This window comes from Reyranella sp. (assembly GCF_965249915.1).
Lineage (GTDB): Bacteria > Pseudomonadota > Alphaproteobacteria > Reyranellales > Reyranellaceae > Reyranella.
The window spans coordinates 503,531-613,821 of sequence record NZ_OZ252257.1 but is presented as its reverse complement, the minus strand read 5'-3'; the positions used below and the strand labels follow the sequence as shown (position 1 = coordinate 613,821).

The following is a 110,291-nucleotide window of genomic DNA, read 5'->3' as shown; positions in this document are numbered from 1 at the left end:
GCGGTCTGGTTGATCTTGCGCTTGAGGTCGGTCGTGTCCTTGATGCCCGGGACCTGCAGCAGGATGCGCTCGTCGCCCTGACGCGTGATGGTCGGTTCGAGCGTGCCGGTCTCGTCGACGCGGCGGCGAAGGATCTCGATCGACTGGTCGATCACTTCCTTCTTCTTCTTCGCCATCTCCTGGTCGGAATAGGCCACCCGGATCGTGTCGCCGCTGCCGGACAGTGCCAGGGCGGGATCGACGGCGCGGATCGCCTCGAGGGCCTTGGAACGGTTCGCTTCGTCGCGCAGGCTGACGACCAGCGCACGACCGGCTTCGACCGAGACGTCCTTGAACGGCACCTGCTGCTTGCGCAGCTCCGAACGCACCGCGTCCGACAGGTTGGTCAGGCGCTCGGTCAGCACCGAGCGCAGGTCGGCTTCCAGCAGGAAGTGGGCGCCACCGCGCAGGTCGAGGCCGAGATTGATTCGGCTGCTCGCATACCATTGGGGCAGGTGCTGCAGCACGCTGGCGGGCAGCAGGTTCGGCAGAGCGAACAGCGCCGACAGAAGCGTGATGCCGGCAATGACGATGGTCTGCCAGCGCGGAAGGTTGAGCATCCCGACCTAAGCCCTTCTACAGCCGTTACTTTTTGCCGCCGCCGAACAGGCTGCCCAGCAGGCTCTTGCGCTCCGCCGTCGGGGCCGGGGGCGGCAGCATGGGCTTGTCGTCGTCTTCGTTGCTGTCCTTCGGACCGCGCACCGACTCGCCGCGCGTCAGGATGTCGGTGATCGTCTGCTTGATGATGCGAACCCGCACGCCTTCGGCAAGTTCCACCTGGACCTCGTTGTCGGAGATCACCTTGGTGACCAGGCCGATGATGCCGCCACCGGTGACGACGCGATCGCCGCGCTTCACGCCGGCCAGCATCTCGCGCTGCGCGCGCACCTTGGCTTGCTGCGGACGGATCAGCAGGAAGTAGAAGACGACGAAGATGAGGATCAGCGGAAAGAGCTGGACGAGGAAATCCCCGCCGCCACCGCCTGCACCCTGCGCCCACGCCTGTGAAATGAACATCTTCTGCTCCCGAGTCTTCCGGCCGTCGAAAAAGCGCGCGGACTATAGCGGTCTCCCCCCGCTTTGCAACGCAAGCGGGGGACGATATGGTCGCCCCCCTTTTCAGCGGCTGGCGACGATGGATCAAGACCTTAAAGCCACTATCTCACGCATTGCGGCAGCCCTCGACCGTCTGGCGCCTCCCACGCCCCCCGGCGCGGACATCAACGCGGCGGAAGCCTATGTCTGGCATGCCGCCGGCCACCGCCTCGAAGCGGTCCCCAAGGTCAACCGCGTGAACCTCGATCTCCTGGTCGGCATCGACCGCCAGAAAGAGACGCTGGTGGAGAATACCCGGCGCTTCGCCAAGGGCCTCCCGGCCAACAACGCGCTGCTCTGGGGTTCGCGCGGCGCGGGCAAGAGCTCGATCGTGAAGGCGGTGCATGCCCATGTGAACCGCGAGCAGGGCGGCCCGCCGGGTCCCCTGGCGCTGATCGAGATCCATCGCGAGGACATCCCGTCCCTGCCCGCCCTGCTCACGATGATCCGCGATTCGAGCCGTCGCTTCATCGTGTTCTGCGACGACCTCTCCTTCGACGGGCAGGATGCCGCCTACAAGTCGCTGAAGGCGGTACTCGACGGCGGCATCGAGGGCCGGCCGGAGAACGTCGTCTTCTATGCGACCTCGAACCGGCGCCACCTGATGCCGCGCGACATGATCGAGAACGAGCGCTCGACGGCGATCAACCCGTCCGAGGCCGTCGAGGAGAAGGTCTCGCTGTCGGATCGCTTCGGCCTGTGGCTCGGCTTCCACAACGCCGACCAGGACACCTTCTTCACGATGATCGAAGGCTACTGCGAGTTCTACAAGCTCGACCTTCCCAAGGATGAGCTGCGCAAGCGGGCGGTCGAATGGTCGATCACGCGCGGATCCCGCTCGGGCCGCGTCGCCTGGCAGTTCATCCAGGAGATCGCCGGCGAGCTCGGCAAGAAGCTGGGGTAACGATGGAGCGGCTGGGATGAGCGATCCCGACGACGTGATGTTCTCAGCCGGCGTGAAGGCCGAGCAGACACGTCTCGGATCGCGCGCCCAGTTCGAGGGCCGGACCTGGAACACAGAGATCACCGACGATCTCCGGCAGTTCCTCGGCATCATCGACACGTTCTTCCTCGCGACGGCCAGCGCCGACGGCCGACCTTATATACAGCACCGCGGCGGCCCCCCGGGATTCCTGAAGCCGATCGGAACCCGCACGCTGGCCTTCGCCGATTTCGCGGGCAACCGGCAGTACATCTCGCTCGGCCATCTGCGGAAGAACGACCGCGCCCACATCTTCGTCCTGCATTTCGCCACCCAGCAGCGGCTGAAGCTGTGGGGCCGGGCGCGGATCGTCGAGGGCGACCTCGAGCTGATGGAACGCCTCGTCGACCCGGCCTACCGCGCGCGGCCGCAGCGGGCGATCGCGTTCACCATCGAGGCCTGGGACATCAACTGCCGCCAGCACATCGTGCCGCGCTACACCGAGGCTGAAATCGCCCCGGCCGTCGACAGCCTCGCCCGGCGGATCAAGGAACTCGAAGAGGAAGTGGCCCGGCTGAAGGGCCAGTAGAGGCGTCGGACCGGTCGCAGGCGACGCGGCACCCGGGCGTCGCCCACCCTCTCCTCCAGCCGCTCCCATGCGCGCCGGCGCGGTACCATGATACCTGCGCGGGGAGGTGCGACCTTCATTTCGATTGTTGCGTTTATTGCGGTTGTTTCGTTTACCCGTCGGGCTTTGCGCGCGTTTTAACGGGCAGCCGGAACAGGGCTTGAAACCGGAGACGACTCGCAACATATAAAGTTACATGAGAAGAGACAGCCGACTTTCGGGCGTGCTCCACGTCCTGCTGCACATGGCGGAGCATCCGGGTCCGATGACGTCGGAGATGCTGGCGCGCGCGATGGGCACCAATCCGGTGGTGATCCGCCGCCTGATGGCGGGCCTGCGCGAGCGCGGGTTCGTTCAATCGGAAAAGGGCCATGGCGGCGGCTGGACGATCGCGTGCGATCTCGCTGCGGTCACCTTGCGCGACGTCTACGAAGCGCTCGGCCGGCCCGAGCTGCTGGCCATCGGCAACCGCACCGAGGCACCCGGCTGTCTCGTCGAGCAGGCCGTGAACGCAGCCCTCGGGGACGCCTTCGACGAAGCCGAAGCGCTGCTGCTGCGCCGCTTCGGCGCCCTCACCCTCGCGGCGCTGAGCGCCGACTTTCACGAGCGCCTCGCCCGGCGCGGCGGGTCGACCGACCTGGAGAAGAACCATGCAGCATGATGTCGTCATCGTCGGAGGCGCCTTCGCCGGGCTCGCCGCCGCCACCTACCTCGCCCGCGCGCGGCGGCGCGTGTGCATCATCGACGCGGGCCGTCCGCGCAACCGGTTCGCCGAGGCCTCGCACGGTTTCCTGGGATCGGACGGCAGCGCCCCCTCGTCGATCCTGGCGCGGGCGCGCGCGCAGCTCGCCGCCTATCCAGGCGCGACCTTCGTCGCAGGCGAAGCCGCAAGCGCCCGCGTGCGTGGCAACGGCTTCGCCGTCTCGCTGGCGAGCGGCGAGGAGATCGTGGCCCACAAGGCGATCCTGGCCTTCGGGCTGCGCGACGAGCTGGAGCCGATCCCCGGCCTGAAGGAGCGCTGGGGCAATACGGTGCTACATTGTCCCTACTGCCACGGCTTCGAATTCAGCGACCGCCCGCTCGGCGTGCTCTTCCGCACGCCCATGTCGGTGCACCAGGCCTGCCTGGTTGCCGAATGGGGGCCGACCACCCTGTTCCTGAACGGCGCGGACCTCGCGCCCGACAGCGCGGAGAGGCTCACCCGACACGGCGTGACGATCGAACACGGCCGGGTGACGCGCCTGGTCGGCGAAAGCAGCAGCCTGTCCGGCGTCGCGTTCGAGGATGGACGCGTGCGGGCTCTCGCCGCGCTCTATGTCGCGCCGCAATCCTGCCTGGCCAGCCCGATCGCCGAACAGCTCGGTGTGGCGATCGACGACGGGCCGGTCGGTCCGATCATCCGCACCGACGCCGACAGGATGACCAGCGTGCCCGGCCTCTACGCCGCCGGAGACATCGCGCGCGCGCCGCACAGCGTGAGCTGGGCCGTGGCCGACGGCGTCACCGCCGGCACGTCGCTCCACCGCGCCCTCGTGTTCGGCGGATGAACACGGCGCAGCCTTTCTCCGACCCGGCCATGATCGCGGACTATGTCGCGGCCACGTCGCGCAAGGTGCCCGGCCTCGCCGACCTGTACCGCATGACGATGCTCCTGCTGGCGGAGCGTGCGCCCGCGGCCGCGAATATCATCGTCGTAGGCGCCGGCGGCGGGCTGGAACTGAAGGCTTTTGCAGAGGCACAGCCGGCCTGGCATTTCGTCGGCGTCGATCCTTCGGCCGGGATGGTCGACCTGGCGCGCCGCGTGCTGGGGCCGCTGGGCGCGCGCGTCGATCTCCAACAGGGCTTCGTCGACGCCGCGCCGCCGGGACCGTTCGACGGCGCGACCTGTCTGCTCACCCTGCACTTCCTGCACCGGGAGGAGCGGCTGCACACGCTGCGGGAAATCCGCCGGCGCCTGAAGCCCGGCGCGCCGCTCGTCGTCGCCCATCACAGTGTCCCGAACGGCGGCGACACGACCGCGTGGCTCCTTCGATCGGCGGCCTTCGCGGGCGGACCGGGCGTCGAGGTCGACCGTGCGCGCCGTTCGGCCACCAAGATGGCAGAGCACCTGCCTCTCCTGTCCGCCGAGGAAGAAGTCTCCGTCCAGCGCGAAGCGGGTTTCTCCGAAGTGGTTCTCTTCTACGCCGGCTTCTCGTTCAGAGGCTGGGTCTCGCGGGCTTGATCCCAAGCCTCGCGCCCATTCGCGCGGCATTCCGGCGCCATCTGTCGGCACGGTCCTTGCTTCCCCGGCTTCGAGCAGGGGGAATTGCCTATGAACAAGTCAAAGATCGCCGTCCTCAACCGCCGCACGGTCCTCGCGGCCGCCGGCGCCGCCACGGCGGCCCTGGCCGCGCCGCGTATCCTGCGCGCGCAGGGCAAGGAACTCGTGGTGGGAGGCGCGGCCAGCCACAAGGGCTTCGTCGAGACCATCATCGCGCCGGTCGTCGAGAAGAAATTCTCCTGCAAGGTCGTGTTCGAGGGCTCCCGCTCTCTCGTCAATCTCGAGAAGATGCAGAAGAACAAGGACAAGCAGTATCTGTCGATCGTCATGATGGACGATCCGGTCATGATCCCGGCCGTCGCCGAGGGGCTCCTCGATCCGCTGACCGCCGCCAAGGTGCCCAACCTCGCCGCCCTGAAGCCCGGCACGATCCACATGGACGGGATGTGGTGCAACTACCTCCAGCCCTGGCTGGGCATCGCCTACAACCCGAAGGCCATGAAGACGGCGCCCACCTCGTGGGCCGACGCCTACGATCCCAAGTACAAGGGTCGCGTGATCCTGCCGTCGCTGCAGAACACCGAGGGCCTGGCCAACCTGTTCATGGCGGCCTTCCTCGCCAGCGGCAAGCCGATGGCCGAGGCACAGAAGGACATCGATGCCGGCTTCAAGAAGCTGGTGACGATCAAGCCCAACCTGCTGACCGCCTACACGCAGATGCCGCAGGCCTACAATCTCCTGGAACAGGGCGAGGGCTTCATGATCTCGAGCGCGATCTCGCAAGTCGCCCTCGAGCGCAAGGCCGCCGGCGCGCCGGTCGAGATCGCCGTGCCGAAGGAAGGCATCTTCGCCATGCCGTCGGGCGTCGCGCTGGTGAAGGGCGGACCGCAGCCGGAGCTGGCCGCGGGCTACATCAACGAAATGATCGGGCCGGAGATTCAGGCCAAGCTCTCGGCCGCGACCTACTCGCTGCCGACCAACAAGGACACGCCGGTGCCGGCCGGGGCGCCGACCAACGCGACCATCTTCGGCATCGACTGGAAGTTCGTCGCCGACAATCGCGCCGACTGGGTGAAACGCTGGGACCGCGACATGGCGATGTAGTCGAAGCCGCGTCGTGACCACGGATTCGTTCCTCGACGTCGCCGGCGCCGAAAAGGCCTTCGGCGGCGTCACCGTGCTCGGTGGCGTCGACCTGAAGGTCGCCGCCGGCGAGTTCATCTCACTGCTGGGCCCCTCGGGCTGCGGCAAGACCACCCTGTTGCGCATCGTCGCCGGCCTGCTGGCGGCCGACCGTGGCGCCATCCGGCTCGACGGCGAGGAGATCGGCTCGCGGCCGCCGCACCGGCGCGACGTCGGCGTCGTCTTCCAGAACTACGCGCTCTTCCCGCACCTGACCGTCGCCGAGAACATCGCCTTCGGCCTCAAGGCGCGGAAGCATCCCACGGCTGAGATCGCTCCGACGGTGCGGCGCTTCCTGTCGCTGGTCCATCTGACCGACTTCGCCGACCGCTCTGTGCGGGCCTTGTCAGGCGGCCAGCAGCAGCGGGTCGCTGTGGCCCGCGCGCTCGCCGTGCAGCCCAAGCTGCTGCTGCTCGACGAGCCCTTCTCCGCGCTCGACCGCAAGCTGCGCGAAAACATGCAGATCGAGCTGCGCCGCCTGCTGCGGGAACTGGGCATCACCGCCGTGTTCGTGACGCACGACCAGGACGAAGCACTCACCATGTCCGACCGCATCGCGGTGATGAACAAGGGTGCCATCGAGCAGCTTGCCGTGCCGGCCGCCATCTACCGCACACCCGCCACCGCCTTCGTGCTGGAATTCGTGGGCCTCTCCTCTCGCCTCGCCGGCACGGTCGTCGGCCAGGACTACGATCAGGTCATCGTCGACACCGCATTCGGCCCGCTGCGCGCACCCGGCAGCTTCGTGGTCGGCGCCTCCGTGATGCTCGCGGTGCGGCCCGAACGGATCACGGTCAACGGACCGGGCGACTACGCGCTGGTCGCCCGCCTGCGCGACGCGGTGTTCCAGGGATCGAAGGTCCAGCTCCATTTCGAGGCACACGACGGCGACCATCTCATGGTCGAGACCGCAGACCTTTCCGATGGACTGCCCGCCCCCGGCACCGAGATGCGGCTGGGTTGGGCCGTCGCCGACACGCTGATCTACCCGGCGCCATGACGACGAAGGGCGCTCCCTCGCCGTGGCGGGATCCCGTCGCCCTCCTGGCGGCGCCGGCAGTCATCTACCTGCTGGTCGTCTACGCCTTTCCGCTGCTCTGGCTCTTCATGAAGAGCCTGACCGGTCCCACCGGACCGACGATCCAGCCGTACGTCTCCTTCCTGAGCGATCCGTTCAACTGGCGCGTCGTCGGCAACACGCTGCGGGTCGCCGCCTGGGTCACCGTGGTCTGCCTCGCGATCGGATATCCCGCCGCCTTCGCGTTGGCGCGAGCCGGCGCGGTCATGCAGGCCGTGATGCTGATATCGATCATCCTGCCGCTTTCGGTCGGCGCCGTCGTCAAGGCCTTCGCCTGGCAGATCGTGCTGCGCCGCGACGGCATCGTCTCGCAGATCCTGGTCGGGCTCGGCCTCTGGGACGAGCCGCAGCGGCTGCTCTTCACCGAGACCGGGCTGGTACTGGGCGCCGCCAACATCTTCCTGCCCTTCATGATCCTGCCGATCTATTCCGTCGTGAAGCTGATCGATCCGCGCCTCAGCGAGGCCGGCGCGACCCTGGGCGCCACGCCGCTCTACCGCTTCACCCACGTCACCCTGCCGCTCACCCTGCCGGGCATCGTGTCGGGCGTCGCCTTCGTCTTCTCGATGAGCGTCTCGATGTTCGTCATCCCCTCGCTGCTGATCGGCGACCGCTTCCAGACCCTGGCGACCCTGACGGGCCGTTCCTTCCTGCTGATGCGCAACGAGCAACTGGGCTCGACCACTGCCGTCATCCTGCTGGTGCTGGCCGTGTCGATCGTCGTGGGCTCGACCTGGCTGGCGCGCCGCATCGGAGGCAGCCAGACATGACCACCATCGAGCGCGCCACGCAGTATTTCGTCTGGGCCATCGCGGGCTTCACCGTCGTCTTCCTGATGACGCCCCTCCTCGTCACCATTGCCGTGTCGTTCGGCTCATCGACGGTGTTCACCCTGCCGCCGCCCGACTGGTCGCTGCGCTGGTACGAGCGCCTGGCCGGCATGCGCGGGTTGCTGCCCGCCCTCGTGGTCTCGCTGCAGATCGCCGCCGTCTCCACCGCCGTCGCCATGGTCCTCGGCACCTTGTGCGCGATCGCCCTGGTGCGCGGGCGCTTTCCCGGCCGCGAGACCATCTCGACCTTTCTCGTCTCGCCGCTGATGCTGCCGGGCCTCGTGATCGGCATCGCCATGCTGCAGGGCTTCAAGGCGATGGGACTGCGCGACGTCTATGCCAGCCTGCTGGTCGCCCACGTGGTCATCACCCTGCCCTACATCGTGCGCACCGTGGTCGGCGCCCTCTCGCTGTTCGACTTCTCGCTGATCGACGCCGCCCGCACCCTGGGTTGCTCCTATCCGGCGGCACTCACGCGGGTGCTGGTGCCGGCGCTCGCCCCGGCCTTCCTGACCTCGGGCATGTTCGCGTTCCTGGCGTCGATGGACAATTATCCGATCTCGATGTTCTTCACCGATGCCTGGACCAAGACCCTGCCCATCCAGATGCTGCAGTATGTCGAGGAGCGGCCCGATCCGACCATCGCCGCCATCTCCGCCGGCCTCGTGCTGCTGGCCATCGTGGCGCTGGTGATCGGCGACCGGCTCGTGGGCTTGCGCAAGCTCGCCGACTTCTAAGAATGGCCCCATGAAAATCCTCGTCGCCAATCCCAACACCTCGACCGGCGTGACCGACCGGCTCGTGACCGCCGGCAGACTGGTCGCCAGCCCCGGCACCGAATTGCTGCCCATGACCGCGCCGCGCGGCGTGCCCTACATCGCCACGCGCGCCGAAGCCGCGATCGGCAGCGCCATGATGCTCGAGATGCTGGCCGAGCGGCGCGGCACCTTCGATGCCGCCATCGTCGCGGCCTTCGGCGATCCCGGCCTCGGCGGCGCGCGTGAGCTGTTCGACTTCCCCGTGGTCGGCATGGCGGAGGCCGCGATGCTGGTCGCCTGTACCCTCGGCCGCAGGTTCGCCATCGTGAGCTTCGCCAAGGCGCTCGAACCGTGGTTCGCCGAGATCGTCGACTGGCACGGCATGTCCGGCCGTTGCGCCGCCATCCGCACGCCGGACGAAGGCTTCCGCTCGATCGACGACGTGCAGCACGAGAAGGAACAGGTGCTGATCGACCTCGCACTGGCCACTGTGAAGAACGACGGCGCCGATGTCGTGATCCTGGCCGGAGCGCCGCTGGCCGGTCTCGCCAACACGATCCGCGACCGTGTACCGGTGCCGCTGGTCGACGGCATCCAGGCCGCGGTGACGATGGCCGAGGGGCTGGTGCGGCTCAATCCGCGCAAGGCGACCCAGGGCACCTATCGCCGTCCCGCGGCCAAGGACTCGAAAGGCCTCGCCGGTCCGCTGGCCGACATCATCGCCCATCGCGAATCGTGACCGCGATGCGCGATCTCAAGGGCTATGGGCGCACGCCGCCCGATCCGAAATGGCCCGGCGATGCGCGGGTCGCCGTCTCCTTCGTGATCAACTTCGAGGAAGGCGCAGAGATGTCGTTGTCGGCGGGCGACGCCCACAACGAGAAAGTCTACGAGGTCACCGACGAGGTCGTGGGCGTTCCCGACCGGTGCATGGAATCGCACTTCGAGTACGGCACCAAGGCCGCCTGGTGGCGCATCGCCGATTCACTGGAGCGGCTGGGCGTGCCGGCCACGGTGAGCACCTGCGGGCTGGCCGCCGAACTGTCGCCGTGGCTGATCCACGACGCGGTGGCGCGCGGCCATGAAATCTCCTGCCATGGCTGGCGCTGGGAAAAGCATGCCCACATGGAGGAGGCGAAGGAGCGCGAGATCATCGCCCGCACCGTCAAGGCGCTGACCGAGATCGCCGGCACGCGCCCCGTCGGCTGGCACACCCGCTCGACGCCCTCGCCCAACACGCGCCGCCTGCTCGTCGAGGAAGGCGGCTTCCTCTACGACAGCGACGACTATTCCGACGATCTGCCGTTCCATGTCGAGGTCGCGGGCAAGCGGCACCTGGTGCTGCCCTACAGCTTCGACACCAACGACATGCACTATCACCAGGGCTTCCACCGCTTCGTGTCGGCCCGCGACTTCGCCGACTACACGACCGACGCCTTCGACACGCTATGGGCCGAGGGCGAGAAGTCGCCCAAGATGATGTCGATCGGCCTGCACCTGCGCATGATCGGCCGCCCCGGCCGCATCGCCGCGCTCGACCGTATCGTGTCGCATATGAAACAGAAGGGCGGCGCCTGGTTCGCCACCCGCCGCCAGATTGCCGAGCATTGGAACGCGCGGTTCAAAGACTCATAGCTGGGGGCGCGCCACTCCAGTGCGCGCCCCCAGCAATAGAGTCTAAGCCTTCGCCTTCGGCCGCACGATCTTGATCGTCGAGGTCGAGTGGACGATCAGGCGGCCCTTCTCGTCCTTGAGCTCGCCGTCGAGGAAGCCGACCGTGCCGCCCCAGCGCAGGACGCGACCCTCGGCATAGACGATGCCCGGCCCCATCGCCTCGAAGAAGCTGATCTTGAGTTCCAGCGTCGGCACGGCGACGGCGAGCTTGCCCTTGACGATGGCGGCATTGGCCATGGCGGTGTCGACCATGCCGGTCAGGAAGCCGCCCTGGCAGATGCGGCCCTGCGAATGGCAGAAGGCCGGCACGACTTCGAAACGGAATCGCGCGAAGCCGCGCGCCGAATCGATATCGAGGAGTTCGCCGTTCAGCGTCTTCAACGCCTCGGGCGGATTGGCACGCAGGATCTGGAGCATCTCCGAATCGTGCATGAGATCCTTGGGGAAGTTCTGGAAGTCTGGATGGGCTGAGCTCATGGGGCGGGGACTATAACGGACGGGCGGAAGCCTGCACCTTTTCCAGAAGATCGATCGGCGGCCGGGTTTCGGCCGTCGAAAGGACACCGGGCGAAGCCTGGCAGGTGGACGGCCCTTCGCCGGAGCGCTAGACGCGGACTGTTTCGGGAGCAGACCAATGCGCCGCCGCGCCAGATGAGTTTCAAAGTCCGCATCGCCTCTGCCGACCGCACGATCGACGTGCCGGCCGGCACCACCATCCTGGACGCCGCGCTCGACGCCGGCATCTCCTATCCGTTCGGCTGCCAGTCCGGGAACTGCGGCGCCTGCAAGTCGCTTCTCCTGAAGGGCGAGGTGACGATGGAGGGCTATTCCGAGTTCGCACTCGCCGACGAGGAAAAGGCGCGCGGCCTGATCCTCGCCTGTCGCGCCGTGCCGGGCGCCGCGTGCGAAGTCGCGTGGCAGGAGGAGGACGACCTGATCGTCCATCCGCGCCGCCTCCTCGCCTGCAAGGTCGTATCCCTCGACGATGCCACCCATGACATCAAGCGCATCCGCCTCGAGATCGTCTCGGGCGGTCCTTTCGACTTCTCGGCCGGCCAGTTCGCCTCGGTGACCTTCGAGGGCTGTCCGCCGCGCGACTATTCGATGGCCAACGTGCCGGGCGACCCGGTCCTAGAATTCCATATCCGCCGCACGGCGGGAGGCGCCACCAGCGCCCATGTGTGGGAGAAGCTGCAAGTCGGCGACGGCGTACGCGTCGAAGGCCCGTTCGGCGCGTCCTACCTGCGCGAGAGCCATCGCGGTCCGATCATCGCCGTGGCCGGCGGTTCGGGCATGGCGCCGATCAAGTCGATCGTCGAGCGCGCGCTGCAGAAGGCACTGCCGCAGCACATCTATTTCTATTTCGGCGTCCGCAGCGAACGCGACCTCTATCTCCACGACCACTTCGCGGCGCTGGCGGAAAAGCACAGGACCCTGCACTTCATCCCGGTGCTGAGCGAAGGCGGCGAGTCGAGCCTGCGGCACGGGCTGGTGCACGAGGCGGTGGCCCAGGATTTCGACGAGGTCGATGGCTGCACGGCCTATCTCGCGGGCCCTCCGGTGATGGTCGAGGCCGCGACCCTGCTGCTGGAGCAGCGCGGCATGCGCCGCCTCGATATCCATGCCGATGCCTTCTACACAGCGGCCGAGATGGCGAGCGCGGGAAAGAAGACGGGCGCGGATCAATGAGCGGTCTTCTGCAGGGAAGGGTCGCCATCGTCACCGGCGCCGGCCGCGGCATCGGCCGCGCCATCGCCGAGTCGCTGGTCACGGCGGGTGCGCACGTCATCGTGGCGGACAACGGCACGTCGATCGCGGGCGAGGGCGGCGATCCGGCGGTGGCGCGCGCCACGGTCCAGGCACTGAACGACGCGGCAGGGGCCAGGAAGGCTCTCGCCTTCACCGAGAGCGTCGCCTCGCCGGGCGTGGCGAAGCAGCTCGTCGATCTCGCGGTGAAAACGTTCGGCGGCATCGACATCGTCGTGAACAATGCCGCCATCCGGCGCGACGCTCCGGTCTTCCGCGCCGATCCGGCCGACTGGGACGCCGTGATCCGCACCAACCTCTCCGCAGCCTTCTATCTGATCAACGCCGCCTCCGCCGTCATGCGCGAGCAGGACAGGTCGGCCCGCGGCGGCAGGGACGGCTACGACTGGGGCCGCATCGTCAACATCGTCTCTTCGGCCGGCCTCTACGGAAACCTGGGCCAGGCCGCCTATGCCAGCGCCAAGGCCGGGCTGTTCGGCCTGACGCGCGTCACCGCGATGGACCTCGCGCCGGCGCAGATCACCGCCAATGCCGTGGTCCCCTTCGCCCGCACCCGAATCACTCAAACCCTCCAGCCCGCGAACGAGGCAGAGGAAGCTTACAAGGACCGCGCGCTGAGGATCGGCGCGCACCATGTCGCCAATCTCGTAGCGGCGCTGTGCATGCCCAAAGCCAGGACGATCACGGGCCAATTGCTGGGCGTGAGAGGCCGCGAGATTATCGTGTTCAACCAGCCACGCCGGCTCGCAAGCATGGTCGCTGAAGAAACCCCCGAGGGTATCGCCGACGAGTTGATCGCCGGCATGGAAGGGCATTTCACCGATCTCACGACCGATCTCGAAGCCTTCAATACCGACCCTCTCCTCTGAAAAAGGCATCCACGCCAAGTCGGTCACCCGCCTTGCCCGCGCGGCAGGCTCGCCCTTCGAAAGCAAGTTTCGTCGTGACGGCAGGACGCTGGCCGCTCGGCATCGTGGGCTCTAGGCTGCCTCTCTTCTGAGAGGAGAAGCTGCGCATGACTTCCTACGCCGCGCCGTCCCGCACCGTCGGTCGGCTGAAGCGCCCGTTCGGCCATCTCTACTACGAGGTCACGGGCAGCGGCCCCGCGCTGATCTTCGCGCACGGGCTGGGCGGTAATCACCTGAGCTGGTGGCAGCAGGTGGCGCACTTCGCGCCCCGCTACACCTGCGTGACGTTTGCCCATCGCGGCTTCGCGCCGTCCGATCCGATCGCCGATGGCGTCGATCCCGCCGACTATCCGGGCGACCTCGCCGCCCTGATCGATCATCTGGGCTTTGCCGAGGTGCGCCTGGTCGCGCAATCGATGGGCGGCTGGACGATGCTGGAATATGCGCTCGCCCATCCGGAGCGCGTGAAGGCGCTGGTGCTGAGCTCGACCTCGGGCACGCTCGACCGCCGCGGCAGCGATCCGTCCGGTGGTGCAACATACGACGCCTGGTTCGCGGCGGCCGAGGCCACGATCGCGGCCGGCGTGGCGCGCGGCATCCATCCGGCGATGGGCGAACGCGCGGCCGAGCGCTTCCCCGCGCTGCATCTCCTCTATCGCAGCATCGACGAGATGGCCGGCGCGCTCGACAAGGAGAAGCTGCGCGCCGGCCTGCGCCGCACCGCGACGCGCACCGTGGCGGAGTTGAAGGCGTTTCGCGTGCCGACCCTGCTGATCGCCGGCGGCGAGGACACGGTCTTCCCGCCGTTCCTGGCAAGCGCCATCGCCACAGGCCTGCCCTGCGGCGAAGCCGAGACCATCGAGGATGCCGGACACTCGCCATATTTCGAGCAGGCCGCTAGGTTCAACGCGCTGGTCGACGCGTTCCTCGCGCGACAGCGCTAGGAGGTTTCTTTGTCCCAGGACAATCCGCGTATCGCCGTTCTCGGCTTCGCCATCGAGTGCAACCGGTTCGCGCCGGTGACGACGGCAGAGGATTTCGAACACGACGTCGACATCCGCGGCAATCGCATCGTGAGCGAGGCGCGCTCCGGCAAGTCGATCACCATGCCCGACCTGCCCGGCTTCTTCGACGAGATGGACCGCACCGGCACCTGGACGCCGGTGCCGTTGCGCGTCTCGCTGGCGCAGCCCGGCGGCCCGGTCGAGGAACAGTTCTTCAAGGCCTATCTCGCCGAGATCGAGTCCGGCCTGAAGTCGGTCCTGCCGGTCGACGCGATCTTCGTGTCCTGTCATGGCGCCGCGCTGGCGGAAGGCACCGACGATCCCGACGGCGACCTGTTCGAGATGCTGCGCCGTGTCGCCGGTCCCGACGTGCCCATCGTCTCGGTGTTCGACCTGCACGCCAACGTGTCGCGCCGCATGACCGACAATCTCAGCGTCTTCGTCGGCTATCTCGAGAATCCGCATGTCGACATCTACGAGCGCGGCGTCGAGGCGGCGAAGCACATGCGCGAGCTGCTGGCCGGCACGCGCACCGCGGTCGAGATGGTCAAGATCCCGCTGGTCCCGCCGCAGATCGCGCTGCTGACCGCGCGCGGCCCCTATGCCGACCTCATCAAGTACGGCCAGACCAAGGTCGGCGGCGACATCCTCAACGTCTCGGTGATGGCGGGCTTCGCCTACAGCGACAGTCCCAAGAACGGCCTCACCGCCGTCGTCACGGCGCGCAACGGCAATGCCAAGGCCGCGGCCGACCTCGCGCTCGACATCGCCCAGCGCGCCTGGGGGACGCGGGAACGCTTCAAGCGGGAGATGATGAACCTGGCCGATGCGGTGCAGCACGCCACCGCCATCGGCCGCGACAAGCGCCGCAAGCCGATCATCCTGGCCGACGTCGCCGACAATCCCGGCGGCGGCGGCCGCGGCAACACCACCTATCTGCTGCGGGCGCTCAAGGGAGCGCGGACCCAGGGCGTCTACTTCGGTGTGTTCAACGATGCCGCGCTCGCGGCACAGGCGCACGCGCTGGGCGAAGGCGCAATCTTCAATGCCTCCTTCAACTCGAAAGAGGACCAGGAATTCTCCCTGCCCTTCGATTGCGAAGCCAAGGTCGTCAAGCTGTCGGACGGCCAGTTCGTCGGCCGCCGCGGCGTGCTCCGGAACGTCTCGGCCGACATGGGCCCGTCGGCCCTGCTCGATCTCGGCGGCATCCTGATCGTGGTCATCAGCATCCGCTGCCAGTGCATGGACCCGCGCCAGTTCGAGATGTTCGGGCTGGACATTGCCCAGGCGCGCACCGTGGTCGTGAAGAGCCGCGGCCACTTCCGCGGCGGCTTCGACGAATTCTTCAAGCCCGAGCAGATCTACGAAGTCGATTGTCCGGGCCTAACGTCGCCGGTGCTGGCGAACTTCACCTGGACCAAACTGCCGAGGCCCGTCTATCCGCTCGACGAAGAAACGAGCTGGACTCCTCCGGCCTCGAATTGAGGGAGCCCTTCATGCTGCGCCGTACCCTGTTTGCCGCCCTTGCGTTGTTCGCCGCAGCGCCCGCCCACGCCCAGCCGAGCAAGACGCTGAAAGTCGTCATGCAGTCGGATCTCAAGATCCTCGATCCGATCTGGACGACGGCCTACATCGTCCGCAACCACGGCTACATGATCTACGATACGCTGTTCTCGCTCGACGCCAAGCTCGAGCCGCAGCCCCAGATGGTCGACAGCTGGACGGTCAGCGACGACAAGCTCACCTGGACCTTCAAGCTGCGCGACGGTCTGAAGTGGCATGACGGGCAGCCCGTGACCGCGGCCGACGTCGTCCCCTCGATCAAGCGCTGGACCGAGCGCGACACGCTGGGCGGCCTCTTGGCCAAGCAGACGCAGGAGATGAAGGCGGTCGACGACAAGACCTTCCAGATCGTGTTGAAGGAGCCGTTCGGCATCATGCTGAAGGCGCTCGGCAAGCCCAGCTCGACGCCTCTTCTCATCATGCCGGAGCGTGTCGCCAGGACGCCCTCGAACCAGCAGATCTCCGACTTCACCGGCTCGGGTCCCTTCGTGTTCAAGAAGGACGAATGGAAGCCCGGCGAGAAGGTCGTCTATACGCGCTTCGCCGACTACAAGCCGCGGGCCGAGCCGCCCTCGGGTCTGGCCGGCGGCAAGGTCGCCAAGCTCGACCGGGTCGAATGGGTCTCGATCCCCGATACGCAGACCGCGATCAACGCGCTGCAGCAGGGCGAGATCGACATGATCGAGCAGCCCTCGCACGACCTGCTGCCGGTCATCGAGAAGGACAAGAACGTCGAGATCGTCATCCCCGACCATCTCGGCTCGACCTACATCCTGCGCTTCAACTGGAAGCAGCCGCCGTTCAACGATGTCCGCATCCGCCGCGCCGCCGAAGTCGCCCTGAACCAGAAGGACTTCCTCCAGGGCGTGATCGGCGATCCGCGCTACTACAAGGTCTGCAAGGCCGTCTTCGGCTGCGGTGCGCCGTTCGAGAGCTCGGTCGGCATGGACGGCATCCTGGAGTCGAACTTCGAGGAATCGAAGAAGATGCTGAAGGAGGCCGGCTACGACGGCACGCCGATCGTGCTGCTGCAGTCGACCGACCTCGCCGTCCTCACCAACCTCGCGCCGATCGCCAAGACCCTGCTCGAGCGCGGCGGCTTCAAGGTCGACATGCAGTCGATGGATTGGCAGACGGTGGTGAGCCGCCGCTCCAAGAAGGATCCGATCGCCCAGGGCGGCTGGAACATCTCGATGACCGCCGCCGCGGCCGTCCTGCTGATCGACCCGGTCAACAACCACTATGCCGAGGCGAGCGGCGACCGTGCCCAGTTCGGCTGGCCGCTCGACGAGGAGATCGAGCGGCTTCGCATGGCCTTCACCCGCGAGAGCGATCCCGCCAAGCAGAAGCAGATCGCCGAGCAGGTACAGAAGCGCATGATGGACCAGGGCGTGACGGTCCCGCTCGGCCAGTATCTGCAGCCGATGGCGCGGCGCAAGGGCGTGACGGGCAACATCGAATCGCCCGTCACGGTGTTCTGGAACGTCGAGAAGAAGTAGCGGCCCATTGTCGTCTTGAGCGAAGCGAAAGACCTAGCAGAGCGACTAAAGGACTCCTTGGCTAGCGCCAGATCCTTCGCTGCGCTCAGGATGACAAGAAGGGGAACTGTCGCCGCGGAGCGTCCCCCTACCGGTCCGGCAGCGGGATGAACTCGGAGTCTCCCGCCACCATGGCGAAGCGCTTCTCGCGCCAGTCTTCCTTGGCCTTCTCGATGCGCTCCTTGCTCGAGGAGACGAAATTCCACCAGATGTGGCGCGGGCCGTCGATCGGGGCGCCGCCCAGCAGCATCGCCTTGGCGCCGTCCGTTCCGGCCAGTATCTCGACCGTCTGGCCGGGCGCCAGCACCGCGAGGTCGCCGACGCCGAGCTGGCTCTCGCCCACCACCATCATGCCCTCGGCGACGTAGATCGCGCGCTCCTCGTGATCGGGCGTGACCGCCAGCGAGGCGCCGGCGGTCATCTCCACGCCGACATAGAAGATCGGCGAGAAGTGGGTCGTGGGCGCCGTGCGGCCGGCATAGGTGCCAACGATCAGGCGCAGCGCGACGCCGCCTTCGGTCCAGGCCGGCAGTCGCGCGGCCTCGACATGCTCGAAGGACGGGGCGGTCTCCTCGTGCGTCTTGGGCAGCGCCACCCAGGTCTGGACGCCGTGCATGCGGAAGCCGGTGGCGCGCATCTCGGGCTCGGTGCGCTCGCTGTGGACGATGCCGCTGCCGGCCGTCATCCAGTTCACGTCGCCCGGCCGGATCGCCTGCGAATAACCCAGGCTGTCGCGATGGTAGATGCCGCCGTCGAACAGGTAGGTGACCGTGGCCAGACCGATATGCGGATGCGGCCGGACTTCCATGCCGCCGCCCGGCGGTACGTCCATTGGGCCGAAATGGTCGAGGAAGATGAAGGGACCGACGGTGCGCCGCTTGACGCTCGGCAGGACACGGCGGACCGCGAAACCGCCTCCCAGATCGTGCGCCCGTCCCTGGATCAGAAGCTCGATCGGATCGGCCATTTCTCTCTCCTCCTACGCGTGTGCCTGCCACCTCCTGCGGCGGCGCGGTCATGCAGATGCTCAGTCATGCCGGTTATGCGGAAGGGTCGTGCCGGTCAATCCCCGCAGGCCGACGTCGAGGCGTTCGCGTCGGCCACGATATTTTTTGCGCGTAGAACGCTTATTCGCAATGCAGCAAAAACGGGCGTCTTTCCCCTGTGACCTTTGCCGACCACAAGGATACGCGAGTCTAAAACTCTATCATTTTCAACATGTTAGCCAGTTTTCACGGGTGTTGCATTTTTGCAACTTTTTGTGGACTTGTGGATACTCCGTGGCCAAAGTGACCCTCAAGCGGGGCACGCGGGGGCATCGACTGGGGGAGTCGGTGGATCGTCAGTTGCCTCAACCGTCAATTAGTTGCGTTCAATGGAACGGGAGCGGCCCAACGATGACGTCCAACATGACGCGTCTCCAACGCGCCTATCGCTGGCGAACCATCCGCAGCCTCACGGCAGCGACTCTTGCAGTCTCCTCTCTCTTTTTTGCCGCCGGCGCGATGGCGCAGGTGAAGGCCCCGTCCAAGAACCAGCTCAAGAAGCCCGCGGCGAAGTCGGCTCCGGCCGCCGCCCCCAGCGAAGACGTCCAGTCCTTTTCGATCGCGGCCGACAGCTCCGTCGCCCAGCAGCTCATCCTCCTGCAGGTCGATCCGAATGACGCCCAGGCTGCCGCCGACGCCGTCGGCAAGGCGCTGAGCCAGCCCGAGGTCAAGGCCGCCAGTTCCGGCCGCGCCGTGCTCGCCCCGCAGGCCGCCGGCCAGCCCAAGCGTCTCGTCTCCCTCCAGCTCTATTCGAACAAGTCGTTGGCCGTCGATCTCGCGCGGGGCGCCGATGGCTCGTTCGGATTCAAGCTTGCTCCCGGCGCCACCGAGGACGATGACGAGCGCGTCTCGAGCCTGCCGGGTTCGGCCCCCTCGACCGCCGGCCCCGGTGCCCGCTCCGTGGTTGCCGATTCGGTCAAGACGGTGAAGACCAGCAGCGCCACGCTCGCCAGCACCCTGGCTCCGACCGGCGCCAACCCGGCCGCCCTCAAGGAGCTGACGCAGGCACTCGCCGGCTTCGCACCGGCCGCCGCCAAGATCGACGTCGTGCAGGGCCGCACCGTGGACGGTGCGCCGCGCATCCTCGTGGCCAGCCTGGGCGATGGCGCCGCCAAGCGTTCCTTCTGGTGGTTCGCGCCCCAGAACCAGCCGGAAGGCTGGTTCGACGACGAGGGCCGTCGTCTCGGCGGCACGGCGCTGGCCGACCCGAGGCCGGGCGCCCGCCAGTCGTCACCGTTCGGCACGCGTCGCTACTACGGCCGCAAGAGCGGCGGCGGCTTCCACAACGGCATCGACTACGAAGGCAAGACCGGCGAGCCGATCTATGCGGCGGCCGACGGCGTGATCAACCACCAGGGCTGGTACTTCAACTACGGCCGTACCGTGAAGGTGAGCCACGCCGACAATTTCGAGACGCTCTACGCGCACATGTCCCGGTTCGCCGACGGCATGGGCCCGGGGACGCGCATCCGCAAGGGCGACGTGATCGGCTATGTCGGCTCGACCGGCCGCTCGACCGGCGCCCACCTGCACTTCTCGGTGATCGTGAACGGCCAGTTCGTCGATCCGCAACCCTACATCTCCGACAAGGGCGGCCAGGGCACCCTGGGCGGCGAACAGCTCGTCTCCTATCGGCAGTGGCAGCAGGAGATCAAGCGCGCCTCCGAGCGCAGCCGGGGCAGCAGCGACACCCGCTATCCGGGTCTGCAGGGCGCGGAGCCCTGGTCGTCGAACCCCTTCTCGTCGCGCGCCGCCGACCGCCTGTGAGCCACCGCACCGGCAGTGCACTGCCGTTGCGCGTCTCCGGTTGTTCGCCTACCAATTGCATCATCGATCCTGAACGGTCGCGACAGGCGATCGACGGGAACGCCAGAGGCAAACCACGAGGGATGACATAATGCTCAAGAAAATGATGGCCGGCGTCGTCACCGCCGGTCTGGTCGGTGTCGCCGGTACGGCGCATGCCGGCAAGGATCTCGATGCGGTGAAGGCCCGCGGCCAGCTGGTCTGCGGCATCAACACGGGCGTCGCGGGCTTCGCCCAGCAGGACGACAAGGGCAAGTGGACCGGCCTCGACGTCGACGTCTGCCGCGCCGTCTCGGCCGCGCTCTTCGGCGACTCCGAGAAGGTCAAGTACGTGCCGACGACGGCCCAGCAGCGCTTCACGGCCCTGCAGTCGGGCGAGGTCGACATTCTCTCGCGCAACACGACCTACACGCTGACCCGCGATACCGCGCTCGGCCTCGAGTTCACCGGCATCAACTACTATGACGGCCAGGGCTTCATGGTACCGAAGAAGCTCGGCGTGAAGAGCGCCAAGGAGCTGAACGGCGCCACCGTCTGCGTCCAGCCGGGCACGACGACCGAACTCAACCTCGCCGACTATTTCCGCGCCAACAAGATGACCTTCAAGCCGGTCGTCATCGAGAAGGTCGAGGAAATCCGCGCCGCCTTCTATGCCGGCCGCTGCGACGTCTACACCACCGACGCCTCGGGCCTGTACTCGACCCGCGCCGCGAACACCCCGGCGCCGGCCAAGCCGGAAGACTTCATCATCCTGCCGGAGATCATCTCCAAGGAGCCGCTGGGACCGGCCGTGCGCCAGGGCGACAACCAGTTCGCCGACATCGTGCGCTGGGCCTTCTACGCCATGGTCGAGGCCGAGGAAGCCGGCATCACCTCGAAGAACGTCGACGAGATGCTGAAGAGCGACAATCCCTCGATCAAGCGCATCCTCGGCGTCACGCCCGGCATGGGCAAGGCCCTCGGGGTCGACGAGAAGTGGGTCTACAACATCGTCAAGCAGGTCGGTAATTACGGCGAGAGCTTCGACCGCAACGTTGGCATGGGCTCGCCGCTCAAGATCGAGCGCGGCCTGAACGCGCTGTGGACGAACGGCGGCCTGCAGTACTCCCCGCCGATCCGCTAGCCTTCCTCTCGAACGTCACGACGAACCGCCGCCCTTCAGGGGCGGCGGTTTTTCTTTGGGTAAGTCCCGCTCATTTTGGCCTGCGGCTTGCAAGCCTCGCGGAGAAGGCGGCATGCTGTGTTCAAGGAAAAGGGAGGCTTAATGCGCAAGAAGATCGTGGCGGCAGCTGCCGGTATCATGGCCGCTCTGACCGGCGCCGCCGGGACGGCTCACGCCGGCAAGGACCTGGATGCCGTCAGGGGACGGGGCACGCTGAACTGCGGCGTCGGGATCGGCACGGCAGGCTTCATGCTCGCCGACAGCCAGGGCAAGTGGAAGGGTCTCTCGGTCGACGTCTGCCGCGCCGTCGCGGCCACCATCTTCGGCGATGCGGAGAAGGTCAGGTACGTCCCCCTCACCTCGGCGCAGCGCTTCACCGCGGTGCAGTCGAGCGAAGTCGACATGGTGATGGGGAACGCCACCTATACGCTGACCCGTGACACCGCACTGGGCCTCGATTTCACCGGTATCTACTACTACGACGGCCAGGGCTTCCTGGTGCCGAAGACGCTCGGCGTGAAGAGCGCCAAGGAGCTGAACGGCGCCACCGTGTGCGTGGCCCCCGGCACCACCACGGAACTCAACCTCGCCGACTATTTCCGCGCCAACAAGATGACCTTCAAGCCGGTCGTCATCGAGAAGGTCGACGAGATCCGCGCGGCCTTCTTCTCGGGCCGCTGCGACGTCTACACGACCGATGCCTCGAGCCTCGCCGCCACGCGCGCCGCCAACGTGCCGCCGCCGAAGACGATCGAAGACTATGTCATCCTGCCCGAGATCATCTCCAAGGAGCCGCTGGGACCGGTCGTCCGGCATGGCGACAATCAATTTGCCGACATCGTGCGCTGGGCCTTCTACGCCATGGTCGAGGCCGAGGAGCACGGCATCACCTCGAAGAACGTCGACGAGATGCTGAAGAGCGACAATCCCTCGATCAAGCGCATCCTCGGCGTCACGCCCGGCATGGGCAAGGCCCTCGGGGTCGACGAGAAGTGGGTCTACAACATCGTCAAGCAGGTCGGTAATTACGGCGAGAGCTTCGACCGCAACGTCGGCATGGGCTCGCCGCTCAAGATCCCACGCGGCCTGAACGCGCTGTGGACCCAGGGCGGCCTGCAATACTCGCCGCCCATCCGTTGATGCGGGGGCATCGACATTGGGGATGGTGGGATTTGTCCCGTTGCGCAGGGGCAATTCCCACATACACTGAGGGCAATAGCGGGCATATAACGCCCGAGCGGAAAAACCGCACCAGGCAGGGGGAATAGAGAATGGCGGTCGAGACTCTCGGCGCTACGCCACGACCGAAAGTGGCACCGTGGAACGATCCGGTCATCCGAGGCTGGGTCTTCCAGATCGTCGTCGTCGGTCTCGTCGGGTTCCTTGCCTGGTACCTGGTCAGCAACACGATCGACAATCTGCAGCGCCAGAAGATCGCCAGCGGCTTCCACTACCTCGAGCGCGAGGCCGGCTTCGAGATCGGCGATACGATGATCGAGTATTCGCCCGCCAGCACCTACGCCCGCGCGATCTGGGTCGGCATCCTCAACACGCTGCGGGTCGCCGTTCTCGGCATCCTGCTCAGCACCGTTCTCGGCACTCTGGTCGGCGTCGGCCGGCTTTCTCCCAACTGGCTGCTCAGCCGGATCTGCGCCTGGTACGTCGAGGCCTTCCGCAACGTGCCCCTGCTGCTGTGGCTGTTCCTCTTCTACAAGCTGATCAGCGAGGCCTTTCCCGGCCCGCGCCAGGCGATCTCGATGCTCTGGAACAGCGTGTTCCTGAGCAACCGCGGCGTCTATTTCCCGGTGCCGATGGCCGATCCCATTCACAAGTGGATGGGTCTCGCCTTTCTCGTCGGCATCGCCGGCGCCTGGTTCGTGAACCGCTGGGGCAAGAAGCGCCAGGAAGCCACCGGCCAGCCCTTCCCCGGCATTTCCGCAGGACTCGGCATCGTCATCGGCCTGCCGGCTCTCGTCTGGCTGGCCGGCGGCGCGCCGCACCATATGAGCTGGCCCGAACTGAAGGGCTTCAACTTCTCGGGCGGCACCGTCATCCAGCCGGAGTTCACCGCGCTTCTGGTCGGCCTGGTGCTCTACACCTCGGCCTTCGTGGCCGAGATCGTGCGCTCCGGCATCCTGGCGCTGCACAAGGGCCAGAGCGAGGCGGCGGCGGCGCTCGGCCTGTCGCGCGGCCAGTCGATGCGCCTGGTGCTGCTGCCCCAGGCCCTGCGGGTGATCGTCCCGCCGATGACCAGCCAGTATCTCAACATCACCAAGAACAGCTCGCTGGCGATCGCGATCGGCTACCCCGACCTCGTCGCCTCGATCAACGTGACCATCAACCAGACCGGCCAGGCGATCGAGAACATCCTGATCATCATGGCCGCCTACCTGTCGGTCAGCCTGTCGATCTCGGCGTTCATGAACTGGTACAATAAACGTATCGCCCTGAGGGAGCGCTGAGCATGACCGACGCCATGCCTGTCGGCGACCGCAAGCCGCTCGCCCCTCCCGTCGACGAGACCGGCGTTCTCGGCTGGGCCCGCAAGAACCTGTTCTCCAGCTGGGGCAACGGCATCACCACGGTGGTGCTGATCGCCGCCGTCGTCTGGATCCTCTCCTGGTTCCTCGAATGGGCGCTGTTCACCGCCAACTTCACGGCCTCGACCGGCGCCGAATGCCGCGGCGGCGGCGCCTGCTGGGCGCTGATCCGCGAGAAGTTCCGCTACATCTTCTTCGGCTCGTTCCCGTATGAGCAGCATTGGCGGCCGCTGTTCGCGGTCATCACCATGCTGGCCATGCTGGTGCTGAGCGCCGACCGCCGCATGTGGAACTGGCGCCTGCTGGTGATCTGGGGCGTCGGCTCGTTCGTCACCTTCCTGCTGATGTTCGGCCAGATCCACATTCCGCTCGGCCTCATCCTGTTCGTCGCGCTGCTGGGCGGCGTGGTGGGCCTCGCGCTGCGCAGCGCCCTGGCGGAACCCGCCGAGCGGATGGCCTACTATGCCCTGACCGCCATCGGCGCGGTCGGCCTCGTCCTGCGCATCGTGGGCGTGCTGCCGAGCTGGAGCATCGCCATCGCGCCGCTCAGCTACGTCGAGACCAGCCTGTGGGGCGGCCTGCCGGTGACCTTGATCCTGGCGACCTACGGTCTCGCCTTCGCCTTCCCCTATGGCGTCCTGCTGGCGCTGGGCCGGCGGTCCAACCTGCCTCTCATCAAGGGTCTGTGCGTCGGCTTCATCGAGCTGATCCGCGGCGTGCCGCTGATCAGCCTGCTGATCATGGCCTCGGTCATGCTGCCGCTGTTCCTGCCCTCGGGCACGACCATCGACAAGTTCCTGCGCGCCCAGGTCGCCGTCATCCTGTTCGCCGGCGCCTACATCGCCGAGGTCATCCGCGGCGGCCTGCAGTCGCTGCCCAAGGGCCAGTTCGAGGCCGCCGATGCGATGGGCCTGAACTACCCGCAGAAGACGCTGCTGATCATCCTGCCGCAGGCGCTGCGCGTGGTGATCCCGCCGCTCATCAACACCTTCATCGGCTTCTTCAAGGACACGTCGCTGGTGCTCATCATCGGCATCTTCGACTTCCTGAACACCGCCAACCAGGCGCTGGTCGACCCCAACTGGGCGGGCTTCCCCGGAGAGGTCTATCTGTTCGCCGCCTTCGTCTACTTCATCTTCTGTTTCTCGATGTCGCGGTACAGCAAGTACCTCGAATTCGAACTCAACAAGGGCACGCGCCGCTAGGCGCCGTCAGGGGAGCAAGTCATGACCGCAACCGCCCGCGATCTCTCGAAACTGGAATCGGTGATCCAGCTCAAAGGCGTCAACAAGTGGTACGGACAGTTCCACGTGTTGTCCGACATCAATCTCGACGTGAAGGAAGGCGAGAAGATCGTCATCTGCGGACCGTCGGGATCGGGCAAGTCGACGCTGATCCGCTGCATCAACCGGCTGGAGGAACATCAGCGCGGTGACATCGTGGTCCACGGCGTCACGCTCTCCAACGACGTGAAGAACATCGAGGCGATCCGCCGCGAGGTCGGCATGGTGTTCCAGTCTTTCAACCTGTTCCCGCACCTCACCATCCTCGACAACCTCACCCTGGCGCCGATCTGGGTGAAGAAGATGCCCAAGAAGGAGGCCGAGGAAATCGCCATGAGCCTGCTGACCCGGGTGCGCATTCCCGAGCAGGCGCTGAAGTATCCCGGCCAGCTCTCGGGCGGCCAGCAGCAGCGCGTGGCGATCGCCCGCGCGCTCTGCATGCGTCCCAAGATCATGCTGTTCGACGAGCCGACCTCGGCGCTCGATCCGGAGATGGTGAAGGAAGTGCTCGACGTCATGATCGAGCTGGCGCGCGAGGGCATGACCATGCTCTGCGTCACTCACGAAATGGGCTTCGCACGGGCCGTCGCCGACCGCGTGATTTTCATGGATCGCGGCGAGATCGTCGAGCAGAACGAGCCCGAGGCATTCTTCGCCAATCCCCGGAACGAGCGCACCAAGCTGTTCCTCGGCCAGATCCTGCACAACCACTAGCCAGGTCCGGCGAGAATCCGGACCGGCTCATTGTGGCGAATTGAAGGAAGAAGCCAGAAGGCCGCAACCGCTCCCCGCTGCCCCGAGTTGAATCGGGCACAAAGGAGAGCGCCATGCGAGTCACTGGAATCATCGCGGCCGCCCTGATGGCCGCCACCGTCGCCGGCTGTGCCTCGGAGTCCTATTACGGTCCCAGCAGCAGCTATCCGTATCGTTCCCAAGCCTACGCGCCGGCCTACACGACGACCTACTATTCGTCGCCGGGCTACTACGCGGCGCCGCCCGCCTACCGCACCACGACCTACCAGTACAACTACGCCCAGCCCGCCTACCCGCAGCGCGGCGGGTATGACGGCTACTGGGATTATCAGCGCAATTACCGCGGCATCCACCCCGCTCCGGAGCTCTAGCCCGCCAGCGTCCGCCGGATCACGGCGCAGACCTCGTCGACCGATTCGAGCGGAATGTGCGGGCCCATCGGGAGGCTGAGGACGGTCTCGGCCAGCTTCTCGGCAAGAGGGTAGGTCCCCTTGCCCTGGCCGAGTTCGGCATAGGCTTCCTGAAGATGGGGCGGGATCGGATAGTGGATCAGCGATCCGATGCTTGCCTCGCCGAGCGCCTTCACCAGGTCGGCGCGCCGGTTGGTTCGCACGACGTACAGGTGCCAGACGGGATCGGCCCATTGCGGCACGTTCGGCAAGGCGAGGCTCGTGATGTCGGACAGCCTGTCGTCGTAGCGCGCCGCCACCGTCCTGCGGCGGTCGTTCCACTCGTCGAGCTTCGCGAGCTTCACGCGCAGGAAGGCTGCCTGCAGCTCGTCGAGGCGGGAGTTCACCCCCTTCTCGAGATTCACGTACTTCACGCGGCTGCCGTAGTTGCGCAGCGTGCGCAGACGCTCGGCGAATTTCGGGTCGTCGGTCGTTACCGCGCCGCCATCGCCGAAGGCGCCGATGTTCTTGCTGGGAAAGAAGCTGTGCGCGCCGGCATCGCCGAGCGAGCCGGTCCGCCGGCCGCGTACCCTGGCGCCCTGCGCCTGGGCCACGTCCTCGACCACCTTCAGCCCGTGCTTGGCGGCGAGCGCCATGATCGCATCCATGTCGGCCGGCTGGCCGTAGAGATGGACGGGCATGATCGCGCGCGTGCGTGGCGTGAGCGACGCGGCGATGCGATCGGGATCGATGTTCGGGCCGCCGGGAGTCGGTTCGACCGGCACCACCTTGGCGCCGACCGCCGTCACCGCGAGCCAGGTGGCGATATAGGTGTTCGACGGCACGATGACTTCATCGCCGGCGCCGATGTCCCAGGCCCGAAGCGCCAGTTCGAGTGCTTCAAGCCCGTTGCCCAGTCCGACGCAATGCTTCGTGCCGCAGAAGGCGGCGTACTCGGCCTCGAAGGCCTCGACCTCCTTGCCGAGCACGAACCAGCCGGACTCCATCACGCGCGCATAGGCGGCATCGAGCTCGGTCTTCAGCTCGGTGTAGACGGACTTCATGTCGAGGAAGGGGATCATGCGCGGCTCGCCGCTTCGGCTTCGCGCTTGAAGGCCTCGTAGTCGCGCAGATACTCGCTCTCGTCGTACAGGGTCGAGGCGATGACCAGGATGACGGTCTGCGGCGCGAAGTTGTCCAGCTCGTGCCAGACCATCGGCCCGATATGCAGCGCCCGTCCGGGATCGTCGAGGACCACCGTCTCCTTCACCTTGCCGTCATCGAGATGGAGCTGGCAGGACCCGTTCATCACCAGGGTGACGAGGTGCGACTCGCGATGGCCATGCCGGCCGCGCCACTGGTCGGGCGCGATGTCGTGCAGCCAGAAGAGGCGCCGAACCGTGAAGCCCAATTCCTGATCGAACTCCAGAAAGTTGATCTTGCCGCGAACGTCGCCCCTTCCGGGGACGGAAAGCCAGCGGCAATGGGAAACCTTGAGTTGAGGAAGAGACATGTCGGGCATGGCAGAGCCTGTCTTATCGTTTTGTCGTTTGTAGCCTTCGCCATTGCATGTAGACGACGCCACTCAAGGCGACGAGCCCACCGGCGATCTGGTAGGCATTGGGAATGAAGCCATAGGTCATTGACCACAATACGGCGAAGAACGGCACGAGATTGACCCAGAGGGACGCAATTGCAACCCCCAGCCGGCTCGCGCCGACATTCCAGAGATAGGCGCCCACACCGCTCGAGAAGACGGCCACGAGCAGGAGCTGGCTCCAGACCCAGCCGTCGGTCACCGTGAAGGGCGAGTTGGCCCAGCCCAGACCGATCAACACCAGGGTTAGGGCCACCATCCAGCCCAGGGCGGACAGCGAGGCGACATAGGCGCGGTGGAGCTGGCTCGCCCGGTCGAACCAGGCCTGCGCCTTCAGGCTGTAGAGCGTCCAGAGCGCGTTGGAGAGCAGCACGATGATCTCGCCGCCGCCCAGGGTCAGCGCGCCCCGACCGAACAGGCTCCCGGCGGCCAGGATGGCGCCGCCCGTCAGGGTCAGCGCCAGCGCCACGCCGAACCCCGGATCGAATCGCGCCCCCGTCACCAGGCGTACGGTGACCGCGGCGACCAGCGGCCCTGCCACCTGGACGGCGGCCGCCGAGATCGGATTGCTGAACCGGATGCCCACCAGGAAGATCGTGAAGAACCCGCTCATCATCAGGCCGATCAGCAGGAAGCGCTTGAGGCCGATCTCGATCCGCAGGTTCCGGACGCCCTCCGCCAGCACCAGCAGCACCCCCAGCGTCGCCACCGCCGCCAGGGTGCGGATGGTCAGCATGGGCACCACATCGAAGTGCTGGAGCATGACCTTGGAGACGGGCACGTTGGCGCCCCAGCTCACGCCCACGAAAAGCATCGCCGCGAAGGCGCCCAGCATGTGGTGCCGGTCGCGTCCCGGTGTCGGTCCCTTCGTCATCGCCGCGCCGCCCGAGTCTGGCGGATCTGGAGCTGCGCGATGCCGGCCAGCACGATGAAGCCGCCCGCGACCTGCAGCCAGCTCGGCTCGCGTCCCATCAGGGCGGCAAGACCGATCGCGAAGACAGGCGCCGAATTGGCGAACAAAGAGGCCACCGGAACGCCGACCAGCGACACGCCGGTATTCCACAGCAGGACCGCCACCGCGACGCCCAGGACGCCGATCCACGCGACCATGCCCCACTCGACGGGCGTCGGAGGACGCGTCGGCCAGACGAGGCCGCCCAGCGCCCAGACGACGGCGCAGACCACGCCCAGCAGCACGCTGGCCACCGTCGAGGTCAGGGCCGACAGGGCGATCTGGCCGCGATCGGCCAGCCATTGCTGGGCGCGGATCGAGTACCAGCTCCAGCAGAGCTGGGCGATCACCAGCAGCCCCTCGCCGCCTTCCAGACCAAAGGAGCCCGCCGCACGGCCGGGCGTGCCAAGAACGACGACGATGCCGCCGGCCACCACCAGCAGCAGCGTGACCCCGAAGCCGGGCGGCGTGGTCGAGCCCAGCATCGCGCGCGCCAGCAACGTCGCCCAGATCGGACCGCACATCAGCACGATTGCCGAGGTCGCGGGATGGGCGTGTGCCACGCCGAACGTGTAGAGCACCGAGAAGGCCGTCATCGCGGTCCCGAGTTTCAGCAGGCGGCCCCAGTCGAGCGGTCGCGGCGCTGCCGCCGGCTTATCGCTCAGCAGCACGGCCAGCCAGAGAACGGGCAGCCCCAGGATGTAGCGCGACCAGGACAGCAGCCAGTTGTCGTAATGCTCGGCCAGCGCCGCCAGGACCGGAATCATCGATCCCCAGATCAACGCGGCCAGCAGCAGGACCAGGCTCGCGCGCCGCAGCGCACCGACGGAGGGCGGCATCGAGCGTGCCGCTCAGCCCGTGGCGCGACGGCGGACCGCCTCGTAGCCGACGCGGCAATCCTTGTAGACGTCGGGCTTCTCGGTCGAGACGCGCGCCTCGACGACCTGGGGCTGGGCCAGGCACAGGTCGAGAATGCCCTCGACCAGAGTCTCCTGCAGGTTGAAGTGGCGGCTCGCCGCGAGCCCGGCGATGCCGTCATGGATCAGGTCGTAGTTCAACACGTTGGCGATGCTGTCGTCGTGCGCGCGGTCGGGGGTCGCCAGCAGCAGCTCGACGTTGATGACCACCGCCTGCGGCTTGGCCAGTTCGAAGTCGTAGATGCCGATCGACACCGGCAGGCGCATGTCGCGGATGAAAATGCGACGCTCGGAGGTGACCATGGTCATTTCTTCTTCTTCAGGTCGAAGGCGATGTCGCGCGGCCGGCCGGTCAGGTGCTCGCCGCTGTCGACGAGCAGCGTATCGCCGGTATAGCTCGGCGTGGCCACGATGAAGCGGAGCGCGCGGACGAGATCGTCGACCGTCACGCCGACGCCGAGCGGATTGGCGGCATGCTGCTCGGCGAAGCGCGCATCCGTCTGGCTGCCGCTGCGCAGGGTCAGGCCCGGCGCGATGCCCGCCACCCGCAGGCGCGGCGCGAAGGATTGCGCCAGCAGGGTCGTCAGCCCCTGGAGGCCGACCTTGGAGAGCGTGTAGGTGAGGAAGTCGGGATTGAGGTTGTAGAGCTTCTGGTCGAGCACGTTGACGACCAGGCCCGTCTCGTCCGCCGGCAGCTGCCGCGCCAGCGCCTGCGCGAGCAGCAGCGGCGCCCGCAGGTTGATCGCCATGTGCAGGTCGAAATCGGCGGCGGTCGCGGTCGGCGCGCGGTCGAGCTTGAACAGCGAGGCGCTGTTGACCAGGCAGGTGAGCCGCACGCCGGGCGCCCGGCACTTGGCCACCAGCCCCTCGGCCTGCCGCGCCGAGGCGAGATCGGCACGAACCGCCATGGCTTTGCCGCCCGCCTCGCGGATCGTCGCGACGGTCTCCTTCGCCCCGGCTGCCGATTCCCGGTAATGCACGAAGACGAAGAATCCGTCGGCCGCCAGCGCGAGCGCCAGGGCACGGCCGATTCGCAGTCCCGCCCCCGTGACCAACGCGCCTTTCATGATGCGACACCCGCCCTTGGTGACTGAAAGAGGCGGCGGTTCTAGCATGCGACCATGAATTCGTCCCCGTTCGAAACCGTCGACTGCGTTGTCATTGGCGCAGGTGTTGTCGGCCTTGCCGTCGCCCGTGCCCTGGCCCTTGCCGGCCGCGAGGTCATCGTCGTGGAGGCGGCCGACGCCATCGGCACCGAAACCAGCTCGCGCAACTCCGAGGTCATCCACGCCGGGATCTACTATCCCAAGGGCAGTCTGATGGCGCGGGCCTGCGTCGCCGGCCGGCGCATGCTCTATGCCTATTGCAAGGACCACGGCGTGCCGCATCTCAATTGCGGCAAGTTGATCGTGGCAACCAACGCGGCCGAGAGCGAGAAGCTCGCCGAGATCAAGGGCCGTGCGGAAGCCAACGGCGTCGAGGGCATGCGCTTCCTCAGCGCCGCCGAGGCGATGGCGATGGAGCCGAACCTCCAGTGCACGGCCGCCCTGTTCTCGCCCAGCACCGGCATCGTCGACAGCCATTCCTACATGCTGGCGCTGCAGGGCGACGCCGAGGCGCACGGGGCGATGTTCGCCTTCAACAGTCCGGTGAAGGCGGGCCGCGTCGTCGAGGGCGGCGTGGAAATCGAAGTCGGTGGAACCCAGCCGATGAACCTGCGTTGCAAGCTGCTGATCAATTCGGCGGGCCTTCATGCGCCGACGCTTGCGAAAAAAATCGTTGGCATGCCATCCGCGCATATTCCGACCGCGTACTACGCCAAAGGAAACTACTTCACCTTGACCGGCCGCTCCCCCTTCTCCCGCCTCATCTACCCCGTCCCGGTGCCGGGCGGCCTGGGCGTGCACATCACCGTGGACATGGGCGGCCAGGCGAAGTTCGGGCCCGACGTCGAATGGATCGACGGCATCGAGTACACGGTCGACCCGCATCGCGCCGACAAGTTCTACGCTGCCGTGCGCAAGTACTGGCCCGGCATCAAGGACGGTTCGCTGCAGCCCGGCTATGCCGGCATCCGGCCGAAGATCGTGCCGCAGGGTGCGCCGGCACAGGACTTCACCATCACGGGGCCTGCCGATCATGGCGTGCCCGGCCTCATCCACCTGTTCGGCATCGAATCGCCCGGCCTCACCGCCTCGCTGGCGCTCGCCGAACAGGTGCGCGACCTCGCCGCCTCTGCATGACGCTGGCACGCCGAGGCCTCCTCGCCAGCGTTCTCGGCCTGCTCGGCGGCTGCTCTCCCGCGGCGCTCCTGAACACGACCGTCGCGCGCTCGGGCTACAAGCTCGACGCCGACATTCCCTACGGCAGCCTTCCCCGCCAGAAGCTCGACGTCTACACGCCGGAGCAGCCGCGGGCCGACGGCAAGGCGGTGATCTTCTTCTACGGCGGCTCTTGGGATTCCGGCGCCAAGGGCGACTATCTCTTCGTCGGCCAGGCGCTGGCCGCGCGCGGCATCACCACCATCATTCCCGACTACCGCGTCTATCCGGAGGTTCGCTATCCCGCCTTCCTCGACGATGGCGCGGCGGCGACGGCTTGGGCGGCCAACAAGGTCGGCACCGAGAAGCTGTTCGTCGCGGGGCACTCGGCGGGCGCCTATATCGCGATCATGATGGTGGCCAACACCCCCTATCTCGCCGCCGCCGGCGTCGACCGCATGAAGCTGCCGGGCGGGATCGGCATCGCCGGCCCCTACGATTTCCTGCCCCTCACCTCCCGCCGGCTGCGGGAGATCTTCGGCGGCGATCGCCGCGAGACGCAGCCGATCGAATATGCCCGCGCGCCGCTGCCGCCGCTCCTGTTGCTGCACGGCACCGCCGACACGACGGTGAAGCCCTTCAACAGCGAACGTCTGGCCGCAGCCTGGCGCAAGGCGGGCGGCACGGCCGAGCTGAAGCTCTATCCCGAGGTCGACCATATCGACATCGTCGGCTCCTTCTCGGAGCTGCTGCGCAAGCGTGCGCCCTCCCTGGACGACACGATCTCCTTCATCGACCGCACCTGATCCGCATCGCGGACGGCATGTCCACTGTGCGATCCGTGGACTGGCCGCGGCCGTTCCGGTTCGCTAATGCTTGGGAAATCACCCAAGGGGGAACGGCAAGATGATCAAGACGCGCTTCACCGAGATGTTCGGCATCAAGCACCCGATCGTGCAGGGCGGCATGCAGTGGGTCGGCCGCGCCGAACTCGCCTCGGCCGTGTCGAACGCGGGCGCGCTCGGCATCCTCACCGGCCTCACCCAGCCGACGCCCGAGGATCTGCGCAAGGAGATCAAGCGCTGCCGCGAGATGACGGACCAGCCGTTCGGCGTGAACCTCACCATCCTGCCGACGCTCGTGCCGCGTCCCTACGGCGAGTACATCGACGCCATCATCGATTCGGGCGTCAAGATCGTCGAGACCGCCGGCAACAATCCCAAGCCCTTCCTGCCCAAGCTCAAGGAAGCGGGCGTGAAGGTGATCCACAAGTGCACCGCGGTCCGCCACGGCCTCTCGGCCGAAAAGGCCGGCGTCGATGCGATCTCGATGGACGGCTTCGAATGCGCCGGCCACCCGGGCGAGGACGATGTGCCGAACCTCGTGCTGCTGCCGGCGGCCGCCAACGTCATCAAGATCCCGATGATCGCCTCGGGCGGCTTCGCCGACGCGCGCGGCCTCGTGGCGGCGCTGGCGCTGGGCTGCGAGGGCGTCAACATGGGCACCCGCTTCATGGCCACCAAGGAAGCGCCGATCCACCAGAACGTGAAGGAGAAGATCGTCTCCTCCGACGAGCGCAGCACCGCACTGATCCTGCGCACCATGCGCAACACCAGCCGCGTCTACGGCAACAGCATCGCCAAGAAGACCATCGAGATGGAAGGCGAGGGCAAGACCATCCAGGAGATCGGCCCGATCGTCGCCGGCGCCAAGGGCAAGGTCGTCTACGAAACCGGCGACATGGAGCACGGCATCTGGTCGGCCGGCACCTGCATGGGCCTGATCAACGACATCCCGTCCTGCAAGGAGCTGGTCGAGCGCATCGTCCGCGAAGCCGAGGAGATGATCCGCGGCCGCCTCGCCAAGTCGCTCGCGGCCTGAAGTCATTTCGAGCAGAAATCGAATCTGCGTCGAATTTCCCGATAACCTCATCCTGAGGAGGCTGCGCAGCAGCCGTCTCGAAGGATGGGCTACACGCACACCGTCCGTTGCCCATCCTTCGAGACGCCGCGCTATGCGCGGCTCCTCAGGATGAGGCGGTGTGGTTAACCTGAGACGAAAACTCTAACGCGGTCGCGCGCGGTAGCGCTTCCAGCTTCGCCACAAGAGACCGCCGAGCGGCGGCAGGAAGCACAGACCGGCGACGATCATGGCCATCGCCACGACGACGCACCCCCAGCCCCGCCGAAGGCCCACGACGCAGTCCCAGTCGAGGGACATGAAGAAGAGCGCGGCCGGAAAGACCGGATTGAGGACGGTGGCGACCGGCCAGAGCTGCCACACCGGCGCCTCGACGCCGGGTTTCCATTGGCACACCAGCGAACTCACGACCGCGCCGGCCAGCATGCCGACGCCCCCGATCAGCATGGCTTCGCCCGCCAGAAAGGCGCCCGCCCCCGCGCCCACGAGAAGGGCGGTGACGAGGTGACCCATGACGAAGGGGGTGATGCGCAGCACGATCCCGCTTCTATGCCTGAACTCGGCCTCTCAGACGAGATTGATGCGGCAGCCGCAGACCTCGACCTGAGCGGGACCCATCTTGCGGCCGTGCTTCTCGGCGGCGGCCAGCACTCGGTCGCGATCGACGACGGTCACGTCGTAGGCCGAGACGCCGGGGCCACGCCCGTCGACGATCGGCACGAAGCGGATCTGCGATCCGTCGAGCCGGATGATGTTGTCGACCGCCGGCCGGTCGAGGATGCGCGACCAGGAGGCGGCGGCGCCGTCGGGATCGTCATGCTGGATCTCCACGCCGGCCAGACCGTTGGTGACGTCCGAGCGGGCATGTTTCGTCCAGTCCTTCTCGGCGGGCGGCCACCACAAGGCCGGATCGATCCCCGGCGGCGCGAAAGTCGTGTCGAGCGACAGCAGCACGCCGTTCGTGTCCGAGGGATGGAAGTGGGTGTACTGGTACTCGGGCAGGTCCTTCTCGGCCACGGCACGCACGCCGAGCGCGGTGACGCGCTGGCGCTCGGCCACCGCATCGGGCACCTGCAGGATCACCATGTAGCCGCCGTCGCCGTGGCGGCGCTCGATGTAGCGGCCGGCCGACGTGCCGTCCCTGAACGGCGACACGATCTCGAGAAAGTCGTTGCCGGTCGGGCAGACGACGTTGGCCAGGCCCCACTTGGCGACGCCGGGATCGCGATAGGCGACCTCGAGGCCGAGAATGTCGCACAGCTCCTCGGTGGAGCTTTCGAGGTCTTTGCAGACGAAGACGCATTGCCTCAATTTCATCGCTTCGCTCCCATTCCTTCGTTGTGTGGTCTATCGTAACGCCATGCGGACCGTATGGACCATGGGCTTCGTGTCGGCGGCCGCGCTCTCGTTCTGCTTCCCGGATTTCGTCGTCTTCCGCTTCACGCAGGCGGCGATCTGGTCGATCGCGCTGATGGGTCTCGTGATCCTGTGCGGCGTGAGCGGACAGTTCTCGCTGGCCCAGGCGGCGCTGTTCGGCATCGGCGGCTATGGTGCGGCGATGCTGGCGGCCCACACGCCGCTCTCGCCCTATGCCGGGCTCGCCCTCGCCCCGCTGCTGGGCTTCGCCGCGGGCTATGGCATCGGCCGGGTCGCCGGTTCCCATACACTCTGGACTCAGGCCCTCGTCACCTACGCCGTGGTCATCGCCTTTCCGCAACTGCTGCGCTGGCGGCCGATCGAGCAGTGGACCGGCGGCGTGCAGGGCCTCTATCTCGACTTCCCGACGCCACCGATCGGGCTGCTCAGCAACGATCGCTGGGCCTTCCTGATGGCGCTCACGCTCCTGGCCGCCGCCATGTGGCTGGCGCACAATCTGATCCACAGCCGCGCCGGCCGCGCGCTGAAGGCGGCGCGCGATCACGATTTCGCAGCGACTGCCCAGGGCATCCGGGTGCCGCAGGCGCGCGCCGCCGCCTCCGGGATCGCCGGAGCCTATCTCGCCGTCGCCGGCTGCCTGTCGGCCTGGCAGTTCGGATTCGTGGGACCGGGCAGCTACAATTTCGCGCTGTCGGTCCAGATGCTGTTCGGGCTGGTGATCGGCGGCATGCACTCGGCCGGCGGCGCGATCCTGGGCGGGCTCTTCCTGCAGTTCTCCCCCGACGTGACGGCGGGGCTGGGCAAAGGCTATTCCGCCCTGCTCTACGGCGTGCTGCTGATCGCCGCCATGGTGGCGATGCCCCAAGGCATCGCGGGCGGCGTGGCGGGCACGCTGGCCCGCCTCGCCACCCGGCTGAAGCTCAGACGCCCTTGAAGTCTAGAGGCCCTTGAAGTTCGGGGCGCGCTTCTCGACGAAGGCGCGGGCGGCTTCCTTGTGATCTTCCGTCTCGCCGGTGCGGATCATGCGCGCGGCCTCGCTGTCGAGCGCCTCGGAAAGGGTGCCCTCTTCCGCGACCTTCATGTTCTTCTTGGCGTGCCACCAGGCAACGCGCGGGCCGGCGGCCAGCTTCTTGGCGAAGGCCATCGTCTCGGCATCGAGATTGGCATCGTCGACGATGCGGGTGGCGAGGCCGAGCTTCTCGATCTGCTCGGCGTTCAGGATCTCGGCCGTGAAGTAGAGCTCGCGCGCCTTCGACGTGCCGACCAGCTTGTGCAGGAAATAGTGCGAGCCGAAATCGCCCGAGAAGCCCACCTTGGCGAAGGCGGTCGTCATGCGCGCGCTCTTGCCGGCGAAGCGCATGTCGGCGGCGAGCGCCAGCGACAGGCCGGCGCCGGCCGCGACGCCGTTCACCATGGCGATCGTCGGCTTGCCCATCTCGTGCAGCAGCTCGGAGACCTTCATGCGCTCGCGGATGTCGTGGACCTTGTCCTCGTAGGTCTTGTCCTGGTCGCGGCCCGCCGCCATCGACTTCACGTCGCCGCCGGCACAAAAGGCCTTGTCGCCCGCGCCGCGCACCACGACGCAGCCGATGGCGCGATTGCCCGCCGCTTCCTCGAGCGAGTCGGAAAGCGCCTGCATCATGTCGCGGCTCAGCGCGTTCATGGCCTCGGGACGGTTGAGCACGATCTTCATGACGCCGTCTTCGACGGTCTTGATCAGGTGGGACATAGACTTCCTCCGGGATTGCGGTTGGCGGGTGTTGCGGCGAATGTTTCCCAAACCAATGAGTCGCGCAACGACATTCCGTCTTGCTGGGCGGAACCAACCCGGGAGGGAGTCTGACCATGGCCTACGAGACCCTGCTGACCGAGCTGAACGGCGGCGTGATGACCGTGACGCTCAACCGGCCCGACAAGCTCAACGCCTTCTCGACCACGATGAGCCGCGAGCTGATCGACTTCTTCCAGCGCGTGAACGCGATGGACGAGGTGCGCGCCATCGTCGTCACCGGCGCCGGCCGCGCCTTCTGCGCCGGCGCGGACATCTCCGGCGGCACCGCCGCCTTCCAGGTGTGGAACGACGGCAGCAAACCCGAGAAGCGCGAGGCCGGCGACTCGATCACGCTCGCGATCTTCAACTGCCTCAAGCCCATCGTGGCGGCGATCAACGGCGCCGCCGTCGGGGTCGGCATCACCATGTGCCTGCCGATGGACATCCGCATGATGTCGAGCACCGCGCGCATCGGCTTCGTCTTCAACAAGCGCGGCATGGCCATGGAGGCCGGGAGCTGCTGGTTCCTGCCGCGCCTGGTGGGCATGCAGCAGGCGCAGGAATGGGTCATGACCGCCGAGCTGTTCGGCGCGGACGAGGCGCTGAAGGGCGGCCTCGTCCGGTCCGTCCATGCGCCGGAGGAATTGCTGCCGGCGGCGCAGGCGCTGGCCGCGAAGTTCGCCGCCTCGACCTCCTCTGCCGTGGCGGCGGCGGTCAACCGGCGGCTGATGTGGAGCATGTGGGGCGCGCAGGATCCGCTCGACGCCGTGACGCTCGACCTGCAATGCGTCGGCCATCTCGCGGCCGGCGCCGATGCGCAGGAAGGCATCAAGTCGTTCTTCGAGAAGCGGGCGCCCGCCTTTCCCCTCAAGCCCTCCAGGGACATGCCGCCCTTCGGGCCGTGGGCTCAGCCCGCGGGCGGCAGGAGGTAGACGCCGGGCTCGGCCGACAGGTTCTGCTTGATGCGACGGCTGACCTCGTCGGCCAGGATCTCGGATTTGCCGGCCTCGAGAGCCTCGAGCACCTGCCGCGCCACATCCTCGGGCTTCGACTTCGGCGCCGCGACCTCGCGCACCATGTCGGTGTCCATGTAGCCGACATGCAGGGCGAGAACCTGCGTGCCCTGCCCGCGCAGCTCGTTGCGCAACCCGTTGCTGAACGCCCAGGCCGCCGCCTTGGAGGCAGAGTAGGTCGAGGAAGACGGGAACGCGACCCAGCTCAGCGCCGACAGCACGTTCACGATCGCGCCGCCGCCATTGCGGCCCAGGATCGGTGCGAAGGCGCGACTGACGAGCACCGGCCCGAAGAAGTTGGTCTCGAGTTCGGCGCGCACCGCCTCGACACCCGTCTCCCCGAGAAAACCCGAGCCGCGTATGATGCCGGCATTGTTGATCACGAGGGTGACGTCGCCGAGATCGCGCGCCGCGGCGGCCACCTCTCCCGCATTCGTCACATCGAGCCGGACCGGCTCGACGCCCGGCTGCTTGACCGAGGCGGGATCGCGGGCGGCCGCATAGACCTTGCGGGCGCCGCCGGCGAGAAGCGCCTGGGTGAAGGCGAGCCCCAGGCCGCGATTGGCGCCGGTCACGAGGGCAACTGAGTCCTTGATCTGCACGATACGTCTCCGATGGGTCAAGATGACCGGTCGTCTTGATATGGAGGCGACGAGATGGTTCTTCGAGAGAGTTTTCCTGCGTCAGATCAGAATTTTGTTGAAGGCGACCGACATGAAGGCGTCGAGCGGCGCTGCGCTCTTGTCGACCCGCGACCGCAGGACCGCGCCTTCCCAGGCGTTGAGCAGGAACGCCGCCAGCGTGGCGGCAGGGACATCCCGGCTGACATCGCCCGCCTGCTGGGCCTCCGCCACGACCTGCGCAATGTCCTTGGTCCACTCGGTCATTGCGCCGGCGACGGCGCCCCGGATGCCGGGACTCTGGCTCGAAAGCTCGGCGCTGAAATTGCCGAGCAGGCATCCCCGGCTGAATCCGGTCGCCGGTCCGAGCTGGTTGAGGGACCTGAAATAGGCTTTCAGCCGGGCGAGCGGTGCGCCCGCTCCCCCGACCAAGGCCTGCCGCCGCTCGGCGCCCTTGGCGACGTAGCGCTCGACCACCTCGATACCGATCGCGTCCTTGCTCTCGAAGTGATTGTAGAAAGATCCCTTGGGAACCTTGGCGGCATCGGTGATGTCCTGAACACCGGTGGCATTGAAGCCGTGCTTGTGCAGGGCCTCGAGCGCCGAGGTCAGCAGCCGTTCCCGGACGTTGGTCTTTTGTGCCATGTCTTTCGATATGACCGGTCGCCTTGCCATTTCAAGAGCGGTGAGGCGCAGACGGTCTTTTGCGATCGACGACCGCAGATCGTAAGGTCCCGCCGGGCGAGCTGAACCGAGGAGAGACATGCGGGCGATGATCTGCCGCCAGTGGGGCGGGCCTGAGGATTTGCGACTGGAAGAGGTCGAATCGGCACCGCTGAAGGCCGGTCAGGTGCGCATCCGGATTCGCGCGGCCGGCGTCAGCTTCGCCACGACTCTGGTCATCGCGGGCAAGTACCAGCGGCGGCCGCCCTTCCCCTTCGCGCCCGGCACCGAGGCGTCGGGTGTGGTCACGGAAGTCGACCCCGCCTGCACACGGGTCAAGGTGGGCGACGAGGTCGTGGCCGTGCTCGACTGGGGCGGGCTTGCCGAGGAAGTCGTGGCCCATGAGGTCAACGTCTTTCCGAAGCCCAGCACCGTGGGCTTCGTCGAGGCGATCCAGCTCGCCATCTCCTATCCGACGTCGGCCGGCGCCCTGACCTGGCCCGAGGCGCTCGACGTGCAACGCGGCCACACGCTGCTGGTCCACGCGGCGGCGGGCGGCGTCGGCATGGCCGCGGTCGAGATCGGCAAGATCCTGGGCGCGACGGTGATCGCCACCGCGGGCGGCCCGCGCAAGACGGCGTTCGCCAAGGCCCATGGCGCCGACCACGTGATCGACTACAACGCGACCGACTTCCGCGAAGAGGTTCTGAAGATCACCGGCGGACGTGGCGTCGACCGGGTCTACGATCCGGTGGGCGGCGACGTCTTCACGCAATCGCTGCGCTGCATGGCCGTGGGCGGCCGCATCTGTCCCATCGGCTTCGCCAGCGGCACGATCCCGCAAGTGCCGGCCAACATCCTGCTGGTGAAGACCCTGGCCGTCATGGGCTTCAACTACGGCTACTATGTCGGCTGGAGCCCGCACGATGCACGCTTCAAGGAGGCGCCGCGCACCTTCGCGCTGGCGGAGCGAATTCACGGCTGGTGCGAACAGGGGCTTTGCCGGCCGCATGTCGACCGGACCTTCGCCCTTCCCGACGCCCCGCAGGCGATGCGCGCGCTCCTCGAGCGCAGCGTCACCGGCCGCGTGGCCATCGTGATGGGCTGACGGTTACTTCTTCGTCAGCTTGCCTTCGAAGACGCAATAGCCGTCGAGCTTGATCTTGGAATCGCCGTCCTTGATCTGGCCGATGACGTCCATCAGGCCGCCACCGCCGACCATGGCCGCGGTCTTGATGGCGCCGTTCTTGCCAAGAGTCGTCTCGAACGTGCGCTCCGGCCGACCGTCCTGCTGGAACCGCCCCTTCACGATGTCACCGTCGACCGTGAGGTCGATGACCATCTTGTAGGTCGGGCATTTGCCGCTGCCCGGGACGTTCGTGCCGTAGCCGGTCCAGGTGTAGGCGACCGGCTCCGCCTGCGCCGCCCCGGCGGCGAGCATGAGGGCCACGGTCGTTGCGGCAAGGATCCTGGTCATTCTCTCTGGCTCCAATCGGGGGCGTTTTCCGAACGTCTAGTTTAGCCAAACTGGTCGGAAAAATCGCCCTTTTGAGGGCGCCACGGTTTCAGTCCCCGTGCAGCGCTAGCGGCCGGCGAAGTGCGGCTCGCGCTTCTCCAGGAACGCCTTGATGCCCTCCTTCATGTCGTCGGTCTGCATCAGCGGCAGGAGCTGCAGGAAGACGTGATGGACATGCTCGTTGAACGGTTCGTTCCACGCCATGCGCATCATTCGCTTCGCCGCCTGGATGGCGAGCGGTGCATTGGCGGCGATCTCCAGCGCCAGCTCGCGGGCAGCCCCCATGACATCGGCGTCCGGCACGACCTTGTTCACCAGGCCGATCTCCAGCGATTGCGCGGCGGTCAGGGTCCGGCCGGTGAAGATCAGCTCGGCCGCCTTTGCCCATCCCAGCATGCGCGGCAGGTACCAGGTGCCGCCGGACTCGGGCAGCACGCCGCGCTTGGCATAGGAGGCGGCGAGCTTGGCCGACTGCGCCATCACCCTGATGTCGGCGCCCAGCGCCAGGTCGAGGCCGTAACCGGCCGCAGACCCGTTGAGGGCGCAGATCACCGGCTTGTCCATCGCATGCAGGACCGGCGGCGGCGTGTTGCGCAGGTCGATGTTGGTCGGCGTGGCGCCCGAGCCGACGCTCAGATTGTCGGTGCCCTTGTTCTGCGCCTCGAGGTTCAGCCCAGCGCAGAACGCGCGGCCCGTGCCCGTCAGGATCACCACGCGCACGGCGCGGTCCTCGTTCGCCTTCACCAGCGCATCGGTGAGCTGCTTCAGCATCGGGCCGGAGATCGTGTTCATGCGCTGCGGCGCGTTGAGCGTGATCGAAGCGATCGCGCCGTCGACGGCGTAGAGCAGCTCCTCCGGCATGACCGAAGCTGTGGGTGCGGCCGCAAATTGGCTCATGTTTCCTCCTTCTGGCGATTGCCGTTATGGTGGCGCAGGAGATCAGAACACGCCATGCAAAACCGTTTCATCGACCTTTACAGCGACACCAAGACCAAGCCCTCCCCCGGCATGCGGAAGGCGATGGCCGACGCCGAGGTCGGCGACGAGCAGAAGATGGAAGACCCCACCGTCAACCGCCTGCGCGACCGCGTGTGCGAACTCCTCGGCAAGGAAGACGCGGTGTTCCTGCCGAGCGGCACGATGGGCAACCAAATTGCCATCCGCGTCCATTGCCGGCTGGGCGACGAGGTGATCGCCGACCGCACCGCCCACATCATCAATGCGGAAACGGGCGGCACCGCCGCCAATGCCGGCGTCATGATCCGCATGCTCGACGGCCCCCAGGGAGTCTTCACCGGCGAGCAGGTCAAGGAAGCCATCCGCGATCCCAACAGCCGCAACGCGCCGCGCTCGCGTCTCGTGTCGATCGAGAACACCTCGAACGGCGGCTGCGGCACCGTGTGGCCGCTCGCCACCATGCAGGGCGTGACCAAGGTCGCGCGCGAGGCCGGCCTCAGCCTGCACATGGACGGCGCGCGCCTCTGCAACGCGGTCGTCAAATCGGGAACGAAGGCCAGCGACTACGCCGCCTGCGTCGACTCGCTGTGGCTCGACTACACCAAGGGCCTGGGCGCGCCGGTCGGCGCCAGCCTGGCGGGCTCGAAGGAATTCATCCACGAGGCGTGGCGCCAGAAGCAGATGCTGGGCGGCTCGATGCGCCAGTCCGGCATCATCGCCGCTGCCGCGCTCTATGCCCTCGAACACAACTGGGACCGCCTCGCCGAGGACCACGACAATGCCCGCCATCTCTCGGAGGGCATCGCCAACATCAAGGGCCTGAAGATCGACGTGCCGCGTATGGAAACCAACCTGGTCTTCTTCGAGGTCACCAAGCCCGGCTGGACGCCGGCCCGGCTGGTCGAGGCCTGCAAGGAGCGCGGCGTCGGCATGGGCACCGCCGCCGGCAACCGCATCCGCGCCGTCACCCATCTCGACGTCAACAAGGCCGACATCGACAGCGCCCTCAAGGTGATCAGCGACGCACTGGCGGCTTAAGAGGAAAAAGATTCTCGTTGGAGCGCGCCACTCCCGTGGCGCTCATACCTGCCCGCGTTCGAAGAGATGAGCGCAACTGGAGTTGCGCGCTCCCTCGAGTATTGTCACCGCACTACGGCACTGCGTGGCCGCGGCGGACCCATTCCTGGACCAGGTAGCGCAGATCGAAAAAGGGCCTGTCGGCATAGTCGAAGCGCCACGCGCCACCTACTTCGCGGCCCGCCAGACAATAACCTCTCTGCTTGAGGTCGCGGTCGACGACCAGTTTCAATCCAGCCTCCAGGTCGCCGCGCCGCGCCAGCGCCACCGCTTCAAGGCCCGTTGCCGTATCCTGGACACACGCTCGCTGACCTTCATCCAGCGATGCGAGCGCGGCGGGTGGATTTCGCCGCCAGAGGTCGATCTCGTCGCTCGAGCCGGTCCACGCCAAAGCGTCCATGACCGACAGCCAGTTCTCGATTTTTTCCCAGGCTTCGCCAAACCGAGGGGAAATCTCGAGTTTGGAAACATCGAGGGTCGGTTCGAGTTCGCGCAGCAACATGACACTCACGAAGACTTCCCTTCCCTCCGAAAGGAAGTCGCGCAGCATGGCCTTGGTCCGGTCGATACGCCCCTGCATCAACAGAAAGTGGACCGCAATGGTGTCTGGCCCCGGCTCGACCTCGAGATAGGCGTCGAGCATCGCCGCAGCCTGTTGTTTCATCTCCGCGTTCAGCAGCACCCCCACCAGCCGCAGCAGCGCCCGATCACCGTGGAACTGCAGGTGCACGCCCGGATGCTCGGCCGACAAGGATCGCGCTTCACGTCCCCGCCCTTCCCATACCAGCGCGTTGAAACGGAGCGTCGGCTCAAGGTTCGGCGAAGCGCGCCGGATCCGTTCCTTCTCCAGATCGGACAGCGACAATATACGCTGCGCGATTGGGCTATGTGGATAGTCCCAGAGAGTTTGCTCCGCCGCGTTGGCAGTAAGAATCGTCGCCGACAATCCGTCCAGCGCGCCCCCGACGGCGAAGCGCGACAGCATCAACGATTTTCTGGAGGCCTGATACACATGGCGATGCCCGAAGTACCGCCCCAGCAGTTTCTGGAATTCTTCGTCGGCCATGCCCTCCGGCTTTCGCCCCAGGAGCGCCAGGTTGACCGGATCAACGGCATTCTCCGCGTTGTCGCGGTCCTGAAGGGCGATCAGCCGATCGATCAGTTCGAGTGAGCCTGGGGCGTTTCCTGCCCCCGCAATCGCTTCCCCCAGGTGTGCACCGACAGATATTTCACGGACGGGCCCTGGTTCACCCCGCAGTCCGCTCGACGACGCCACCCCGACACTCCGCCGCCGCCACTCCGGCCATTCGTTCCACAGCTTCGAGTCGCAGGGCCCTCGACTCACATTAAGTCCGAGCGACTTGGCCACAAACCGTGAGTCCGGATCGTCGAGCACGGCACGAGCCAGGCGCTGCACGCTTGCCGTATCGCCGCGGCGGCTCTCCGTCGCGGCGAGCCTGGTCAGCATTTCGATGCCGGCCCTCTTCTTTCGACCGTCAGCCGCTAAACTCTCCCGCGCCACGGTCTCGGCCTGCCGGGTCAGCCCGAGCTGCCCCAGAATATCCGCTCTAGAGTCGGCCCACGTCGGATCGGTCCATTTCAACGCGGCAAATCCTGCCAGATCGTACCTGTTCTCCCGGCAGAGATCCTTGATGCGACCGACACTCTTCCCGTCCTCATCGCGCGACAGGAAATCGATCAAGGCCTCGCGGGCATCGGCATCGACCAGGCGTTGGAATTCGTAGTCTCGTCTTGCCTTCTCGAAATAGTGAGCATCATCAATGAGGATATGCAGGAGTCGGTAGACACGCTCAGGCTCGAGATACCGCTCGAAGAGCCTCACCGCTTCCCATTGCCATTCGTCCAGAAGCCCGCGGTCCTTGCCGAAGTGGCCCAGCCCGTCGGAGATCTCGAGCAGTCGCTTCGCCGTGTCCCGCAAGTCGCGCTCTATCGGAAGGGACAGCAGGGCCGTGTACCCCTCGATCAGCATCCGTTGCCGCAGGGCCGGGTCTTTCTCTCGTCCCGCGCGCGCAATGTAGGTGTCGACCAATTCCGTCGCGCGCCGCAGCGAGGTGCGGCTCCCGTTCGATTGCGCGTCGCCGTCTGACGACGTCCCGAGTGCCACGGCCAGTGCCGCGACGACGATGACCCATCGCGCCCAAATCCATGGTCCCATCCTCGTCGGGCGAAGCTGAATGGTATGGATCGTGCGCTTCAAGTGACACCCGCCGGACGCTATGAGGGCGACGCTATCGCAACCTTGGATGGCCAGCAACGCCCGCCGACCAACCCTTGACTACGGCACCGCGTGGCCGCGGCGGACCCATTCCTGGACCAGGAAGCGAAGGTCGAAGATCGGCTTGCTGTCGTAGCCCTTGCCGACCCAGCAGAACTGGCGCTGGTCGAGACTGCGACCCTCGATCAGGCGGAGGCCGGCCTCCAGCTCGCCGCGCCGCGCCAGGGCGACGGCCTGCAATCCCTGCAACGTGTCGCGCAGGCAGGTGGCGTCCTTGGCGGGCAGCTGCGCGAGCTCGCGCGGAAGTTGGCGGGCCGTGGCCTCGATCTCTGCCGCAGCGCCATCCCAGGCGAGCGCATCGGCCACCTCGACCAGGCGGCGACTGGCTTCCTGGGCATCGGTACCCTGGCGCAGGCCCACGAGCGTCGGGACGTCCGTCCGGTCGCCCTGTTCGCGCAACAGCATGACGCCCACGAAGATGTCGGAGACGCCGAAGGCGCCGGCGCTGCCGGCCACGAAGTCGCGCAGCATCGCCTTCGCCTTGTCGACCTGCCCCTGCAGCAGCAGCAGCCGGAGCGCCGGAAGGTCCTTGCCGGGAAAGACGTGGAGATAGGCATCGAGTGCCGCAGCGGCCCGGGCCGTCAGCCCGGCATTCTGCTGCGCCTCGATGATGTGGACGATGAGACCGCCATCGAGCTCGATCGCGGCCGGTTCCGATTCCATGAGCGCCCGGGCATCGACGGCATTGCCTTCGAGCACCAGCGCGATGAGCTGGAGTTGCGACCGCAGTTTGGGATTGATGCGATCCAGAGTCTGGCGTTCGGGCCCGGCGATGTCGGCGAGCCTTCGGGCGAGCGCGGACCGCGGATAGGTCGCCAGGAAGGATACGGCCCAGTCGAGGCCGAGTGCAGTGGCGGCCGCATCGTCGATCGGCCCGCCTGCGGCCATGCGCGCGAGCACCAGCGATTGCCGCGCCCCGTACCAGGCCAGCGTCGGAGCATTGTTGCGACGCGCGACATCGGTCTGCGCATCGGCCGCAAGGATCGCGGCGTTCGTCAGGTCGACGCCGTTCTCGCGCGCGCTCTTGTCGAAGATGGCGATCAACTGTTCGATCAGCTCGACCGACCGGGACCCGGCGCTGGCCCCCGCCACCGCTTCCGCGAGCGCCACGAGATAGGGCTGCCCCGCCGCCGCGGCGGCCGGTTGCGCCGTCAGCTTGAAGGCCGACTGCCAGTAGACGCTGCGCGCCTGCCAGCGCCGCGCGAAGCCACGATCGAGCGTCCAGTCGCAGTCGCCATAGTCGACCGATACGCGGCGCTCGGGTGACAATTGCCGCGGTTCGACCGCCTCGATGACCTTGCGGACGAGGCGCTCGACTTCGCCACTGTCGCCGCGGCGGCTGGCCACGACGGCCAGGCGCGCCAGGATCTCCGGGCCTGCCGGCGCCCGGCGCGTGGTCTGGGTCATGCTGCCGGCCGCGCGCTGCTCGGCCTCGGTCGCGGCCCCGAGATCGGCCAGCCTCAGCCCCATCGCGGAGTCGAGTTCGGGCGCCGTCAGGCGCGTGGCCACCTGCCGTGCCAGGGCCTGGTGGCCATGCTGGCACAGCCAGTCGACGCCGACGCTGCGATTGACGATTCCCGCCGCTTCGCCGACACCGGGCTGCATCGACTGGAAGAACCAGGTCATGGCGTCGGCGTCGTTCGCGCGCATGAGCTGAAGGAAGTACTGCTTGTTCACGCCCTCGCCGGACGAGAGACCGGAATACTGCCGGTCGAGCAGGAAGATGCGCTGCAGGTCGTCGCGCCCCTCCGCCAGAGCCCGGGCCACGCCCAATCCGACTTCGATGACTTCGCGATCGCCCAATGCGGCTTTCTCGGCCAGCGCCTCGTCGATCACCCTCAGCCTGTCGGCGGCTTCGTACGGGCGATGGTTGGACGGCAGGAACAGCAACGCCAGATAGGCCTCGACCTGCATCCGCCGCTTCAGATCCGCATTTGTCTCGCGCTGCGCCTTGTCGAGATGCTGGTCGATCAACTCGATGGCGCGGCCCAGCGTCGTGCGCTCAAGGGTCGTCGCGGCGGCCGGCGACTGCGCCTGACCGAGAGAAGCGAAGGAAAGCACTCCCCAGGCCGCAGCCAAGGCAGACTTGATCCAAACCCGAGATTTCATCGTCGCTGCTGGCCGCCCGAACCGGTGTATGATGATCGTTAACCAACGACTGAGTGCATTTGGTGGCAAAGATTACAGCAGACAGGCTCTTCCGGCGCCCCGCCCCGTCCCGGCCCGGCGAGGCAAGATGAACGCCCCCCTGAAGCTCGGTCATTCGATCACGCGTCGTGAAGACCAGCGGTTCCTGACCGGGCGTGGGCGCTATGCCGACAATACGGCACCTGCCGATGCACTCGCCGTGCTTTTCGTGCGCTCGCCGCACGCGCATGCCCGTCTCCTCGGCATCGATACGGCAGCCGCGCTCGCGGCGCCCGGCATAGAGGCGATCTATACGGCGCAGGATCTCGTGGCTGATAATGTCGGTCACCTGCCGGCCATCAGCGAGATCAAGGACGAGGCCGGGAATCGCCATCGCGAGCCTGAGCATCTGCCGATGCCGGTCGGCAAGGTGCGGCATGTCGGCGATATCGTGGCGATGATCGTGGCCGGCACGGTCGACCTGGCGCGCGATGCCGCCGAGCTTCTCCAGATCGACTATGAGGAACTGCCCGCGGTCGTGACGGCGGCGCAGGCGCTGGCGCCCGATGCGCCGCTGGTACACGACGACGTGCCCGGCAACCTGATGTGCCGCTGGGGCAAGGGCGACGGTGCGGCAACCGAGGCGGCGTTTGCGCGCGCGGCGCATGTCACCACGCTCTCGATCCGCTCGCCGCGCCAGATCGTGCACTACATGGAGACGCGGGCCGCCTGGTCGCGCTACGACGCGGCCGAAGACCTCGTCATCGTCACCTTCTCCTCGCAGGGCGTGCAGATCCCGCACCGGCTGATGTGCGAGCGTGTGCTCCACGTCCCGAAGGAAAAGCTGCGGCTCGTCACCGAGGATGTCGGCGGCGGCTTCGGGCCGAAGTTTCCGATCTATGCCGAATCGACACTGATCGCCTGGGCGACGCGCAAGCTCGGGCGGGGCCTGCGCTGGACCTGCGAGCGCAGCGAGCTCGCGCTGGCCGACAGCCATGCCCGCGACCTCGTCGCCACGGCCGACCTCGCGCTCGACGCCGAGGGCCGCTTCATCGGCCTGCGCGTGAAGGCAGAGGCCAATTACGGCGCCTATGTCTCGATGTTCGCCCCGACCATCCCGACGACGGGCCTCGCCAAGGTCATCTCCGGCCTCTACCGCATTCCCGCGATCCGCATCGACTTCGACTGCGTCTTCAGCAACACCGTGCCGGTCGACGCCATCCGCGGCGCTGGCAAGCCCGAGGCGCTGTTCCTGCTGGAGCGCCTGGTCGATCTCGCCGCGCACGAGACCGGCCGCACGCCGGTCGAGTTGCGGCGTCTCAACCTGCTGCGCGCCGACGAGATGCCCTACGCGGCGGCGAGCGGCTACACCTACGACGCCGCCGATTGCACCAGGCTGTTCGAGACGGCGCTGTCGGCGGCCGACGAAGCGGGCTTCTCGGCCCGGCGCGCGGCCAGCGAAGCCGCGGGCAAGCGGCGCGGTCTTGGCCTGTCCTGTCACCTGCATGGCACCGGCGGCATCGCCGACGAGCATGTCGTGGTGAATGCCGAGGCCGGCCGGCTGGTCGCGCGGGTCGGCACGCAGAGCCAGGGCCAGGGCCACGAGACGGTGTTCGCCCAGATCCTGTCCGCCGCGCTGGGCGTCCCGGTCGAGCGCATCGAGATCCAGCAGGGCGACACGCGCCGCATCCCGCATGGCGGCGGCACGGGCGGCTCCTCCTCCACCATCATCAGCGGCACGACGCTCAAGCGCGCGGCCGACGTGCTGATCGAGCGCGGTCGCGACCTCGCCGCCGAGCGGCTCGAGACATCGCCCGCGGACATCGCCTATCGCGACGGCACCTTCGAGGTGGTGGGTACCGACCGACGGGTCGGCCTGTTCGATCTGGCGGCCTGGAAGCCGTTCGACGGCGATGCCGTGTTCGCCGACAGGATCGATTCCTTTCCGACCGGCGTCATGGTCTGCGAGGTCGAGGTCGATCCCGAGACCGGCGAGACGCGCATCGACCGCTTCCTGGCGGTTGCCGATTGCGGCGAGGTCGTGAACCCGCGTCTGCTCGCCGGACAGATGCATGGCGGCATCGTGCACGGTCTCGGCAACGCGCTGATGGAAGAAGCTCTCTACGACGAGGAGAGCGGCCAGCTCCTCACCGGCACCCTGATGGACTATGCCCTGCCGCGCGCCGACGACGTGCCCTCGTTCGGGATCGAGACGATCGCGACGCCCTCGCCCAACAACATGCTGGGCTTCAAGGGGGTCGGCGAGCTGCCGACCAACGGCGCGCCAGCGGCGCTGGCCAATGCCGTGCTCGACGCGCTGCGGCCGCTGGGCATCCGTCACATCGACATGCCGCTGACCGCCGCCAAGGTCTGGGCGGCGCTGCAGAAGGGTTGATCAGGCCTGCAGCAGGTCGAAGAGGCCGCGGCCGCCGACATAGAGACCGGCCGCGATCACGAACAGGGCGAAGAGCTTCGTGAGCGCGCCCTTGCGCCTCGCCAGTACAACATTGGCCTTCGTGCCGAACAACGCTCCGGCCACGCCGCCCGCGATCAGCAACGCCGCCACGTGCCAGTCGACCAGTCCGGACCAGGCATAGCTGCCGGCTGCCGTGATGCCGAAGGCGGTCACCGCAACGAGCGAGGCACTGGCCGCCTCCTCGAGCTTCATGTCGGCCGCGAGGATCAGGCCCGGCACGATCAGGAAGCCGCCGCCGATGCCGAAGAAGCCCGATAGCAGGCCGACGCCCGCGCCCAGCACGAGGAGACGCGGCAGGAGCTGCCGGGCGTTCTCGCGCGTCAGCCAGGCCGACTGGCTGACGCGCTCGTCCTTAGGGCGCAGCATCAGCAGACCGACGACGATCATCAGGACGCCGAACAGCGCGACGAGCTTCTGCCCGTCCATCGCCTTGCCGAGCGCGGCACCGGCGAAGGCGCCGCCGACGCCTGCGAGGCTGAACACGATGGCGCAGGGCCAGCGGATCGGCGCCTTGCGCGCATGCATCGCCAGTCCCGCCGCGGCATTCACGGCCACGGCGAAGGCGGCGGTGCCGATCGCGACATGCGCCGACGGCAAGCCGACGGCGTAGAGAAGCAGCGGCACGGCGAGGATCGAGCCGCCGCCCCCGATGAGTCCGAGGACGAGGCCGACCACACCACCCGAGGCGAGCGCGGCGACCGGGGCGAACATCAGGCCAGCGCCTTCCGCGCCACCCGATTCCACGGCATCAGGGCCAGCAGTTTGGCCATGCCGCACCAGCCCGTGCTGCCGGCGAAGACGAGACCGGCGCCGACGAAGGCCGAGACGGCGAAGAACGGCGGCGCGATCCAGAGGCCAAGGATGACACCCAGGACGACCAGACTGCCGGCCACGATCTGGACCTGTCGCATGATCTCGATCGGCTGGCTCCGGTCGGCCGAAACCGGCAGGCCGGCGCGCTTCCAGGCCTCGAGTCCGCCCTCGAGCAGATAGGCCTCGCATCCCGCCGCCGCACCGAGGCGGGCGGCGTTGGCGCCGGTACGGGCGCCGGAACGGCAATGGAAGATGACGGCCGTCGCGCCCGGTGCTTGCACGCTGCGCAGCGTGGAGAGCGGCGCATGTTGCGTGCCGGGAATGTGCTCGCGCGCCCTCTCATCAGCCTCGCGCACGTCGACCAGGACGGCGCCTTCGGCGATGAGCTGCCGCGCCTTGGCGGCATCGATGACAGGCAGGGACATGATGGAGCCTTTCCGCGCGGCCGTTCAGTCCGCGCAATAGAGTTTGTGAAGCGTCGACAGCAGCGTCTCTATCCGCTTGTCGCCGATCCGGTACCAGACGGTCTGCGCCTCGCGCCGGAAGGCGACGATCCCCTCCTCGCGCATGCGGGCGAGATGCTGGGACAGCGCCGACTGCGACAGGCCGACCTCGGCCGCGAGCGTGCCGACGGTCGCCTCCCCCACCTCCACGAGCTTGCAGAGAATGAGCAGCCGGCGGTCGTTGGCGAGCGCCGAAAGGATGCCGGCCACTTCTCCGGCTTTCGCCTGAAGCGCTTTTGGATCGATGGTTTGTTTCATCTTCATTTTAGATATTGCTAATTTAGGCATTGCTAATATATCTGTCAATCAGGAGACGGAGGAATTCATGACCCAGCCCCTCATCGACGCTTTCTTCGACGAGGCGACCTACACGGTGACCTATCTGGTGACCGATCCCGAGACCCGCCGCGCCGCGATCATCGACCCGGTGCTCGACTACGACCCCAGGTCCGGCAAGGCTTCGACCAAATCGGCGGAACGCGTCCTCGCCAAGGCGGCGGAACGGCAGGCCTCGGTCGACTGGATCCTGGAGACTCATGCCCATGCCGATCATCTGACCGCCGCGCCGCTGTTGAAGGCGCGCACCGGCGCCAAGGTCGTCATCGGCGAGCACATCCGCGACGTTCAGAAGATTTTCAAGAAGGTCTTCAACGCGGCCGACGTGAGCGAGGACGGTCGCGAATTCGACCGGCTGGTCAAGGACGGCGAGGTCCTGGCATTGGGCAACCTCAGTATCGAGGTGATGCACCTGCCCGGCCACACGCCGGCCGACGTGGCCTACCGGATCGGCGATGCCGTGTTCGTGGGCGATACGATCTTCATGCCCGACTACGGCACGGCCCGCGCCGACTTCCCCGGCGGTGACGCGCCCACGCTCTATCGCTCGATCCGGCGATTGCTCTCTCTGCCACCGGAGACGCGCCTGTTCATGTGCCACGACTACAAGGCGCCCGGCCGCGACCAGTATGCCTGGGAGACCACGGTCGCAGACGAGCGGGCGCGCAACGTCCATGTTCATGACGGCGTGGCCGAAGCCGAATTCGCCGCGATGCGCCGCAAGCGCGACGCCACACTGGCGGCGCCGGTGCTGCTCCTGCCCTCGGTGCAGGTGAACATCCGGGCCGGTCGCCTGCCGCCGCCGGACGACAATGGCCAGAGTTACCTCAAGATCCCGGTGACGCTCGTCGCGGCCTGACGATTGGCAGGACGTTTCGCCCCCGCTAGGCTCCAGGCCCAAGGGAGAAGAAACGCATGTCCAAGAAAACTACTGCCGCGCTCGCGGGCGCGCTGATCCTGCTTGCCTCGTCGGCCTTTGCCCAGGCGGCATGGCCCAACAAACCCATCAAGCTGGTCGCACCCTATCCGCCAGGCGGCCAGACCGATGTCGTGTCGCGCTACTTCGCCGAGAAGCTGTCCGGCGTGCTGGGCCAGCAGGTGATCGTCGACAACAAGCCTGGCGCCAACGGCATGGTCGGCATGGAAATCGTCAAGAACCTGCCGGGCGACGGCTACACGTTCGTCTACGTGAATTCGTCGATGATGTGCATCAACCCCTACGTCTACAAGAAGATCCCCTACGACGGCTTCAAGGACTTCATGCCGGTGACCCAGCACGGCCTCGCGCCGCTCGCGATGGTCGTGCCGCCCTCGCTGGGCATCAAATCGGTGAAGGACTTCGTCGCCTGGGCCAACGAGCGCAAGGGCAAGGTGAACTTCGCCTCGTTCGGCAACGGCTCCTCCTCGCACATCTGGGGCGAGATGCTGAACCAGGCCGAGAAGCTCGACATGACGCACGTGCCCTACAAGGGCGCCGGTCCGGCCGTACAGGATGTCGTGGCCGGCCACATCCCGATGACCATCCAGGATCTCGCGGCCAGCGGCGGCGCGATCGCCGGCGGCAAGCTGACGCCGCTCGCGGTCACCTCCGCCCAGCGCTGGCCGCGCCTGCCCGACGTGCCGACCTTCGAGGAGGCCGGCTACAAGATCAACTTGACCGGCTGGAACGGCGTGATGGCGCCGGCCGGCACGCCCAAGGAGATCGTCGAGCGGCTGAGCGCGGAGATCCGCAAGCTGGTCCAGACTCCCGAAGGCAAGGAGAAGCTCCTCGACATGGGCCTGATCGCCACCGGCACGACGCCGGCCGAGATGACCGAGATCATGAAGACCGGTTGCACCGCCTGGGGCGACGCCGTGAAGCGCGCCGGCGTCGAGCCCGAATGAGCGATCGTACCTGATCCACATCAAGGACCGGATGGCGTCCCCATGCGAGCGTCACGCGCATGGGGAAGCGAATCCTGATCCTGAACGGCCATCCCGACACGTCCCGCAAGGGCCTGTGCGGCGCCCTCGCCGACGCCTATGCCGAGGGAGCCGCCTCGGGCGGCCATACGGTCGAAAGGCTCGACATCGGGGCGCTGCGGTTCGACCTGATGCGGTCCCAGAGCGAATTCGAGAACGGCACCGCGCCGCCCGATATCGCGGCGGCGCAGGACGCGATCCGCCGCGCCGAACATCTCGTGGTCGTCTTCCCGCTGTGGCTGGGGGATATGCCGGCCCTGCTCAAGGGCTTCTTCGAGCAGGCGCTGCGGCCGGGCTTCGCTTTCGCCTATCGCCCCAACGGCTTCCCGGAGAAGCATCTCGGCGGGCGCAGCGCCCGGATCGTCGTCACGATGGGCATGCCGGAGATCCTGTACCGGTGGTACTTCCGCGCGCACGCGGTGAAGAACCTGAAGCGCAACATCCTGGGATTCGTGGGCTACGGGCCGGTGCGCGACACGATCGTGGGCGGCGTCGCGACCGCCAAGCCCGCAACCATGGCCGGCCATTTTGAATCGATGCGCGCCCTCGGCCGGGCCGCGCGCTGAGCTCGGGTCGTACCGGGGGAGAATGAATCGAGTCGAGCCCCCCAACAATGACCTCACCCTGAGCGACCGTCGTGTTGGTCAAGCGTTTGCCCATTGTTTTCTGTCCCTGAGGATGGCGTTGAGGATGGTCACGAGCTTGCGCATGCAAGCGACGATGGCGACCTTTGCCGGCTTTCCTGCGGCGCGCAGGCGATGATAGGTCAGCGCCAAGGGCAGCTTGCGGCGGATGGAGACGAGGATGCTCATGTAGAGGGCAGCCCGTACGACGGGTCGTCCTCCCGCGATGGTACGGCGGCCACGCAAGGTGCCGCTGTCGCGATTGAACGGGGCGACGCCGGTCAGGGAAGCAATCTCGCGTCGGCCGAGACGGCCCAGTTCAGGCAGTTCGGCGATCAGGGTGCGGGCGATCCTGGGCCCGATGCCGGGAACGCTGATCAGAAGGTCCTCCGCTTCCCGCCAGGTCGGTGTTCCCCGGACGGCGGTGTCGATGTCGTCGTCGATCTGTTCGAGCTGGGCCTTCAAGGTGGCAAGCACGCGATCGACGCTCTTGAGGGTGCGTCGAACTGTGAGCATGCGCCGGCGATTGCTCTCGGCCCCGATCATCTCGACGAGCTGACGGCGGCGGGCCATCAGTTCGCCCAACAGTCTGGACTGCTCGTCAGCGAGCGGTCGCGCCGGTGGGTTCACCGCCTCGGCGAAGTGGGCGATGACAGCGGCATCCAGCGCATCGGTCTTGGCCAGCCGTGCGGTGGCCCGGGCGAAGTCTCGGATCTGCCGTGGATTGACGACCGCCACGGGCAGGCCCGCCGCGCCCAGGCCTGCCGCCACGATCGTCTCGAAGCCACCGGTTGCTTCGAGCACGATCAGAGCAGGTGCCATTTTACTCAGCCGCCCAATCAGGTCCTCGATGCCTTCTCCGTCGCGGGCAACGGTGAAGGCCTCGCCGGCGGGGCGCACATGAACATCCAGGCGCTCTTTCGCCACATCGATACCTACGAACATGGATCTTGGCTCCCATCCTTGCGCATGCGGGCTCGCGGTTCGGCCCAGGCGACCGTTCGGGATCACAAAATCAACGGTGGAGGCGCCGAGCTCAGGGACGGGCTTGGAGGCCCCAGGAGCCTGCGGGCTCTCCACCGAGACCGCACCTGCAACTCTACGCCGGCGCGGCCGTGTCTTGATACAAGGAGCGCTCCGTAGGAGCGCGTCTCGAAGGGTGGGCCCGAGCACCCCGCCTGTTGCCCATCCTTCGAGACGCCGCGCAAGTCGCGGCTCCTCAGGATGAGGTAAGTGCTTGAATCGATTCAATTCATTTCCGGCCAGACTCCCAGGATGAGGTGAGTGGGTCAATTTGAGCCGACGACTCCAAGGTCGTTCCGCTTGGAGTTCACCGACACCATCTCATCCCGAGAAGGCCCCTCGGGTGAGGTGGGGTTTGGAAGACTGATATGATTCTGTCTTCGTCGGAAAGACGCTAGCGCCGCGACAGACGGTCGAGTGCTGCCGCGATTGCCTCGCGCGTCGCGGCTGGCTGCTCGGCCAGCGCATGGCCCAGCAGGTCGAGCTGGCGACGCAGTGTGTGCACCTGGTCGACCAGGTCGACCACCGTCTCCACCGACTCGTCGTCGAAACCCAGCTCGTCGACCAGTTCGCCCAGCAGGCGCGCACGCGCCACGTCGATCTGCTCGAAGCGCCAGCTGTCGCCGCTGCCGGCCGGCCGCAGCAGTCCCCGCGACACCCAGCGCTCGACATGGACTTCCGTCAGTTGACCGTGCTGGCGCAGCAGTTCGTCCAACGTCGTCATGTGAACTGCTCCATCTCCTTGCGTGGATCGTAGGCGCGACCGGCTTCCCAGCCCTCGAGGAATTCCTTGAGCCTGGCGTCCGGCGTCTCGGGCAGGACGACCTTCAGCTTCACATACTGGTCGCCGCGCTGGCCCGACTTGCGGTCGAGCAGGCCGCGGCCCTTGAGCCGCAGCGACGTGCCGGTATTGGATCCGGCCGGCACGTTCAGCATCACCGCGCCGCCCACCGTCGGCACCTTCACCTTGCCGCCGAGCGTGGCCTCGGTGAGCGTCACCGGCAGATCGACGTGGATGTCGTTGTCGCGCGGCTGGAAGAAGGCGTGCGGATCGACGTGGATCTCGACATAGGCATCGCCGGCCGGACGGCCCTGCGACCCCGGCATGCCCTGGCCCTTGAGGCGCAGGGTCTGGCCGTCGGTCGTGCCCTCGGGCACGTCGATGTCGAGCGTCTTGCCGTCGGGAAGCGTGACCCGCTGCTTGCCGCCGCGCGCCGCCACCAGGAACGGGACGCGCAGACTGTAGGTGACGGGCATGCCGCCCATGTCGAATCCGTCGCCGCCGAAGCCGGCGCCACCGCCCCGGCGCTGGCCGAACATTTCGGAGAAGATGCCGCCCATGTCGACGAAGGATTCGTGGCCGCCGGCATGTTCGTACTTGCCGCCGCGGCCGCCGGCCTGGTCGCGGTAGAAGCCGCGCGGCGGCATTTCCTGGCCGGTGCCGTCGATCTCGCCCGCGTCGAAGCGCCGGCGCTTCTCCGGATCGGAGAGAATGTCGTTGGCCTGGCCGATCTCCTTGAACTTGGCTTCGGCCGCCTTGTCGCCGGGATTGAGGTCGGGGTGGTGTTTCTTGGCGAGCTTGCGGAACGCCTTCCGGATATCGTCCTCGGAGGCAGTCCTCGGCACGCCCAGAACGGAATAAGGATCTGTCATAGCCCTACAGATGTGATGTGTATTGCGAGCTTACAAGAGCTTTGTGACAGTCGCTCACAGGCCCAGCACCGCCTTGGCGATGATGTTGCGCTGGATCTCGTTGGAGCCGGCATAGATCGTCGAGGCCCGGTTGTTGAGATAGAGCGGCATGGCGCTGATGCCCCAGTCGGGCGTCACGGTCGGTTCGTTGTGCCCGAGCTCGCGCGCCTCGGGCTCGAACGGCGCGGCATACCAGGCCAGCGCCTCGACCCCGAGATGGTCGAGCTTCTGCAGGGTCTCGCTGCCCCTGATTTTCATCGAGGAAGAGACGGCCCCGGGATTGCGGCCGCGGCTGAGGTCGGACAGAACCTGCATCTCGATCATCTCCAGCGCCTGGATGTCCATCTCGGCCTCGGCCAGCCGCTCGATGAAGCCGCGTTCGGCCATCAGCCGGCCCGACCCGTCGGCCGCCTCCTCGCGGGCGATGCGTTTCACGTCGTCGAGACGGGCGTAGAGGTTGGGCGTGTAGGCGTCGCCGCCGCGCTCGAACTCGAGCAGGTACTTGGCGACCGTCCAGCCCGCGTTCTCCGGCCCGATGCGGTTGGCGACCGGCGTGCGGACATTATCGAAGAAGACCTGGTTGACCTCGTGGTCACCGGCCAGGGTCAGGATCGGCGCGACGGTGAGGCCCGGCGTCTCCATCGAATCGATCAGGACGAAGGAGATGCCGTCCTGCGGCTTGCCCTCCGTGGAAGTCCGCACCAGGCAGAACATGTGGTCGGCGACATGGGCGCCCGTGGTCCAGATCTTGGTGCCGTTGATGACGTAGTCGTCGCCGTCGCGCTCGGCGCGGGTCCTGAGGCTGGCGAGGTCGGAGCCCGACCCCGGCTCGGAGTAACCCTGACAGAAGGTGATGTCGCCGGACACGATGCGCGGCAGGTACTTTTCCTTCTGCTCCGGCGTGCCGAACTTCATGATCACCGGGCCGACCATGCGCAGACCCATCGAGAAGACGCGCGGTGCGTCGGCGGCGATGCATTCGCGGCTGAAGATGTAGCGCTGGGTCGCGCTCCACCCCGTGCCGCCATACTCCTTCGGCCAGCTCGGCGCCGACCAGCCACGGCGGGCCAGGATCTTGTGCCACCGGATACCGGCGGCAAAATCGGAAAACACACCGGCCGTCTTGCGCCCGGCCTCCCGCAGATCCTCGGTCAGGTTCTCCTCGAGGAAACGGCGAACTTCGCGGCGGAAGTCTTCGTCTTCTTTGCTGAGCGCCAGATCCATCGCACTTCCTCCGCTTTTTCTTGGCCGTCAGGCTAGCGACCGGCGCCACCGCCCGTCCAGTGGCAGGCTGACACGAGCGCTCGACGGGCGGTATGGTTCTTGCCTCTGAAGCGTAACGAACGCGGAGGTCGCCGTGGCCCGACTGATTGGTCTGATCGCCCTTCTCTTCCTGGCGCTGCCGGCGGCGGCGCAGGAGCGCAAGGAAGTCGACCTCGCGCTGGTGCTGGCGATCGACATCTCCGGCAGCATCGACCCCGACGAGGCCAGGCTGCAGCGCCAGGGTTACGTCGAGGCGTTCAGCGACCCGGTGATCGTCCGGGCGATCCTGGGCGGCAGTCACGGCCGCATCGCCGTCGCCTACTTCGAATGGTCCGATTCCTGGATCCAGAAGCTGCTGATCGACTGGACCCTGCTCGATTCCGAGGCCGCGATCGCGGACTTCGCCCACCGGCTCGCCGAGGCACCGATTTCGATCTCGCGCCGCACGTCGATCAGCGGCGCCATCCGCTATGCCATTCCGATGTACGGCCGCAGCCCCTACGAACCCGAGCGCAAGGTGCTCGACATATCCGGGGACGGGTCGAACAACGACGGTGGGCTGGTGACCGATGTCCGCCACGACGCGCTGAAGGAGCGCATCGTCATCAACGGCCTGCCGATCATGAACGGCCGGCCCAACCCGTTCGGCTTCCCGGCCGAGGACGACCTCGACAAATATTACCTGCACTGCGTGACCGGCGGGCCGCGCTCCTTCGTCGAGGTCGCCCGCAGCTTCGAGGATTTCCCTCGCGCCATTCGCAAGAAGCTCCTGCAGGAGGTGGCCGACATCGGTCCGCTGAACGACTTCGACATCGGCGAACTCGGTGCGGCACGCAACGGGCTGCAGCTCGCGCAATCGGGTACGTCCGGCCGCCGCCCGGTCAAGGCCGACGACGACTACACGCGCTTCGTGAGGCCGGAATACGAGCTTGGCTGCGACGTGGGCGAGCGTCGCTCCCGCGATTTCTGGCAACGCCGCTTCGGGGTCACCCCCGACTGAGACCGTTTGACGGGCCCGACGCGATCCGGAAGATGTCCCTCAATCAATCATGAAGTGGTCGGGGGCTCCCCGACCGAGGGAGCCCCATGACCGACGCGACCGCCCAGGCGATCTATTTCTACGACCGCCATCCGATGTCGGGCGAGATCATCAAGGCCAAGCTGCGGGCGGCGCGCGGCCATCTGAAGGACGTCAAGCCGGAAGAACTCTGGCCGCACGATCAGGACCATTATGGCGGCATCGCCGCCACCGATGCGCTGGCGCAGGCCGCCTCGATCGGTCCCGGCACGGCGGTCGCGGATTTCTGCGCCGGCCTCGGCGGCACCGTGCGCTACCTCGCCCATCGCTACGGTGCGGACGTCACCGGCATCGAGCTGACGCCGTCACGCGTCGCCGCCGCGCAGGAGCTCATTGCGCTGGTGGGCCTTCAGGACAGCGCGCGGGTCCGGCAGGGCAATGTGATGGACGCGCCGCTGCCCGACGCTTGCATGGAAGTCGTCGTGAGCCAGGAGGCGCTGTGCCACGTGCCCGACCGGCGCGCGACCCTGGCGGAAGCGTACCGGGTCCTGCGAGGCGGCGGGCGCCTGGCGATGACCGACTGGATCGCCAACACGCCGCTCTCAGCGAAGGATGCGCAGCTGATGTGGGACGGCATGGCCATCCAGCCTCTGGAAACCCTGTCATCGTACCGCGACATCGCGCGGGAGGTCGGCTTTCACGTTCAGTCGGCCACGGACCTCACCGACGAATGGGGGCCGATCCTGCAGCAGCGACTCGCCATGTACCAAAGCCTGCGCGAGGAAGCGCGTCAGGCCGGCACGCCGATGGGCCACGATGCCTTCCACGAATCCTACATCCGGTTCGTCGAGCTGATCCTGCGGCGCGACCTCGGCGGCATCCGCCTGGTCGCGGTGAAACAGGACTAAGGCGCGGGGCGCGGCGCGCTTCCCGTAGGCGGATTGAGCGTCGGGCCGAAGCCGGAGTCGAAGCCACCGATTCCCGGTCCGCCGATACGCGGCTGTCCCCCTGGCCCGCTGGCGCCGCCCGAACCGCGCGGCGCCGGTCCGCCCTGAACCGGTCCGAGGGCGTTCGGGCCCTTGCCGGAATTGGCGTCGGCGAAGCCGGTTTCCTTCGCAGCCCTGTCGGCGCTCGCGTCGGGCCTGCCGCCGACCGCTTCGAGCCTGCTGATATTCTCGACGAGGCTTCCCCGGGCAGGCCGCGTTGCCGGTCCGGGCGGCTGGCCAAGGAGTGCGCTGACCTGGAAGCCCGGTACCGTCACGGTCTGTGTCCTTCCCTGGCCGGTCATCGTCATTTCATAACCGAACACGAAGGTGGCAGTGGTTTTCGTCGGCTCGACGCTGAACATCGTGATGCCGCCGCGAATGGTGAGCGTGGCCGACGGCGTCACGACGATGACCGGCGTCTTCTTGCTGATCCTGCCACCGACCAGGCGGAACACGCCTTTCGTCGCCGTGATCGCGAGATCTCCCAGCTTCTGGTCCGCGTCATAGACGAACCTGTCGAGGGTGACCTGGGCCTGGTTGCTGATCGTCAGGGCCGTTCCGTCGAGGAACAGCAGGTGGGCGCGATCTGCCGCGCCCGTGGTCACGACCTCGCCCGCCTTCACGTCGATCCCGACATGGAGGACCCGTTCGATTTCATCGGGTGGCTTGCCGGTCGGATCTCCCGTGACCGCGGACGTGACCCCGATCCTTTGAGCCGTCGCTGTACCGGGCGCACCTGCCACGAGGGGCAAGGCCAGGATTGTTGCACCCACCAGGAGCGCGCCGCGCATCTTCAGCATGGAAGCGCTACGCGCGCGCGATCGTCCTCATCCCCGTCGGACTGTCTGCAAGATTTCACGCGCTGCGGGCAAGTTCCGCAGCGCTGTTCACGCCGCGACGATGGTCCTGAATCCGCCATGGGCCATGCGCTTCGGATCGAAGGGCATGTCGGGTGGCTGCTTCTGCATCCGGGGGTCGGCCATCACCTTCGCATTGACCTTGTCGCGATGCGCCCGTGATCTGTAGAGGATGTAGGAGAACACGATCGTCTCGCCGGGCTTGGTCTTCACGAGCCTGGTGAAGGGCATGCCGAACTTCACCGTGAGGTCGTCGGCGACGCATTCGCGATAGTCGAGCGCGCCATGTTCTCGCCAGACCTTGCCGGCCAGGCGGGCGATCTTCGCGTAGGCGGCAATCTTCTTCTTCGGCACGACGAGGACGAAGCCATCGACATACGACATCGGGCGCTCCCTTTCCTTGATGCGAAGGTTGAGGGTTGGCGATTGCACAAGATGTGTCAATTCGGCCGGAGTATGGGCAGGCCCGACAACCTCCCAGCCGCAAAATCGAGGAAGGCATCGATCTTCGGCGCGCGATGGGCACGTCCTTTTGTGAGGAGCTGTACCGGCAGCGACGGCGGCTCGTAACTGCGCAACAGGCGTACGAGACGGCCGGCCGCGAGATCCTCGGCCACCTGGTACGACAGGAACTGCGCGATGCCGCGGCCCTCGCGCGCGAGCCGCAGGCGGGTTTCGATATCGTCGATACGCAGCCGGCCCGCGAGATGGGGCGGCGCACCGCGACGACGACCGCCGAACGTCCATTCCATTGCCCCACGCGACGTGCCCAGCAACGCCTCATGCCGTGCAAGATCGGCCGGCGCCTTCGGTGTGCCATGGCGGGCAAGATAACCCGGGCTCGCCACCCATTGCCGCTGCACATGCCCGACCGGCCGTGCCACGAGACTCGAATCGGCCAGCGCGCCGATGCGGACCGCCACGTCGATCCCTTCCTCGATGAGGTCGACGTTGCGATCGTTCAACAACAGCTCGATCTCGACACTCTCGTGGCTGTCGAGGAAGCGCGCGGCCAGCGGCGCGACATGGCGCCGGCCGAACTGCACCGGCGCGGCGATGCGCAACAGGCCGCGGACCGGCGCCTCGCGAGCGCCGGCTGCGGCGGATTCGTAGTCCGCGACGACGGCGCGAGCCCGCTCATAGAGCGCCCGGCCGGCCTCGGTCGGTGCCATCCGCCGTGTCGTACGATCGATCAGGCGTACGCCCAGGCGGTCCTCGAGGGCCGCAAGGGCGCGTGTCACCGCCGGCGCCGAACGGCGCAGGCGCTGCGCCGCGCGCACTAGGCTCCCCTCCTCCACGATGCGCACGAAGATCGCGAACTCGTCCAGCCGGTCCATTTCATTATTCCCGATATTGCAATTATCAATTTAGCATTCTTGCCATTTTCGTCGCAAACGACCGGGCCTAGCTTGGGAGGGAGCCCAGGAGGACACCGAGATGCTGAAGGGAAGCTGCCTTTGCGGCGCCGTCGCCTACGAAGCCGACGCGCCCGTCGAGCGGATCGTGCACTGCCATTGCCAGACCTGCCGGAAGACACACGGCACGGCTTTCTCGTCGGTCGCCGCGGTGCCGCGCGACAAGTTCCGCTGGCTGCGCGGCGAGGAAGCGCTCGCCGCCATCGAGTCCTCGCCCGGCAAGTTCCGCCGCTTCTGCAGCAGGTGCGGCTCGCATGTCGTGGCCGAACGGGTGGCGCAGCCGGTCGTGCTGCTCCGCCTGGGGTGCCTCGACACCGAGGTGGGGGAGCGGCCACAGGTCCATATCTGGCGATCGGATGCCGCTCCCTGGTACGACCCCAAGGTCAATGTCCCCGAGAAGCAGGAGGGCGTGTGATGGCTGCCGACACGATGGACTTCCTGCCGTTCCACGCCGACGAGCAGGCGGCGCAGAGGCTGGCCGGACAGCGGACCGGCCTCGCCCCGATCCGCAGCCGCCTGCCGGAGCAGCACCGCGCGTTCTTCTCCCTGCTGCCCTACCTGTTCACGTCGACACCCGACGCGACCGGCTGGCCAATGGCTTCGGTTCTGACCGGTCCCCCGGGCTTCGTTGCTTCTCCAGATCCCGCGACCTTGCGGATTGCGGCCCTGCCGCGGGACGGCGATCCTGCGGGTCCGGGCTTTGCGGCCGACGCCGGGATCGGGCTGCTGGGAATCGATCTCGCGACGCGGCGACGCAACCGCGCCAACGGCCGGATCGTCGCGCGCGACAGCGGGCTCACGGTGCACATCGCCCAGAGCTTCGGCAACTGTCCGCAGTACATCCAGACTCGCAGCGTCGTCGCCCGCGACACGACGGCCAGCCCCGTCGAGGCGCTGACCGGCCTGGACGAGGCGGCGCGCGATCTCATCGAATCGGTCGACACCTTCTTCGTCGCCAGCCGGTCCCGTGCCGACCTGGGCGCCGAGGGCGGGTTCGACATGTCGCATCGGGGCGGCCGGCCGGGCTTCGTCGGCGTCCACGGCAACACGCTCGTCATCCCCGACTTTCGCGGCAACCGCTTCTTCAACACGCTGGGCAATTTGCTGGGCGACCCGCGGGCCGGCCTGCTGTTCGTGAACTTCGATACCGCCGAGGTGCTGCAGTTGCAGGGCACCGTGTCGATCGACTGGCATCCCGGTGAGGCAGCCCCGGACGGCGCCGAGCGGCTGTGGCGCGTCGAGGTGGCACGCGCGTGGCGCACGCCGTCAGCGTTCCCCTATCGCTCGACGTTCGGCAGCTACGCGCCGAGTACGCTGCACACGGGCGTCTGGTAGCGAGCGGCCGTCAGGCCGCGGCGGACCGCAATCGCGCCACCATGGCCTCGAGCGCCAGCAGGTAGGAATCGACCCCGAAGCCCGCGATCATGCCGACCGCCGCCTCCGAAGTGACCGAGCCGAAGCCGCGCTTTTCGATGTTGGTCATGTGGATTTCGATCGCCGGCATCGAGATCGACCGCAGGCAGTCACGCAAGGCGTGGCCGGCATGAAGAAACCCGGCGGGGTTGAACAACAACCCGTCGAACTTGGCGCGATCGGCCTTGTAGATCGCCGACACCGCCTCGCCTTCGGAATTGGTGTAGACGATCTCGATCGAGACGGTGAGGTCCCTGGCCCGACGCCGGATCGCGGCATCGAGTTCCTTGGCTGTGGTCGTACCGTAGAGCTCGGGCTGCCGCCGGCCCAGATACTCCATGTTCGCGCCCTGAATCAGCAGAAGCTTCATCAGGCAAACTCTAGGGCAAATTCCCGCCCACGCGAACCACGTTCGTTTCGCAGATCAACGCGGCAAGGTGGAAGTGCCCATCAAGCTTTCGTCAATCGAGCGCGCGCATTGGCGGCCCTCGCGGATCGCCCAGACGACCAGTGACTGGCCGCGACGCATGTCGCCGGCGGCGAAGAGCTTCGGCACCGAGGTCTGGTAGTCCTTAACGTTGGCCGCGACGTTGCCGCGCGGATCGAGTGCGACGCCCGCCTGCTCGAGCAGGCCGGGCCGGCGCGGCCCGAGAAAGCCCATGGCCAGGAGAACGAGATCGGCCCGGAGCTCGAAGCTGCTGCCCGCGACCTCCTGCATGCCCATGCGCCCGTCGGCGCCCTTCACCCATTCGACGCGCACGCATTCCAGCGCTTCGATCTTGCCGTTGCTGCCCAGTGCGCGCTTGGTCAGTACGGCGAAATCGCGCGCCGCGCCTTCCTCGTGGCTCGACGAGGTGCGCATCTTGAGCGGCCAGTCGGGCCAGGTCAGCGCCTTGTTCTCGCGCACCGGCGGCTGCGGCATGACCTCGAGCTGCGTCACCGAGGCGGCGCCATGACGGTTCGACGTGCCGACGCAATCGGAGCCGGTGTCGCCACCGCCGATCACGATGACATGCTTGCCCTTGGCGGTGAGCGTGCCGCGCGGCGCGGCGCGTGCCTCGTCGTCGCCGGCATTCCGCTTGTTCTGCTGCGAGAGGAAATCCATGGCGAAATGGATGCCGTTCAGCTCGCGCCCCGGGACCTCCAGATCGCGCGGCAGCTCGGCGCCGCCGGTCAGGGCGACCGCGTCATAGCCTTCGAGCAGCGACTTGATCGACAGGGTCGCACCGACCTCGACGCCGGTCCGGAACTCGACGCCCTCGGCCTCCATCTGGCGCATGCGCCGGTCGATATGGTGCTTCTCCATCTTGAAGTCGGGGATGCCGTAGCGCAGCAGGCCGCCGACCCGGTCGGCCTTCTCGAACAGCGTCACCGAATGGCCGGCGCGCGCGAGTTGCTGGGCGCAGGAAAGACCCGCCGGCCCGGAGCCGACGACGGCGACGCGCTTGCCGGTCTTGTGCGCCGGCACCAGCGGCTGGATCCAGCCTTCCTGCCAGCCGCGATCGACGATCGCGCATTCGATCGACTTGATGGTCACCGGGTTGTCGTCGATGTTCAGCGTGCACGAGGCCTCGCAGGGTGCGGGGCAGATGCGACCGGTGAACTCCGGGAAGTTGTTGGTCGAGTGCAGGACCTCGAGCGCATCCTTCCAGCGGTCGCGGCGTACCAGCTCGTTCCACTGCGGGATGATGTTATTGACGGGGCATCCGTTGTGACAATACGGGATGCCGCAATCCATGCAGCGCGCACCCTGCCGAGAGACCTCGGCCGGCGGCATCGGCAGGACGAACTCCCTGTAGTTCTTCAGGCGCTGCTCGACCGACTCATAGGAGCGGTCCTTGCGCTCGATCTCGAGGAAGCCTGTGACGAGACCCATTTAATTGCTCCAGCTCATATCTTTGCAGATCCCTCGCAAGGGCTCGGGATGACGGCCAGGGGCCGTCACTCCGCCGCGACGGCCTTCGCCGCCGCCTGCTCGCGCGCCTGCAGGAGCGCACGCTTGTAGTCGCGCGGCATCACCTTCACGAAGCTGTGCAGCGCATTGTCCCAATCCTCCAGCAGCGCCCGTGCCTGGGCACTGCCGGTATGGAGATGATGACGTTCGACCAGGATGCGCAGGCGCTCGGCATCGTAGCGCAGCACGTCGCCCATCCCGTTGTCCTCGACATCGGTCGCGCGCTGGCGCGGACGCCCGGTCTCGTCGCCCTCGCCCGACGCCGGCTCGACCTTTTCCAGGTCGACCATCGCGGGATTGCACAGGTCCTTGAAGCGGGCCCGGGGGTCGTAGACGTAGGCAATGCCCCCGGACATGCCGGCCGCGAAGTTGCGACCGGTATCGCCCAGCACGACCACGACGCCGCCGGTCATGTACTCGCAACCGTGATCGCCGGTGCCCTCGACGACGCAGACCGCGCCCGAGTTGCGCACGGCGAAGCGCTCGCCCGCCACGCCCTCGAAGTAGGCCTCGCCGCCGATGGCGCCGTAGAGCACGGTGTTGCCGACGATGATGTTCTTCAGCGGATCGCGCACGCATCCCTTGGGCTGGCGCACGACGACACGGCCGCCCGACAGGCCCTTGCCGACATAGTCGTTGCCGTCGCCCGACAGTTCGAGCGACACGCCGCGCGCCAGGAACGCGCCGAAGCTCTGGCCGGCCGTTCCCGTGAGACGCACCGAGATCGTGTCCTCGGGCAGGCCGGCATGGCCGTAGCGCCGCGCCACCTCGCCCGAGAGCATGGCGCCGACGGTGCGGTTGACGTTGGTGACCGGCAGGTCGATCTGCACCGGCTCGCCCGTCTCGAGCGCCGGCTGCGCCGCCTCGAGGAGCTTGTGGTCCAGCGCCTTCTCGAGGCCGTGGTCCTGGCGCTCGACGTTCCAGATCGCCACGCCGAGGCGCGTCGGCGCCTGGTAGAGCAGCTTCGAGAGGTCGACGCCGCCCGCCTTCCAGTGGTCGATGGCCTTGCGCATGTCGAGCCGGTCGACGTGGCCGATCATCTCGTTCAGCGTGCGGAAGCCCAGCCGCGCCATGATCTCGCGCAGTTCCTCGGCCACGAAGAAGAAGTAGTTGATCACGTGCTCGGGCTGGCCGGTGAAGCGCTTGCGCAGCACCGGATCCTGCGTCGCCACGCCCACCGGGCAGGTATTGAGGTGGCACTTGCGCATCATGATGCAGCCGGCCGCGATCAGCGGCGCGGTGGCAAAGCCGAACTCGTCGGCGCCCAGCAGCGCCCCGATGGCCACGTCACGGCCGGTGCGCAGGCCGCCGTCGACCTGCACGGCGATGCGGCCGCGCAAACCGTTCAGCACCAGCGTCTGCTGGGTCTCGGCGAGGCCGATTTCCCACGGCGAGCCGGCATGGGTGAGCGAGGTGAGCGGCGACGCACCGGTGCCGCCCTCGTAGCCCGAGATCGTCACATGATCGGCGCGCGCCTTGCTGACGCCGGCGGCGACCGTGCCGACGCCGACCTCGGAGACGAGCTTCACCGAGACACGGGCCGCGGTGTTCACGTTCTTGAGGTCGTGGATGAGCTGCGCCAGGTCTTCGATCGAATAGATGTCGTGGTGCGGCGGCGGCGAGATCAGGCCGACGCCGGCCGTCGAGCGGCGCACGCGGGCGATGTTCTCGTCGACCTTGTGGCCGGGCAGCTGGCCGCCCTCGCCGGGCTTGGCGCCCTGGGCCATCTTGATCTGGATGTCGTCGGCATTGACCAGGTATTCGGCCGTGACGCCGAAACGGCCGGACGCGACCTGCTTGATGGCCGAGCGCATCGAATCGCCGTTGGCCATCCGCTTGAAGCGATCCGCCTCCTCGCCGCCCTCGCCGGTGTTCGACTTGCCGCCGATCCGGTTCATGGCGATGGCCAGAGTGGTGTGCGCCTCGCGGCTGATCGAGCCGAAGCTCATCGCGCCGGTGGCGAAGCGCTTCACGATCTTGGCGGCCGGCTCGACCTCCTCGACCGGAATGGGCTTGTCCGCCCACTTGAACTGCATCAGGCCGCGGATCGTCAGCAGCCGCTCGTTCTGCTCGTTGATCGAGGTCGCGAAGGCCTTGTAGTCGTCCGACGAATTGCCACGCACCGCATGCTGCAGGCGCGACACGCTCTCGGGCGTCCAGGCATGGTCCTCGCCGCGCAGGCGGAAGGCATAGTCGCCGCCGACATCGAGCATGGTGCGGTAGACCGGATCGTCGCCATAGGCGTTGCGATGGCGGCGCACCGTTTCCTCGGCGATCTCCTGCCAGCCCGCGCCCTCGATCGTGGTGGCGGTGCCGGTGAAGTACTTCTCGACGAAGCCGGAATGCAGGCCGACCGCGTCGAAGATCTGCGCCCCGCAATAGGACTGGTAGGTCGAGATGCCCATCTTGGACATGACCTTGAGCAGACCCTTGCCGATCGCCTTGATGAAGTTCTTCTGAACCTCGTAGGGCTTCAGCGGCAGGCCGTTCTGGACGCGCAGCGCCTCCAGCGTCTCGAAGGCGAGGTAGGGGTTCACCGCCTCGGCGCCATAGCCCGCCAGGCAGCAGAAGTGATGGACCTCGCGCGCCTCGCCGGTCTCGACCACGAGACCGGTCTGGGTGCGCAGGCCGCGACGGATCAGGCTGTGATGCACCGCCGCGGTGGCCAGCAGCGCCGGGATCGGCACGCGCTCGGCCGACACCGCCCGGTCCGACAGGATCAGGATGTTGCGGTCGGCCAGCACGCAATCCGTCGCCTCGGCGCAGACCCGGTCCAGCGCCTTCTCGAGCCCGGCCGCGCCCTCGGAGGCGAGCCAGGTCGTATCGATGGTGGCGGTGCGGAACGAGCCGTCGAGCAGGTCCTCGATCGAGCGGATCTTCTCCAGCTCGGCGTTGGTCAGGACCGGCTGGGCCACTTCGAGCCGCTTGTGCATGCCGGCGTGGCGGCCGAGCAGGTTGGGGCGCGGACCGATCATCGAGACCAGCGACATCACCAGCTCCTCGCGGATCGGATCGATCGGCGGATTGGTGACCTGGGCGAAGTTCTGCTTGAAGTAGTTGTAGAGCAGCTTCGGCTTCTTCGAGAGCACGGCGATGGGCGTGTCGGTGCCCATCGAGCCAATCGGGTCATCGGCCACGCTGGCCATCGGCTCGAGGAAGAACTGGATGTCCTCCTGCGTGTAGCCGAAGGCCTGCTGGCGATCGAGCAGGGTCGAGGGGTCGTTCGAGGCCGCCGGCGAGGGCGCGTCGGGAATTTCCGACAGCTCCTCGAGCTTGTGCTGCGTCTCCTTCAGCCACTCCTCGTACGGCTCGGCCTCGGCCAGGGTCCGCTTCAGCTCCTCGTCCTCGACGATGCGGCCCTCTTCCAGGTCGATCAGCAGCATCTTGCCGGGCTGCAGGCGCCACTTGCGCACGATCTTCTCGTCGGGAATTGGCAGGACACCGGACTCCGACGACATCACCACGAGATCGTCGTCGGTGATGAGGAAGCGCGCGGGACGCAGCCCGTTGCGGTCGAGCGTGGCGCCGATCTGGCGGCCGTCGGTGAAGGCGATCGAGGCCGGACCGTCCCACGGCTCCATCAGCGCCGCATGATACTCGTAGAAGGCCTTGCGGCTGCCATCCATCAGCGGATTGCCGGCCCAGGCCTCCGGAATCAGCATCATCATGGCGTGGCTCAGCGAGTAGCCGCCGGCGACCAGCAGTTCGAGCGCATTGTCGAGGCAGGCGGTGTCCGACTGGCCGTGCGGAATGATCGGCCACATCTTGTCGAGATCGGCGCCGATCAGGTCGGATTCCATGGTGCGCCGGCGGGCGTACATCCAGTTCACGTTGCCGCGGACCGTGTTGATCTCGCCGTTATGGGCGATGAACCGGTACGGATGGGCCAGCTTCCACGACGGGAACGTGTTCGTGGAGAATCTCTGGTGAACGAGGCAAAGCGCTGATTCACAAAGAGGATTTCTCAAGTCCTCATAAAAGCTCTCAACCTGGTGCGCGAGCAGCAGGCCCTTGTAGACCACGGTGCGCGACGAGAAGGACGGCATGTAGAGCTGCGACAGGCCGGGCAGCTTGTGCTTCTTCTCGAGCTCGGCCAGCGGGTTCTGCGTCTGCTTGCGGATCGCCAGCACCTTGCGCTCGAAGGCGTCCTGATCGGCGACCTTCGCCCCCCGGCCGACGATCGCCATGCGGATGACCGGCATCGATTCGATAACGGCCTTGCCGAGGCCGGTGAGATCGGTCGGCACGTCGCGCCAGCCCACAAGCTTCTGCTTTTCGACTTTAATGAAATGCTCGAACCGCTTGATTGCAAACGTTCTTGCCTTCTCGTCGGGCGGCAGGAAGCACATCGCCACGGCGTAGTGGCCTGGCTCCGGCAGGTCGACGCCTTCCTTGCGCGCCCAATCGCGCAGCAGCGCATCGGGAATCTGGATCATGGCGCCCGCACCGTCGCCCATCAGCGGATCGGCGCCGACGGCGCCGCGATGGTCGAGGTTGACCAGGATCTGCAGGCCCTGGCGCACGATGGCGTGCGTCCTCCGGCCCTTGATGTCGGCCACGAAGCCGACGCCGCAGGAATCGTGTTCGTTGCGTGGGTCGTACAGTCCCTGCTTCTCAGGCAATGCCATGATCTATCCTGCTGGCGCGCGAGCTGGCCCAGCATCCCCCCGGATGCGTTTGCTTAATCCGGGCATTATTAGCCCGGCCGCCCCTGCAAACGAAAGCCCTCGTTACGCCACAAATGCAGGTGTGAAGAATTTACTCTATGTGTTTGAAATCCAATGATATTGCGGTCGGAGCGCTGACAACCTCGATGTCGCCTGTCCGCAGGATCGACGCCAGCGTGGTGCGCAGAACGGGCGCGAACGTGAGTTCCTCGCTGTTGGAGACCGGATGGCGGTCCGCCAGACCCTCGAGCGTTCGCCGGTACTTGAGGACCTTGAAGCGGCACCCGCTCAGTTCGAAGGTCCCGGATTCGAGGAGTTCGAGGGTCATCCGGGCCGCCATCTGGAGCGTTCCGTCGGCGCGCTTCATGTCGGCGCTGTAGCTGACCGGCTGGCCGCGCGCGAGATAGACCGTAGGCCCGATCGAATAGCTCCATTTGCGCGGACCGGTGGGCTCAGTCGAAAAGAGAGCCTCCACCGGAAACAGGGAATCGGCGCCGCGTGTCCTGAGATATATCGTCGGCGAATCGACAGTGAAAGTGGTGACCTCCCCGCCCCTCCGGAACACCTGCATCTGCTGGAGCCGCGTCGTGGACGCCTCGCCCGGCCGCCGGGTGGTGACCTCCGAGGCAAGAGCGAAGGGAATGTCGGTGTCGGTAAGGGCCGCACAATCGAGGGCGAACAGGCTTCCCGGCCACGAAGCGATGGCCATCAAGATCGCCAAGGACGGAAAGAGGCGCATGTGCCGCATCCTAGCCGTCGTTCGCCATGCATTGAAGACATCGCGCCCATGGCCTAATTTGCCCGCTGCACGTGGGCAGCGTTCATTGCCCGGGGGAGAGACTGAGCTGATGTCGGAACGTTCGATCGGTCGCTGGACGACCCTGCTCGCGGCTCCCTTGCTGGCCGCCACCCTGGGGGCCTGCACCGGGCCCGGCGCAAGCCAAGCCTATACCGGCCCCGGCTGGTACCTCGAACAGTCCTACATCATCGTTGGCGGTGGCCCCAAGGTCTTCGGCGGCCCCTTCACCTACGAGAAGTGCGAGGAAGAACGCATCAAGAAGGGACCGATCACCTCGCCCGAGATGCTCTGCGTGAATCATCCCGGCCCGCCCAAGAAGTACGGCCTCTACTAGCAGGTGCCGGCGGCGATCCGGACAGGGTGTCCGATCGGTGCTTAGGCTCGTCGACATCACCGAGGCATTTCGTGGTGCAGGGCAGCCTGCCCTACGGCCCTTGCCCCCTGTACCGGGTGCCGCACTGCGGGTTCTTCAAGAACCCCGTTGGAGTGCATCACATACATAGAGCATGGTCCTGACGTTGAAGTCGTCCTCGACCTGCACGCGGGTCTCGACGCGCCAGCCCTGGTTCTCAAGAAGCTTGGCAAGCGCGGCCTCGGAAAGGGAATTGGCCCAACCACGGACTTCGCGGTGAGCGCCTCGGCCGGGCAGGGAATGGCGGTAGCTGAGGAGCAACCTGGCTGCTGTTCGTCGTGCATTGCGCAACATCCGGCCAGGGTGCTTCAGATGTTCGAGCAGCCCGAACGAGGCAACGCAGTCGAACGTGCCGACCGGGAACATGCCGGCGTCGAAGTTCACGGGTTGGACGTCGGTGTGCCATGCCTTCAAATCGGCCGCGACGTAGCGGGCGGCAGGAGGCAGTCGCCCCTTTAGCGCCATCCGCCAGCCACAGCCAATGTCGAGGACGCTGGCGCCCTCTTCTATGAACGGGGTCGCGGCATCGAGGGTCCTTGCCCTGTCTTCGTAATCTTCAAGATAGGCGGCATACTTGCAATGCACGGAGTGAAGCTCGTGTGCTTTCTCCACTTCTTCACGCAGCTTGCGGCGGATGAGTTCGTTCGGCTCGAAGCCTGGACAGCTCGCATATACATATCTTTCCAGCGAATCCGGCGTCCCCGTTGCGTGAACATCCGTATGATGGTTTGCGCCCAGAGTTGCAGCAAACTGAGAGAATACCGAGCCCGTGCCGATGACGTGCTGCGATCGGACCAGCAAATTGAAGTCCAGGAAAGCCTTCTGGATGGCAGGCCTGTTATTCATGAAGCGACGGGTATCTACAAAGTATTCCGAACCGAACTTTTCCTGGAAATGGACGATGGTTTCCGGCGAGTCGGAAAAGTAGACAATGCGCTCATCCCTTTGCAGGGCTTCCTCGATGGCAGGATAGTAGAACTCGAAGGGCGCCGTCCTGCACACGACGTGGCTCAATGTCGTCGCGAGTTGCTCAGACAGCGAGCCGTCCCGGTCGAACCCCACCGCAAGATCGCTCTTCAGCCTCTGGGTGACATCGCCTCGGCGAACATGGATGGCCGTATAGCGGTCAGTCTTGATCCAGCGGCGCACATCGGCCAGGAACCGTTCGACGACGGGATTCAAGGGCAGGCAGGCGAACCGTTCCTGAAGGCGCCGGCGCATATATTCCGGATCGGCCGGTTCGTCACTGAAGAGGTACTCATGGGCGCCACTGCCGTGGACGATCGGATGCTCTTGAAGGAACTGGGACTTCAGGAAGCCGTGAGGCCGCATGGACTGGAACGCGGGGTCATCCAGCCGAAGACCTCCGTCCAGTTTTTCAATACTCCTTCCCTCCAGGAACAGAAGGTCGTCACCAAAACCCTTCTGGTAGAAAGACAAAAGGTCGAAGATCAATTTTGGGTTGTACTCGGCGTCGATTTCACTTTCGACCAGGCTCGCCGCCGGAGGAGGCCAGAATACGATGACACGACCGCCCACATGCTCGGCAAAGCGCCATGCGTGCAGCATCGCTTTAAGTCTCGCAATCAATCCATCGCTGCGCCTGACAGTGAATGTAGGACGGCTGACCACGGCAATCGGTCTCCCAGTGCACGCCGCCCACTTCTACTCGATTTCCATCGATGGCGAACCTCTAACCGATCGCCATCAGGCTGGCGTTGCCGCCGGCGGCGGCGGTGTTGACGCTGAGAGACACCTCGTCGAACAGAAGCGCGCGCGGATAGGGCGCGACATGGACCGGTACGATTCGGCCCGGCCGGTCGGCCATCCGGCGGATGATGTCCAAGAGCGCCCCTTCGCTGCCGGCGAACAGGACGGCCGCAATCTCCTCGGCTTCGCTCGAGGCGACGCGATTGCGCGTCGACTGCACCGGCACGTGCTGTGCCCTGAGTTCGGCCGGATCCGCAGCAACGCACAGGATCGTGCCCTTGGGACGAAGGGCGTAGACGTTGCGTTCGCCAACCGGCCCGGCGAGTTCGCCCGTCGCCCCCTCGGCGGCCGCTGCACTCGCCAGAAGGCGATGGACATAGAGCGGCCCGCCCGCCTTCGGCCCCGTGCCCGACAGGCCATGTCCGCCGAACGGCTGCACGCCGACGACGGCGCCGATCATGTTGCGGTTGACGTACTGGTTGCCGGCGGCACTCGCCGCCGTCGCCCGGTCGATCGTCTCGTCGATGCGGCTATGGACGCCGAAGGTCAAGCCGAAGCCGGTCGCGTTGACCGCACGGATCACCTCCTCCATCTCCTCGCGCCGATAGCGCACGACGTGAAGCACCGGGCCGAAGACTTCGCCCGGCAGGTCCGGGAGAGCGCCGATCTCGATCAGGGTCGGCGGCACAAACGTCCCTCGCGCCGCTTCGTCGGGAAGCGCCACCTGGTGGACGCGATGGCCGGCCCCGCGCATGCGCTCGACATGGTCGAGCAGGCGCTTCTGCGCCTCGACCGAGATGACGGGTCCGACATCGACCGAAAGCCGGTCCGGATTGCCGATCCCCAGCTCCGCCATCGCGCCCTGCAGCATCGGCACGACCTTGCCCGCGATGTCGTCCTGCAGGCAGAGCACGCGCAACGCCGAGCAGCGCTGGCCGGCCGAGTCGAACGCCGACGCGAGCACGTCGATCACCAGTTGCTCGGGCAGCGCGGAGGAATCCGCCACCAGCGCGTTCTGCCCGCCGGTCTCGGCGATCAGGGGCACCGGCCTGCCATCGGCGCCGAGACGGCGCGCCAGGGTGCGGTTGATCGATTGCGCGGCCTCGGTCGAACCGGTGAAGACCACGCCCGCCACCACCGGATCGGCGACCAGCCGCTTGCCGATCTCGCCATCGCCCGGCAGGAACTGCAACACCGCACGCGGGACGCCGGCCTCGTGCAGGATGTCCACCGCGAGAGCAGCGATCAGCGGCGTCTCTTCCGCCGGCTTGGCGATCACCCCATTGCCCGCCGCCAGCGCGCCCGCGACCTGTCCGGTGAAGATCGAGAGCGGAAAGTTCCACGGGCTGATGCAGGCCACGATGCCCAGCGGCCGGTGGGTCTCGTTGTCGAAGCCTTCGACGCAATTGGCGTAGTAGCGCAGGAAGTCGACGGCCTCGCGGACCTCGCCCACCGCATTGCCCAGCGTCTTGCCGGCCTCGCGCACGATCGACCCCAGCAGCGCCTGCAGGCGCTCCTCCAGGAGATCGGCCGCACGACGCAGGGTCGCCGCGCGCTCGGCCGGCGGCGCCGACCAGGGCACGGCCTTCGCGCAGGCTTCATCCACCAGATCCGGCATGGCGTCGACGACGGTGCCCACGACATCGCCCCCGTCGGCGGGATTGCGCAGCTCTCGCGCGGTGCCGTCGCGCGGACCGTCGGCCAGGGCCGGCCTTACGCGCAGCAGAGTCGAGGCGCCGGCCACCAGCTCACGCGCCAGCGAGGCCAGCACGCTTTCGTTGACCAGATCGAGACCTCGCGAATTGGCCCGCTGGGGCGCGAACAGATCGCGTGGCAGTGCGATGAGCGGATGCGGTGCGCCGATCGGCGATAGACTGCGGGCACGTTCGACCGGATCGGCCAGCAAACTGTCGATCGGCAGGTCGGGATCCGCGACCTGGTTCACGAAGGAGGTGTTGGCACCGTTCTCCAGGAGCCGGCGCACCAGATAGGCCAGCAGCGTCTCATGCGTGCCGACCGGCGCATAGATGCGACACGGCCGGTTGAGTTTTTCGCGCCCGACGACTTCCTCGTAGAGCGGCTCGCCCATGCCATGCAGGCACTGGAACTCGTACTGGCCGGCATAGAAGTTCTCGCCCGCCATCGCATGGATCGTCGCCAGCGTGAGCGCATTGTGCGTGGCGAATTGCGGAAACGCCGCATCGGGTGCCGCCAGCAGCTTGCGCGCACAGGCGAGGTACGAAACGTCGGTGTGGATCTTGCGCGTGAAGACCGGGAAGTCCTCCAGCCCGTCGACCTGCGCGCGCTTGATCTCGCTGTCCCAATAGGCCCCTTTGACCAGCCGGATCATCAGCCGGTGGCGGCTGCGACGGCCGAGATCGATCAGATGGTCGATCACGAAGGCGGCGCGTTTCTTGTAGGCCTGGACCACGAAGCCGATGCCGTTCCACCCTTCGAGCGCGGGCTCGAAGCAGAGCCGCTCCAAGAGGTCGAGCGAGATCTCCAGCCGATCCGCCTCTTCCGCATCGATGTTGAGGCCGATGTCGTAGCGGCGCGCCAGCACCGCGAGATCGCGCAGGCGCGGATAGAGTTCGGCATGCACCCGCTCGACCTGCGAACGGCTGTAGCGCGGATGCAGCGCCGAGAGTTTCAGCGAGATGCCGGCGCCCTCGTAGATGCCACGCCCGGCCGATGCCTTGCCGATGGCATGGATCGCCCGCTCGTAGGCCTGGCGGTAATGCTCGGCCTGGGCGGCCGTGATCGCCGCCTCGCCCAGCATGTCGTAGGAATAGCGGAAGCCCTCTTCCTCGAAGCGGCGGCCGTTGGCCAGCGCTTCCTCGATCGTCTGGCCGGCAACGAACTGTTCGCCCATAAGGCGCATCGCGATGTTCACGCCGCCCCGGATCAGCGGCTCGCCGCCTCGCGCGATCAGTCGCGTGAGCGCGGCCGACAGGCTGGTCTCGCTGCTGGTCGCGGTCAGCCGGCCGGTCAGCATCAGACCCCAGGTCGCGGCGTTGACGAACAGCGACGGGCTGCGTCCGAGATGGGCCCGCCAGTCGCCGCCGCCGATCTTGTCGCGGATCAGCGCGTCGCGCGTCTCGTCGTCGGGGATGCGCAGCAGCGCCTCCGCGAGGCACATCAGCGCGACGCCCTCCTGACTGGAGAGCGCATATTCGTGGATCAGCCCCTCGACGCCGCCCGACGGCACCTTGGCCCGCAACGCCTCGACCAGCCGCCGCGCCAGCCCACGCGCCTTGGCCGTCGCGGACGGGCTCAGGGTCGCGAGATCGAGCAGCGGCGGCACGCACTCGGGCTCCGGCCGGCGATAGGCCGCCGTGATGGCGGCGCGCAACGGCGACAGCGGTCGCAGCGAGCGGGCGAAGGCTTCGAACGGCGCGGTCATCGGGCGCCTACTTGTATGAAGAGACCTCGATCAGGTTGCCGTCGGGATCGCGGCAATAGACCGAGACGATCGTGCCCATCGCGCCACTCTTTTCACCCGGCCCCTCTTCGATCTCCACGCCACAGCTCCTGAAATGATCGGCCACCGCCTGTGGCGTCGCCTGCGTGAGAAAGCACAGATCGTCGCTGCCGGGCGCCACCGTCTTGCCGGTGAACCATTGCTTCTGTGTGGCGGTTTCAGGACGCAGGTTGATCTTCTGGCGGCCGAAGTGCATCGACGTGACGCGATGCCCGGGCCGCGGCTCCGTATCCTTGCGCGTCATGCCCAGCACGCGCTGGTACCAGGCGGCCGCGACTTCGACGTCGCGCACGTTCATGACGAGATGGTCCAGAGCCTCGACGACGACAGCCATTGCACGCTCCTCCAATTGACCCAGTCTCAGAGTGAACCCGCCCCTCCTTCCCGTCCATCCACCGGCGCGCTAACAGAGTTCGATGGAGCCACTTCCCGTCGACGAGGCGCTGCCGCGTCTCAAGGCCGCGCTGGTGGCCAGCAATGCCGCCGTGCTGGTGGCGCCGCCGGGCGCCGGCAAGACCACGCGCGTGCCGCTGGCGCTGCTCGACGCCCCCTGGCTCGGCGGACGAAAGATCGTGATGCAGGAGCCGCGACGGCTGGCCGCACGCGCCGCCGCCCGCCGCATGGCCGCAAGCCTGGGCGAAGCGGTCGGCGAGACCGTCGGCTATCGAGTCCGCTTCGACACCAAGGTCGGTCCGCACACCCGTATCGAGGTCGTCACCGACGGATTGTTCCTGCGACTGCTGCAGGACGATCCGTCGCTCGAGTCCGTGGCCTGCGTGATCTTCGACGAACTGCACGAGCGCGGTCTCGAAACCGACCTGTCCTTTGCGCTCGTGCGCGAGGCTCAGGCGGCGTTGCGCGAGGATCTGCGCGTGGTCGCCATGTCGGCGACGCTCGATCCCGGTCCGGTATCGGCACGGCTGGGCGGCGCTCCGGTGATCGAGAGTGCCGGCCGCATGTTTCCGGTCGACACGCGCTATCTCGATCGCGAGCCGGCCGGCCGTATCGAGGACAATGTCGCTGCCGCCGTGCGCCGCGCGCTGGCCGAGGAAACCGGCAGCGCCCTCGTCTTCCTGCCGGGCGTAGGCGAGATCCGCCGGGTCGAGGAGCGGCTGCAGGGCATCGGCGTAAACGTCGACGTTGCGCCGCTCTACGGCGACCTGTCGCCCGCCGACCAGGACCGCGCCATCGCGCCCTCGCCGCCGGGCCGGCGCAAAATCGTGCTGGCGACGTCGATCGCGGAGACCAGTCTCACCATCGAAGGCGTGCGCGTCGTGATCGACAGCGGCCAGATGCGCGTGCCGAAATTCTCGCCGCGCTCCGGCATGACCCGGCTCGAAACCGTGCGTGTCAGCCAGGCTTCGGCCGATCAGCGGCGCGGCCGCGCCGGCCGTCTCGAACCCGGCATCTGCTATCGCCTCTGGTCGGAACAGGCCCAGCGCGGATTGTTGCCCTTCACGCCGCCCGAGATCCTCGATGCCGACCTGGCACCGCTGGCCTTGGAGCTGGCGGCCTGGGGCACCAGCGATGCCGCGAGCCTGCCGTGGTTGACGCCGCCACCCGCCGCCTCGCTCGCGACGGCGCGCGCACTGCTGGCCGATCTCGGCGCCATCGACGGCGCCGGCGCGATCACCGCCCATGGCCGCGCCATGGTCCGCCTCGGCCAGCATCCGCGCATCGCTCATCTGGTGCTCAAGGGCCGCGAACTGGGTCAAGGCAAGGTCGCGGCGCTGCTGGCCGCGATCCTCGGCGAACGCGATTTCCTGCGCCTGCCGCCGGGCCAGCGCGACGCCGATCTGCGGCACCGGGTCGACATTGCGCTGAGCGGGCGACGCGACGGCACCTTGCGCCTGATACAGGAGGCGGCACGACGCCTGATGCCGCGCGGCGGCGGCGAGGAACGCGCCGACATCGCCATGACGGGACCGCTGCTGGCTCTGGCCTATCCCGACCGGATCGGCCGACGCCGCCCCGGCACGGCCGGCCGCTATCTCCTGTCGGGCGGCCGCGGTGCCGTGCTGCCCGAGGGCGATCCGATGGCCAACGAGGAGTTCCTCGTCGTCGCCGATCTCGACGGCTCGGCACAGGAATCGCGTATCTTCCTCGCCGCGCCCATTACGGTCGCGGAGATCGAGGAGCTCTACGCCGACCGCATCGTCGACGAGCAGCTCGTCCAGTGGAGCGCGCGCGACGGCGCGGTGCTGGCTCGGCGGCGACGACGGCTCGGTGCCCTCGCACTCGAGGACAAGCCGCTCGGCCGGCCCGATCCCGACAAGGTGCAGGCCGCCATGCTCGACGGCGTGCGCCAGCTCGGACTGGCTGCCTTGCCCTGGAGCGACGATCTCGTGCGCTGGCGCGAGCGCATCGGCTTCCTGCGCCGCCATGCCGGCGAGGACTGGCCCGACCTGTCCGACGCAACCCTGCTCGCGTCACTGACGCACTGGCTCGGCCCTTCCCTCGACGGCGTGTCGCGCAAGGATCATCTCGCCCGCATCGATCTCGCCGCGGCGCTCAAGGCGTTGGTCCCGTGGGACAAGCAGCGCGAGGTCGATCGGCTCGTGCCCACGCACGTCGAAGTGCCGAGCGGATCGCGGGTGGCCATCGACTATGCCAATCCCGACGAGCCGACGCTGTCGGTGCGCCTGCAGGAGATGTTCGGACTCACCGAGACGCCACGCATTGCCGGCGGCAAGGTGCCGCTCACCATCCACCTGCTCTCGCCGGCGCGCCGGCCAGTCCAGGTGACGCGCGATCTCGCGAGCTTCTGGGCCAATGGATACAAAGCCGTGAAATCCGAACTCAAGGGCCGTTACCCGCGCCACTATTGGCCCGACGATCCGCTGGTCGCCGAACCCACGGCGAGGGCGCGGCCTCGACCGCCGTAAGCGCTACCGCGTCTCGATCAGGGATGACAGCAGGCGCCGCATCAGCGGCATCAGGAACAGCATCGTCGGAAAGGCGACCATCCAGGACGCCATCCACGATTCCATCCAGCGCGCGGTCATGCCCGGTTCGAGCCCCATCGCCCGGAAGGTGGCAATTCCGGAAACGATGAAGGTCATGACGAAGGTCAGCGCCAACGGCATGGCGATGTGCATCGTTCGGGCGGGGAGTTTCTTCACGGCGGGCCGGACAATATGGTACGGGCTTGGACCTCGTCCATCCCCGTTGCGGAAGCCCTCCTCCCATGTCCCTCGCCCTCCCGTTCCAGACCGCCAAGCAGCTCGCCGCTGCGGTCCGGAAGAAGAAGATCGGCTGCCTCGAACTGCTCGACCTCTACCTGAAGCGGGTCGAGGCCTATAACCCCGAACTCAACGCCATCATCGCGACCGACATCGAGGGCGCCCGCAAGCGTGCCAAGGCGGCGGACCGCGCGGTCAAGGCCGGCAAGAAGCTGGGGCCGCTGCACGGCGTGCCGATGACGATCAAGGAATCCTTCGACGTCGCGGGCTTCCCCACCACCTGGGGCGATCCTGCCTTCAAGGATACGGTCGCGACCCAGAATTCGCTGGTCACGCAGCGCATGATGGATGCCGGCGTCACGCTGTTCGGCAAGACCAACGTGCCGCTGAACCTCGCCGACTGGCAGAGCTACAACGAGGTCTACGGCTCGACCAACAATCCCTGGGATCTCGGGCGGACGCCCGGCGGCTCCTCGGGCGGGTCGGGTGCGGCGCTGGCCGCCGGCCTCACCGGCATCGAGGCGGGCAGCGACATCGGCGCCTCGATCCGCAATCCCGCCCATTACTGCGGCGTGTGGGGCCACAAGCCGAGCTGGGGCGTGGTCTCGCCGAAGGGCCATGCGTTGGCCGGGGCCGTTGCCTACGGCGATATCGGCGTGGTCGGACCGCTGGCCCGCGGCGCGGAGGATCTCGAAATCGCACTCACGGCAATGGCCGGTCCCGATGCGATCGACGGCCGTGGCTGGACGCTCACCCTGCCGCGTTCGAAGAAGACCAAGCTGCGCGACTTCAAGGTCGCGGTGCTGCTGACCGACCCGAACGCCGAGGTCGACGATTCGGTCCAGGAGCAGATCTCCAGGCTCGCGTCGTTCCTCGCCAAGAACAAGGTCAAGGTGAACGACAAGGCGCGGCCGGAGATCGACACGGTCGAGCTGAACGACGTCTACATCCGCCTGCTGCGGGCGGCGACCTCGGGCCGCATGAGCGACGCTGTCCACGAGCAGGCCGTCAAGGACGCGGCCAGCCTGCCCGCCTCCGACATGAGCTACTTCGCCCAGATGCAGCGGGGCAATTCGCTGTCGCATCGTGCCTGGCTGGGGCTGAACGAGAAGCGCCACAGGATGCGGCTCGCCTGGGATGCGTTCTTCCAGGACTACGACCTGATGCTCTGCCCGGTCGCCGTGACCGCGGCCTTCCCGCACGACCAGGCGGGCCTGCGCCACAAGCGCACGATCGTCGTAAACAACAAGCAGGTGCCGGTGGTCGACCAGATCTTCTGGGCGGGCTACTCGGGCGTCACCTGGCTGCCCTCGACCGCCGCCCCGATCGGCCAGAGCAAGGAAGGCCTGCCGATCGGCGTGCAGATCATCGGCCGTCAGTATGGCGACTACGAGTGCATCCAGTTCGCCAAGCTGCTCGAAAAGGAATATCGCGGCTTCGTGCCGCCGCCGGCCTATAGCTGAGCTCAGGAGCCAGAATGTCCAAGGATATCGACCTCAAGAAGCACATTCGCTCGATCCCCGACTTTCCCAAGCCGGGTATCCTGTTCTACGACATCTCGACGCTGCTGGCGCATGCCAAGGCCTGGCATACGGCCATCGAACGGCTCGCCGACCTGATCCGCCCGCACAAGCCCGACATGCTGGCGGGAATCGAATCGCGCGGCTTCCTGCTGGCCGCGCCGCTCGCGCTCGCGCTCGGCACCGGCTTCGTGATGATGCGCAAGCAGGGCAAGCTGCCCGGCACGACGGTGCGTCACACCTATGCGCTGGAGTACGGAACCGACACGATCGAGATCCAGCAGGATGCCGTGCACAAGGGCGCGCGGGTCGTGCTGGTCGACGATCTGCTGGCAACCGGCGGGACCATGTCGGCCGCCGTGAACCTGCTGGAAACCGTCGGCGCCGTGGTGCCCGCGACCGCCGTCATCATCGAGCTCACCTTCCTCGAAGGCCGCAAGAGACTGACACCGCCGGTCGAAACGCTGCTGCAGTACGACAGCTAGAGACCTCATCCTGAGGAGCCGCGCAAAGCGCGGCGTCTCGAAGGATGGGCAACAGACGTGGTGCTCGTTCCCACCCTTCGAGACGCGGTCCTGCGGACCGCTCCTCAGGGTGAGGCATTGTTGTCCGACATGCTTTCCGCCCCGCCGACAAACCGGCTACGATGCCGGCCGGAGGAAATGCATGTTCTCAGTGTCCGAGTGCTTCTCTGATACCTATGCCGAGGCGCGCGCGAAGTTCTGCGGCGCCGCCGCCGAGGCCGGGGGCGCGCTGCGGTCCTGGCTCAATCCGAAGGCGCGCGGTCCCAACGGCGAGAGACTCTTCCTCGACACGGCGCGCTTCGGGCCGGCCGACGCCGCGAACATGCTGGTGCTGATCGCCGGCACGCACGGCGTCGAGGGCCATTGCGGATCGGGGGCCGAGATCGCGTGGATGCGCTCGGGTGGCGCCGCGAAGCTGCCGGCAGATACCGGCGCGCTGCTGATCCATGCGCTCAATCCCTATGGCTTCGCGTGGACGCGCCGCGTCACCGAGGACAATGTCGATCTCAATCGCAACTTCGTCGATCACGACAAGGGCTATCCGAAGAACGACGGCTATCTCGAGATTGCCGACGCCGTTTTGCCGGTCGAGTGGAACGACGCGAGCGCCGCCGAGACCGAACGCGTGTTCGCGGCCTATGCCCAGAAGCACGGCGCCTTCGGCCTGCAGAGCGCGATCAGCGGCGGCCAGTACACGCACTCCGACGGGATCTTCTTCGGCGGCAACACGCCCAGCTGGAGCAATCGCACGATCCGCGCCATCGCCCGCGAGGAGCTGTCGCGGGCCAGGCGAGTCGGCATCATCGATTTCCATACCGGCCTCGGCCCGTTCGGCCATGGCGAACTGATCTGCGCGGTGTCGCCCGCCGCGAAGTCGTTCGGCCGCGCCAAGGCCTGGTACGGCGACGAGATGACCTCGCCCGAAGGCGGCACCTCGACCTCGGCGGTGGTCGTGGGCGTCATGACCGATGCCTTCCCGCAGGAACTTCCCGATGCCGAGGTGACGCCCGTCGCGCTGGAATACGGCACCTACACGGTCCCGGAAGTGCTGAACGCGGTGCGCGCCGACAACTGGCTGCATCATCGCGGCGACCTCGGCTCGGCGCAGGGCCGCGCCCTGAAGGCGGACATGAAGGAGCGCTTCTTCCCGGCCGGCGACAAATGGCGGGAGATGGTGTGGACGCGCGCCGACCAGACGATCGGCTGGGCGCTGAAGGGCATGACCGGGGGATGAGCCTCGCCGTGCCGAGCGAGGATACCGCCCGGCTGCGTCTGCAGAAGGTATTGCAGCAGACCCCGCTGTTCGCCGACCTCGCCCCCGACGCCCTGGCCGCCGTCGAACACCAGTTGACCCTGCTGGTGCTGCCGGGCGGCGCGCCGCTGTTCCGCCAGGGCGAACCGGCGGACGCCGTCTATGTCGTGACGAGCGGCTCCCTCGGGGTCTTCCGTCATTACGAGCCCGGCGATGCGCGCGAGCCCCTGCTGATCGCCGAGATCCCGCCGGGCAATCTCGTCGGCGAGATGTCGCTGCTGTCGCAGGGCAAGCGCACGCGCAGCGTGGCGGCACTGCGCGACAGCGAGGTCTGGCGGCTGCCGCAGACCAGTTTCCACGCCCTCACCTCGAACCATCCCGAGGTGCTGCCGGCGCTGATGCGCAGCGTCGTGGCGCGCAATGCGCAGGACGCGGGCGGCGAGCGCCGGCAGTCGCGCACCTTCGCGCTGCTGCCGAGCGGCCCCGACGTACCCTCGGCGCGGTTCGCGGTGATGCTGGCCAATGCGCTGGGCCGCCTCGGCACCCAGGTGCAGATGCTGGGTTCCGAATCGCTCGACCAGGAGCCCGAGTGGTTCGCGCGCTGCGAGATGGAATCGTCGTTCGTGCTCTACCGCGCCGATCCGACCCTGACGCCGTGGACCGAGCTCTGCCTGCGCCAGGCCGATTGCCTGGTCGTGATGCGCAACGCCGACAACGACGCGCCGACCCGGGTGCCGTTCGAGATCGAGACGGCGCAGAGCGGCGCGGTGTTCCACCGGCGGCGCGAGCTGGTGCTGCTGCACGAAGGTCACGATCCCAAGGCGGGTTCGACCGCGCCGCTGCTGGCGGGCGGCCTCTACGGCAACCACCATCACGTCCGGCTCGACATCCATGCCGATATCGACCGGCTGGCCCGCACCCTCACCGGTCATGCCGTGGGCGTGGTCATGGCCGGCGGCGGCGCGCGCGCCTTCACGCATATCGGGGTGGTCAAGGCGCTGCGCGAGTGCGGCGTGCCGATCGACCTAGTGGGCGGCACCAGCATGGGGGCGATCGTCGCGGCCGGCGTCGCCTCGCGCTGGAACGACCAGGAACTCGACGCGCGCTTCCGCCGCGCCTTCGTCGACAACAATCCGCTCAGCGATTACACGGTGCCGCTGATCTCGCTGTTTGGCGGCCGCCGGGTCACGCGCCTCTTGCGCATGGCGTTCGGCGAGAAGGACATCGAGGATCTGATCCTCCCCTATTACTGCATGACCGCGAACCTCACGACCTCCCGGGCCGACATCCATACGGTCGGGCGGCTGTGGCGATGGCTGCGCGCGTCGGTGTCGATTCCCGGCGTGATGCCGCCCTTCAACGAAGCCGGCGAAGTCCATGTCGATGGCGGCGTCATCGACAATTTCCCCGTGCGCGCGATGCAGCGGCTGGGTCGCGGCCTCACCATCGGCGTCGACATCGACACCGGCGGCGCGCTGTCCGCCGGCGAGGGCGTCATGGAGCCCTGGTCGGCGTGGCAGTTCTTCCGGCGCCTGGTCTGGAAGCGCAACGAGATGCTGCCCATCCCCTCGATCGTGCGCATCCTGCTGCGCTCGGCGCTGGTCGCCAGCACCTCGCGCGCGGCCGAGGATCGCGCCGCTGCGGATCTGCTGATCGTGCCGCCGATGACCCATATCGATCTGCTCGATTGGACGAGCTTCGACGCGGCGATCGAACTCGGCTATCGCACGACGATGGAAGGTCTCGAAAAGGCCCGCACCTTGCCGGTTGGCGCGCGTCTCTTCGTATCGTGAGGAACGAACAGACAGGGGAAGAAACGTCATGGCGGACGATTCGACGGCACGGCATCTGGCGACCCTGCAGGAGCTCAACCACCATTATGTGCGCTCGGTCGGCGAAGCCGATGTCGAATGGTTCGACCGGCATCTGTCGGACGATTTCCACAATACCAATCCCGACGGGACGCTGATCGAGCGTGCGGCGTTCCTGGCGCAGATCGGCCGCGGCTCGGCGGTGAAGGACCTGCGCGAGCACGACGTGAAGATCCGCCTGCTGGGCTCCTTTGCCATCATCCATGCGCGGACCAGCTACACGAAGCCCGACGGCAGCCCGGGCGGCGGCTGGTACACCGACGACTGGCAGCTGCGGCCGGAGGGCTGGCGCTGCGTTTCGGCCCACGTCAGCCGGTCGTAAACGTGCGCCCACCATGTCGCTGAACACGGCTGCGGACACATCGCCGGCCGCCTGGCGCGTCGTCTTCGCCTGCTTCGTGACGGCCGTCTTCGCCTGGGGCTTCGGCTTCTATGCCCACGGCATCTACCTCGTCGAACTGCAGCGCGCCCGCGGCTGGTCGACGGGATTCATCTCGTCGGTCGTGACCGCGCACTATCTGCTGGGCGCCCTGCTGCTGCCGCGAATTGCCGAAGCGATCGGCCGGTTCGGGCCGCGCGCCGTGTTCCTGGCCGGCCTCACCACCACCACGGCCGCGCTGATGCTGCTCCCGTCGGTCACCGAGCCCTGGCAACTGGTCCTGCTCTACGTCGTGATGGCGCCGGGCTGGAACGCCACCAGCGTGGCGCCGATCGCCGCCACCGTCGGGCAATGGTTCGATCGCAAGCGCGGCCTCGCGCTCAATCTCGCGCTGAGCGGCGCCACCCTCGCCGGCCTCGTCGTCACACCCGTCCTGCTGGCCGCCATTCCGGCGCTGGGCTTCGCGAAGGCCGAGCGGCTGCTGCTGGCTGGCGGCATCGTGCTGGCCGCGGGTGCCGTCGCGTTGTTCGTTCGGAGGGGACCCCTGTCGCCCAGGCCGACGACGGTGCGGCTCAATCGGCTGGCGCCGCTGCGGGAGTGGCATTTCTGGAGCATCGCCGCGCCCTTCGCCCTCGTGCTGACGTCGCAGGTCGGCTTCCTTACCCATCTCGTGCCGCTCGTGACGTCCCGCGCGGCCGCCAGCGGCGCTGCGATCGATCCGGCCCTTGCCGTCGGCATCAACGCCGTGACGGCCCTGGTCGGTCGGATCGTCCTGGGTCTGGTCATCGACCGCCTCGAGCCGCGCCGCGCCTCGGTGATCTGCTTCGTCGTGCAGGCCGGCGCCATCGCCGTGCTCGAACATGTCGAGACGCCGTTCGCAGTGTACGGCGCCTGCGCCGCCTATGGCCTCGCCGTGGGCAATATCATCACCCTGGCGCCGATGATCGTGCAGCGCGAATTCACAGCCGATCGGTTCCCCGCGATCGTCGCCCTTTCCACAGCCGTCATGCAGACCCTCTACGCCTTCGGGCCGGGGCTGCTGGGCGTTCTGCGCGACGCCTCCGGCGGGTACGGCGTGCCGCTGGCGGTCTGCATGGGGCTCAACCTCGCCGCCTCGGCCCTCATCCTGATGCGCAGGCGGCGCCCGGCCTAAGCCAGGAACTTCAGCCCGTTCACCACCTTGTCGATGGCCTTGCGCGGCCCGTGCACGCCGATGCCGACAAAATCCATCGCATCGACCGGGGCCGCGGCGACGGCGGCACGATTGTCGGCGTCGTTGGTCGTGGTGAACATCGGCTCGATGTAGATCGCGGGCACCAGCTCGCGCGACAGCGCCCGCTGGTGCGTCCGCCGCAGCTCCTCCAGGGTCGCGCCATAGACGAACACCGGCTCGCGGATCAGGGCCGTGTAGGCCCGGCCGCTTCCGTCGCGATAGGGCTCGCCCATCAGATGGGCGTGGGTGCCGGCGAGGCCTCCCGCCAGGAAGGCCGCGACATTGGCCACCTGCCAGGCGGCCAGATCCTTGCGCAGCACGAGGGCTGTCTTGGTTTCATAGATCATGCCGCCGATATGGGGCATGGTGGTCCCACCGTCTTGAACGTTCGTGCATGACCGCCGACCAGATCCGCCTCGACCGCCCGGCCTCGGGCCTGCAGCGCCTCGAAGCGTGCTTCGGCGGCCATGCCTACGATCTGCATCGCCACGAGACCTACGGAGTCGGCCTCACCCTCTACGGCGTGCAGCAGTTCCACTATCGCGGCAGCCTGAGGACCAGCCAGGCGCGGCAGGTGCTGGTGCTGCATCCCGACGAGCCGCATGACGGCCACGCCGGCGAGGGCGGCGCCTTCGCCTATCGCATGCTCTATCTCGATCCCGCGTCGATCTCCCAGGCCCTCGACGGCGCCAGCCCGCCCCATGTGGCGGAGGCCGTCGCGCACGATGCGGCGACCGCGCGGGTCATCGAGGAGGCCTTCGTCGATTTTCCGCAGCCGCTCGAGCCGCTCGCGATCGACGCCACGATCGGCCGCCTCGCCGACCTCCTGGCGCGGCGCGGCGATGGCGGACCTCGCCGGGGACGCGGCAGCGTCGCCCTTCGCGCCGCGCGGCTGGCCCGCGATTTCCTGATGGCCGAATCCCACCGGGTCGTCGGTTCCGACGAGCTGGAGAGGGTCAGCGGCCTCGACCGCTTCACCCTCGCCCGTCACTTCCGAACCGCCTTCGGCACGTCGCCGCATCGTTTCCAGGTCGGCCGGCGGCTGATGCGGGCGCAGGCCCTGATCGTCGAGGGCATCGCCCTCTCGGAAGCCGCCGCCGCCGCGGGCTTCGCCGACCAGAGTCATCTCACGCGGCATTTCTCCGCCCGCTTCGGCGTCACGCCGGGCCGCTGGGCCGCCCTGTCGCGACGAAGCTAGAGCGGATAGCGGCCGTCGGCGTCGAGAGTGTCGGCCGACCGCCAGCCCTGACGCAGGCCGGCCAGAGCGCCGGTCATCATCCGCCGGCCCACGGCTGTCCGGCAGGCGTGATGCAGGGCGAGATCGCGCGGGATGGCGAGCAGATCGAGGTGCGACTGGAAGAACGGCGTCAGCAGGTGACTGGCGGTCCCGTAGAAACGGTTGGGCGGGCCGCGCCGCGCGGCGAACAGGTCCATCGCCTGGGACAGATCGCCCGCCTCGGCGAGGCAGCGGCCCAGCGCATGGGCGTCGAGCAGGCCGAGATTGGCCCCCTGGCCGAGCTGCGGGCTGGTGCCGTGGGCGGCATCGCCGATGAACAGGACCGGGCCCTCGTTCCCGCGCGGCAGGGAGACGTGCCGGTAGGTCGCGCGCGCGAAATCGCCGGCGTCGACGGCACGCTCGATGATCGAGGCCGCGTCCGGCCAGAGCGCCAGCGCCTCGTGCCGCATCGCCTCGAGATCGAGCGGCTGGTCGGCCTCGAGCACCGGCGTGGGCAGGCTCCAGAACATCGTGAGCCTGTCGGGTGCGACCGGGAGGACGCCCATCATCGACGATGTGCCGGCAAAGCGCTGCCGCAGGAGGCCCATGGCGCCGAAGGCGTGGGTGTCGGGGATGGTCGTCCAGATGCACCCCCAGGGGTAGAGCGGCGCGCGGGCCCGCGGAAACACGCGGTGCCGCAGCGCCGAGTGCGCCCCGTCGGCGACCACCAGGAGATCGAAGGGACCGTGCCGGCCGGCCTTCCGGTCGAGCGCGACCGCCCGGGCGCCGTCGCGCTCGACGTCGACGATTTCGACGCCGGTGACCATCCGGGCGGCCGACCGGGTCAGGCGGCGATTCAGCAGGTCGAACAGGACCGACCGCCGGATGCCCAGGCCGAAGGTCGCGGGATGGAGGTCGCCGTAGGCGAGGTCGATGACCCGGACACCCCACTGGTTCTCGCCCAGCAGCCCGTCGATCCGGGCGCCGGCGGCCAGGGCGTCCGGCTCGAGTCCGAGGGCGCGCAGCACCGAAAGCCCGGTGGGCTGCAGCAGCAGGCCGGCCCCGACCGGATGCGGCTGCTCGAAGCGCTCCAGCACGGTGACGGCATGTCCGGCATCGGCAAGAAAGCTTGCGGCGGCTTGTCCGGCAATGCCGCAGCCTACGATACCGATCTCAAGAGACCTCAACGCCATCCACCCTCGTAGCTCCGGTACCCCATACAACGAAAAAAGGTGGCCTGCAGGCCACCCTTTCGATCCGTCTGTGGGCGAGCGGCGCTCAGAGGCCGCCGTTCACGACGAGGCACTGCCCGCTGACATAGTCACTATCGGGGCTGCAGAAAAGATAAACCGAACCGGCCGCCTCCTCCGGCAGGCCGCCACGGCCCAGCGGAATCATCTGGTTCATGGCAGCAATCCGGCCGCCCTGGACGCCGATCTTGACCTTGCGGCCCTGGACCTCGATCTCGCCGGACTCGCCCTGGCTAAGCGGCTTGGTGAGGCGGGTCTGGATGTAGCCGAAGGCCACGGCGTTCACGGTGACGTCGTAGCGGCCGAACTCCTTGGCCAGCGTCTTGGTCAGGCCGACGATGCCCGCCTTGCCCGCCGCATAATTCGACTGGCCGGCATTGCCGTTGACGCCCGAGGTCGAGGAGATGTTCACGACCTTGCGCACGATGCGCTTGCCCTCGGCCCGCTCCTTCTCGACGGCATCCTTGAAGTACTTTTGGAAAGCGCGCAGGACACGGAACGGCGCCGTCAGATGGACGTCGAGGATGGCGTACCACTGCTCGTCGGTCATCTTCTGGATGACCGAGTCCCAGGTGTAGCCGGCATTGTTCACGACGACGTGACAGTCGCCGAACGCGTCGACGGCCGCTTTCACGATGCGGTCGCCGAAGTCGGGCTTGGAAACGTCGCCGTTGCAGGCGACCGCCCGGCCGCCCGCCTTGATGATCTCGGCGACGGTCTCCTCCGCCGGCGCGTCGTCGATGTCGTTGATCACCACGCTGGCGCCGTCGCGCACCAGACGCAGCGCGATCTCCTTGCCGATGCCGCGTCCCGACCCGGTGACGATCGCCACCTTTCCGTCCATCTGACCCATGTCTGTCTCCTGTTGCTTGCATGGGAGCGCGCCACTCCAGTGGCGCATCATCCTCAAGAGCGCCACTGGAGTGGCGCGCTCCTCCGAACCCTAGCTCAACGCAACCGTGGCGGTGCCCTGAAGCGTGTCCTGGCCGTTCTGGTTCGTGCACTTGACCTCGAGATCGACCAGCGTCTCGCCGTCCTTCTCGCGCTTGCCCGTGACCTTGCCCGAAACGGTGATGACGTCGCCCACCCAGGTGATCGAGGTGAAGCGCGTGCCGAGGCTGCGGACCTGCTTCTGCGGCACCCAGGAGGTGACGAGGCGACCGAGGAAGGCCATCGACAGCATGCCGTGGGCGAACACGTCCTTGAAACCGAACTTCTTGGCGAAGTCGAGATCGACGTGGATAGGATTGTGGTCGCCGGAGCCGCCGCAGTAGAGGGCGAGCTGGTGGCGGCTGATCGGCGGCAGCACCAGCGGCTTGAGTTCGTCGCCGACCTTGACGTCGGCAAATTTCGGAGCGGTCGCAGTAGCCATGAGTGCCTCCCTTACTTCTTCGCCGCGTCGGGGTTGCGCACGACGGTGACGCCGCGGCCCTTGGCCAGCAGCTTGCCCGCCTGGTCTTTCATCTCCATTTCCTGGACGACGAACCACAGGGCGCCGCCCTTCTTGTCGTAGATGTCGACGACCTTCTCCTGGCAGGTGACGACGTCGCCCACCACGACCGGCGCGTAGTATTCGAAGTGCTGCTCGCCGTGCAGGATCAGGCCGATATCGACGTTGAGCAGGCGCAGGAGCCCGCCCTTGTTGGGATCGTCGGCCTGCAGGGCGCGCAGGAAGGTGAGCGGCGCGGTGATACCGCGATAGCCGGCCGCCTTCGCTGCGGCTTCGTCGGAATAGATCGGGTCTTCCTCGCCGATGGCCTTGCAGAACAGCTTGATCTTGCCCGCCTCGACGGTGGCGGTGAACGGCGCGAATTCGTGGCCGATGAGCTTCTTGTCGAGCTCCATGAAGGTCTCCTCCTGATCCGGTGCAAAGAAAAGCCCTCTCCCCGACTGCCTTGAGCCAGAGAGAGGGCTTCGCGATTCGTGACTACTCGTAGCGGCCGACGATGGCCACGCTGGCGATGTTCTCGCGCGGGGCGCCGCCGAGATTGTGCGTCATGCCGATGCGCGGGTCCTTGAGCTGGCGTGCGCCGGCCTTGCCCTGGATCTGCAGGTACATCTCGTAGAGCATGCGCAGGCCCGAGGCGCCGATCGGATGGCCGAAGCACTTGAGGCCGCCATCGATCTGGCAGGGGATCTTGCCGTCGGCGTCGTAGAAGCCGTCGAGCACGTCCTTCCAGCCCTTGCCGGTCTCGGAGATGTGCAGGTCTTCCATGGTCACCAGCTCGGTGACCGAGAAGCAGTCATGGACTTCGAACATCGACACTTCGTCGCGCGGGCTCTTGATCCCGGCCTCTTCATAGGCCTTTTTCGAGGCGATGCGGGTCGTGTGGAAGTAGCTGCCGTCCCACGAATTGTGGCCCGACTCCGAACCGTTCGAGACCGAGAGCTGCAGCGCCTTGACGCTGACGATGTCCTTCTTGCCGAGCGCCTTGGCGATCTCCGGTGTCGTCACGATGGCCGCGGCCGCGCCGTCCGACACGCCGCAGCAGTCGAACAGGCCGAGCGGCGAGGCGATCATCGGCGCGTTGAGGATGGTGTCCATCTCGACGGCCTTCTGGAGATGGGCCTTCGGGTTCTTGGCGCCGTTCTGGTGGCTCTTCCACGAGACGTGGCCGATCGCCCTCTTGAGGTCCTCGCCGGAAACGCCGTGCGCGGTCATGTAGGCGGTGGCGAGCTGGGCGAAGTTGCCCGGCGCGGTGCCGTTGGCGTTCCACAGGACCTGCAGCGGGCCGCCGCGGCCGCCGGGAAGGCCGCCGTAGCCGGTGTCCTTCAGCTTCTCGACGCCCAGCGCCAGGGCAAAGTCGGCGGCGCCGGAGGCGACGGCGTAGCAAGCGCCGCGGAAGGCCTCAGTGCCCGACGCGCACATGTTCTCGACGTGCGTCACGGGAATGTTCGGCAGGCGCAGCGTCATCGACAGCGGAATGCCGGACTTGCCGACATGGACCTCATCGATGGCGGTCGAGAACCAGGCCGCCTGGAGCTGGTTCTGGTCGATGCCCGCGTCCTTCAGGCATTCCTTGTAGGCTTCGAGCATCAGCTCTTCGGCGCCGCTGTCCCAGCGTTCGCCGAACTTCGAGCAGCCCATGCCGAGAATAGCGACCTTGTCCTTGATACCACGAGCCATTGCAGGTCTCCTTGGTGGTGAGGTTGAACTCTTTGAACTAACGAAACTCTTGAACCGGGAAGGCGAGCCGAGCCGACAGGCTCAGACCGGGGTCGCCTTCCAGAAGTAACGCTTGAAGCCACCGCGCATCTGGTCGTTGTCGCGCATGCGGAAGGTCATGCGCATCTTGGCGCCGACCTTCACCTGATCCTTGTCGCTGTCCGTGAAGTCGGCCATGAACCGCCCGCCCTCGGGGAAGGTGATCATGCCGTAATACGCCGGCGGGTCCGGCGAATAGGTGAGCGAGTCGGCGGTGAACGACATCACCGAACATTCCAGTCCGGCCATCGCATAGGGATCCTGGCTGTCCATCGCATGGCAGTTCGGATTGACGCAGACCTGGCTGCGCGGGAACTGCACGGTGCCGCACACCTTGCACTTGCCGCCGACCAGCCCGTAGATCATGTCGCGCTTGCGCCACAGGACCGACAGCGCGGTCTTCTTGTCGAACTCCGCGCGCATGCCCTTGTCGATCGGCAGCATCTCGTTGAAGGCGAGGAACTTCATGTAGTTCTTCTCTTCCTTCCGGCGCGCCATCCAGCCCGACAGGCCCTTGCGCGCGGGAAGCTTGTCCTTCTCGGCCGTGACCTCGAACACCAGGACGTCGACTCCCTGGCCGAAGGCCACGACCATGATCTTGTCGCCCGCCTTGGCGCCTTCGAGCGCGTCGACCAGCATGACCAGCGCATGGGCCGCACCGGTGTCGCCCAGCGTCGCGCCGAGCAGGTCGCGCACCGCGCCCTCGCCGATGCCCACCATCTTGGCCATCTGCTTCGGCACCGCCGGCATCAGGCTCGGCATGATGAAGTGGGTGATGTCCGAGCCGTTGAGCTTGCAGGCGGCAAGAGCGGCCTTGATCGCCGGCGGCACGATCTTCGAATAGCCCTCGTCGCGGATCCAGCGCTCTTCCCAGCCATAGTCGAAGTCCGACTCGTCGCCGCGGAAGTGATCGACGAAATCCATCGACACCGAATGATGGCCGACCAGCTTGGCGATCACGTTCTCGGTGCCGCACAGCAGCGCCGCGGCGCCGTCGCCATAGTTCAGCTCGTTCGACGAGGCGACGCGGGCCATCCGCTTGTCGGCGGCGGCGACCAGGGTCGGCGCGCCCTCCTTCGAGGCGTTGAGGCCGGCGATCAGGGCCGAGGTGCCGGCCTTCAGGGAGCCGCCGATATCCGTGGCCGAGAGGTTCTGCTCGACGTTCAGCGCCGTGCCGATCACGCCGGCATTCTGGCGATCCTTGAACGGATGCGTGGTCGAGGCGAAGTAGATGTTGCGGACGTCCTCGGCCTTGTGGCTGGTCAGGCAGTCGCGCGACGCCTCGACCGCCATGGTGATCGAATCCTCGTCCCAGTTGGCCATCGAGCGCTCGCCCTTGGCGAGGCCGCGCAGGCCGGCGGCGAACCACTTGTTGGCGTCATAGACGGCCTGACGGTTGAGACGAAGGCGCGGCACATAAGCGCCATAGGCCACGATTCCGACCATCGTACTTGTTCCTCCACCTGATCCGACCGAAGTCGGTTTATGAACGAGCGTTTATGGCGTCGCTCTTAGCGCGCTCGCCCCCTGTCGGGCGAGCCGCTTTTCTCCACCGCGGCGCATTCCGCGAAATTATCTTCCGGTCTGCGGAACCCCGCCGCTGGCCGGCATCTCGCGGATCAAATTGCGATACCCGGCGCCCTCGGGGATATGCAGGAACTTCTTGCCGTCCTTCTCTTCGACCCAGGGCTGCACGGTGACGATCTTGCGCGCGCTGGCGGCCGCGATCGCACCGGCGACCGTCTTGCCCTCGGCCAGCAGCTCGAGGTTCTTGGTCGTGGCGTGGACCAGCGTCCGCTTGCCGGCTTTCGCCTCCTCGATCGCTTCCTGAGGCCCGATCCAGACCGAGTCCGTCGACTCCGATCCGTCGTGCAGGGCGATCTGGTCCTCCGGCGCCTCGGCCAGGAAGAACCAGGTGTCGAAGCGCTTGGGCACGAAGGTCGGCGTGATCCAGTGCGCGTAGGGCGTCATCAGCTCGGTCGCGATCTCCAGGTCCTCGGCCTCGACCATGTCGACGATGCTGGCCTCGTCCTTGGCGAGCTTGGCGCGCCAGCGCTCCTCGATGCCCTTGAGGTCGGCCGCCCCGATCAGGGCGCGCTGGCCGCGCTTGCGGGCGAGCAGGACGCCGCATTCCTCGAAGGCCTCGCGCACGCCGGCGACGCGGAACTTGAGTTCGGCATCGTCGATCTTGTCGGCGCCGCCGCAGCGCGCCCGCAGCGACGCGGCGCCGTCGGCCTCCTCCAGCTTGCCGCCGGGAAACACGAGCGCGCCCGAGAAGGAATCGATCTGGTGATGGCGCACCACCATGAACACTTCGAGCGGCGATCCGGCATCGCCCGGCTGGGACGGGCGCAGCAGCAGCACGGTGGTAGCGGGCCGCGGCGCGGCGCCCTCTTTCTTGGGTTCGGTCATCTTTTCCTGCATTCCTGTGACACTGAAGCTTCCCATACAACCAGCGACAGTGCCATTGGGCGGGTGTATCCTGACATTGTCCATTCCGCTCTGAAGGAGCAACGCCATGACAATGTCCACCAACACTCCGCTTCCTCCCAACCTCGCGGAAGGCCTCAAGGTCCTGCGCGCCAAGTGGGGATGGATCGTAGCGCTGGGCGTCGTGTTCCTGATCGCCGGCTTCATCGCGCTGGGCAGCGCCGTGGCCGCGACCGCCTCCGCGGTGATGATCGTCGGCATCATGATGATCATGGGCGGCGTCGCGGAAATCGTCGCGGCCTTCAGCGTCAAGGGCTGGGGCAAGTTCATCGTCTGGATGCTGCTCGGCGCGCTCTATGTCGGCGCCGGCGTCATCGCCATCGGCAACCCCTTCGCGGCGGCCACCATCCTCACCCTGATGCTGGGCGCGGCCCTCGTGGCCGGCGGCGTGCTGCGCATCTTCCTCGCGTTCAGCATGAAGTCGGCCGGCAAGCCGTGGGGATGGGTCGTGGTCTCCGGCCTCGTCACGCTGCTGCTGGGCGCCATGATCATCGCCCAGTGGCCGGCCTCCAGCTTCTTCGTGCTGGGCATCTTCCTCGGCATCGACCTGATCTTCATCGGGTCGGGCTGGGTAACGATGGGGCTGGCCCTGAAGAACCGCCCCGTCGCCTGAGGCCTACTTCCGGGTCGGATCCTCGGCGACCTGCACCAGCAGCTTGCCGAAGTTCCGGCCCTTCAGGAGGCCGATGAAGGCCTCGGGCGCGTTTTCGATGCCCTTCACGATATCCTCGCGATACTTGATCTTGCCGGCCTTCACCGCCGCCGGCACTTCCTTCCAGAAGTCGGCCATCTGGCCGAAGTGATCGGAGACGATGAACCCGGTCACGGTGGCGCGCTTGATCAGCAGCAGGCGCCAGTCGGGGCCGGGATTCATCTGCATCTCGTTGTACTGCGAGATCAGGCCACAGAGCGGCACGCGCGCGAAGTCGTTGAGCTGCGGCACGACCGCCGCCTGCACCGCCCCGCCGACATTCTCGAAATAGATGTCGATGCCCTTGGGCGCCGCGGCGCGCAGCTCCTTGAACAGGTTGCCGCCGGCCGCGCGATAGTCGACGCAGGCATCGAACCCCAGCTCGTTCACGACATAGTCGCACTTCTCCTTGCCGCCGGCGATGCCGACCGCGCGGCAGCCCTTGAGCTTGGCGAGCTGGCCGACCACCGAGCCGACGGCGCCGGACGCCGCCGACACGACCACGGTCTCCCCCGCCTTGGGCTTGCCGATCTCCATCAGGCCCCACCACGCCGTCATGCCCGGCATGCCCAGCACCGACAGCGCGGTCGAGAGCGGCGCGGCGTCCGGATCGAGCTTCATCGACATGTCGCCGGTCGAGACGGCGTAGCTCTGCCAGCCGGCATACTCGACGACATAGTCGCCTTCCTTGAAGCGCGGGTTCTTGGACTTCACGACCTGGCCCACCGTGCCGCCGACCATCGCGTCGCCGAGATTGACGTTCGACGCATAGCCCTTCGTCTCGGCCATGCGGCCGCGCATGTAGGGATCGAGCGACAGCCAGATCGTGCGCGACAGATATTCGCCGTCCTTGGGCTCGGGGATCGGCTGGTCGACGACGTCGAAATTGGCGAGTGTCGGTTCGCCCTGCGGACGCGACTTCAGCAGCACGCGACGATTGGTGGCCATGGCATACTCCGTTGGTTTGGGGCACGGTATCACGCCGATGAAAGCCCGCGAAACGCTGCGCCTCGTCCTGGCCCTCCTCCTTCTGCTATGGAGTGGCGCCGTGACCGCCCAGCCCCTCACCGAAAACGAAGGCGCCCTGATCGCGGCGACGCAGCGCAACGACGTCGAGACCGCGCGCCGGCTGATCGCGGCCGGCACCAGCGTCAACGCGCAGGACGAGAAGCGCGACAGCGCCTTCCTGCTGGCCGGCGCCGAGGGGCGACTCGAAATCCTGAAGCTCACGCTAAAGGCCGGCGCCGACCTCAAGAGCACCAACCGCTATGGCGGAACGGCGCTGATCCCGGCCTGCCATCACGGTCATGTCGAGACGGTGCGCGAACTGCTGAAGACCGCGATCGACGTGAACCATGTGAACCGGCTCGGCTGGACCGCCCTGCTCGAGGTCGTGATCCTGGGCGACGGCGGACCGGCCTATATCGAAATCACGCGCCTGCTGCTCGCGCACGGCGCCGACGTCAATCTTCCCGACAACCAGGGCGTCACGCCGCTCGGTCACGCAAGACAGCGCGGCCAGCGCGAGATCGCCTCGATCCTGGAGGCCGCCGGCGCGCGCTGAATGGTCAAGTCCCGTACCTACGTTTGTCTTCCCGGTGCCTGGATGGGCGCCTGGTCCTGGAAATTCGTGATCGAGCGCCTGACCGCAGCGGGCCATGACGCCCGCGCGCTGCCCTTTCGCGGCATCGGCGAGCGCGCGGCGGAACTGTCGCCCGAACTCGACAACGACGTGTTCCTGGCCGACACGATCGCCACGCTGGAGAAGGAGGACCTGCGCGACATCGTGCTGGTCGGCCACAGTTTCGGCAGCCTGATCGCCACCCTCGTCACCGATCGCATCCCCGAGCGGATCGGCCATCTCGTCATCGTCGACGGCGGCATCGCGACCGACGGCCAGTCGATCTTCGGCCGCATTCCGCCCGAGATCGTGGCCAAGCGGAAGAAATTGATGAAGGTCGTGAACGGCACGGAGGTCCTGCCCTTCGCGCCGGTCGGCAGCCTGATCATCGACGATCCCGACCTGGCCGCCTGGACGCACAGCCATCTCACGCCGCACCCCGTTGCCTGCTACACCAAGCCGATCACGCTGCATCATCCCGCCGGCAACGGCCGCCCGATGACCTACATCGCCTGCACCAAGCCGCGCTATCCGGTGTCGGCCGGCATGCACGAGAAGGTCCAGGCGATGCCGCACGTCCGGTATCGCTCGATCGAAGCCGGCCACAACTGCATCATCTCGGCCCCCGATCTCGTCGCCGCCGAGCTTCTGGCGATCCCGCGGTGAGTGGGCGGCAAACACCAACAAGCACCTCACCCTGAGCGACCGTCGTGTTGGTCAAGCGTTTGCCCATTGTTTTCTGTCCCTGAGGATGGCGTTGAGGATGGTCACGAGCTTGCGCATGCAAGCGCCGATGGCGACCTTTGCCGGCTTTCCTGCGGCGCGCAGGCGATGATAGGTCAGCGCCAAGGGCAGCTTGCGGCGGATGGAGACGAGGATGCTCATGTAGAGGGCAGCCCGTACGACGGGTCGTCCTCCCGCGATGGTACGGCGGCCACGCAAGGTGCCGCTGTCGCGATTGAACGGGGCGACGCCGGTCAGGGAAGCAATCTCGCGTCGGCCGAGACGGCCCAGTTCAGGCAGTTCGGCGATCAGGGTGCGGGCGATCCTGGGCCCGATGCCGGGAACGCTGATCAGAAGGTCCTCCGCTTCCCGCCAGGTCGGTGTTCCCCGGACGGCGGTGTCGATGTCGTCGTCGATCTGTTCGAGCTGGGCCTTCAAGGTGGCAAGCACGCGATCGACGCTCTTGAGGGTGCGTCGAACTGTGAGCATGCGCCGGCGATTGCTCTCGGCCCCGATCATCTCGACGAGCTGACGGCGGCGGGCCATCAGTTCGCCCAACAGTCTGGACTGCTCGTCAGCGAGCGGTCGCGCCGGTGGGTTCACCGCCTCGGCGAAGTGGGCGATGACAGCGGCATCCAGCGCATCGGTCTTGGCCAGCCGTGCGGTGGCCCGGGCGAAGTCTCGGATCTGCCGTGGATTGACGACCGCCACGGGCAGGCCCGCCGCGCCCAGGCCTGCCGCCACGATCGTCTCGAAGCCACCGGTTGCTTCGAGCACGATCAGAGCAGGTGCCATTTTACTCAGCCGCCCAATCAGGTCCTCGATGCCTTCTCCGTCGCGGGCAACGGTGAAGGCCTCGCCGGCGGGGCGCACATGAACATCCAGGCGCTCTTTCGCCACATCGATACCTACGAACATGGATCTTGGCTCCCATCCTTGCGCATGCGGGCTCGCGGTTCGGCCCAGGCGACCGTTCGGGATCACAAAATCAACGGTGGAGGCGCCGAGCTCAGGGACGGGCTTGGAGGCCCCAGGAGCCTGCGGGCTCTCCACCGAGACCGCATCTGCAACTCTACGCCGGCGCGGCCGTGTCTTGATACAAGGAGCGCTCCACAGGGGCGCGTCTCGAAGGGTGGGCACACGCACCACGTTTGTTGCCCATCCTTCGAGACGGTCGCTGCGCGACCTCCTCAGATTCTATGTGGCGACGAGAGGTCGAGAGGTAGGTTTGGAGTTGCGAGAACCGAACCTACGGAGAAGTTATGACGTCTTCACATCCCATAGACACCCCCGCCGCCGGCGAGAAGGATGCCACGTTGTACGTGGCGTTTGAACTGAGCAAGTCGAAGTGGCTGATCGGTATGGTGATGTCCGGCGAGAGCAAGATGAGCCGCCACCAAGTGGCTGGCGGCGATACGGCGGCGGTGTGGCAGCTGATCTCGAAGAAGCGCGCCCATGCGGAGAAGCATGGCCGGCCGGTGCGTGTGGTGAGCTGCTACGAGGCCGGCTATGACGGCTTCTGGTTCGATCGTTGGCTGGCCGGGCAGGGCGTCGCCAATCGGGTGCTCGATCCGTCGAGCATCGAGATGCCGCGGCGCGCGCGGCAGGCCAAGACGGACCGTCTGGACCTCGAGCGTCTGATGCGGGTGCTGATCCGCCACGAGGGTGGCGAGCCGAAGGTCTGCAGCGTGGTTCATCCGCCGACCCCCGAGCAGGAAGACGCCCGTCGGGTGTCGCGCGAGCGGGACCGGCTGATCGGCGAGCGCACCGCCCATGTCAACCGCATCAAGGGTCTGTTGCATGGCCAGGGGATCCGCGACGTGCATCCGCGCCGCAAAGGCTTCCTCGAGCAGCTTGCCCAGCTTCGGACCGGCGACGGCCGCGCCGTGCCGGCCAACCTGGCGGCCGAGATCCAGCGCGAGCACGCCCGTCTGGTGCAGGTCGGCGAGCAGATTGCCGAAGTCGAGAGCCAGATGACGGCGGAGCGTGCCGCCGCGGCGCCGGACAGTCGGGCCAGCCAGGTCAACCAGCTGATCAGCCTGAAGAGCGTCGGGCCGGTCGGCGGCGAGACGCTGGTCAACGAGGTATTCTGGCGCGACTTCCAGAACCGGCGCCAGGTCGGAGGCTATTTTGGCCTGGCCGGGACGCCGTTCGACAGCGGCCAGAGCTCGCGCGAGCAGGGCATCAGCAAGGCCGGCAACGCCCGCGCCCGGACCTTGGCCATCGAGCTTTCATGGCTATGGCTGCGCTACCAGCCCGCCAGCACCTTGAGCCTGTGGTTCACGAGCCGCGTCGGCGATCAAAAAGGCCGTGTCAGACGCATCGCCATTGTGGCCCTGGCGCGCAAGCTGATGGTGGCGCTGTGGCGCTTCCTCACCCAGGGCCTGGTGCCCGAGGGCGCCAGGCTGCGAGCTGCCGCACCGGCCGGCCGCTGAACGGCGGCGGCCCGGTGTGTTGCGCAGGAAGCTGATGATGACCGTCCTCATCCATGGACCATGCGGTACCGCTGTCTCAGAAGGGTCTCATCGTTTCCTGGGCAAGACCTCGACCGTGCATGAGGGATTTGGGTGCGGGGCGCAGCGACGCCCGACCGGATATAAGGTGATGCCGTCGACACAACGTGCATTGGCCAGACGCCCAGACTTCCAACGCAACGCGCCGAAGGCCGCCCCTCCACGCACCCCTTCCAGCGCCGCGCTCGCGCGCGGCACTCTCAAGCTTCCATCCCCGAGACGGTCCGATGATTGAGGGACAAAAAATCCAACCCGCCCCTTGACCGTTCAGCGCTCATATAAGGATGAGGTGGTACGAGTTTAGAACGGCTCCTTGTAGGGGCGCAGGTCGATCTCGTGCGTCCAGGCGCTGCGGTGCTGGCGGTGGAGGTGCCAGTAGCTGTCGGCGATCGCGTCGATGTTCAGCAGGCCGTCCGGTCCGGCCTTGTCGGCGCGGTCGGGCATGCGCGAGAGCAGACGCTCGCCCTCGATGCCGCCGTCGATGATGGCATGCGCGACATGGATGCCCTGCGGCCCGAACTCGCGCGCCATCGACTGCACCAGCAGGCGCAGGCCGCCCTTGGTCGCGTTGAAGGCGGCAAAGCGCGGCCGGCCGCGCAGCGAGCCCGAGGCGCCGGTGAAGATCACGGTGCCGCGGCCGAGCGGCGCCAGCCGGCGCATGGCTTCCCGGCCAAACAGGAAGCCGGCGAAGCAGCCGACCCGCCAGGAGTCCTCGAAATGCTGCGCCGTCATCTCGCGGAAATCGACGGCGGCGTTGTTGCCCATGTTGAAGACCAGCAGGTCGGCCGGCGCGCCGTCCGCATCGTCGCCCATCGCCTTGTCGAACAGCGCGACGACCTCATCCTCCTTCGTGCCGTCGACCACGACCGCGGTCGCCGAGCCGCCGGCCTCGCGGATGCCCTGCACGACCTTGTCGATCTTGGGGCCGGTGCGACCGGCGACCAGCACGTGATAGCCCTCTTTCGCAAAGCGGCGGCTCGCGGCCGCGCCCAGGCCGCGCTCGGCGCCCACGCCCAATACGACCGCCTTCGTCTTCTTCGCCATGTTCGCTCCTCGCAACGCCGTTGCACGGAACTTGCGGTGCGCCGCGCCCCTTCGCTACGGTCGATCGCATGAAATTAGCTCCATACCCCATGATCGATCTCGACCTCACGGCGCCGCTGGACCGGCATCGCGCCACCGTGCTGCCCGACTGGATCGACTGGAACGGCCACATGAACGTGGGCTACTACGTCGTGGCCTTCGACAAGGCGACCGACACGCTCTGCCAGCAATTCGCCTGCGGCTGGGAATATACGCGCGACAAGATCGGCATGACCTTCGTGCTCGAAGCGCACGTGACCTACGATCGCGAGGTCAAGGAAGGCGATCCCCTGCGCATCACCACGCAGATCCTCGATCACGACGCCAAGCGCATCCACTACATCCACATGATGTATCATGCCCAGGAAGGCTATCTCGCCGCCACCAACGAACTCATGCTGATGAACATCGACTACCAGACCCGCCGCTCGGCGCCGTGGCCCGACTTCGCCATGGCGCGCATCGAGAAGCTCGCCGCGGCCCACGCCGCCCTTCCCCGCCCGGCCCAGGCCGGCCGCCTCATCGGAATCAAGAAGAAGTAACAGCGTCCATGCTTCAGTCCCTGCCGTACGAACTTCCCGAACTGATCACCCGCGCCCCACTCGACACCCACCGCTCCGCCGTCCTCCCGGAATGGGTCGACTGGAACGGCCACATGAACGTGGCCTTCTACGTCACCGCCTTCGACCAGGCGTCCGGCGCCTTCATGCGCAACATCGGCCTGGGCCGCCGCTACGTCGACGGCAAGCTCGGCATGACCTTCGTGCTGGAGACCCACGTCACCTACGACCGCGAGCTCCGCGAGGGTGCGCCGTTGCGCTTCACCACCCAGCTGCTCGCGCGCGACGCCAAGAAGGTCCATCTCTTCCACGAGATGTACCATGCCGAGCAGGATTACCTGGCGGCAACCAACGAGACGATCCTGATGAACATCGACTACGAGACAAGGCGTTCCGGTCCCTGGCCGGTGCCGGTGACCGAGCGTCTCGACGCGCTCTGGGAGACCCACAAGGTCCTGCCCAAGCCGGCCAAGGCCGGCCGCGTCATGGGACTCACCAAGCGATGACGGTTGGCGAGGCGTTCCTGACCACGCCTCGCCTGACCCTCCAATACGGGTTCATAAACGAAATAATCGAAATATCCGAAACAACTGAAACGAACTCGCCCTGGGCCTAAATGCGGCACCAGGATACCGCGCGGATCGGCGCTTGGGCTTGCGCCTTTCCACTTCAACTTCACTCAAACCACCATCCTGAGGAGGCCCGAAGGGCCGTCTCGAAGGATGGGCAACGGACGGTGTGCTTGTGCCCACCCTTCGAGACGCGCTCCTGCGGAGCGCTCCTTGTATCAAGACACGGCCGCGCCGGCGTAGAGTTGCAGGTGCGGTCTCGGTGGAGAGCCCGCAGGCTCCTGGGGCCTCCAAGCCCGTCCCTGAGCTCGGCGCCTCCACCGTTGATTTTGTGATCCCGAACGGTCGCCTGGGCCGAACCGCGAGCCCGCATGCGCAAGGATGGGAGCCAAGATCCATGTTCGTAGGTATCGATGTGGCGAAAGAGCGCCTGGATGTTCATGTGCGCCCCGCCGGCGAGGCCTTCACCGTTGCCCGCGACGGAGAAGGCATCGAGGACCTGATTGGGCGGCTGAGTAAAATGGCACCTGCTCTGATCGTGCTCGAAGCAACCGGTGGCTTCGAGACGATCGTGGCGGCAGGCCTGGGCGCGGCGGGCCTGCCCGTGGCGGTCGTCAATCCACGGCAGATCCGAGACTTCGCCCGGGCCACCGCACGGCTGGCCAAGACCGATGCGCTGGATGCCGCTGTCATCGCCCACTTCGCCGAGGCGGTGAACCCACCGGCGCGACCGCTCGCTGACGAGCAGTCCAGACTGTTGGGCGAACTGATGGCCCGCCGCCGTCAGCTCGTCGAGATGATCGGGGCCGAGAGCAATCGCCGGCGCATGCTCACAGTTCGACGCACCCTCAAGAGCGTCGATCGCGTGCTTGCCACCTTGAAGGCCCAGCTCGAACAGATCGACGACGACATCGACACCGCCGTCCGGGGAACACCGACCTGGCGGGAAGCGGAGGACCTTCTGATCAGCGTTCCCGGCATCGGGCCCAGGATCGCCCGCACCCTGATCGCCGAACTGCCTGAACTGGGCCGTCTCGGCCGACGCGAGATTGCTTCCCTGACCGGCGTCGCCCCGTTCAATCGCGACAGCGGCACCTTGCGTGGCCGCCGTACCATCGCGGGAGGACGACCCGTCGTACGGGCTGCCCTCTACATGAGCATCCTCGTCTCCATCCGCCGCAAGCTGCCCTTGGCGCTGACCTATCATCGCCTGCGCGCCGCAGGAAAGCCGGCAAAGGTCGCCATCGTCGCTTGCATGCGCAAGCTCGTGACCATCCTCAACGCCATCCTCAGGGACAGAAAACAATGGGCAAACGCTTGACCAACACGACGGTCGCTCAGGGTGAGGTGCGTCTTACAAGATCCGATTCCATTCCGAACAAGAGGGAAGACTCTAATCGCCCGCAAGCTTCGACAGGGCTTCGCCGCTCAGGCGATAGGGCAGCCAGTTACGGATCCAGCGATAGCCCAGGCGCTCGTAGAAGCCGCGCGCCGGGTTCCAGTCGAGCACGTTGAGGTCGATGCGCTTGTAGCCCCTGGCTTCGCATTCGCGGGCCAGCCCCTGCATCAGGGCGCGCGCCACGCCGCCGCGACGTTCCTCCGGCACCACCCAGATGTCCTCGATGAAGATGCCGCGGGCAGCGGTCCAGACGGAATAGTTGAACGTGTAGAGGACGAAGCCCACCGGCGTGGAACCGCGCTCGGCGATCAGGGCGGCGAATTGCGGATTCTCGCCGAAGCCGTCGCGCGCCAGCGTCTCGGCAGTCGAGCCGACGGCGTCGGGCTCGTCCTCGTAGGTCGCGAGATCGACCGAGAAACGATGCAGCGTGTCGACGTCCGCGACCGTGGCCGGCCGCACGACGAGCTTTCGAAGATCAGACGGCAAGATACCCTCCATCGACCGGCAGGATGGCGCCGGTGATGTAGCTCGCCGCCTCCGAACACAGGAACACGACCGGCCCGGCCAACTCCTCGGGCTGCCCCACGCGCTTCATCGGCACGTGCGCGAGGAAGCCGTCCAGCTTCTTCGGGTCGGTGCGCGTCACCTCCGTCATGGCCGTGGCGATGATGCCGGGCGCCAGCGCGTTCACCCGCACGCCGTCGGACGCCAGCTCGGTGGCGAGCGCGCGCGTGAACTGGGCCAGGGCGCCCTTCGACACCGGATAGACGCCGCTGCCGGCTGGCGCGACAAAGGAATTGATCGAGGCGATGTTCACGATGCTGCCCCTGGTGTGCTTGAGCTGGTCCAAGAAGGCCATGGTGACGTTGAACGGCCCCTGGACATTCACCTCCATGGTGCGTTCCCAGCGTGCCCGGCCGTCCGGCTCCGTCATGCCGCCGCGCAGGAAGATGCCGGCATTGTTCACCAGGATGCTGATCGGGCCGACCAGCAGGGAGACGTCCTGCGCCAGTTTCGTGCAGCTCTCCGCGTCGGTGACGTCGAGCGCGTGACCGCGCGCCTCGCCGCCCGCCTTGACGATGCTGTCGGCGATCGCACGCGCCGCCTCGAGATCGACGTCGGTGACGATGACGCGCGCGCCGGCTGCCGCGAGACCGCGCGCGATGGCGGCGCCGTTGCCCCGGCCCGCGCCGGTGACCAGCGCCAGCCGGCCCTTGAGCGTGTCCTTCATGTCTCCTCCATCGTCTCGCGCGCGGCCTTCAGCGCCTCGTGCAGCACCGCCTCGTCGCCCACATGGTTCGCCAGCAGGAGGATCAGCCGCGCGTCGAAAGCGCGGCACTGTTCGTCGTTGAGGTCCCGATGCGCATCGACGATCGCGTTGTAGACGTCGTCGGGGCGCGCGAGATTGAGCGTACGACGCAGGGCGCCGGTCGTGATGTCGGCCATCCCGATCTCCTTCAGCCGTTGCCCGTGGCCCGCCTGACGGCGGCCGCGATCGCCAACTCATCGAAGCTGCGCCAGCGCGCCGCAACATAGCGGTCGGGCCGGATCAGGTAGGTCGTGCCGGGCCGGCCATCATAGCGCTGGCGGGCAAGCCCGTCGCCCGCGACGCGGATGCACGTCACGCCCGACGGCAGGTTGCCGACCGGCACGTCCGTGTCGCCGAAGGTCAGCAGGGTGAAGCCCGGCCCCAGCGCATCGATCAACCATCCGCTGCCGTCCCGGCCGACCGGCGCATCGAGCATCGCCCGGCCGGGCCCCGGTCCGCGCGCCCAGTCGGCATCGAGGTCTGGCGTATCGAGCGGCGAGCCCGGCTGCGCGGTGGGCACCGAGAGCCGGCCGCTGTTGATCAGCGCACGCGCAAAGGGAAAGTCGCGCGCCAGCGACAGCGTGGCGTCGCGGAAGGCCCGCGAGGCGGCAAACTTGGGCGTGATGAAGTCGGTGCTGCGCGTCGAGTTCAGGATGTTCTCCTGGGCCGCGGCACGCCGTTCGCTGCAATAGCTGTCCAGCAGCGACACCGGCGACGCCTTGCCCAGAACCATCGCCAGCTTCCAGGCGAGATTGTCGACATCGGCGATGGCGCCGTTGCCGCCGCGCGCGCCGAACGGCGAGACGACGTGCGCGGCATCGCCGGCGAAGATCACGCGGCCGTGGACGAAGCGCTCCATCATGCGGCAAGTGAAGGTGTAGACGCTGGTCCACTCATGCTCCCAGCGCGCCTCGGGACCGAACATCTGGCGCAGGCGCCGGTCGATGTTCTCCGGCTTCTTCTCCTCCTCCGGATCGGCGTCGGGACCGAGCTGAAAATCGACCCGCAGCACGTTGTCGGCCTGGCGATGCAGCAGCACGGAATTGGTCGGATGGAACGGCGGGTAGAACCAGAAGCGCCGCTCCTTGGGCAGCTCGCTCAGCAGCCGGAGGTCGGAGATCAGGAACCGGTCGTGGAAGACCTCGCCGGGATAGGGCAGGTCCATCAGATGACGCACGGTGCTGCGCACGCCATCGCAGGCCACCAGCCACTCGGCATCGAGCGTGTAGCGGCCGTCCGGCGTTTCGACCTCGACCGCGACGCCATCGGGGCCCGGCGTGACCCCGACCACCTTGTTGCGGAAACGCATCTCGACCACGGGCTCGGCGAGGCAGCGGTCGAAGAGATACTCCTCCACGTAATACTGCTGCAGGTTCACGAAGGCTGGGAATTTGTGGCCCGGCTCGGGCTGCAGGTTGAAGCGGAAGACCGGCTTGTCGTGGAGATAGAGCTCGCCCTGTTCCCAGGTGATGCCCTTCTCGACCATGCGGCTCGCGACGCCGAAGCGATCCCAGGTTTCCAGACTGTGCTTGGCCTGGCAGATCGAGCGGCTGCCGAGGCTCACCGTATCGTCCTCGTCGAGCACGACCGACGGCACGCCACGCCGGGCGAGCGCCAGCGCCAGCGTCGGCCCGGCCATGCCGGCGCCGACGATCACGACCGGCCGGCGCCTGCGCTCGCCATCGAGCTCAGGCGGCTTTCGGTACTCGTAATGTCGATAGGTGTAGGAACTCATCGGAGCACGCCACGGAAAGCAGCGTCACTCGGCCTTTTCGAGCGCCGCCCACATCTCGATGTCGCGTTCGGCGGTCCAGATGCGCGGATGGTCGAGGCCCTTGGCCTCGTCGTAGGCGCGGCTGACGTCGAACGGCATGCAGTGCTCGAAGATGACCCAGTTGCCGTAGCGCGGCTGCAGCGCGGTCATGGCCTTGTCGTAGGCGACCTTCAGCGAGTCGCCGGCCTCGGCGCTCTTCTCAACGACCTTGTAGAGGTCGCTGAGGAACGCCTGGGTCCCGGCGATGCCCTCCTCGACCGCGCCCTCGCCGATCAGCGCGTCGCCGCGGCCCGGGACCAGCGCCTCGGCCTTGAGGTCGCGAAGCTTCTGCAGCGTCGCCGGCCAGTCCTTGTAGTGCGCATCGCCGCAGTACGGCGTGGCGCCATACTCGACGAGGTCGCCGCTGAACAGGGTGCGCTCCTCGGGCAGCCAGACGATCGTGTCGCCCTTGGTATGGCCGCGGCCGGCATGGATGATGTCGACCTGCAGCTTGCCCAGCCACAGGGTCATGCGGTCCGCGAAGGTGATGGTGGGCCAAGTCAGGCCGGGAATGGTCTCCGCCGCCTGGAACAGGCGCGGGAAGCGCTGCAGCTCCGACTTGTAGTCCTGCGCGCCGCGCTCGACGATCATGTCGCGCGTCGCCTCGCTGCAGATGATGTGCTCAGGGCTGTAGCCGCTGGCGCCCAGCACGCGCACGGCATGATAGTGCGACAGCACCACGTACTTGATCGGCTTGTCGGTGACGGTGCGGATTCGCTCGATCACCTGCTCCGCCATCTTCGGCGTCGCCTGCGCATCGATCACCATCACCGCATCGTCGCCGATCACGATGCCGGTATTGGGGTCGCCCTCCGCGGTGAAGGCATAGGCGTGTTCGGAGAGACGGCTGAAGGTGATCTTCTTGTCCGTCATATCCGCCTGTGAGGCGAACGCCTTGGCCATCGATATCTCCCCCGTTGTCGCTTGACCGGAACCTATGCAGCGCGCGGCGCTTGAGTCAAAGCGTGGCTATTCACAGGCGGGTCAGTCGCTGCCGTATTTGTGGTAGGTCGAGCGATCGCCGGTGCGGACGCTGACGTCGAACGCGTCGCCGTCGCGCTCCAGCCGGAGGTTCACGACCGAGCCGGCCGGCCCGATCGCCCAGAGCTTGCGATAGAAGTCGCCGACGTCATCGAGGACCTCGCCGTTCAGCGCGTGCAGGATGTCGCCGCGCTGCAGGCCGGCGCGGTCGGCGGGACCGCCGTCGGAAATGCCGCCGACCACCAGCTGGCCCATATGCTCGACCGTGTAGATGCCGAGCCAGGGGCGCGGCGGCGTCGACAGGCGGCCGGTGGCGACCAGCTCGTCGAAGATCGGCTTCAGCCGGTTGATCGGGACGTACATGTTGCCGGGGAAGGCCGGCGAGCCCGGGCCCAGCGCTTCCTGCACCAGCAGCGAGCCGACTCCGAGGAGTTCGCCGCTCTGGCCGATCAGGGCCGAGCCGCCCCACAGCGGATAGGCCGGTACCGTGAAGATGGCGCTGTCGAGCAGATACTCCCAGTAGCCGGCGAATTCGCGCCGGCCGGCGACCTTGACCTTGAGGGCCGCCTTCTCGCCGCCCAGCCCCGCGACATAGGCCTCGCCGCGCAGGATGAGCGAATCGGAATCGCCGAAGCGCATCGGCTTCAGCGGAAGCGGCGTCTCGGTGCGAACCAGTCCAAAGCCGCTCTCGTAGTCGTAGCCGACGATGTGGGCGGGAAACTCGTTGCCCTCGATATCGGTGATCGTCACCGTGTCGGCTTCCATGATGAGATAGCCGATGGTGAGGACGAGACCCTCCTCGTCGACCAGGATGCCGTGACCTTCACGCTCCGTGCCCAAAGTCTGGGCCGAGCGGCGGCGCTCCGGAATGGTGGTTTTGACGCCGACCACGGCGGGCAATGCCGCTGCGACCGGAGGCGGCAGGGTGGAGCCGCCGCCGGGGGTGCGGGCGACCACGCCCTCGTCGCCGGGCGGCGGCCAATGGCCCGACCCGTTTGCGGAACCGTTCAACCCTCGGGCCATCCGCACACCTCCGCCGCGCACCATGCGCGTCCACAGTCTCAAAGATAGGCGTCCGCCGTCGCGATTGCTATATGACGGTACATGGCGCCCCCCGCCGATCCGTTCGAAATCACCGATGACCCCGCTCCGGCCGATCCCGTGCCCGCGCGGCGTGCCCTCGCGCCCACGGCCCATCTCGAGGGGCTGAACGACGAGCAGCGACAGGCCGTCACCCATACCGGCGGCCCTTTGCTGGTCCTGGCCGGCGCCGGCACCGGCAAGACCCGCGTGCTCACCACCCGCATCGCCCATCTGCTGCTCACCGGCCAGACCAGAACCTCGCAGATCCTGGCGGTCACCTTCACCAACAAGGCGGCCCGCGAAATGCTGGACCGCGTGGCGAAGCTGATCGGCGGCGCGGCGGACGGGATGTGGCTGGGCACCTTCCACGCGATCGGCGTACGAGTGCTCCGCCGGCACGCCGAGCTGATCGGGCTGAAGAGCAATTTCACCATCCTCGATACCGACGACCAGACGCGTCTGATCAAGCAGCTGCTGCAGGCCGAGGGGATCGACGACAAGAAGTGGCCGGCGCGGATCCTCTCCGGGATCATCCAGCGCTGGAAGGATCGGGCGCTGACGCCGGACAAGGTATCGGGCGCCGAGGCCGGCGACTTCGCCAACGGCCGCGCCGCCGACATCTACCGCCAGTACCAGGAGCGCCTCGCCGAGGTGAACGCCGTCGATTTCGGCGACCTGGTGATGCACTGCGTGACCCTCTGGCAGAAGCATCCCGACATCCTGGCGATCTACCACGGCCGCTTCCGGCACATCCTGGTCGACGAATACCAGGACACCAACGTCGCCCAGTATCTCTGGCTGCGCCTGCTGGCGCAGGGCACGCAAAACGTCTGCTGCGTCGGCGACGACGACCAGTCGATCTATGGCTGGCGCGGCGCCGAGGTGGGCAACATCCTGCGCTTCGAGAAGGATTTCCCCGGCGCCACCATCGTCCGGCTGGAGCGCAACTACCGTTCGACGCCGCACATCCTGGCCGCCGCTTCGCACCTGATCTCCCATAACGAGGGACGCCTCGGAAAGACACTGTGGACCGACACCAAGGAAGGCGAGCGCATCTCGCTGCGCGGTGTCTGGGACGGCGACGAGGAAGCGCGCACCATCGGCGAGGAGATCGAGGCGCTGCAGCGCGACAAGCACAAGCTCGCGCAGATC

Annotated in this window: 109 protein-coding genes (2 of these 109 running past the window's edge); 55 read left to right on the top strand and 54 right to left on the bottom strand. The window is 67.1% G+C overall.

What is annotated here, in order from left to right; genetic code table 11:
• Both secD and yajC read right to left on the bottom strand, forming a co-directional pair.
• On the bottom strand, window positions 1–599 hold the beginning of the coding sequence (gene secD / locus ACP15H_RS02960; RefSeq protein ID WP_425064736.1) for a protein translocase subunit SecD. The gene continues 1,072 nt to the left of window position 1, outside the view; the window shows 599 of its 1,671 coding nt (coding positions 1–599); the start codon lies at window positions 597–599; its stop codon lies beyond the left edge, outside the window.
• A 25-nt stretch (window positions 600–624) separates the two neighbouring features.
• Window positions 625–1,056: a preprotein translocase subunit YajC gene (yajC, locus tag ACP15H_RS02955; protein WP_425064735.1), complete on the bottom strand. Its 432-nt coding sequence runs from the start codon at window positions 1,054–1,056 to the stop codon at window positions 625–627.
• A gap of 118 nt (window positions 1,057–1,174) precedes the next feature.
• Here yajC and ACP15H_RS02950 point away from each other — a divergent pair, with 118 nt between their 5' ends.
• The 11 genes from ACP15H_RS02950 (at window position 1,175) to ACP15H_RS02900 (ending at window position 10,427) form a co-directional block, all read left to right on the top strand.
• Window positions 1,175–2,038: an ATP-binding protein gene (locus ACP15H_RS02950; protein WP_425064734.1), complete on the top strand. Its 864-nt coding sequence runs from the start codon at window positions 1,175–1,177 to the stop codon at window positions 2,036–2,038.
• Window positions 2,039–2,054: 16 nt separating this feature from the next.
• Window positions 2,055–2,645 (top strand): pyridoxamine 5'-phosphate oxidase family protein, encoded by a 591-nt coding sequence (locus ACP15H_RS02945; protein ID WP_425064733.1) that lies wholly within the window; start codon window positions 2,055–2,057, stop codon window positions 2,643–2,645.
• A gap of 235 nt (window positions 2,646–2,880) precedes the next feature.
• Window positions 2,881–3,345 carry an Rrf2 family transcriptional regulator gene (locus ACP15H_RS02940; RefSeq protein WP_425064732.1) on the top strand — a complete coding sequence of 155 codons (465 nt, stop codon included), beginning with the start codon at window positions 2,881–2,883 and terminating at the stop codon, window positions 3,343–3,345.
• Complete coding sequence (locus ACP15H_RS02935; protein ID WP_425064731.1) at window positions 3,335–4,231, top strand: NAD(P)/FAD-dependent oxidoreductase; 897 nt, start codon at window positions 3,335–3,337, stop codon at window positions 4,229–4,231. Before ACP15H_RS02940 ends, ACP15H_RS02935 begins: the two co-directional genes overlap by 11 nt.
• Complete coding sequence (locus tag ACP15H_RS02930; protein WP_425064730.1) at window positions 4,228–4,905, top strand: class I SAM-dependent methyltransferase; 678 nt, start codon at window positions 4,228–4,230, stop codon at window positions 4,903–4,905. Before ACP15H_RS02935 ends, ACP15H_RS02930 begins: the two co-directional genes overlap by 4 nt.
• A 90-nt stretch (window positions 4,906–4,995) precedes the next feature.
• Window positions 4,996–6,048: an ABC transporter substrate-binding protein gene (locus ACP15H_RS02925; protein ID WP_425064729.1), complete on the top strand. Its 1,053-nt coding sequence runs from the start codon at window positions 4,996–4,998 to the stop codon at window positions 6,046–6,048.
• A 13-nt stretch (window positions 6,049–6,061) separates the two neighbouring features.
• Complete coding sequence (locus ACP15H_RS02920; RefSeq protein WP_425064728.1) at window positions 6,062–7,126, top strand: ABC transporter ATP-binding protein; 1,065 nt, start codon at window positions 6,062–6,064, stop codon at window positions 7,124–7,126.
• Window positions 7,123–7,974, top strand: coding sequence for an ABC transporter permease (locus ACP15H_RS02915; protein ID WP_425064727.1), 852 nt, complete (start codon window positions 7,123–7,125; stop codon window positions 7,972–7,974). Before ACP15H_RS02920 ends, ACP15H_RS02915 begins: the two co-directional genes overlap by 4 nt.
• The gene (locus ACP15H_RS02910; RefSeq protein ID WP_425064726.1) at window positions 7,971–8,771 is read left to right on the top strand and encodes an ABC transporter permease; all 801 of its coding nucleotides are present in this window, start codon (window positions 7,971–7,973) and stop codon (window positions 8,769–8,771) included. The genes ACP15H_RS02915 and ACP15H_RS02910 overlap by 4 nt, the downstream gene beginning before the upstream one ends.
• A 10-nt stretch (window positions 8,772–8,781) precedes the next feature.
• Entirely contained in the window at window positions 8,782–9,531 is a 750-nt protein-coding gene (locus ACP15H_RS02905) for an aspartate/glutamate racemase family protein (RefSeq protein ID WP_425064725.1), read from the top strand.
• A 5-nt stretch (window positions 9,532–9,536) separates the two neighbouring features.
• Window positions 9,537–10,427, top strand: a complete 891-nt coding sequence (locus ACP15H_RS02900) for a polysaccharide deacetylase family protein (RefSeq protein WP_425064724.1) — start codon at window positions 9,537–9,539, stop codon at window positions 10,425–10,427.
• A 42-nt stretch (window positions 10,428–10,469) separates the two neighbouring features.
• Here the strand turns inward: ACP15H_RS02900 and ACP15H_RS02895 are convergent, their stop codons facing one another.
• On the bottom strand, window positions 10,470–10,943 hold the full coding sequence (locus ACP15H_RS02895; protein ID WP_425064723.1) for a PaaI family thioesterase: 474 nt from the start codon (window positions 10,941–10,943) through the stop codon (window positions 10,470–10,472).
• A 174-nt stretch (window positions 10,944–11,117) separates the two neighbouring features.
• On the opposite strand from ACP15H_RS02895, the gene ACP15H_RS02890 reads away from it, so the two are divergent.
• From ACP15H_RS02890 to ACP15H_RS02870, 5 genes are all read left to right on the top strand, one after another.
• Window positions 11,118–12,155 carry a 2Fe-2S iron-sulfur cluster-binding protein gene (locus ACP15H_RS02890; RefSeq protein WP_425064722.1) on the top strand — a complete coding sequence of 346 codons (1,038 nt, stop codon included), beginning with the start codon at window positions 11,118–11,120 and terminating at the stop codon, window positions 12,153–12,155.
• On the top strand, window positions 12,152–13,102 hold the full coding sequence (locus ACP15H_RS02885) for an SDR family NAD(P)-dependent oxidoreductase (protein WP_425064721.1): 951 nt from the start codon (window positions 12,152–12,154) through the stop codon (window positions 13,100–13,102). The genes ACP15H_RS02890 and ACP15H_RS02885 overlap by 4 nt, the downstream gene beginning before the upstream one ends.
• A gap of 146 nt (window positions 13,103–13,248) precedes the next feature.
• Entirely contained in the window at window positions 13,249–14,085 is an 837-nt protein-coding gene (locus tag ACP15H_RS02880; RefSeq protein WP_425064720.1) for an alpha/beta fold hydrolase, read from the top strand.
• 9 nt (window positions 14,086–14,094) lie between these two features.
• Window positions 14,095–15,630: a M81 family metallopeptidase gene (locus ACP15H_RS02875; RefSeq protein ID WP_425064719.1), complete on the top strand. Its 1,536-nt coding sequence runs from the start codon at window positions 14,095–14,097 to the stop codon at window positions 15,628–15,630.
• Between the two features lie 11 nt (window positions 15,631–15,641).
• Entirely contained in the window at window positions 15,642–17,207 is a 1,566-nt protein-coding gene (locus ACP15H_RS02870) for an ABC transporter substrate-binding protein (protein WP_425064718.1), read from the top strand.
• 127 nt (window positions 17,208–17,334) lie between these two features.
• Here ACP15H_RS02870 and ACP15H_RS02865 read toward each other — a convergent pair whose 3' ends face one another.
• A complete protein-coding gene (locus ACP15H_RS02865; protein WP_425064717.1) occupies window positions 17,335–18,213 on the bottom strand; it encodes a pirin family protein in 879 nt (292 codons plus the stop codon).
• 442 nt (window positions 18,214–18,655) lie between these two features.
• Here ACP15H_RS02865 and ACP15H_RS02860 point away from each other — a divergent pair, with 442 nt between their 5' ends.
• From ACP15H_RS02860 to ACP15H_RS02830, 7 genes are all read left to right on the top strand, one after another.
• Window positions 18,656–20,059, top strand: a complete 1,404-nt coding sequence (locus ACP15H_RS02860; RefSeq protein WP_425064716.1) for a M23 family metallopeptidase — start codon at window positions 18,656–18,658, stop codon at window positions 20,057–20,059.
• 130 nt (window positions 20,060–20,189) lie between these two features.
• The gene (locus ACP15H_RS02855) at window positions 20,190–21,221 is read left to right on the top strand and encodes an amino acid ABC transporter substrate-binding protein (RefSeq protein ID WP_425064715.1); all 1,032 of its coding nucleotides are present in this window, start codon (window positions 20,190–20,192) and stop codon (window positions 21,219–21,221) included.
• 141 nt (window positions 21,222–21,362) lie between these two features.
• Entirely contained in the window at window positions 21,363–22,400 is a 1,038-nt protein-coding gene (locus ACP15H_RS02850) for an amino acid ABC transporter substrate-binding protein (RefSeq protein WP_425064714.1), read from the top strand.
• 131 nt (window positions 22,401–22,531) lie between these two features.
• A complete protein-coding gene (locus ACP15H_RS02845; protein WP_425064713.1) occupies window positions 22,532–23,722 on the top strand; it encodes an amino acid ABC transporter permease in 1,191 nt (396 codons plus the stop codon).
• A 2-nt stretch (window positions 23,723–23,724) separates the two neighbouring features.
• Window positions 23,725–25,005 carry an amino acid ABC transporter permease gene (locus tag ACP15H_RS02840; RefSeq protein ID WP_425064712.1) on the top strand — a complete coding sequence of 427 codons (1,281 nt, stop codon included), beginning with the start codon at window positions 23,725–23,727 and terminating at the stop codon, window positions 25,003–25,005.
• Window positions 25,006–25,026: 21 nt separating this feature from the next.
• Entirely contained in the window at window positions 25,027–25,797 is a 771-nt protein-coding gene (locus ACP15H_RS02835) for an amino acid ABC transporter ATP-binding protein (protein WP_425064711.1), read from the top strand.
• A 113-nt stretch (window positions 25,798–25,910) separates the two neighbouring features.
• Window positions 25,911–26,207 carry a hypothetical protein gene (locus ACP15H_RS02830; RefSeq protein ID WP_425064710.1) on the top strand — a complete coding sequence of 99 codons (297 nt, stop codon included), beginning with the start codon at window positions 25,911–25,913 and terminating at the stop codon, window positions 26,205–26,207.
• Here ACP15H_RS02830 and ACP15H_RS02825 read toward each other — a convergent pair.
• From ACP15H_RS02825 to ACP15H_RS02800, 6 genes are read right to left on the bottom strand one after another with little or no spacing between them, the layout of a single operon-like run.
• Window positions 26,204–27,307, bottom strand: coding sequence for a DegT/DnrJ/EryC1/StrS family aminotransferase (locus tag ACP15H_RS02825; RefSeq protein ID WP_425064709.1), 1,104 nt, complete (start codon window positions 27,305–27,307; stop codon window positions 26,204–26,206). The genes ACP15H_RS02830 and ACP15H_RS02825 overlap by 4 nt on opposite strands.
• Window positions 27,304–27,738, bottom strand: a complete 435-nt coding sequence (locus ACP15H_RS02820; RefSeq protein WP_425064708.1) for a sugar 3,4-ketoisomerase — start codon at window positions 27,736–27,738, stop codon at window positions 27,304–27,306. The genes ACP15H_RS02825 and ACP15H_RS02820 overlap by 4 nt, the downstream gene beginning before the upstream one ends.
• A 22-nt stretch (window positions 27,739–27,760) precedes the next feature.
• Window positions 27,761–28,696 carry a DMT family transporter gene (locus ACP15H_RS02815; RefSeq protein ID WP_425064707.1) on the bottom strand — a complete coding sequence of 312 codons (936 nt, stop codon included), beginning with the start codon at window positions 28,694–28,696 and terminating at the stop codon, window positions 27,761–27,763.
• On the bottom strand, window positions 28,693–29,613 hold the full coding sequence (locus ACP15H_RS02810) for a DMT family transporter (RefSeq protein ID WP_425064706.1): 921 nt from the start codon (window positions 29,611–29,613) through the stop codon (window positions 28,693–28,695). Before ACP15H_RS02810 ends, ACP15H_RS02815 begins: the two co-directional genes overlap by 4 nt.
• A 12-nt stretch (window positions 29,614–29,625) precedes the next feature.
• A complete protein-coding gene (locus ACP15H_RS02805) occupies window positions 29,626–30,000 on the bottom strand; it encodes a dihydroneopterin aldolase (RefSeq protein ID WP_425064705.1) in 375 nt (124 codons plus the stop codon).
• Entirely contained in the window at window positions 29,997–30,758 is a 762-nt protein-coding gene (locus ACP15H_RS02800; RefSeq protein WP_425064704.1) for an SDR family oxidoreductase, read from the bottom strand. Before ACP15H_RS02800 ends, ACP15H_RS02805 begins: the two co-directional genes overlap by 4 nt.
• 54 nt (window positions 30,759–30,812) lie before the next feature.
• Here ACP15H_RS02800 and ACP15H_RS02795 point away from each other — a divergent pair, with 54 nt between their 5' ends.
• The 3 genes from ACP15H_RS02795 to ACP15H_RS02785 all read left to right on the top strand — a co-directional run bounded on the left by ACP15H_RS02795 (window position 30,813) and on the right by ACP15H_RS02785 (window position 33,833).
• Window positions 30,813–31,934 (top strand): NAD(P)/FAD-dependent oxidoreductase, encoded by a 1,122-nt coding sequence (locus tag ACP15H_RS02795; RefSeq protein ID WP_425064703.1) that lies wholly within the window; start codon window positions 30,813–30,815, stop codon window positions 31,932–31,934.
• On the top strand, window positions 31,931–32,758 hold the full coding sequence (locus ACP15H_RS02790; RefSeq protein WP_425064702.1) for an alpha/beta hydrolase: 828 nt from the start codon (window positions 31,931–31,933) through the stop codon (window positions 32,756–32,758). The genes ACP15H_RS02795 and ACP15H_RS02790 overlap by 4 nt, the downstream gene beginning before the upstream one ends.
• 100 nt (window positions 32,759–32,858) lie before the next feature.
• Entirely contained in the window at window positions 32,859–33,833 is a 975-nt protein-coding gene (locus ACP15H_RS02785; protein WP_425064701.1) for an NAD(P)H-dependent flavin oxidoreductase, read from the top strand.
• A gap of 183 nt (window positions 33,834–34,016) precedes the next feature.
• Here the strand turns inward: ACP15H_RS02785 and ACP15H_RS02780 are convergent, their stop codons facing one another.
• Both ACP15H_RS02780 and ACP15H_RS02775 read right to left on the bottom strand, forming a co-directional pair.
• Window positions 34,017–34,409, bottom strand: coding sequence for a hypothetical protein (locus ACP15H_RS02780; protein ID WP_425064700.1), 393 nt, complete (start codon window positions 34,407–34,409; stop codon window positions 34,017–34,019).
• A gap of 30 nt (window positions 34,410–34,439) precedes the next feature.
• Window positions 34,440–35,189 carry a VOC family protein gene (locus ACP15H_RS02775; RefSeq protein WP_425064699.1) on the bottom strand — a complete coding sequence of 250 codons (750 nt, stop codon included), beginning with the start codon at window positions 35,187–35,189 and terminating at the stop codon, window positions 34,440–34,442.
• Between the two features lie 43 nt (window positions 35,190–35,232).
• Between ACP15H_RS02775 and ACP15H_RS02770 the strand changes: the two genes are divergently transcribed.
• Window positions 35,233–36,183: a branched-chain amino acid ABC transporter permease gene (locus ACP15H_RS02770; protein WP_425064698.1), complete on the top strand. Its 951-nt coding sequence runs from the start codon at window positions 35,233–35,235 to the stop codon at window positions 36,181–36,183.
• 3 nt (window positions 36,184–36,186) lie between these two features.
• Here ACP15H_RS02770 and ACP15H_RS02765 read toward each other — a convergent pair whose 3' ends face one another.
• Window positions 36,187–36,978 (bottom strand): enoyl-CoA hydratase, encoded by a 792-nt coding sequence (locus tag ACP15H_RS02765; RefSeq protein WP_425064697.1) that lies wholly within the window; start codon window positions 36,976–36,978, stop codon window positions 36,187–36,189.
• 116 nt (window positions 36,979–37,094) lie between these two features.
• Here ACP15H_RS02765 and ACP15H_RS02760 point away from each other — a divergent pair, with 116 nt between their 5' ends.
• Entirely contained in the window at window positions 37,095–37,952 is an 858-nt protein-coding gene (locus ACP15H_RS02760; RefSeq protein WP_425064696.1) for an enoyl-CoA hydratase-related protein, read from the top strand.
• Here ACP15H_RS02760 and ACP15H_RS02755 read toward each other — a convergent pair.
• Together ACP15H_RS02755 and ACP15H_RS02750 are read right to left on the bottom strand one after the other, a co-directional pair.
• The gene (locus ACP15H_RS02755) at window positions 37,928–38,635 is read right to left on the bottom strand and encodes an SDR family oxidoreductase (protein WP_425064695.1); all 708 of its coding nucleotides are present in this window, start codon (window positions 38,633–38,635) and stop codon (window positions 37,928–37,930) included. The genes ACP15H_RS02760 and ACP15H_RS02755 overlap by 25 nt on opposite strands.
• 81 nt (window positions 38,636–38,716) lie before the next feature.
• Window positions 38,717–39,298: a TetR family transcriptional regulator C-terminal domain-containing protein gene (locus ACP15H_RS02750; RefSeq protein ID WP_425064694.1), complete on the bottom strand. Its 582-nt coding sequence runs from the start codon at window positions 39,296–39,298 to the stop codon at window positions 38,717–38,719.
• Window positions 39,299–39,416: 118 nt separating this feature from the next.
• On the opposite strand from ACP15H_RS02750, the gene ACP15H_RS02745 reads away from it, so the two are divergent.
• Window positions 39,417–40,424, top strand: coding sequence for an NADPH:quinone oxidoreductase family protein (locus ACP15H_RS02745; protein WP_425064693.1), 1,008 nt, complete (start codon window positions 39,417–39,419; stop codon window positions 40,422–40,424).
• A 3-nt stretch (window positions 40,425–40,427) separates the two neighbouring features.
• On the opposite strand, the gene ACP15H_RS02740 is transcribed toward ACP15H_RS02745, so the two are convergent.
• Both ACP15H_RS02740 and ACP15H_RS02735 read right to left on the bottom strand, forming a co-directional pair.
• The gene (locus ACP15H_RS02740) at window positions 40,428–40,793 is read right to left on the bottom strand and encodes a hypothetical protein (RefSeq protein ID WP_425064692.1); all 366 of its coding nucleotides are present in this window, start codon (window positions 40,791–40,793) and stop codon (window positions 40,428–40,430) included.
• A 105-nt stretch (window positions 40,794–40,898) separates the two neighbouring features.
• Entirely contained in the window at window positions 40,899–41,729 is an 831-nt protein-coding gene (locus ACP15H_RS02735; protein WP_425064691.1) for an enoyl-CoA hydratase/isomerase family protein, read from the bottom strand.
• 54 nt (window positions 41,730–41,783) lie between these two features.
• Between ACP15H_RS02735 and ACP15H_RS02730 the strand changes: the two genes are divergently transcribed.
• On the top strand, window positions 41,784–42,827 hold the full coding sequence (locus tag ACP15H_RS02730; RefSeq protein ID WP_425064690.1) for a threonine aldolase family protein: 1,044 nt from the start codon (window positions 41,784–41,786) through the stop codon (window positions 42,825–42,827).
• Between the two features lie 112 nt (window positions 42,828–42,939).
• Here ACP15H_RS02730 and ACP15H_RS02725 read toward each other — a convergent pair whose 3' ends face one another.
• Window positions 42,940–45,084 carry a hypothetical protein gene (locus tag ACP15H_RS02725; RefSeq protein WP_425064689.1) on the bottom strand — a complete coding sequence of 715 codons (2,145 nt, stop codon included), beginning with the start codon at window positions 45,082–45,084 and terminating at the stop codon, window positions 42,940–42,942.
• Between the two features lie 78 nt (window positions 45,085–45,162).
• The gene (locus tag ACP15H_RS02720; protein ID WP_425064688.1) at window positions 45,163–47,271 is read right to left on the bottom strand and encodes a hypothetical protein; all 2,109 of its coding nucleotides are present in this window, start codon (window positions 47,269–47,271) and stop codon (window positions 45,163–45,165) included.
• A 127-nt stretch (window positions 47,272–47,398) separates the two neighbouring features.
• Between ACP15H_RS02720 and ACP15H_RS02715 the strand changes: the two genes are divergently transcribed.
• Window positions 47,399–49,684, top strand: coding sequence for a xanthine dehydrogenase family protein molybdopterin-binding subunit (locus ACP15H_RS02715; protein ID WP_425064687.1), 2,286 nt, complete (start codon window positions 47,399–47,401; stop codon window positions 49,682–49,684).
• Here the strand turns inward: ACP15H_RS02715 and ACP15H_RS02710 are convergent, their stop codons facing one another.
• The 3 genes from ACP15H_RS02710 to ACP15H_RS02700 are packed head-to-tail and all read right to left on the bottom strand — an operon-like array spanning window position 49,685 to window position 51,345.
• Window positions 49,685–50,476 (bottom strand): sulfite exporter TauE/SafE family protein, encoded by a 792-nt coding sequence (locus tag ACP15H_RS02710; RefSeq protein ID WP_425064686.1) that lies wholly within the window; start codon window positions 50,474–50,476, stop codon window positions 49,685–49,687.
• Entirely contained in the window at window positions 50,476–51,003 is a 528-nt protein-coding gene (locus ACP15H_RS02705; protein ID WP_425064685.1) for a rhodanese family protein, read from the bottom strand. Before ACP15H_RS02705 ends, ACP15H_RS02710 begins: the two co-directional genes overlap by 1 nt.
• A gap of 24 nt (window positions 51,004–51,027) precedes the next feature.
• Complete coding sequence (locus ACP15H_RS02700; RefSeq protein ID WP_425064684.1) at window positions 51,028–51,345, bottom strand: ArsR/SmtB family transcription factor; 318 nt, start codon at window positions 51,343–51,345, stop codon at window positions 51,028–51,030.
• A 61-nt stretch (window positions 51,346–51,406) separates the two neighbouring features.
• On the opposite strand from ACP15H_RS02700, the gene ACP15H_RS02695 reads away from it, so the two are divergent.
• The 3 genes from ACP15H_RS02695 to ACP15H_RS02685 are packed head-to-tail and all read left to right on the top strand — an operon-like array spanning window position 51,407 to window position 53,945.
• A complete protein-coding gene (locus ACP15H_RS02695) occupies window positions 51,407–52,276 on the top strand; it encodes an MBL fold metallo-hydrolase (RefSeq protein ID WP_425064683.1) in 870 nt (289 codons plus the stop codon).
• Window positions 52,277–52,332: 56 nt separating this feature from the next.
• Window positions 52,333–53,301 (top strand): Bug family tripartite tricarboxylate transporter substrate binding protein, encoded by a 969-nt coding sequence (locus tag ACP15H_RS02690; protein WP_425064682.1) that lies wholly within the window; start codon window positions 52,333–52,335, stop codon window positions 53,299–53,301.
• 59 nt (window positions 53,302–53,360) lie between these two features.
• Window positions 53,361–53,945, top strand: a complete 585-nt coding sequence (locus ACP15H_RS02685; protein WP_425064681.1) for an NAD(P)H-dependent oxidoreductase — start codon at window positions 53,361–53,363, stop codon at window positions 53,943–53,945.
• A gap of 78 nt (window positions 53,946–54,023) precedes the next feature.
• Here ACP15H_RS02685 and ACP15H_RS02680 read toward each other — a convergent pair whose 3' ends face one another.
• The 4 genes from ACP15H_RS02680 to ACP15H_RS02665 all read right to left on the bottom strand — a co-directional run bounded on the left by ACP15H_RS02680 (window position 54,024) and on the right by ACP15H_RS02665 (window position 57,941).
• Window positions 54,024–54,947 (bottom strand): IS110 family transposase, encoded by a 924-nt coding sequence (locus ACP15H_RS02680; protein WP_425064637.1) that lies wholly within the window; start codon window positions 54,945–54,947, stop codon window positions 54,024–54,026.
• 472 nt (window positions 54,948–55,419) lie between these two features.
• Complete coding sequence (locus ACP15H_RS02675) at window positions 55,420–55,749, bottom strand: chaperone modulator CbpM (RefSeq protein ID WP_425064680.1); 330 nt, start codon at window positions 55,747–55,749, stop codon at window positions 55,420–55,422.
• Complete coding sequence (locus ACP15H_RS02670) at window positions 55,746–56,678, bottom strand: DnaJ C-terminal domain-containing protein (RefSeq protein ID WP_425064679.1); 933 nt, start codon at window positions 56,676–56,678, stop codon at window positions 55,746–55,748. The genes ACP15H_RS02675 and ACP15H_RS02670 overlap by 4 nt, the downstream gene beginning before the upstream one ends.
• A gap of 54 nt (window positions 56,679–56,732) precedes the next feature.
• Complete coding sequence (locus ACP15H_RS02665) at window positions 56,733–57,941, bottom strand: acyl-CoA dehydrogenase family protein (RefSeq protein ID WP_425064678.1); 1,209 nt, start codon at window positions 57,939–57,941, stop codon at window positions 56,733–56,735.
• Between the two features lie 133 nt (window positions 57,942–58,074).
• Here ACP15H_RS02665 and ACP15H_RS02660 point away from each other — a divergent pair, with 133 nt between their 5' ends.
• Together ACP15H_RS02660 and ACP15H_RS02655 are read left to right on the top strand one after the other, a co-directional pair.
• Window positions 58,075–58,980, top strand: coding sequence for a DUF1194 domain-containing protein (locus ACP15H_RS02660; protein ID WP_425064677.1), 906 nt, complete (start codon window positions 58,075–58,077; stop codon window positions 58,978–58,980).
• A gap of 86 nt (window positions 58,981–59,066) precedes the next feature.
• Entirely contained in the window at window positions 59,067–59,906 is an 840-nt protein-coding gene (locus ACP15H_RS02655; RefSeq protein ID WP_425064676.1) for a class I SAM-dependent methyltransferase, read from the top strand.
• On the opposite strand, the gene ACP15H_RS02650 is transcribed toward ACP15H_RS02655, so the two are convergent.
• From ACP15H_RS02650 to ACP15H_RS02640, 3 genes are all read right to left on the bottom strand, one after another.
• Window positions 59,903–60,784, bottom strand: a complete 882-nt coding sequence (locus ACP15H_RS02650; protein WP_425064675.1) for a FecR family protein — start codon at window positions 60,782–60,784, stop codon at window positions 59,903–59,905. The two genes, ACP15H_RS02655 and ACP15H_RS02650, sit on opposite strands and share 4 nt — an antisense overlap.
• An 87-nt stretch (window positions 60,785–60,871) precedes the next feature.
• A complete protein-coding gene (locus tag ACP15H_RS02645) occupies window positions 60,872–61,225 on the bottom strand; it encodes a DUF1428 domain-containing protein (protein ID WP_425064674.1) in 354 nt (117 codons plus the stop codon).
• Between the two features lie 56 nt (window positions 61,226–61,281).
• Entirely contained in the window at window positions 61,282–62,178 is an 897-nt protein-coding gene (locus ACP15H_RS02640) for a LysR family transcriptional regulator (protein ID WP_425064673.1), read from the bottom strand.
• Between the two features lie 100 nt (window positions 62,179–62,278).
• Here ACP15H_RS02640 and ACP15H_RS02635 point away from each other — a divergent pair, with 100 nt between their 5' ends.
• Window positions 62,279–62,671: a GFA family protein gene (locus ACP15H_RS02635; protein WP_425064672.1), complete on the top strand. Its 393-nt coding sequence runs from the start codon at window positions 62,279–62,281 to the stop codon at window positions 62,669–62,671.
• Window positions 62,671–63,591: a pyridoxamine 5'-phosphate oxidase family protein gene (locus ACP15H_RS02630; protein WP_425064671.1), complete on the top strand. Its 921-nt coding sequence runs from the start codon at window positions 62,671–62,673 to the stop codon at window positions 63,589–63,591. Before ACP15H_RS02635 ends, ACP15H_RS02630 begins: the two co-directional genes overlap by 1 nt.
• 10 nt (window positions 63,592–63,601) lie before the next feature.
• Here the strand turns inward: ACP15H_RS02630 and ACP15H_RS02625 are convergent, their stop codons facing one another.
• The 4 genes from ACP15H_RS02625 to ACP15H_RS02610 form a co-directional block, all read right to left on the bottom strand.
• A complete protein-coding gene (locus ACP15H_RS02625; RefSeq protein ID WP_425064670.1) occupies window positions 63,602–64,039 on the bottom strand; it encodes a type II 3-dehydroquinate dehydratase in 438 nt (145 codons plus the stop codon).
• Window positions 64,040–64,093: 54 nt separating this feature from the next.
• A complete protein-coding gene (locus ACP15H_RS02620; protein WP_425064669.1) occupies window positions 64,094–65,545 on the bottom strand; it encodes a glutamate synthase subunit beta in 1,452 nt (483 codons plus the stop codon).
• Window positions 65,546–65,610: 65 nt separating this feature from the next.
• Window positions 65,611–70,251, bottom strand: a complete 4,641-nt coding sequence (gene gltB, locus ACP15H_RS02615) for a glutamate synthase large subunit (protein ID WP_425064668.1) — start codon at window positions 70,249–70,251, stop codon at window positions 65,611–65,613.
• A 130-nt stretch (window positions 70,252–70,381) separates the two neighbouring features.
• The gene (locus ACP15H_RS02610) at window positions 70,382–70,999 is read right to left on the bottom strand and encodes a hypothetical protein (RefSeq protein ID WP_425064667.1); all 618 of its coding nucleotides are present in this window, start codon (window positions 70,997–70,999) and stop codon (window positions 70,382–70,384) included.
• Between the two features lie 139 nt (window positions 71,000–71,138).
• Between ACP15H_RS02610 and ACP15H_RS02605 the strand changes: the two genes are divergently transcribed.
• On the top strand, window positions 71,139–71,423 hold the full coding sequence (locus tag ACP15H_RS02605; protein ID WP_425064666.1) for a hypothetical protein: 285 nt from the start codon (window positions 71,139–71,141) through the stop codon (window positions 71,421–71,423).
• A 135-nt stretch (window positions 71,424–71,558) separates the two neighbouring features.
• On the opposite strand, the gene ACP15H_RS02600 is transcribed toward ACP15H_RS02605, so the two are convergent.
• The 3 genes from ACP15H_RS02600 to ACP15H_RS02590 form a co-directional block, all read right to left on the bottom strand.
• The gene (locus tag ACP15H_RS02600) at window positions 71,559–73,070 is read right to left on the bottom strand and encodes a methyltransferase domain-containing protein (protein ID WP_425064665.1); all 1,512 of its coding nucleotides are present in this window, start codon (window positions 73,068–73,070) and stop codon (window positions 71,559–71,561) included.
• A 124-nt stretch (window positions 73,071–73,194) separates the two neighbouring features.
• Entirely contained in the window at window positions 73,195–76,614 is a 3,420-nt protein-coding gene (putA, locus tag ACP15H_RS02595; protein WP_425064664.1) for a trifunctional transcriptional regulator/proline dehydrogenase/L-glutamate gamma-semialdehyde dehydrogenase, read from the bottom strand.
• A 7-nt stretch (window positions 76,615–76,621) separates the two neighbouring features.
• Window positions 76,622–77,026, bottom strand: a complete 405-nt coding sequence (locus ACP15H_RS02590) for a VOC family protein (RefSeq protein ID WP_425064663.1) — start codon at window positions 77,024–77,026, stop codon at window positions 76,622–76,624.
• Window positions 77,027–77,108: 82 nt separating this feature from the next.
• On the opposite strand from ACP15H_RS02590, the gene hrpB reads away from it, so the two are divergent.
• Window positions 77,109–79,577 (top strand): ATP-dependent helicase HrpB, encoded by a 2,469-nt coding sequence (hrpB, locus tag ACP15H_RS02585; RefSeq protein ID WP_425064662.1) that lies wholly within the window; start codon window positions 77,109–77,111, stop codon window positions 79,575–79,577.
• A 3-nt stretch (window positions 79,578–79,580) separates the two neighbouring features.
• Here the strand turns inward: hrpB and ACP15H_RS02580 are convergent, their stop codons facing one another.
• The gene (locus ACP15H_RS02580) at window positions 79,581–79,814 is read right to left on the bottom strand and encodes a DUF2798 domain-containing protein (protein WP_425064661.1); all 234 of its coding nucleotides are present in this window, start codon (window positions 79,812–79,814) and stop codon (window positions 79,581–79,583) included.
• Window positions 79,815–79,879: 65 nt separating this feature from the next.
• Between ACP15H_RS02580 and ACP15H_RS02575 the strand changes: the two genes are divergently transcribed.
• The 6 genes from ACP15H_RS02575 to ACP15H_RS02550 all read left to right on the top strand — a co-directional run bounded on the left by ACP15H_RS02575 (window position 79,880) and on the right by ACP15H_RS02550 (window position 86,573).
• The gene (locus ACP15H_RS02575) at window positions 79,880–81,337 is read left to right on the top strand and encodes an amidase (RefSeq protein WP_425064660.1); all 1,458 of its coding nucleotides are present in this window, start codon (window positions 79,880–79,882) and stop codon (window positions 81,335–81,337) included.
• Between the two features lie 14 nt (window positions 81,338–81,351).
• A complete protein-coding gene (locus tag ACP15H_RS02570) occupies window positions 81,352–81,879 on the top strand; it encodes an adenine phosphoribosyltransferase (protein WP_422016020.1) in 528 nt (175 codons plus the stop codon).
• A 181-nt stretch (window positions 81,880–82,060) separates the two neighbouring features.
• Window positions 82,061–83,152 (top strand): M14 family metallopeptidase, encoded by a 1,092-nt coding sequence (locus ACP15H_RS02565; protein ID WP_425064659.1) that lies wholly within the window; start codon window positions 82,061–82,063, stop codon window positions 83,150–83,152.
• Window positions 83,149–84,963 carry a patatin-like phospholipase family protein gene (locus tag ACP15H_RS02560; protein ID WP_425064658.1) on the top strand — a complete coding sequence of 605 codons (1,815 nt, stop codon included), beginning with the start codon at window positions 83,149–83,151 and terminating at the stop codon, window positions 84,961–84,963. The genes ACP15H_RS02565 and ACP15H_RS02560 overlap by 4 nt, the downstream gene beginning before the upstream one ends.
• A 28-nt stretch (window positions 84,964–84,991) precedes the next feature.
• Window positions 84,992–85,363 carry a nuclear transport factor 2 family protein gene (locus ACP15H_RS02555; protein WP_425064657.1) on the top strand — a complete coding sequence of 124 codons (372 nt, stop codon included), beginning with the start codon at window positions 84,992–84,994 and terminating at the stop codon, window positions 85,361–85,363.
• Window positions 85,364–85,376: 13 nt separating this feature from the next.
• Window positions 85,377–86,573 (top strand): MFS transporter, encoded by a 1,197-nt coding sequence (locus ACP15H_RS02550; RefSeq protein ID WP_425064656.1) that lies wholly within the window; start codon window positions 85,377–85,379, stop codon window positions 86,571–86,573.
• On the opposite strand, the gene ACP15H_RS02545 is transcribed toward ACP15H_RS02550, so the two are convergent.
• Window positions 86,570–86,998, bottom strand: coding sequence for a DUF2000 family protein (locus tag ACP15H_RS02545; protein ID WP_425064655.1), 429 nt, complete (start codon window positions 86,996–86,998; stop codon window positions 86,570–86,572). The genes ACP15H_RS02550 and ACP15H_RS02545 overlap by 4 nt on opposite strands.
• Window positions 86,999–87,027: 29 nt before the next feature.
• On the opposite strand from ACP15H_RS02545, the gene ACP15H_RS02540 reads away from it, so the two are divergent.
• On the top strand, window positions 87,028–87,831 hold the full coding sequence (locus tag ACP15H_RS02540) for an AraC family transcriptional regulator (RefSeq protein WP_425064654.1): 804 nt from the start codon (window positions 87,028–87,030) through the stop codon (window positions 87,829–87,831).
• Here the strand turns inward: ACP15H_RS02540 and ACP15H_RS02535 are convergent.
• The 7 genes from ACP15H_RS02535 to ACP15H_RS02505 all read right to left on the bottom strand — a co-directional run bounded on the left by ACP15H_RS02535 (window position 87,828) and on the right by ACP15H_RS02505 (window position 94,716).
• Window positions 87,828–89,042, bottom strand: coding sequence for an FAD-dependent oxidoreductase (locus ACP15H_RS02535; RefSeq protein ID WP_425064653.1), 1,215 nt, complete (start codon window positions 89,040–89,042; stop codon window positions 87,828–87,830). The genes ACP15H_RS02540 and ACP15H_RS02535 overlap by 4 nt on opposite strands.
• Window positions 89,043–89,127: 85 nt before the next feature.
• Window positions 89,128–89,952, bottom strand: a complete 825-nt coding sequence (locus ACP15H_RS02530) for an SDR family NAD(P)-dependent oxidoreductase (protein WP_425064652.1) — start codon at window positions 89,950–89,952, stop codon at window positions 89,128–89,130.
• Between the two features lie 90 nt (window positions 89,953–90,042).
• Window positions 90,043–90,471: a MaoC family dehydratase gene (locus ACP15H_RS02525; protein WP_425064651.1), complete on the bottom strand. Its 429-nt coding sequence runs from the start codon at window positions 90,469–90,471 to the stop codon at window positions 90,043–90,045.
• An 11-nt stretch (window positions 90,472–90,482) separates the two neighbouring features.
• Window positions 90,483–90,944, bottom strand: a complete 462-nt coding sequence (locus tag ACP15H_RS02520; RefSeq protein ID WP_425064650.1) for a MaoC family dehydratase N-terminal domain-containing protein — start codon at window positions 90,942–90,944, stop codon at window positions 90,483–90,485.
• Between the two features lie 82 nt (window positions 90,945–91,026).
• Window positions 91,027–92,226 (bottom strand): acetyl-CoA acetyltransferase, encoded by a 1,200-nt coding sequence (locus ACP15H_RS02515; protein WP_425064649.1) that lies wholly within the window; start codon window positions 92,224–92,226, stop codon window positions 91,027–91,029.
• A gap of 81 nt (window positions 92,227–92,307) precedes the next feature.
• On the bottom strand, window positions 92,308–93,750 hold the full coding sequence (locus ACP15H_RS02510; protein ID WP_425064648.1) for a hydroxymethylglutaryl-CoA synthase family protein: 1,443 nt from the start codon (window positions 93,748–93,750) through the stop codon (window positions 92,308–92,310).
• A 126-nt stretch (window positions 93,751–93,876) separates the two neighbouring features.
• The gene (locus ACP15H_RS02505) at window positions 93,877–94,716 is read right to left on the bottom strand and encodes an NUDIX hydrolase (protein ID WP_425064647.1); all 840 of its coding nucleotides are present in this window, start codon (window positions 94,714–94,716) and stop codon (window positions 93,877–93,879) included.
• 106 nt (window positions 94,717–94,822) lie between these two features.
• Here ACP15H_RS02505 and ACP15H_RS02500 point away from each other — a divergent pair, with 106 nt between their 5' ends.
• Window positions 94,823–95,407, top strand: a complete 585-nt coding sequence (locus ACP15H_RS02500) for an HdeD family acid-resistance protein (protein ID WP_425064646.1) — start codon at window positions 94,823–94,825, stop codon at window positions 95,405–95,407.
• 3 nt (window positions 95,408–95,410) lie between these two features.
• On the opposite strand, the gene ACP15H_RS02495 is transcribed toward ACP15H_RS02500, so the two are convergent.
• Window positions 95,411–96,433 (bottom strand): NADP-dependent oxidoreductase, encoded by a 1,023-nt coding sequence (locus ACP15H_RS02495; RefSeq protein ID WP_425064645.1) that lies wholly within the window; start codon window positions 96,431–96,433, stop codon window positions 95,411–95,413.
• A 37-nt stretch (window positions 96,434–96,470) separates the two neighbouring features.
• Between ACP15H_RS02495 and ACP15H_RS02490 the strand changes: the two genes are divergently transcribed.
• The gene (locus ACP15H_RS02490; RefSeq protein ID WP_425064644.1) at window positions 96,471–97,049 is read left to right on the top strand and encodes an ankyrin repeat domain-containing protein; all 579 of its coding nucleotides are present in this window, start codon (window positions 96,471–96,473) and stop codon (window positions 97,047–97,049) included.
• Complete coding sequence (locus tag ACP15H_RS02485) at window positions 97,050–97,772, top strand: alpha/beta fold hydrolase (RefSeq protein ID WP_425064643.1); 723 nt, start codon at window positions 97,050–97,052, stop codon at window positions 97,770–97,772.
• 51 nt (window positions 97,773–97,823) lie between these two features.
• Here the strand turns inward: ACP15H_RS02485 and ACP15H_RS02480 are convergent, their stop codons facing one another.
• The gene (locus ACP15H_RS02480) at window positions 97,824–98,747 is read right to left on the bottom strand and encodes an IS110 family transposase (RefSeq protein WP_425064642.1); all 924 of its coding nucleotides are present in this window, start codon (window positions 98,745–98,747) and stop codon (window positions 97,824–97,826) included.
• A 344-nt stretch (window positions 98,748–99,091) separates the two neighbouring features.
• Between ACP15H_RS02480 and ACP15H_RS02475 the strand changes: the two genes are divergently transcribed.
• Window positions 99,092–100,264, top strand: a complete 1,173-nt coding sequence (locus tag ACP15H_RS02475; RefSeq protein WP_425064641.1) for an IS110 family transposase — start codon at window positions 99,092–99,094, stop codon at window positions 100,262–100,264.
• Between the two features lie 378 nt (window positions 100,265–100,642).
• Here ACP15H_RS02475 and ACP15H_RS02470 read toward each other — a convergent pair whose 3' ends face one another.
• Window positions 100,643–101,386 carry an SDR family NAD(P)-dependent oxidoreductase gene (locus ACP15H_RS02470; protein ID WP_425064640.1) on the bottom strand — a complete coding sequence of 248 codons (744 nt, stop codon included), beginning with the start codon at window positions 101,384–101,386 and terminating at the stop codon, window positions 100,643–100,645.
• Between the two features lie 89 nt (window positions 101,387–101,475).
• On the opposite strand from ACP15H_RS02470, the gene ACP15H_RS02465 reads away from it, so the two are divergent.
• The 3 genes from ACP15H_RS02465 to ACP15H_RS02455 all read left to right on the top strand — a co-directional run bounded on the left by ACP15H_RS02465 (window position 101,476) and on the right by ACP15H_RS02455 (window position 103,875).
• Window positions 101,476–101,967 carry a thioesterase family protein gene (locus ACP15H_RS02465; protein ID WP_425064639.1) on the top strand — a complete coding sequence of 164 codons (492 nt, stop codon included), beginning with the start codon at window positions 101,476–101,478 and terminating at the stop codon, window positions 101,965–101,967.
• An 8-nt stretch (window positions 101,968–101,975) separates the two neighbouring features.
• Window positions 101,976–102,491, top strand: a complete 516-nt coding sequence (locus ACP15H_RS02460; protein WP_425064638.1) for a thioesterase family protein — start codon at window positions 101,976–101,978, stop codon at window positions 102,489–102,491.
• Between the two features lie 460 nt (window positions 102,492–102,951).
• On the top strand, window positions 102,952–103,875 hold the full coding sequence (locus ACP15H_RS02455) for an IS110 family transposase (RefSeq protein ID WP_425064637.1): 924 nt from the start codon (window positions 102,952–102,954) through the stop codon (window positions 103,873–103,875).
• A 72-nt stretch (window positions 103,876–103,947) separates the two neighbouring features.
• Here the strand turns inward: ACP15H_RS02455 and ACP15H_RS02450 are convergent, their stop codons facing one another.
• The 6 genes from ACP15H_RS02450 to ACP15H_RS02425 form a co-directional block, all read right to left on the bottom strand.
• Window positions 103,948–104,439, bottom strand: coding sequence for an N-acetyltransferase family protein (locus ACP15H_RS02450; RefSeq protein WP_425064636.1), 492 nt, complete (start codon window positions 104,437–104,439; stop codon window positions 103,948–103,950).
• The gene (locus ACP15H_RS02445) at window positions 104,429–105,184 is read right to left on the bottom strand and encodes an SDR family NAD(P)-dependent oxidoreductase (protein ID WP_425064635.1); all 756 of its coding nucleotides are present in this window, start codon (window positions 105,182–105,184) and stop codon (window positions 104,429–104,431) included. Before ACP15H_RS02445 ends, ACP15H_RS02450 begins: the two co-directional genes overlap by 11 nt.
• Entirely contained in the window at window positions 105,181–105,399 is a 219-nt protein-coding gene (locus ACP15H_RS02440; RefSeq protein WP_425064634.1) for a DUF2783 domain-containing protein, read from the bottom strand. Before ACP15H_RS02440 ends, ACP15H_RS02445 begins: the two co-directional genes overlap by 4 nt.
• A gap of 11 nt (window positions 105,400–105,410) precedes the next feature.
• Complete coding sequence (locus ACP15H_RS02435) at window positions 105,411–106,997, bottom strand: FAD-dependent oxidoreductase (protein WP_425064633.1); 1,587 nt, start codon at window positions 106,995–106,997, stop codon at window positions 105,411–105,413.
• Between the two features lie 24 nt (window positions 106,998–107,021).
• Window positions 107,022–107,978 (bottom strand): MBL fold metallo-hydrolase, encoded by a 957-nt coding sequence (locus tag ACP15H_RS02430; protein ID WP_425064632.1) that lies wholly within the window; start codon window positions 107,976–107,978, stop codon window positions 107,022–107,024.
• A gap of 81 nt (window positions 107,979–108,059) precedes the next feature.
• Window positions 108,060–109,079, bottom strand: coding sequence for a S1C family serine protease (locus tag ACP15H_RS02425; protein ID WP_425064631.1), 1,020 nt, complete (start codon window positions 109,077–109,079; stop codon window positions 108,060–108,062).
• Between the two features lie 81 nt (window positions 109,080–109,160).
• Between ACP15H_RS02425 and ACP15H_RS02420 the strand changes: the two genes are divergently transcribed.
• On the top strand, window positions 109,161–110,291 hold the beginning of the coding sequence (locus ACP15H_RS02420) for an ATP-dependent helicase (protein ID WP_425064630.1). It continues 1,161 nt past the right edge of the window; only the first 1,131 of its 2,292 coding nucleotides appear in the window; it begins with the start codon at window positions 109,161–109,163; its stop codon lies off the right edge, out of view.

Excerpts from the sequence above, each read along its gene's own strand:
- yajC (WP_425064735.1), bottom strand. The coding sequence starts at position 1,056 with ATGTTCATTTCACAGGCGTGGGCGCAGGGTGCAGGCGGTGGCGGCGGG.
- ACP15H_RS02950 (WP_425064734.1), top strand. The coding sequence starts at position 1,175 with ATGGATCAAGACCTTAAAGCCACTATCTCACGCATTGCGGCAGCCCTC.
- ACP15H_RS02945 (WP_425064733.1), top strand. The coding sequence starts at position 2,055 with ATGAGCGATCCCGACGACGTGATGTTCTCAGCCGGCGTGAAGGCCGAG.
- ACP15H_RS02940 (WP_425064732.1), top strand. The coding sequence starts at position 2,881 with ATGAGAAGAGACAGCCGACTTTCGGGCGTGCTCCACGTCCTGCTGCAC.
- ACP15H_RS02935 (WP_425064731.1), top strand. The coding sequence starts at position 3,335 with ATGCAGCATGATGTCGTCATCGTCGGAGGCGCCTTCGCCGGGCTCGCC.
- ACP15H_RS02930 (WP_425064730.1), top strand. The coding sequence starts at position 4,228 with ATGAACACGGCGCAGCCTTTCTCCGACCCGGCCATGATCGCGGACTAT.
- ACP15H_RS02925 (WP_425064729.1), top strand. The coding sequence starts at position 4,996 with ATGAACAAGTCAAAGATCGCCGTCCTCAACCGCCGCACGGTCCTCGCG.
- ACP15H_RS02915 (WP_425064727.1), top strand. The coding sequence starts at position 7,123 with ATGACGACGAAGGGCGCTCCCTCGCCGTGGCGGGATCCCGTCGCCCTC.
- ACP15H_RS02910 (WP_425064726.1), top strand. The coding sequence starts at position 7,971 with ATGACCACCATCGAGCGCGCCACGCAGTATTTCGTCTGGGCCATCGCG.
- ACP15H_RS02905 (WP_425064725.1), top strand. The coding sequence starts at position 8,782 with ATGAAAATCCTCGTCGCCAATCCCAACACCTCGACCGGCGTGACCGAC.
- ACP15H_RS02900 (WP_425064724.1), top strand. The coding sequence starts at position 9,537 with ATGCGCGATCTCAAGGGCTATGGGCGCACGCCGCCCGATCCGAAATGG.
- ACP15H_RS02895 (WP_425064723.1), bottom strand. The coding sequence starts at position 10,943 with ATGAGCTCAGCCCATCCAGACTTCCAGAACTTCCCCAAGGATCTCATG.
- ACP15H_RS02890 (WP_425064722.1), top strand. The coding sequence starts at position 11,118 with ATGAGTTTCAAAGTCCGCATCGCCTCTGCCGACCGCACGATCGACGTG.
- ACP15H_RS02885 (WP_425064721.1), top strand. The coding sequence starts at position 12,152 with ATGAGCGGTCTTCTGCAGGGAAGGGTCGCCATCGTCACCGGCGCCGGC.
- ACP15H_RS02880 (WP_425064720.1), top strand. The coding sequence starts at position 13,249 with ATGACTTCCTACGCCGCGCCGTCCCGCACCGTCGGTCGGCTGAAGCGC.
- ACP15H_RS02870 (WP_425064718.1), top strand. The coding sequence starts at position 15,642 with ATGCTGCGCCGTACCCTGTTTGCCGCCCTTGCGTTGTTCGCCGCAGCG.
- ACP15H_RS02865 (WP_425064717.1), bottom strand. The coding sequence starts at position 18,213 with ATGGCCGATCCGATCGAGCTTCTGATCCAGGGACGGGCGCACGATCTG.
- ACP15H_RS02860 (WP_425064716.1), top strand. The coding sequence starts at position 18,656 with ATGACGCGTCTCCAACGCGCCTATCGCTGGCGAACCATCCGCAGCCTC.
- ACP15H_RS02855 (WP_425064715.1), top strand. The coding sequence starts at position 20,190 with ATGCTCAAGAAAATGATGGCCGGCGTCGTCACCGCCGGTCTGGTCGGT.
- ACP15H_RS02850 (WP_425064714.1), top strand. The coding sequence starts at position 21,363 with ATGCGCAAGAAGATCGTGGCGGCAGCTGCCGGTATCATGGCCGCTCTG.
- ACP15H_RS02845 (WP_425064713.1), top strand. The coding sequence starts at position 22,532 with ATGGCGGTCGAGACTCTCGGCGCTACGCCACGACCGAAAGTGGCACCG.
- ACP15H_RS02840 (WP_425064712.1), top strand. The coding sequence starts at position 23,725 with ATGACCGACGCCATGCCTGTCGGCGACCGCAAGCCGCTCGCCCCTCCC.
- ACP15H_RS02835 (WP_425064711.1), top strand. The coding sequence starts at position 25,027 with ATGACCGCAACCGCCCGCGATCTCTCGAAACTGGAATCGGTGATCCAG.
- ACP15H_RS02830 (WP_425064710.1), top strand. The coding sequence starts at position 25,911 with ATGCGAGTCACTGGAATCATCGCGGCCGCCCTGATGGCCGCCACCGTC.
- ACP15H_RS02825 (WP_425064709.1), bottom strand. The coding sequence starts at position 27,307 with ATGATCCCCTTCCTCGACATGAAGTCCGTCTACACCGAGCTGAAGACC.
- ACP15H_RS02820 (WP_425064708.1), bottom strand. The coding sequence starts at position 27,738 with ATGTCTCTTCCTCAACTCAAGGTTTCCCATTGCCGCTGGCTTTCCGTC.
- ACP15H_RS02815 (WP_425064707.1), bottom strand. The coding sequence starts at position 28,696 with ATGACGAAGGGACCGACACCGGGACGCGACCGGCACCACATGCTGGGC.
- ACP15H_RS02810 (WP_425064706.1), bottom strand. The coding sequence starts at position 29,613 with ATGCCGCCCTCCGTCGGTGCGCTGCGGCGCGCGAGCCTGGTCCTGCTG.
- ACP15H_RS02805 (WP_425064705.1), bottom strand. The coding sequence starts at position 30,000 with ATGACCATGGTCACCTCCGAGCGTCGCATTTTCATCCGCGACATGCGC.
- ACP15H_RS02800 (WP_425064704.1), bottom strand. The coding sequence starts at position 30,758 with ATGAAAGGCGCGTTGGTCACGGGGGCGGGACTGCGAATCGGCCGTGCC.
- ACP15H_RS02795 (WP_425064703.1), top strand. The coding sequence starts at position 30,813 with ATGAATTCGTCCCCGTTCGAAACCGTCGACTGCGTTGTCATTGGCGCA.
- ACP15H_RS02790 (WP_425064702.1), top strand. The coding sequence starts at position 31,931 with ATGACGCTGGCACGCCGAGGCCTCCTCGCCAGCGTTCTCGGCCTGCTC.
- ACP15H_RS02785 (WP_425064701.1), top strand. The coding sequence starts at position 32,859 with ATGATCAAGACGCGCTTCACCGAGATGTTCGGCATCAAGCACCCGATC.
- ACP15H_RS02775 (WP_425064699.1), bottom strand. The coding sequence starts at position 35,189 with ATGAAATTGAGGCAATGCGTCTTCGTCTGCAAAGACCTCGAAAGCTCC.
- ACP15H_RS02770 (WP_425064698.1), top strand. The coding sequence starts at position 35,233 with ATGCGGACCGTATGGACCATGGGCTTCGTGTCGGCGGCCGCGCTCTCG.
- ACP15H_RS02765 (WP_425064697.1), bottom strand. The coding sequence starts at position 36,978 with ATGTCCCACCTGATCAAGACCGTCGAAGACGGCGTCATGAAGATCGTG.
- ACP15H_RS02760 (WP_425064696.1), top strand. The coding sequence starts at position 37,095 with ATGGCCTACGAGACCCTGCTGACCGAGCTGAACGGCGGCGTGATGACC.
- ACP15H_RS02750 (WP_425064694.1), bottom strand. The coding sequence starts at position 39,298 with ATGGCACAAAAGACCAACGTCCGGGAACGGCTGCTGACCTCGGCGCTC.
- ACP15H_RS02745 (WP_425064693.1), top strand. The coding sequence starts at position 39,417 with ATGCGGGCGATGATCTGCCGCCAGTGGGGCGGGCCTGAGGATTTGCGA.
- ACP15H_RS02740 (WP_425064692.1), bottom strand. The coding sequence starts at position 40,793 with ATGACCAGGATCCTTGCCGCAACGACCGTGGCCCTCATGCTCGCCGCC.
- ACP15H_RS02735 (WP_425064691.1), bottom strand. The coding sequence starts at position 41,729 with ATGAGCCAATTTGCGGCCGCACCCACAGCTTCGGTCATGCCGGAGGAG.
- ACP15H_RS02730 (WP_425064690.1), top strand. The coding sequence starts at position 41,784 with ATGCAAAACCGTTTCATCGACCTTTACAGCGACACCAAGACCAAGCCC.
- ACP15H_RS02720 (WP_425064688.1), bottom strand. The coding sequence starts at position 47,271 with ATGAAATCTCGGGTTTGGATCAAGTCTGCCTTGGCTGCGGCCTGGGGA.
- ACP15H_RS02715 (WP_425064687.1), top strand. The coding sequence starts at position 47,399 with ATGAACGCCCCCCTGAAGCTCGGTCATTCGATCACGCGTCGTGAAGAC.
- ACP15H_RS02710 (WP_425064686.1), bottom strand. The coding sequence starts at position 50,476 with ATGTTCGCCCCGGTCGCCGCGCTCGCCTCGGGTGGTGTGGTCGGCCTC.
- ACP15H_RS02705 (WP_425064685.1), bottom strand. The coding sequence starts at position 51,003 with ATGTCCCTGCCTGTCATCGATGCCGCCAAGGCGCGGCAGCTCATCGCC.
- ACP15H_RS02700 (WP_425064684.1), bottom strand. The coding sequence starts at position 51,345 with ATGAAGATGAAACAAACCATCGATCCAAAAGCGCTTCAGGCGAAAGCC.
- ACP15H_RS02695 (WP_425064683.1), top strand. The coding sequence starts at position 51,407 with ATGACCCAGCCCCTCATCGACGCTTTCTTCGACGAGGCGACCTACACG.
- ACP15H_RS02690 (WP_425064682.1), top strand. The coding sequence starts at position 52,333 with ATGTCCAAGAAAACTACTGCCGCGCTCGCGGGCGCGCTGATCCTGCTT.
- ACP15H_RS02685 (WP_425064681.1), top strand. The coding sequence starts at position 53,361 with ATGGGGAAGCGAATCCTGATCCTGAACGGCCATCCCGACACGTCCCGC.
- ACP15H_RS02680 (WP_425064637.1), bottom strand. The coding sequence starts at position 54,947 with ATGTTCGTAGGTATCGATGTGGCGAAAGAGCGCCTGGATGTTCATGTG.
- ACP15H_RS02675 (WP_425064680.1), bottom strand. The coding sequence starts at position 55,749 with ATGACGACGTTGGACGAACTGCTGCGCCAGCACGGTCAACTGACGGAA.
- ACP15H_RS02670 (WP_425064679.1), bottom strand. The coding sequence starts at position 56,678 with ATGACAGATCCTTATTCCGTTCTGGGCGTGCCGAGGACTGCCTCCGAG.
- ACP15H_RS02665 (WP_425064678.1), bottom strand. The coding sequence starts at position 57,941 with ATGGATCTGGCGCTCAGCAAAGAAGACGAAGACTTCCGCCGCGAAGTT.
- ACP15H_RS02655 (WP_425064676.1), top strand. The coding sequence starts at position 59,067 with ATGACCGACGCGACCGCCCAGGCGATCTATTTCTACGACCGCCATCCG.
- ACP15H_RS02650 (WP_425064675.1), bottom strand. The coding sequence starts at position 60,784 with ATGCTGAAGATGCGCGGCGCGCTCCTGGTGGGTGCAACAATCCTGGCC.
- ACP15H_RS02645 (WP_425064674.1), bottom strand. The coding sequence starts at position 61,225 with ATGTCGTATGTCGATGGCTTCGTCCTCGTCGTGCCGAAGAAGAAGATT.
- ACP15H_RS02640 (WP_425064673.1), bottom strand. The coding sequence starts at position 62,178 with ATGGACCGGCTGGACGAGTTCGCGATCTTCGTGCGCATCGTGGAGGAG.
- ACP15H_RS02635 (WP_425064672.1), top strand. The coding sequence starts at position 62,279 with ATGCTGAAGGGAAGCTGCCTTTGCGGCGCCGTCGCCTACGAAGCCGAC.
- ACP15H_RS02630 (WP_425064671.1), top strand. The coding sequence starts at position 62,671 with ATGGCTGCCGACACGATGGACTTCCTGCCGTTCCACGCCGACGAGCAG.
- ACP15H_RS02625 (WP_425064670.1), bottom strand. The coding sequence starts at position 64,039 with ATGAAGCTTCTGCTGATTCAGGGCGCGAACATGGAGTATCTGGGCCGG.
- ACP15H_RS02620 (WP_425064669.1), bottom strand. The coding sequence starts at position 65,545 with ATGGGTCTCGTCACAGGCTTCCTCGAGATCGAGCGCAAGGACCGCTCC.
- gltB (WP_425064668.1), bottom strand. The coding sequence starts at position 70,251 with ATGGCATTGCCTGAGAAGCAGGGACTGTACGACCCACGCAACGAACAC.
- ACP15H_RS02610 (WP_425064667.1), bottom strand. The coding sequence starts at position 70,999 with ATGGCCATCGCTTCGTGGCCGGGAAGCCTGTTCGCCCTCGATTGTGCG.
- ACP15H_RS02605 (WP_425064666.1), top strand. The coding sequence starts at position 71,139 with ATGTCGGAACGTTCGATCGGTCGCTGGACGACCCTGCTCGCGGCTCCC.
- ACP15H_RS02600 (WP_425064665.1), bottom strand. The coding sequence starts at position 73,070 with ATGCTGCACGCATGGCGCTTTGCCGAGCATGTGGGCGGTCGTGTCATC.
- putA (WP_425064664.1), bottom strand. The coding sequence starts at position 76,614 with ATGACCGCGCCGTTCGAAGCCTTCGCCCGCTCGCTGCGACCGCTGTCG.
- ACP15H_RS02590 (WP_425064663.1), bottom strand. The coding sequence starts at position 77,026 with ATGGCTGTCGTCGTCGAGGCTCTGGACCATCTCGTCATGAACGTGCGC.
- hrpB (WP_425064662.1), top strand. The coding sequence starts at position 77,109 with ATGGAGCCACTTCCCGTCGACGAGGCGCTGCCGCGTCTCAAGGCCGCG.
- ACP15H_RS02575 (WP_425064660.1), top strand. The coding sequence starts at position 79,880 with ATGTCCCTCGCCCTCCCGTTCCAGACCGCCAAGCAGCTCGCCGCTGCG.
- ACP15H_RS02570 (WP_422016020.1), top strand. The coding sequence starts at position 81,352 with ATGTCCAAGGATATCGACCTCAAGAAGCACATTCGCTCGATCCCCGAC.
- ACP15H_RS02565 (WP_425064659.1), top strand. The coding sequence starts at position 82,061 with ATGTTCTCAGTGTCCGAGTGCTTCTCTGATACCTATGCCGAGGCGCGC.
- ACP15H_RS02560 (WP_425064658.1), top strand. The coding sequence starts at position 83,149 with ATGAGCCTCGCCGTGCCGAGCGAGGATACCGCCCGGCTGCGTCTGCAG.
- ACP15H_RS02555 (WP_425064657.1), top strand. The coding sequence starts at position 84,992 with ATGGCGGACGATTCGACGGCACGGCATCTGGCGACCCTGCAGGAGCTC.
- ACP15H_RS02550 (WP_425064656.1), top strand. The coding sequence starts at position 85,377 with ATGTCGCTGAACACGGCTGCGGACACATCGCCGGCCGCCTGGCGCGTC.
- ACP15H_RS02545 (WP_425064655.1), bottom strand. The coding sequence starts at position 86,998 with ATGCCCCATATCGGCGGCATGATCTATGAAACCAAGACAGCCCTCGTG.
- ACP15H_RS02540 (WP_425064654.1), top strand. The coding sequence starts at position 87,028 with ATGACCGCCGACCAGATCCGCCTCGACCGCCCGGCCTCGGGCCTGCAG.
- ACP15H_RS02535 (WP_425064653.1), bottom strand. The coding sequence starts at position 89,042 with ATGGCGTTGAGGTCTCTTGAGATCGGTATCGTAGGCTGCGGCATTGCC.
- ACP15H_RS02530 (WP_425064652.1), bottom strand. The coding sequence starts at position 89,952 with ATGGGTCAGATGGACGGAAAGGTGGCGATCGTCACCGGGTCGGGACGC.
- ACP15H_RS02525 (WP_425064651.1), bottom strand. The coding sequence starts at position 90,471 with ATGGCTACTGCGACCGCTCCGAAATTTGCCGACGTCAAGGTCGGCGAC.
- ACP15H_RS02520 (WP_425064650.1), bottom strand. The coding sequence starts at position 90,944 with ATGGAGCTCGACAAGAAGCTCATCGGCCACGAATTCGCGCCGTTCACC.
- ACP15H_RS02515 (WP_425064649.1), bottom strand. The coding sequence starts at position 92,226 with ATGGCTCGTGGTATCAAGGACAAGGTCGCTATTCTCGGCATGGGCTGC.
- ACP15H_RS02510 (WP_425064648.1), bottom strand. The coding sequence starts at position 93,750 with ATGGTCGGAATCGTGGCCTATGGCGCTTATGTGCCGCGCCTTCGTCTC.
- ACP15H_RS02505 (WP_425064647.1), bottom strand. The coding sequence starts at position 94,716 with ATGACCGAACCCAAGAAAGAGGGCGCCGCGCCGCGGCCCGCTACCACC.
- ACP15H_RS02500 (WP_425064646.1), top strand. The coding sequence starts at position 94,823 with ATGACAATGTCCACCAACACTCCGCTTCCTCCCAACCTCGCGGAAGGC.
- ACP15H_RS02495 (WP_425064645.1), bottom strand. The coding sequence starts at position 96,433 with ATGGCCACCAATCGTCGCGTGCTGCTGAAGTCGCGTCCGCAGGGCGAA.
- ACP15H_RS02490 (WP_425064644.1), top strand. The coding sequence starts at position 96,471 with ATGAAAGCCCGCGAAACGCTGCGCCTCGTCCTGGCCCTCCTCCTTCTG.
- ACP15H_RS02485 (WP_425064643.1), top strand. The coding sequence starts at position 97,050 with ATGGTCAAGTCCCGTACCTACGTTTGTCTTCCCGGTGCCTGGATGGGC.
- ACP15H_RS02480 (WP_425064642.1), bottom strand. The coding sequence starts at position 98,747 with ATGTTCGTAGGTATCGATGTGGCGAAAGAGCGCCTGGATGTTCATGTG.
- ACP15H_RS02475 (WP_425064641.1), top strand. The coding sequence starts at position 99,092 with ATGACGTCTTCACATCCCATAGACACCCCCGCCGCCGGCGAGAAGGAT.
- ACP15H_RS02470 (WP_425064640.1), bottom strand. The coding sequence starts at position 101,386 with ATGGCGAAGAAGACGAAGGCGGTCGTATTGGGCGTGGGCGCCGAGCGC.
- ACP15H_RS02465 (WP_425064639.1), top strand. The coding sequence starts at position 101,476 with ATGATCGATCTCGACCTCACGGCGCCGCTGGACCGGCATCGCGCCACC.
- ACP15H_RS02460 (WP_425064638.1), top strand. The coding sequence starts at position 101,976 with ATGCTTCAGTCCCTGCCGTACGAACTTCCCGAACTGATCACCCGCGCC.
- ACP15H_RS02455 (WP_425064637.1), top strand. The coding sequence starts at position 102,952 with ATGTTCGTAGGTATCGATGTGGCGAAAGAGCGCCTGGATGTTCATGTG.
- ACP15H_RS02445 (WP_425064635.1), bottom strand. The coding sequence starts at position 105,184 with ATGAAGGACACGCTCAAGGGCCGGCTGGCGCTGGTCACCGGCGCGGGC.
- ACP15H_RS02440 (WP_425064634.1), bottom strand. The coding sequence starts at position 105,399 with ATGGCCGACATCACGACCGGCGCCCTGCGTCGTACGCTCAATCTCGCG.
- ACP15H_RS02435 (WP_425064633.1), bottom strand. The coding sequence starts at position 106,997 with ATGAGTTCCTACACCTATCGACATTACGAGTACCGAAAGCCGCCTGAG.
- ACP15H_RS02430 (WP_425064632.1), bottom strand. The coding sequence starts at position 107,978 with ATGGCCAAGGCGTTCGCCTCACAGGCGGATATGACGGACAAGAAGATC.
- ACP15H_RS02425 (WP_425064631.1), bottom strand. The coding sequence starts at position 109,079 with ATGGCCCGAGGGTTGAACGGTTCCGCAAACGGGTCGGGCCATTGGCCG.